This is a genomic window from Actinomadura rudentiformis (assembly GCF_008923185.1).
Taxonomy (GTDB): domain Bacteria; phylum Actinomycetota; class Actinomycetes; order Streptosporangiales; family Streptosporangiaceae; genus Spirillospora; species Spirillospora rudentiformis.
The window spans coordinates 1-107,068 of the sequence record NZ_WBMT01000009.1 but is presented as its reverse complement, the minus strand read 5'-3'; the positions used below and the strand labels follow the sequence as shown (position 1 = coordinate 107,068).

Sequence of the window (107,068 nt, the reverse complement as noted above, 5' to 3'; positions counted from 1 at the left end):
CACGTTGGTGTAAAACCGCTTGCCGTTGGACTTGACGAGGTCGATCCCCCGCAGCTTCAGCTCCCGCCCGAGGGGCGACGAGGAGAGCGCCTGCTCGCCTTCGGTGTGGCACCACTGCTCGTAGGAGGCGCGCAGCAGACGGCTCTCAACGCGGACCTGCTGTCCTCCGCCGACATGGCATCGCTCTTCCAGGAACCGGCCGAGCTGGTCCTCTTCAGCCGCGTAAGCGCGCGTCTCGGCCATGACCGACTCGGGCTCGCGCAGGCCTCCAGAGAAGACGTCAACGGCGCCCGCGACCATCCAGGCCAGAATGCCGGGCCCCTCTTCGGAGACAAGCAGCCCGGCAAGGTTCTCGATCTTTTTGTCGTCGGGGACGCGATAGTTGAAAGGGATGAGCCGCAGCCGTCGCCAGAAGGAGTCACCGCCTGCTTTCACCTGCGGCTTGTGATTGGCCATGAGCCACAAATGGTGAGTGGGCTGGAAGGTGAAGAAGTCTTGGCGCATGAACCGGGCGGTGAGGGTGTCGCCGCCGGTGAGTTCTTTCAGCTTGGCTTCGTCGAATCGGCTGTTCTGGTTGACCTCGGAGGCGACGACGAGTCGGACGCCTTGGAGCCGTGCGACTTCGGCGGAGTGTTCGTGTTTGCCTTCCATGAGGAAGCCGGGTGGCGCGGTGGTGGCGTAGTCGCCGAGGAGGGCGCGCAGGACGTCCATGAGGACGCTCTTGCCGTTCTGCCCGCCGCCGTGCGGAAAGGGCAACAGATGGTGCCGGACGTCGGCGGAGGCGCTGTAGCCGGCGAGCCGCTGGACGAACGCGATCATTTCGGTGTCGCCGCCGAAGGTGTCGGCGAGGAACCGGTCCCAAAGTGGTGTGGGCATGTCTGAGTTGGGTGTGGCGGCAGCGAGCCGGGTGTGCATGCGTTCGGGCATGCAGGGTTTGATGTCGCCGGTTTCGAGGTTGACGACGCCGTTCGGGGTGTTGAGGTCGAAGGGGTGGGCGTCGAGATCGGTGATCGGTACGACGACGCGTTCGTCGGTCTGGGCGAGCAGGACGGCGGCGTTGATGCCGCGGGCCGACAGGCTCGACTGCTTGAAGCGTTGCTGTACGAGGTTCTCGGTGGGCAGCGATCGGGCGATGCGCCGGGCGAACTCGCGGACGATCCCACCGCCCTGCTCACACCATTTCCATTGGGTGTCGGTCCAGTGGAGCCAGCGCCCGCGGTCGGGGCAGTAGCGGATCTGCTCTCCGAACCTCTCGACGAGGGCGAGCGCGTTGCGGTCGTCGGAGAACTGGTGGGTGCGCTCTTCGACGACCTGCAGGCGCGGCTGCTCGTCGGGGTTGAGCTGGTGGACGGTGGCGAGATTGCCGTCTACTCCCCCGGCTATGCCCGGTCGTGGGTTGTCGGGCCCGAACGGTCCATGCCTGGACGGCTCGTAGTCGGCGATGAGTTCGTGCAGGCCTTCGTCCCCGCGAGGAGGCGGGTCGCCGTAGCCCCGTGCGGCGAGCTCCCGTGCCGCCGCGCTGAAGTCCCCGCCGTGCTCAAGCAGCGTCCATGCTTCGAATTTGCTGTACACCTTCTCGGTCTCGAACACGGTGCTGGACGAGAACACGTACAGGTTGTCGGCGGCGTTACGCCCTGTGGTTGCGGAGACGTGGTGTCCGGACTTGCCTGGCCGGCACCAGCCGATGGCGTCGCCGTAGCTGCGGGTGCGCCGCCAGCCGTGCGGCTCCAGGATCTCCGCCCAGGAGGCTTTCTCGTTGAACTCATCCCCTGGCCGCCGCCCGGCCTCGTTCGTCCGCGAGGGCCTCGCTGAGGGCCGCGCGGCCGGGGCAGTGGGGGCGGGCATGACGTCGAGGAGGGAGGCGATGGCGTGCAGCGCGTCGCGTTCCTCTTCGCTGATGTCGGCGATCGAGGCTGGACCACCACCGAGCAGCGCCCATGGCTTCCCGCTGGGGTGGGTGCGGCCGGCTGATGGCGCGGTGACGGTGAAGCCGCCTTCGCCGCGGGTTTCGATGAGCACCTGCGGGACCTGGTGGCCTTCGGTGATCCTGTCGAGCGCGGCCTGCCGTTTGGCCTTCTTGTTCTCGTCTTGCTCGGCATCGATCTCGGTCTGCTGCTGTGCCTTCCAGGCTGCGAGTTCTTCCGGGGTGGCGGGCCTGCGGGCGAGTTTGGTGTTGCCGCGTCGCTCGTCGGTTTTGACCCGGTAGAGGATGTGCAGGCCGCCGGAGGGGGTGGCTTCGAGGTAGCCGCTAGTGATGCGGTGCCATAGGTCGGTGAGGCCGTGGTCGGCGAGGTGCTGGTGGTAGGCCTCAATGAGTCCTTCGCGGACGGCGCGGCCTTCGAGTTCGAGGAGTTCGAGGTAGGCGCCTTCGGGTGCGCTGATCTGGCCGGTGATGACGCCGAAGCCGTCGAGGTCGCTGAGGGTGAACCAGCGTTGGATCTGTGTGGTGTCGGCGCGGATCTCTTGGTGGAGTTTCCAGAAGGCGGCTGGTGATTTGCTGCCGTCGGTGCGGGCGGGGACGACGGAGCAGCCCGCGGCGTGGAAGGCCAGCGCGGCGTCCAGGATCGTCTGCGGCTGGGGCGCCTGCTGGGCTGGTGGTGCGGCTGGCTCGTCGTGCACTGGCACCTCACGTGTCACGTCGTCGGGGTCGGGGATGGCCCCGCCACCGGCAAGGGGGTCTCGCGGTGGCGGGGCCGGTCTGTGTGCTGTTGTGGTCGGAGGGGTCAGGAGGCGGGGCGGATCTGGACGTCGAGGTCGGAGCCGTCGAGGAGTTCGACCCGGTAGAAGCCGCGGTCGGCCTGGTCGGGCCAGACCTCGCCGACGTCATCGAGTTCTTCGAGCGCGTTCACGGCCCGCTGCCTGAACCTGGTGAGCGCCTGCTCGTCCATCACCGGCCCCCGGCATACTTGGCGGGAGTGGGGAGGTGATCGGGCTCGGGCGAGGACAGGTGGCTCCAGACGTCGCTGTCGCCGTGCTTGATCAGGTCGCCACCACAGTCGCTGCAGGTAACGGCGGTCGAGCTCGTGCCCGCCCAGGCGTCGGCGAGGTCGACGTAGCGGGCGAGCGCTTCGTCGAACTGGTCGTGAGCGAAGTCCAGGTCCATCGACGCTCCGGCCGATTCCCTGCCGTTGCCCCATTCGGTGGCGGCGAGGCGAAGTGCGGCTCGGATGATCTGCTGCCGTGCCTGCTCTTGGTCGCGTGCGAGTTCTTCGCTCGGCGGGATGGTCTGGGCCTTGACCTGTGTCCCGCCGAGTTCGAAGTCGGTTTCGCACGAACCGAGGTCGGACGGGTACTGGACGGTGAGTTTCTCGTCGTCGCCGTAGCGGGTGACGGTGCCGTCGAGGGTGACGCGCACCTTGTCGCCTGCGGTGAAGCGCCTGGTTGTCATCAGGCACCGACCCCCTGTGCGACGGCTTTAGCGATGAGGTCGGCGGCCTGGGCTCTGACGGCGGCGACGACCTTCTCGCGCTCGGCGTTGATGGCGTTGGCGAGTTCCTTGCGTATCTCGCGCTCGACCATCTCCCGGATGAGCTTGCGGCCGAGCGGTTCGGTCCTGGCGTCGTAGCGGTCCCTCGTTCCGTTGAGGATCTTGCGGGCCTCTTGGACGATGACGTCGCGCAGGGTGACGGGTTCGCCGACCGGGTCGCCCCAGTTGTTGGTCTTCTGGAGGGGGCTTTCGAACGCCTTGGTGATAGCGGGCAGGACGAGCTTGCGGATCTCTTCGTCGCGGATGTCGGTGATGCGCTTGCTCAAGGTCGGCCAGGCGTCACTGCCGATGATCTGGTGAGCGAGCTTGACGCCGATGATCTCGCGCAGGCGGACGGCGCCCTCGTCGTCGCCGTCGATGACCGAATCGAGGGTGATGTCGTTGACGTTGACTTCGATGTTCATGGGATCCTTGTCTCGGGTTGATGCGGGCCGGGGCCGCCCTCATCCCGGCGGCCCCGGTCTCGGCGACTATTGGGTGGGGATGCCGAGTGCGGCGCGCTGCTCGGGGCTGAGCGACTGCAGCGCGGCCATCGCTTCGGCGCTGACGCCGGGCGGCGGCGCCTGGGTCGTGACGTTGCCGATCTGGCCGACCTCCGCCGCCATGGCCTGCGTGAGCGGCGTCTGCTGCGCGGCGGCCTGAGGCGCCGCCTGAGCGACCGGCTGCACCGGCATCGGAGCGGGCGCCGGAACCGCCTGGGGCACCGCCTGCGGGGCGGGCTGGGCGAACTGCGGCGGCGCTCCTTGCGGCTGGCCCCACGGGTCGGGCTGACCATTCGGAGTCGCCTGCTGGCCGTTGCCGTTGAGGAACTCGTTGGCGGCGGCGTTCGCGGGCGGCTGGTAGGCGGCGGTGAACAGCTTCGGGGGGTTGAATCCCGCGCCCTTGGCCTGTCCGTCGCCGGAGTAGGTGATGGATAGGGTGCCGCCGACGGCGAGCCCGTTGGCGCCGGCCTTGCGGACGGCGTCGCGGACGGCCTTCTGCATGTTGGCCTTGATGTAGACGGCGCGCTCGCCATCGTCGTCGGGGATTTCGGGGTCGCGTTCGCTGGTGGCGAGGATGACGACGAGCTGCATGCGGGGGCTGCCGTCGCCCCAGGTCTTCGGCGTGCCGGTCTGGATGTCGGTCTGTTGCCGGACCTCGGGCTCGGTGGTGATGGTGCCGGTGACGGTGGTGCCGACGGCGGGGAATTTGGCGGAGGTGACGCCTCCGCTCATGAGGAACTGGTCGGGTGTGGTCATGTGCTGTGGTGCTCCTTTGCTGGTTGCGTGCTGGTCACGCGTTGACTTGTTGCGGGGTCGTGGGGGCGATGAGGCCTGCGAAGGCCTTCGCCGGGTCGACGGGTTCGATGACGCCGTCGCAGCCGTCGGCCGGGTTGTCCGAGCCGGGTTTGAAGAACGGGCAGTATCGGCAGTAGGACTCGGCTTTGGGGAGCAGTGCGGCGGCCTTGGTGCCGAGCGCGGTGGTGAGTTTGGCGATGCCTTCGACGCGGGTGAGGGCGTCGATGGCGATCTGCTCGTCGTAGGGCTCGGTCCACAGGTAGTTCTGGCGGAGTTCCTGGTTGCGGGGCAGGAACCAGACGCCGACGGTGCGAATGGGGACGCCGTTGCGGCTTTCGTAGCCGTGGTCCCAGCCGCCGATGTAGGAGCGGGTCCAGCCGCGTCCGTACAGGTGTGCCTGGATGCGGTACTGGTCGCCGGGGCCGTGCTTCTTGTACTTGCGGAGCTGCTCGTCTCCGACGATCTTGTAGTCGATGACGGTGTCTCCGATGCGCAGGTCGCAGGACCCGGTGATGGATTGGCCGAGGATCTCGCCGACGTCGACGCGCACCTCGGTCCAGTACCGGATGTCACCCTGGTCGTAGCCGGGCAGCGCCTCGTTGGCCTTGGTGAACGTCTCGTCCATCCATGTGTGGACGGCGGTTCCGACTGTGGGCTTCCACGGGACGCCGCGACTGTTGACTTCGGGGGCGCCGGCGAGTTTGTAGGCGAGGCGCCGGGCGCAGGGGTGGCCGATCTCGCTGGGCCCGATGCGCGTCTGCAGGGATCGCGGGTGGTTGGTGATGGCGTTTTCGACGACGCCGAGGAGTTCGGTATGCAGGTCGGTCATTGGCCGTCGCCCCGAACGATGCGGAGTGCCTCGTCGAACGCTTTGCTGCCGCCGACCTGGTGACAGTGGTGCTCGTCGGCAGCGTCACATCGACCTGGTCCTGCCGCTTCCTCGTCCTCGTCCCAGCGGGCTCGCGTTTCGACGATCTGGGAGGCGATGGTCTGTCGTTCGCGGTGACGGATCTTGGGAATGACGCGGGCGAGGGCGGCCCGAAGTTCAACGCCCATCCCGCCCTGTGATGCGTGCTGGATGAGGTCGTCGGGGACCTCGTTGTGCGGCATGTCGGACTGCATCAGGCACTCCGCTTTCCGGCCCGTTGGCGGGCGCTCTCGTTCCACGCGTGGATGAACATCACGGCCTGCCAGCCGTAGGGGCGCGCGATGTCGCTGCGCGGGACGGTGGTCGGCAGGACCGGTGCAGGGCTGGGTTCCGGCATGCCCGCCAGGGCGCATGGGGTGTGCTGGCTGCAGCGGCGCCCTTGAATGAACAGGTTCGTCGGGGTGTGTCCGCAGTGCCGTTTGCGGGCTGCGCTGTAGTGGACGCAGGGCTCGGCGCTCATCGCTCCACCTCGTCCCGGTAGCCGGTGACGAGCAAGGCGCCCCGGAACCCTCCACGCGTCTGCCCGCTCGTGCGAGTCCAGTGGCCGTTGTGATGGCCGCCGTCGTAGCAGTTGTTGGCGTGGCAGGGGTTGACCCGGAACCACTCGATTGCGATCTCGTCGGCTCGGGTCAGCACGATCTCGTCTACGTCGATCGCACCTTGTGCGTCGCGAAGAATCTGCGCTGGGTCGGTGCCGGGGACGAAGAGGTTGCCGCTACCGTCCCAGTCCTCGATCCGGGTGATCGCCGCCATCAGTTCCTCCTTGCGGGGCTGACGGCGGCGAGCAGGCCGAGGCGGATCGGGTGGGGTTGCGGGCCTCCGATGCCGAGCGTGTGCATGTGCTCGTCGGAGGAGCACTGGCGGTCGCCGCCGGAGTAGTCGATGCGCTGGCCGTCATGCCACTGGTAGAGGCCTTGAGTGTCGGAGTAGGCGATCTCGCCGGTGGCGGTGCGGGCGTACCACTTGTGGCAGCCGGCGCCGTGGTCGGCGAAGGCGAGGAAGTCGGTGATGGCCTTCATGACTCGTCCTCGTTCAAGACGCGGATCTCGCGGCCGTTTTCGTCGACCTCGACGACGAAGGCGCTAGATCCGGCCGCCTCGAACAGGGCATCCCTGGCCATCTCATCGAGCTCAGCCCTGCGCTCCTCGGGCGTCTTGTCGTCCCAGTTGTCGGGCAGGTCGTAGTAGTCGGTCTCGTCGTTGGGCCGGTAGTGCTCGACGTGGACGCAAATCTTGCGGCGCATGGCACGCCTCCAGTTGCTGATGTGCTGGTCAAGGCCGTCAGGCGAGCCCTGGAGAAGCGGCATCGCTGTACTCAGCGTCTCACCAATCTTACAACTTTGGCAATAGTCACCAGATTGGTGTTGTCTTACACTCTTTCCATGGCTGCCATTGATCAGGAACCGGTGATCGCTGAGGACGGCGTGCAGGAAGTGCCGTTGACCATCGCCCGCCCGATGCTCACTCGGCTCATTGAGCAGGCTCGGGAGGAAGGGGTGGTGAGCGCGCTGACGGTCCGAGGCCGCCGCCGCATTTACCTCGTGACGCCAGAGGAGTACGACAAGGTGCTCGCCGCCAGGAGAAGTCCCGACGACGCCCCCAAGTCCTGACATCCGAGCCCCGGTCAGCACGGCGCCTCCCGCTCCGCGACCTCAGGCCACGCCACTTTCCCCATCGCCGCGAGATGCGTCTGCGGGAGGTCTTCGAGCGGGTGGCCGAGGCGCCGCATGCCCATGGAGCGCAGCCACGCGGCGTCGCATTCGTCGTCGGTGGCGAACTCTGCGGAGTTCCAGCGCTTGTAGGCGGCGATCGCCATGTCGCGTTTCTCGGCGTGACCGTTGCCGGTGGCGTAGATCTTCAGGTGCATGACGTTGACGAGGGCGATGGGGACTCCGGCGCGGTGGCAGGCGAGGCGGACGACACCACCGATCTCGGCGAGCCGGTGCGCCGCGGCCGACTTGATGCCGGCCGCGTAGTCCTCGATGACGGCCAGGTCGACCGCGTAGTGCGCGAGCAGGCCGGCGACGTGTTCTTCGACGTGGTCGATGCGGTCGAGGTCGTCGAGCAGGCAGCGTTTCTTGCCGCGCGCTTTGGGTTCGCGGATGACGTGGGTGGTGCCGCGGGGCATGGCGATTCCGCTGCAGGCGGCGGCGAGGTCGATGCCCATGACCTGCGGCGTCATGATCCGTCTCCCCGGTTACAGGCGGCGAGCCGTCGGCGAGACGAGTCGATGTAGTCGCGCATGGCCTCGTCCTTCTTGCTGCCGTAGCCAGCCGCTTCGAGCCGGTCAAGGTAGGCAGCCCAGCTGGCGCGGCTTTCAGCCGTGGCCAGCAGCGCGGGCAGACCCTGCAGCGTCGGTGCTGCTGTGCTGGTCGTCACGCCGTCACCTCGTTCACCTGCAAGGCGATCTCGGCGAGGGCGTTCTCGTGGTCGCAGACCTGGATGACGAATCCGCCTGCGGCGAGCTCGTCTTCACCGCAGATTTGCCGGGCGAGTTCGCGCGCGATGTCGTGGCCGTAGCGGACGTCGTCGGTGTCGGCGCTGGCCCACAGGTTGTATCCACCTGCTGCGGCCGGCTCGGAGCGAACCCAGGCGAGCGCGTAGTCGGCGTCGCGGTGGGTGATGAGGAGCTCGAAGTCGCCTTGCAGGCTGACGGCGATCTGCTCCAGGTTGACGCTGGTCATATGCGGTGTCATGCCACCTCCTCCAAGGAGTCGGTTTCGTCGAAGAGGTCGAGTTGGACACCGGTCGTCGAGATCGGGAAACGGACGCCGTACAACTCGTTGAGTCGCGACCAGATGGCGCTCTGCCAAGGCAGGCCGAGCGTTGCGCCAATGACGGCGGCGCCCATGAGTGGGCTCACGGTGTCGGCGATGCGCTGGAACTGGCTGGTGCGACTGCCCTGCCACGGATAGTCAGGTGGGAAGCCCTGCAAGAGGGCGCCTTGTGCGGGCGTGAGACGGCCGTCGACCGGCCCCAGGTCGGTGCGGTACCAGGACCGGGTGCTCTGCGTCAGCGCGGGGGCAGGCCCGTCAGCGGAGAAGAGGTTGCCGCCGGCGGTCTTGCGGGCCCCGCGAGTGTTGACCTTCACTCCGGCAGGCCAGCCGAGCACCTTCGCCATCGTCAGGCGTGGGAACCGGGTCTTCGGTGCGGCCTGGTGCTCGGTGATGCCCGCGGCGAATCGCCCGCTCTCCCAGCGACCGCGGTGCGGCAGCAGGGCGAGGTCGGGCGTGTAGTCGCGGGTGGCGATGAGGAAGACACGGACGCGGCGGGTGGGGGTGCCGAAGTCGTCGGCGGCGACGGTGACGACGTTGACCGATTCGCACCGGTGGAAGGTCGCGAACTCGGCGCACATCTCGATCCAGATGTCCCGTACGGCTGGGACCTGTTCGGCGATGAGGACGCGCAGATTGGGCAGGTCGACGGCGAACCGGATGGTCTCCAGCACGAGCGGAGTCCGCGGGTCGGTGTAGTCGGTCGGCAGGGGCTTGCCGTCGCTGATCGCTTCGATCCCCGCGATGACCTTGTCGTGGTCAGCCACTCCGGTCTGCTTGCCGCCGCGGGTGTAGGTCTGGCATGGAGGCCCCGAGATCCAGACGGTGGCGTCTGGGAAGTCATCGGGTCTGAGCGTGCGGATATCGGCTTGCAGGCGTCGATGCCCGGCTGCTTCAGCGGTGGCGCATGCGTCGCTGTTCATCTCGATGCCGAGAGAGCCGGTGAGGCCGAGCATGCGGAGTGCCTCACTGAGGCCGCCGGCGCCGGCGAAGCCTTCCAGGATGGTTGCCCCGCCCGCCACAGGCGGGTGTGCGGCGGGCGGGGCGGGCGCCGGGGAGCTGTTGCTCAGCCCGGCGCGCCTGTGGGTGTTCATCGGCTCACCGCCTGACCGGATCGGCACATCCAGGGGCCGCAGCCATCGAGATCTCCTGATTCGGCGGCTTCGTCAGCGATAACGTCGAGAAGGTCGACTTGCCGGTCCTGCCACTCGCGACGCGAAACCCGATCGATGGGAGCCTCGTCCAGTGGCAGGAGACTGCGGTGCAGGAATTGCTGCCGGCCGGGCCGGCCGGGCCGGGCGTGCCGGATCGCCTTGTCAAACGCGATGGCATCAGCCCAGCCCCCGGGATCGTTATCGCGCAGGGTGCGCCACTGAGCTGGGCCATGTAGTGGGCATCCGACGCATGCGGACTTGGACACCTCGGTCCACCCCTGTGACCGCAGGTAGCGTTCGCAGTCTTTGCGGGTCCAGCCCTGACCGCCGTCCGCCGATCCGTCCAGGTCCAGCAGCGGATGGACGTTGTTGAGGTAGCGGCGGCCGGATCCTCCGACGCGTCCGATCTCGTCCTTGGAAAAGCCGACGGCCACGTCGGCGTACACGTGCGCGGGAATGCGGGCGGGGTGTGGGTAGCCGAGTAGTCGCCGCACCTCTCGCTTGATCGGCCGCAGCTTGTACTTGTTGGTGCACTGCCGCTGCCCCATTCCGCTCTGGCCCTCGTCAGTGATGTAGAAGACCGGCATCGACACAAAGTCGCGGTCCGGATCGAGGGCGTCGGAGCGGATGTTGCCTTGGCTGACGTCGTGGATTGGGATATCGCCGCCGACCGCTTTGAGGCGTGCGAGGTGGGTCTGCGTGGCCCTTGTCTCCCAGCCGGTGTCAGCGAAAATCGCGGCGTCGAACCTGCCGATCCTCCCCTCGCAGGCGAGGAGGTACAGGGCGGTGGATTGCACGCCGGCGCCGAGGCTGAGGATGCGAAGAGCTGGAGTGGTCACCGTTGGCCGCCCTTCAGCTTGGGCAGGCCGTCCTCGTCGCGCCGCTGCTGGGCGTGCGGGTAGCACAGCAGCGCGACGTCCTCGCCCGCTTTGCGCTTCCACACGGCGATGCGCGAGTGCGGGCCCTTGCCGCCGGTCTGCGCGTGGACGGCCATGCAATCGGTGCACTTCGCCGGGTTGGTCGGCCTGTACCGAGACCAGGTGACCTTCACTTTGAGCGGGTCGGTTTTGCGCTTGGGCGCGGGCGGTGCGACGACTTCCGGCTCGCCGAACAGCGGAACTTCGTAGAAGAACCTAGGCATCGCGCTCCACCTCCTTCGCCGGCTCGCGGGCATTCACGTGTTCGCGGTAGGCGGCGATGGCCCGTTCGGCAGGCAGGATGGGTGCGGCGTCCAACCAGGTCCCGGCGGGCATGCACGTGCAGGTGACGGCGATGTCGTGCGAGTTCGCGGGGGTGATGAGCCGGATCTGGTGTTTGGCGCTGTCGTCGCGCAGCGGCCACATGCGTGCCGGCTTCGCTGCGGGCGCTTCGTCCTGACGGTTCTCCGGGCGCACCGGATCCAGGTCGTTGAGCAGCCCGTGCCGGAACAGGGTGTTCCACAGCGCCCTCTTCTCCGCCATCAGGCGGCGGTGAGCGGCCTGCATGTCGGCGAGCACCGCGCGCGGCGATTCGGGGTCGATCTCGCGCTCTAGCTTGCTCAGTACACGGTCTGCCTGTGCGGAGGGGTAGCGCTCGGCGAGCTGCCTGACCGGGTGAACCAGGTCCTGTAGTGCGCGGACGGCGAAGTCCTGGGCTCGGTCTCGTGCGCGTCTTTGCGCGGCTTCCTCGACGCTTCGGCAGTACTCGCGGTTGGTGACGGTGTCGCGGTACGCCTGATCGCGCAGCCGCGTGTTGTCCTCGTGCAGGCTTTTGACCCGAAGGAGGAGGTCGCCAACGGCAGCGCGCAGCTTCTCGACCTCGGCCTGGTCGGCTGAACCGGTGGCGACCTGGCCGATGAGGGTGCTCAGGGCGTCGGCATCGCAGGCTTCAAGGGCGGCCTGCTGCAGTTCCCGGAGGTGGCGTAGCTCGTCGCGGTCACTGCGAGCGAAGTTGGTCTTGGTCATGACGTTCTCTTTTCGGTGGCGCCGTAGCCGCGCTGGTCGCTGACTTGCGCACCCGGCTGTGTGGTGACGTAGCCGCCGGTTTCGAGGCGGTCGCGTTCGCGTGCGGTGCCTGCGCGGTCGCCCCAGATGAAGCCGATGAGGATGCCGGTGACGCCGGTGCCGGCGGCGGTGAGGATGAGCCACCAGGCGATGCGACCTCGGGTGGTGATGACGAGGTCGGCCCAGTCGGTGGCGGTGGCGTAGGCGGCGAGGTCATTCAGCATCGGGCGCCTCCTGCGGCTCTTTGAGGGCGGAGCGGAGGCGCTCGACGAGCCCGGCGCAGTCTTTGGCGGGGAGGCCGTCGGGAGAGATGCGGTTGCGCGCTTCGAGGTAGGCGATCGCCTGCTTGACGACTCCGGCGAGACGGTCTCGATCGGCGCGGAGCTGTTCTACGTCAGCGGCGGGCGTGACTATCTCCATCGCGTTCGCCCATGGGTCGTTGCCACTGGAGTGCTCGCCGATCACTTCGATGGGCGCGACGGACCATGCGAACTGGTCTAGAAGGTCGTTGAGGTCATCCCGCTCGCACAGTGCCTCATTCAGCGCTGTGTCCAGCCGGTCGCGGTCGGCGTCGGCCGCTGCGACGGTCTCGTGCAGTCCGCTGATCTCGCTGCGTAGCTGCTCGATGAGGCGCCCGTCAGCTGGCTCAGTCATGGCCATCCCCCTCTCCGCTCGACTTGATCTGCTCGGGCTCGGTGACGTCCCGGATGATGGCCACGTCGTCCTCCAGTTCGGCGAGCACGAGGCGCCAGTGACCGTCGAACTGGCCGTGGATGTGGAACCGGACTGGTGCCTTGGGGCCGTTGTCGAAGAGGGCGTATTGGCCGCCGGAGAAGCTGACTTGATGCCCTTGCACGGTCTCGACGTGGCCGGAGCGCCAGACGATCTCGTAGGTGCGCAGCGGGCCGTGGTCGTAGGTCATCACGCCACCTCTGCGAGTTCACGACGAAGCGAGGCGCGGGCCCGCGCGGTGTGGGACTTGACGGTCCCTCGCGCCCACCCCATCCGGTCGGCGATTTCCGCTTCGGACAGTCCGGCGTAGGTGCGCAGCACGATCGCGCGGCGCTGGGAGGCCGGCAGTGTCCGCAGGGCCGCGATGATGTCGATGAACAGCGCGACTGACAGGGCGTATTCGGCGCTGAGCGGCCCGAACGTCTCAAAGGGCGCGTATTTGTGTGCAACTTTGCGGTGCCGCAGTACGTCCCGGCTTCGGTTCTTGACGGCGACGCTGAGGAATCGCGGCACTGTCTGTTCGTCGTGGAGTGTGGCTTTGAGGAGGGCGACGAAGGCGTCTTGTGCGACGTCTTCAGCGGTGGCTTGGTCGCCGACGATGCGGCGGGCGAGGTTGACCAGGCGCGGGTAGTGCTCGCGGTAGGTGGCGGTGAACTCGTCGGGGGTCATGACCGCACCGCCTTCTCGCCGTCGAGGGCGCGTCGCAGGTCGGGCAGATGACTGGCCGCGAGGGCTGCCGCGTGCTCTGCACCGCCGTGGCGGTAAACAGAGGGGTTGCGGGCGGTGGCCTCCCATCGGTCCCGTAGTGCCGTGACCCGCTTCACCTTCTCGGCGACGCGGTCACGTTCGTCCCTGACGTTTGTCAGCGTGTCCACGAGTCCGGCGACTTCGGCGTTCTTGGCGAGGAGGTCGAAGTTGATACCGTCTTCGAGGTCGTTCGAAGCGTCGGCGGCTGCACGACCCTGATCGGTGAGGGCGTCGTAGGTGCGCCTTCGCTCCGCGGCGAGCTTCTTGACCTGCTCGCGCAGCCGCTTCACTTCAGTGATGAGCGCGGGGACGTCGTCGTGCACGTGGCCGAGGGCGTTGAGCATCAGCCCAGGCCGCATCGTGTCGGTGACAGTGATGGTCGGTTTCTCGCCGGGCGGGATGTAGGCCCAGCGCTCACAGATGGCGTCGAGCTGCTTGTCGGTCATCGGCTCGTTCATGCCGCCGCTCCTTCCTGCTCGGCCTGCACGGCGGGCCGTTCACGCCGCAGCACGGCGGCGGGGACGGCGAGGGCGGAGATGGCGGTGAGCCAGAGCACGAGCGCGACGCAGGCGGCGATTCGCGGCCATCCAGGCACTGTCATGTCACTCACCCCGCTCGCCGGTGGTGGGAAAGGGGGCGGCTCCGGCGGCCTGCTGCGGCCCGGTGCCGTTCACGTCCTGCGCGGGCCGGATGTCGCTGAGGTGGATGTCACCGCGCGTGACACCACCGTCGAACGCCGGTGCGGCGGTACGGTCTCGGCTGGTGGCGGTCAGGCCGTAGTGCCGGGTGAGGTGGTCGAACGGGATGTGGTTGCCGTGTCCGGCGATGGCGCCCATGAGGGGCACCTGGTCGCCGGTCTCGCCGGGCGCGGTGCGCCCGGTCCAGGCGTACTCGGCATCGTCGCAGGTAACGAAGACCTTCGCGAGGTCGTGGGTGGCGGCGCCGTCGTAGAAGGTCTGGTTGACGTAGTCGATGCACGCGTCGGTGATCGCGCCGGGCGGCCCGGCAGGCGCCGAAGAGGTGGGTGTGTGCCCGTTGCCTGATGCGGCGTCGTTGTCGATGTGAACCGGCGGGACGGCTTTGGGGTCGACGCCTTCGCGCGTGCAGAAGTCGAGCCAGGCATGCTCAGCGCCTTCGGCGCTCTTGAGGTGTCGCCGCTTGTCGTTCTTGGTCGCGTCGTGGACCTTTTCGAGCTGCTGCTCTTCGGCGCTGATCTCGTCGAGTTTGGCCATCGTCTGGGCGTGGACGGCCCGGAGGTGTTCTTCGAGGCGGGCGCGCTCTTGGTTGGCCCACTGCTGATAGTGGGCGAGGTCGCCGCAGGCGTCGCGTTCTTTGCGCAGGCAGGTGTCGGCTTCTTGTGCTTCGGTGATGGCGGCGATGCGCAGGGCGTGGGCCCAGGCGGGGATGTCGAGTGCGGCGGGGTGCGGCGCGGTCTGGCTGACGGCTTGCTGGGGCGCCTGGGTGGGGATGGGGTGGGGGCCGGTCATCGGACATCTCCGTTGGTGTCGGTGGCGGGCAGGGTGGCGCGACCGAAAGCGGTGTAGAGGTCGGCGGTGGCGTCCATGGCGGCGAGCCAGGCGACGCTCTCGTTCAGGAACGCCACGGCGGCCGAGAGCCGGCGCGTGTGGACGGTGGACACCGTGTCGGTGTTTAGGTCGGCGATGACGGCGTCGAGTGCCGCCTGGGTGTTGGCGGCTTCGCGCCGGGCGTCGCGGAGCATGCGCTGGCGCTGCTGCTCGTACTGTTCGGGGTGCTCCCTCATGCCGCGCCTCCGTTCACGGTGCGAGCGATGCTGAGCGCGGCCTTGAGGTCGTCGGGCATCGGTCCGTCTTCGCGGATCTCGAAGCCCTCCCAGTCGTGCAGCCAGTCCGCCAGCGGAGCTCGGGCGAGCAGGAGCGTGTGGATGAGTTCGGCGAGCGACTCGTGGTGGCACTCGATGACCCAGTAGTTGTCGCAGGCCGAATACGTGTGCTCGCCGTCGAGCGGCAGCAGGTGCTCGACACAGAACGCGATCCCGTCCACGGACTCGGAGTCGGTCATGACGAGGCGGGGAGTTGCCGAGAGGTCGCCCGGCAGCGTTGTGCGCAACTTTTCAGCGGCGGTGGCGAGGTGTCGGTGCGCGCTCATGCCGCGCCTCCGGCCTGGCTCGTGACGGGCTGAGTGGCCTTTTGAGCGGCCAGTTCGCGGAGTGCGGCGTCGTACCGTCCAATGCCCCAGACGATCGCGTGGCAGGCCCACAGGAACCACCAGTCGAAGCTGCGCAGGTCCCACTCCCACGTTTCGGCGAAGCGGAACTCGGCGAGGCACTTCACACTGACGTTGTGCTGGCCCTGCTGTTCCTTTACGTGGTGGCGGGACCAGGCCCAGGCATCTAGGTCGTCGTTGAACTCCGCCGCGTCGCCGCATGAGCACGAGGCCCTGTGGACCGCGTATGCGAAGGCGTTGAGTTCGTCGCGGGCGCCCTCTTCGTGGCCGGTGTCGCCCTCTTCGAGCATCCGCTTGATGGCTCGGCCGATGCCGCGCGGTGCCTCCCTGTCGCGGATCGCCTGGACGGCATGCTCTTTGACCGTCAGCTCGAACAGGTCGGCGTCGTAGGTCATGACGCTGTCGCGGTCACTGGTGAGTTTCTCCGCCCAGTACGTCGCGTTGATTCCGCCGTTGTGGCTGGAGCCCCGGAAGAAGGCGAACATGTCCTCGATGCGGGAGAACACGAAGCTGGTGCCGTCACCCCGGAAGATGAGGGCGTGCGGGATCGTGACGAGGTCGAACCAGTAGAAGCTGTGGCCTGCGGCGGGCTTGAACCGCAGGTGCCGGTAGTGGCCGTCGTCGTGTAGGACGGTCATCTGATGGCCGCCCGCCTCTTTGGCGAATCGCTCTGCGACTTCTGCGACGTGGGCGCGGTGGTGGTCGTAGTTCACGCCGCCTCCTTGCCGCCGTGATGGTGCAGCCACATGCGCTGCCGGGCGGTGGTGATGGCGGCGAACCAGCGGTCGAGCGTCGCCAGGTCGCCGTACTCGATGTGCAGAGCACCGTCGTCGATGGGGATCACGGCGGACCCGTCGGCATCGACTCGCAGCCCGCCGACCTCGGGGTTGCCGTAGAGCGGGATGTGGGCGATGGCGGTCCCGGCGATGGAGACTTCCTCGGGCGCGCCGGACACGATGCGGCCGTTCACCGGACCGCTCCGGCCCGCTGGCGGTGGATAATGTTCATGGTCGATGTCGCCCTTCAGACATGTGGGTGTGGGTGTCGCCTGCCGGTGCCGGGGTCGCACCCCCGACACCGGCGCGCAGGTCGGCGATGAGCCGCCGCGTGGCAGCGGCCTCGGCGCCGGGCGTCAGGCCGGGCGCGGCGAGCAGGCGCCGCTGGATCCGCCACCTCTGGACACGAGCGATGAGCGTCATGGCGCACCGTCCCGTTCCTGCAGCAGGGCTTCGAGGTGGTCGATGCGCAAGCTGAACGCGCGCACCTGTTCTTCGAGTGCGGTGACTCGTCCGGCGAGCCGCCGGACTTCGGCGTTCTCGTCGCGGCGGAGGAATGCGGTGATGGCTTCGGTGGCGAGCTGGATCACTGCTCCACCTCCCCGCATGAGCAGGGGTAGCGTTCGCAGTCCATGCACAGCGGCTCGTAGGAGGCCTGCAGTTCGGACATGTACTGAGCCAGGAACTCGGCGACGTAACCGAGGTCGGCACCGGGCTGGGCCGCGTCTGCGATGGCCGTGCGGGCGACAATGGCGCGGTGGTGCAGGAGCCGGCCGCGCGCGTAGTCGTCGCGTGCGTGGGCGTTGAGCGGGACGTCGAGTGCGGCGTGGAGGGCTTGGAGCAGGTCCAGGAGGGTGGTGTCGCCGGTGGCGCGGTAGGCGAGCTTCAGGCCCGGCTCCTGGTGCAGGAGTGAGCCTTGGGCGTGGACTTCGCCGGCGACGTCCATGAGGTACAGGCCGTGGTCGTCGAAGTTTTCGTCGGCTTGCTGGGCGAAGTAGTGCAGGCCGTCGTGTGCGGCCCAGACGTCGCCTGGCTGCGGTGGCCAGTGCGCGGGGACGCCGCTTGAGGGGGCGGTCATGAACCGCCTCCATGCGTCGGGCACGTGCTCGTGAACCCGCCTCGCGCCGCCAACTCGACCGGGCATGAGCACGAGTCGGCGCGATCGTCCATCGTGGACGGGTCAGCTTCGCCCATCGCGATGCGCTGACACTGAATGGCCGCGTCGAGTTGCGGGATGACGTCTTCGTCCCACAGCAGTTCCAGCGCTTCCCTGATGTACCGTTCGGAGCGATCAAGGGCCTCGCGCACCTCGTCGCGGGTCAGCATTGGGGCGGTCACCGGCGAGCACCCCCGATCAGGTGCTCGATCGCCTCGTCCACGTCGGCGCGCGCCTGGCGCTCGATCGCGTCGGGGTCGCGGTCGTCGAGCGGCAGGTCCATCAGCTCGTAGTCGCCTTCGCGGATGGGTAGCGCGGTGTAGAGCACCTCGAACCAGTTGGTGCGGTCCTCCTCGCAAAGGCCAGGCGCCAGCTCGTCCACACGCGTCCACGTCGGCGAGTCGTCCTCCGGCCCGCGCAGGTACTCCCAGGCGAGGGCCTCCCACTGCTCGGCCCGCTCCTCCCACGTGGGCGGCATCTCCATGAACTGGACGGCCCGCATGCCGAACTCCTCCAGTAGGAGGGTCCCCATGTGCGCGGTGGGGTTGTGGCACTTGAGGGCCTGGAAGGTGATGACGTTCTGGAGCTCGGTCAGGACCCGGCGGGGCACCCGCGGGGCGGGCGGCGCGATGGGGTGGAGGAGTTCGCGGATCTGGGCGTGGATGGTGTGTACGCCAGCGTGCGTTGCGGCGGTCACTTCGCGCCGTCCTGCACGTACCGAGCGCCGTAGGTTCGGGCCGTACCTTCGGCGGCCTGCTCGATGTCGGTGACGTAGTCCACGCCCTCGATCGCGCAGACCTTGCTCAGGCGCCCGTCCGTGCGCTCGACGACGGCCAGCCGCCCCCACAGCGCCATCCGGTCGGCGACGTCCCAGCGTGCCTGTGCGGTCTCGCGGTCGCACCGCTCGATCGTGATCGTGTGCCCGGACAGGTCGGTTCGGCGGGAGACGATCTCCGGGGCCAGTGCCCCGTCCGCGACGCCGGTCAGCACGTCCAGGGCCTGCTCGGCGCGGGTGTGCGCGCGGAACCGGACGGCGTCGCAGAGTGCGCGGAACTCGTCGTCGCGCTCGAACCGGTCGACGATCACCGAGGCCATCGCGACCTCGTCTTCAACGCTCATGTGCGGGAGCGCGACCGCGCGGTTGGCCAGCACGAACAGGTGCCGGCGTGGGGTGTCCGCCGCCTCGTCCGGGGAGGTGGTCTTCTGGGGGATGATGGTGGTCAAGGCCCTGCGTCCTTTCTGGTTGGGGAGGTTGCGGGGCTCGGGTCCGTCGGCCGGATAGGAGCGGCTGGCGGGCCCTTCTTTCGTCAGGCCACGGCGTCCTCGCCCGTCGCCTGCTTGGCCCTTTTAGCGACGGCTTTGGCGGACAGCTGCCTCATGTGCGCGCTGTAGGCGTTCTTGGCAGCCTTGACCTGCTGCGCGTGCGGCATCTGCGGGTGCGTGTCCTTCGCCCAGGCGATCCAGTACGCGAGCGACTGGGGGGACGCGTGGTATCCGGCTGCGGCGCGCTCGGTCCGGTCGGGCGTCTGGGCCCAGCTGGCGTGGGCGGCGATACTCGCTGCGCGACTGCGCGCTTCGGCCTTGAGCTGTTCGGGTGTCTTGCGGGCCATTAGGACTCCTCCGCGACATCGGCGACGTGTGCGCTGAGCAGCAGTTCGGGCGGTACGGGGTGGGGACCGTCGGGCGGGTAGAGCGCCTTGACGATGTCCTTGGCCGGGATGCCGTAGATGTCGGCGAGCGGGCCGATGAGCTGGTACGTCCGCTCGGGTCGCGTGAGCCCGTTTTCGATCTTGGAAAGGCTGCTGTGCGTCCGGCCGAGTCGCTCTCCCAGATCTTGGAGGGAGAAGTCGTGGAACTTCCGGATGTTTCGCAGCTTTTGTCCGATCCGATAGGCCTCCGGGTCGACCCCCTCGGCGAGCCCCGTGGTGTGTTCCATGCCACGAAGCTACTGGAACATTTTGGAACAATGCAAGGTCGATCCCCAAGATTTCTTGGGGATCGACCTTCTGGAGTTCCAGTTCTCGGATGCCGTCTGGAGGCAAAGTTGGGGACGCCCGGAACCTGATTGGACGGATGTGAGTCCAACACGGCAGGGAAGACTTTGGTCCTCTGTGGCCGGATAATGTTCCAAAATGTTCCGGACACAGGCATCATGTGGGCCATGAGCCGACACGGAGATCGGCAGCGGGTAGCCCGCTACGTCGTCGCCCGACGGAGAGCACTCGACATCACCCAAGAGCAGCTCGCCGAGCGGGCGCGCGTCGACCCCAAGACCGTTGGGAGCTTGGAGTCGGCTACGCGCTGGCCTCAGAAGGCCAGCCGGGAGAAGATCGAGCAGGCTCTCGACTGGGATGAGGGCGACCTCGCCCGCATCGCCGAGGGCGGCTTCCCCGTTTCAGGACCGCTGCCCGACGACGACCCTGAGGGTGTCATCGCGGCGGCGGGCACCAGCGATTTCGACACCAAGGCCAGAGCCGTCATCGCCTCGTTGCCGGAGCCGCAGCGCTCTGTGGTGGAGGAGATCTATCTGAGCCTGCTCGATGCCAAGCGGCAGAATGAGCGCCTGTTCAGCACGCTCCTGGCGATACCGCAGCGGTCGGAGGACGGCACCGACGACACCGATGACGACGGTGGCGCCACGACCGGGCCGCACGCGGTACAGCGCGGGTCCTAACATGACGCGCAAGTCACTTACGCCCTTCCGTTCCCACTTGTCGCTTGTTGCCCTCTGTGACCGATCTTTCACATAGTGACATTCCTGTCACTTGAGGGCTGACATCCGGACCCCTTGCAGCCATCATCGTTTGACAGGCAGACCGGAAGACCAGAGCAGGATCTGGTATCGGCGAACGCCTCACCCGGCCAGGGCGACACCGATTCGGGGAAAACTCCGGTGAACAGCCAGAGGTAAGGGGGTCAAGGTGCTCCGCGCCGTCGACATCATCGGTTTCGCTGTGTGCGCCGGCACAGCACTCATCTGGGGGATCTTCGATCCAGTGAGACTCCACGGCCTGCTCCTCGCAGGCATGGTGATCTTCTCTCTGCGTCTCCTCTGCAGGGGGGGCGACGCAGGGGACTCAGATACGCTGCACCGGATCAGCGGGCTCTTCTACGCTCAGGGCCTTGAGCATGGGCTGAAGAGGGCTCGCGGCGCCGGCGGCGAGGATTCGAGAGGTCAAGACCTTCCCCGCGTCGGCTGAGGTTTGACCGGCCCAGATCTGGCCGGTTAAGCCACCGCGATCAGCCGAACGGAGCCGCGCGCGAGCGTCCGCCCGCTCACGCGCGGTTTTTCGTGCCCGGATCCGGCCGGGAAGCCAGTCGCATGCAGGTGGGGGTCGGTAGTAATCTGCCTCGACGACGATGTGCCCCGGTAGCTCAGCTGGACAGAGCACCTGCCTTCTAAGCAGATGGTCGCGGGTTCGAATCCTGCCCGGGGCGCCGAGTCCTTGATCAGTGCGATCGTCGATCAGTACCTGTCCGCTGGCGAGCTCCGCTGGTGGTTGCGGCGGGCCCGCGTCTTCGCCGTCGCCTTGGTGTAGTGCCGCACCATCTCCGGCCGCTTCCAGCCGAAGTTGTGCATGACGTCGGTCTCGCTCTGATCGGAATCCACGCAGTTCGTTGCCGCGGTGCGCCGGAACCGGTGCGGCGTCACGCCGACGACGCCGGCCTGGTCACCGCGACGGCGCAGCAGCGCCTGCACCCCGGAGACGCCGAGCGGCCCGAACTTCCCCAGCCACAGCGCGGTGCTCTCGGCGTCAGGATGTTCCATGCGGGCGCGGCGGATGTAGCGGTCGATGGCCGCGGCGGCCTGCTTGCCGATCGGTGCCAGGTAGTCGTCGCCGCCCTTGAGCCGGATGCGGATCTCGTATTGGGCCAAGTGGACGTCGTTGGCCTTGGGGTCGTCGGGCGCGTAGCGGATTCCGGCCAGTCCGGCGACGCGGGGGCCGATGTCCAGCAGCAGCCGCATGATGGCGTAGTCGCGCAGATCGTCGTGCGAGCCGCCGCTCTTGCACGTCTTCAGCAGCTTGGCGATCTCTTCGTCCGACAGCGGCGGCAGCTCTCGCTCGGGCACGTCCGGCGCGTCGGCGTTCCGGACCGGGCTGGGGCCTTCGAGGTCGCCTTCGTCGATGAGCCAGTTGAACAGGGCTCGCAGATTCCTGAACACCTTATGGGCGTTGCCTGGGCTCGTGCGCCGCCTCTCGTGCGTGAGGTAGATCCGCACGTCTTCCGCGGTGATCATTTCTACGGTCGGGATGTCTCGGGTGGTGCGGCCGTGCGGCTTGACCGGGCACGGCTCGACCGGGTCCGGGTGGCGGCAGATGCAGCCTTCCTGGCCGAGCCAGTTGGTAAAGTTCCTCACCGCGTCGCGGTAGGAGCGGATGGTCCCGGCCGCCTTGCCGCGCGAGTTGAGCGCGAGCTCCCAGGACTCCATCGCCTGGGTGAAGCCGAGCCCGCGGGGAGCGGCGGTGGTCCGGGATCGTCTGGGGGTGCGTCTGGGGCGGCGGGGCGGCTCGAATGGGATGATCTCTGCCTCGGGCATAGCGAACCCCCTCGGAGCAGCGAGAGTCGACCACCGGATTAGACTTGTAGGGCTTGGTTTCACCCGGATCCGGCGTGTGAGAATCCTACGGCCAACGACCTGCATGCGATCGAACGAGTTTCTGGCGATCAATCGTTTCCGCAGGTCAGCGCCGAGATTTTCTCGTCATCGGACTCTCTGTTTTGTCGGTAGGACTTCTAATCCGACGGTCGCGGGTTCGAATCCTGCCCGGCGCGCTTACGCCCACCAGCGAAGCCCCCCGCCACCAGCGAAAACACCGCTGAGCGCGGGGGACCCCATGTGCAGCCAGATGCCACCGAAAGCAGCTCCATGGGACTGTTCCCGGAACATACACGGAATGATCTTGGCCGCGTTTCCGCAGGTCAGCCCCCAAGCGAAGAGAGGCCCGGCCGCGCATCGGCGACGCCCCGGCTTGTCACCCGGCTGAACGGCAGTCACCAGGCCGCGCCGCCGCTCGGAGTCAACGGGCGCAGGCCGCCGGCCAACTCGCGTTGCTCGCCCTCCGGGTCCCCACGGCATTGGACGGCAGCCCGCTCGTGTAGACGACGGGTGATATCTCGCCACGAGGATGTGTGACTGGGGAACCCCGTGGTTCCCCAGGCCCCTCCTGGAACCGGAGCACTCATTCGCGCGCCGGGCTCTGTCACAGCGTCTCGCCGTTCGCGCGAATGAGCACTCCGGACCGGCCGCAGCGATGCCCTACTGTCTGTCGGTATGGGGATGAGTGTTCAGATACGCACGTACACCGGAAGCCTCGAAGGGACCTGCGTTCACCCCGCAATCTGGGCGCTCTGTCAGAGTGCGGAGCGTGCTGGCCTGCCCCTGCTCGGCCATGTTGATCGCTATGACAACACCACCTTCAACCGCCTGCAGATGAAGCCTGTACTCGCTGAACTCGACCAAATTGCCGCAGACGCATCGCCTGATGAGCGCGAGGCTGTACGAGAGATCGTCGCGTTGATCCAACAGTGCGAGCGCAAGCCTCACCGCTACCTGGTCTTCAACGGAGACTAGGCACCGACGTGCAGCCCGAGTTTCAAGATCCGGAATATGCGCGGAATGATCTTGTGTGTGGAGACGTCAGCATGACGAGCGGCCGCAGGTAAGGCCATGTGCGGCGGGTTAGTTGAGCAGCGATCTTCTCATCCGACGGTCGCGGGTTCGAATCCTGCCCGGCGCGCTTACGCCCACCAGCGAAGCCCCCGCCACCAGCGAAAACACTGCCAGAAGCGGGGGGCACATGTGCCGTCTAGGTCTGTCGCGACGGCGAGGTCGGCTGGCTGACGCGGCCAGCGCAGGGCCGCGTGGGCGCTCTCGAGGCTCTAGGCCGTGGGCTCGTCCAGGGCCACGTCTCCGATCTGAGCTACCGGCTCCTCGCCGATGGCCATGCTGGGCAGTGTGTCGGCGACGTCGAAGTGCCGGTCCATGCCGGTGATCCTCAGCACGGAGCTGATCTGCTTCGTCGGCCGCACCAGGACCAGATGGCCACCGCTCGCCTTGATCCGCTTCCAGGCGACGATCACCGAGTTCAGGCCCGAGGTGTCGAAGAACGACACCTCCGACAGGTCCACGGCCACGTGAGGAAGGGCCTGCGACCTGATCGCCTCACCCAGGTGATGGTTGAAGTGCGGGGCGCTGTGCAGGTCCAGATCGCCGATGACCTCGACCACGACATAGCCGTCCTGCCGCCGGAGCCGGAACCGGAACCGGGCCCCATAGTCGGAGGGCTCACCCCCCGCAGGTGTCGAGAAGCCGGACGTCATGCCATCCCCCTCCCCCTGGCGCCACGGCACGTCTCGGCGCCGAAACCATCCTGCCCGCTTCCACTGATCAGCAAAGCTCGTTCACGCCGGTTCCGCGTGCCGTGTGGGGCGGGTGTGCCGTCGGCGGGTGACAGGTCGGTCTCGCTCCGCCGCTCTGCCTTGCCGTCGTCCGCCGGTTGGCCGGTAGATTGCAGCCGGTTGTCTTTGCCCTGATTTCACGGCCACCTTAGGGGCGGGCTGGCAGGGTGGACGTTTCGTGAACCCGGATCGAGTGAGGAAACATGGCCGAGGATGACAAGCCCAAGGGTGCGCCGACGGGCAAAGACGACTCGGCAGCGGACGAGCTGAAGGACGAGTCGACCGGCGCTGCCGAGGCAGTGGCCGAGGAGGGCGAGGCCGAGGAGAAGTCCGCGGCGAAGCCCTCGATCAAGATCAAGGCACCGGCGGCAGGGGCGGCCAAGCTGCCGCAGGCCAAGAACATCCGGAGCCCGGAGTTCACGCCTCACGGGATCAGTGCCGGGCGCGGCAGCGGGCCGCGGCCGTCGGCGTTGACCGCCGCGCAGGCCAAGAAGCGCCGCCAGTTGACGGCCGTGGCAGTGGTCGTCGGACTGGTGGCCATCGCGGGCGCCACGACGTTCTACGTGACCCGGCCGGGACCGGAGATCAAGGTGACCGGCGCGCTCGGCACCGCGCCCAAGGTCGACATCCCCAAGAACCTGGTGCCGGACAACAAGTTCAAGGTGACCGAGGCGATCACGGGGAGCGGGCCCAAGCTCGCCAACGGCGACATCGCGTATGTGAAGTTCGCGTTCTACCAGTGGTCCAAGAAGGGCACCGGCGACAAGGCCAAGGAGAGCACCAGCAAGAAGCTGAACTCGTCTTACGAGCAGCAGGGCGGCCAGCAGGTCATGCCGATGACGGTCGGCAACACCCAGGTCAAGGGACTCGACAAGGGCCTGGCCGGGCATCCGGCGGGCAGCCGGCTGGTGCTGCAGCTGCCGCCGGCGGACGGGTTCGGCGAGCAGGGCTCGCAGATGGGCCTCACCAACAAGGACTCCGTGGTCTTCGTGGTGGACATCCTGGCGGCGATCCCCAAGAACGCCGAGGCCAAGGGCACCGAGAAGAAGCTCGACGACAAGAACCTGCCCAAGGTCGAGCCGGGGCAGCCCGGCAAGGGTCCGAAGGTGACCGTGCCGAAGGCCGACCCCCCGGGCAAGCTCGAGGTCAGGACCCTGATCGAGGGCAGCGGTCCGGCCCTGGCCAAGGGTGACAACGCCATCGTGCAGTACGTGGGCAAGCTCTGGCGGGACGGTAAGACGTTCGACGAGAGCTGGAGCAAGGGCCAGCCCGCCTCGTTCCCGATCGGCACGGGCGGCACCGTGCCGGGCTTCGACAAGGGGCTCACCGGCGCCAAGGTCGGCAGCCGCGTGCTGCTCATCCTGCCGCCCAAGGAGGGGTACGGGACGAAGGGCAACGAGCAGGCCGGCATCAAGGGCACCGACACGCTGGTGTTCGTCGTCGACATCCTCGGCACGGTTCCGAAGTAACTCCGGTCACACGTGTACGGCGGGACACCTTGATGGGTGTCCCGCCTTACTTTTATGACGGTTCCGGAATGGAGCTCCCGTTCGTGCTCGTGATGCGAGCCACGACAACCGGCCCGGGACACTGATCGTCCTCTATTGAGAACTCCAGGAGAGTGCAGTGATCGGCCGAAACCGCGAATGCCCTCGGGTATCGTCGGTAACGAAAGAATCACGGGGGGCTTGTGAGTAGTAGTGGTACGGGCCCGGAAGGCGACAAGCCCACCGGGCAGGACGATGCGAAACCGGACGAATCGAAAGGCAGCGACAAGGACGTCACCACGTCCGCGGCCGAGCCGGCGACCACCAAGACCGCGACGATGACCACGGTCGAGGACGTCGAGCCGACTCCCGATGAGGCACCCACGGGCAACGAGCCTCCCGACGATGCACCCGCGAGCGACGCGCCCGCGAACGAGGCGCCCGCGAACGAGGCGCCCGGTAACGGCGCGCCCGCAGATGAGGCACCCGGCGACAACGCGCCTGCCAGCGACACGTCCGTGAACGACGCGGACGCCAGCCAGGCACTCGCAGGCGACGCGTCCGCGAGCGATGCCTCCGGTAATGGCGCGGCCGCAAGTGAGGCGCCCGGCGACAACGCGCCCGCGAGTGATCCGTTCATGAACGACGCGGCCGCCAGTGAGACATTCTCAGGCGACGCGCCCGCGAGCGACGCATCCGGTAACGGCGCGCCCGCAGGCAACGCGCCCGCGAGTGATCCGTTCATGAACGACGCGGCCGCAAGTGAGGCGCCCGGGGATAACGCGCCTGCGAGTGATCCGTTCGTGAACGACGTGCCCGCTAGCGGGGCATTCGCGAGTGACGCGCCTGTGAACGGCGCGGCCGCAGATGAGGCGGCCGTGAGCGGCGCGGCCGTGAGTGAGGCGGCCGCTCGGGAGACGGTCGCGGGCAAGGGTGCTGGGGATGATGCGGCTGCTGGAGGCATGGTCGCCCCGGGGACGGCGGCGAGCAAGGTGGGCGCGGGGAAGGTGTCGCCTGGTAAGGGGGGCAAGAAGCAGCGCAGCCGACCTGTTCGGTATGCGCGGCGGGCGGCCTTCACGGTGTTGGGCCTGATCGGGTTCGGCATCGCCGCGTTCGCGATCGCCTATGTCCTTACGCCGGTGCCGTCGCCACAGGAGTCCGCGGTGGCGCAGGGGCCGAGCTTCTACTACTCCGACGGCAAGACCCTCATCGCCAAGACCGGCACCAACCGGGACGCGGTCGATCTCGACAAGGTGCCGAAGGGTGTCCGGGAAGCGGTGATCGCGGCCGAGAACCGTGGCTTCTACGACGACCCGGGTGTGTCGGTGAAGGGCACCGCGCGCGCCTTCTGGTCCACGGTCAGCGGCGAGCAACTGCAGGGCGGCTCGACCATCACGCAGCAGATGGTCCGCAACTACTACGGCGGGATCGGCACCGAACGCTCCGTCTTCCGCAAGCTCAAGGAGATCATGGTCTCCCTGAAGGTCGGGCGGGAGAAGGACAAGGACTGGATCCTGGAGCAGTACCTCAACACGATCTACTTCGGCCGCGACGCGTACGGCATCCAGGCCGCGGCCAAGGCGTACTACGGCAAGGACGTCAGCCAGCTGACGGCGGCCGAGGGCGCCTATCTGGCCGCCGCGATCCAGCAGCCGACGCCCTTCGGCAGCCCGACCGCCGCCCGGCGGCCCGCCGCCGAGCAGCGGTGGAGGGCCGTGCTCAACAACATGGTCCGGGACAACGCCGTCACCGCCGCCGAGGTGGCGCAGATGACGTTCCCGCAGCCCAAGAAGCAGAAGATCACCGACATCCTCAAGGGCCAGAAGGGCTACATGGTCAACGTGGCCAAGAAGGAGCTCCTGGAGCGCCGCGGCTACACCGAGGACCAGATCAACCGCGGCGGGCTGAAGATCACCACCACGTTCGACGAGGACCTCATGGACGCCGCCAAGGACGCGGTGACCTCGAACGTGCCCGACGGGATGAGCAAGAAGATCCGGACCGCGATGGTGTCGGTCGACCCGAAGAACGGCCAGGTCGAGGCGTTCTATGGCGGTCGCGACTACCTGGACGAGGCGGGCAGCAGTGCGTTCTGGGATCTCGCCCAGGCCGGATCGGGGTTCAAGCCGATCGCGCTCGCGGCGGCGCTCGACGACGGCAAGACCCTGTCGACCTCGTACGACGGCAGCTCGCCGCAGTACTTCAACCGCACGGCCCTGCGGAACGACGGCAACGCCCAGTACGGCATGGTCAACCTCGTCACCATGACGCAGAACTCGATCAACACGGCGTACGTCAACCTCGGTCAGGACATCGGCACCGAGAGGATCGCCGAGATGGCCGAGAAGATGGGCATCCCGGCGAGCCAGATGACCAAGGCACAGCGGGACGCCCCCTCGTTCCCCCTCGGCACGGTCTCCGTGCATCCGGTCCAGCAGGCGGCGGTCTACGCGACGTTCGCCTCCGAGGGCGTCTACCGGAAGCCGTACACGGTGAAGTCGGTCAGTGACGAGAGCGGCGAGGAGAAGGACTTCACCGAGAAGGGCAAGCGGGCGTTCAGCCAGCAGGTCGCCAAGGACGCCACGTACGCGATGAGCAAGGTCGTGCAGAGCGGTACCGGCACGGGCGCCCAGCTCTCGGACGGGCGCGACGTGGCGGGCAAGACCGGCACGACGAACGGCGGCCGGGCGATCTGGTTCAACGGGTTCATCCCGCAGATGGCGACGTCGGTGGCGATGTTCCGGAGCGACGGCAAGCCGCTGTCGATCCCCGGGTACGGCGTGTACGGCGGCCAGCTGCCGGCGCAGATGTGGAACTCGTACATGTCCAAGGCGGTGGCCATCAAGAACTTCGAGATCAAGGAGTTCGGCGACCCGTCGTCCTACCCCGGGAGCTACGGCGGCACGCCGAGCGGCCGCTCGACCGGCGCGCCGTCCACGCCGTCGGACAGGCCGTCGCGGCCTCCGCTGACGCCGAACCCGGGCGATGGTTCGAGGCCGCCCAAGCCGCCGTCCGGCCGGCCGACCCCTCCGATCCCCGAACCGAGCCTCCCGGGCCCCGGTGATCCCGAACCGGGCGACCCGGGTGACGGTGGCGGCAATCCACAGCGCCCGAACGGATAACGAAAGCCGATGAGGAAAAGGGAGCCGGACCACGGTCCGGCTCCCTTTTCCATGTCATGCAAGGGCTGCAAGGCGAACGTCAGGAACAGGCGTTGCCAATTCGTTCCGGCGTACCGGACATGGCGGCGTTGAGTTGCGCTGCGTCGCCCGTTCCGACACTGGCGGCGGCCGTACGGAGCCGGGCCGCTTCGTCGGTGAGCGCCTTCTTCAGCTTTTTCTTCTCGGCCTTTTTGGCCAGCCCGTCGATCTTGCCCGCGAGCTGGTCGGTGACCTGCTTCCACTGGGCCGGATCCGCCGCGGACGCGCCTTTCACCTTGGTGATGTACTGCTGGTAAGCCTGCTTGGTCTCAGTGCAGACCTGACTCGTGTTGTCGCCCCCGCCGACCAGTCCGCACGCACCCAGGCTCATGACCAGAGTCCCGCCGACCACCAGCCGGGCCGCACGAGCCCTCGTTGCTGCAGCCCCCCAGGCCTCCGTCGCCGCCTGTGCCCCGTTCCGCATGACACCCTCCCCACTTGATCCCCGCCGGTATCTGCATATACTTCCGCACTAGGTCATGAGCGCCAGCGTCAAGCCCCGGCTTGCTGGCCGGCAACCCTTCGTCCGCGATGGGGTGCCCCGGGTGAGGACCGGGCCGTGCGCAACACCGCGTACGGCAAGCGCGGACCCCTGGTAGCCACCTTGAGGGGTCCCTGGATCCTGAGAGGTCGCACGCATGCACGCCGCCACGCTCACCCACTCCCCCAGCGCCACCGTCCCGGCCTCCCGTACCGCCGCCGCCGTCTCGTCCACGCGTACCGCCCCCACTGCCCCGTCTGCGCGTACCGTCGACGCCGCCCCGCCCGCGGGCACCGCCGCCGCCACCGTCCCGTCCGCGCGTGCCGCAGCGAGCGCCCCGCTCCAGGTCATCGGCGCGGGTGCGCCGGTCCCGCTGAACGACGGCGGCACCGTCGGCTACGCCAACCTCGACTACGCCGCGAGCGCCCCGTGTCTGGAGGCGGTGCACGAGGCCATCACCCGCGCACTGCCTTACTACAGCAGCGTCCACCGCGGCGCCGGATACGCATCGCAGGTCACGACGGATGCATACGAGAAGGCGCGCGAGACCGTGCGTTCGTTCCTCGGCGCCTGGGAACGCGACGCCGTCGTCTTCACCCGCAACACCACCGACGCGATGAACCTGCTCGCCCACGCCGTCCCGTCGGGCACCACCGTCATCGTCTTCGAGACCGAGCACCACGCCACCCTGCTGCCGTGGAAGCGCGCCGTGCGGCTTCCGGCGCCCGCCAGCCCCGTCGAGGCGATCTCCGCCGCCGACCGGGCGCTGGCCGAGGCTCCGGCGGGACCGCGGCTGCTGGTCGTCACGGCGGCCTCCAACGTGACCGGTGAGCTCTGGCCGATCGCCGAACTGGCGAACGTGGCGCGGCGCCATGGCGCCCGGATCGCCGTCGACGCCGCCCAGCTCGTCCCCCACCGGCCGCTCGACATGAAGACCCTCGGCCTCGACTACGTGGCGTTCTCCGGGCACAAGCTGTACGCGCCGTTCGGCGCCGGGGTGCTCGCGGGCCGGGGTGACTGGCTGCGCGCCGCCGAGCCGTACCTCAAGGGCGGCGGCGCGAGCGCCTCGGTCCAGAACGGCGGCGGGACCACGCAGTGGTCGACCAGCCCCGAGCAGCGTCACGAGGCGGGCACCCCCAACGTGCTCGGCGTCATCGCGCTCGCCGCGGCCTGTGAGGCGCTCGCGGGCACCGGGTGGGACGTTCTGAAGGAGGACGAGGAGCGCCTCCTGGCCCGTCTCCGGAAGGGACTCGCCGCGATCCCCGGTGTGCGCGAACTCACTCTGTGGGGTGACCGTAGCGACAGGGTAGGAATCGTGTCGTTCGTCGTGGACGGCTGGAGCGCGCGTGACGTGGCGCTTACGCTGTCCGGGGATTACGGCATCGGCGTCCGGGACGGGAAGTTCTGCGCTCACCCGTTCGTCCACCACCTCCTGGGTGCGTCCGAGGCGCCGCTGGAGGCCGGTGGCGCCTCGGGTGCAGGCGGATGCGGAGGCGGACAGACCTCGGCGGTACGCGCCAGTTTCGGCATCGGAACGACCGAGGAGCACGTCGACCGGCTGCTGGACGCCCTCGCGCGGATCGCCGGGGGACCTCGCGGCTGACGGTCGGCACGCGCGTCGAAGCCTCCGGTCGGGGACCCGGTCATCAGGCGACTTGGCCACAGCCGGGCGGCCTGGTCTCGACCGGCGACCCGCCGATAGGACGCTTTGGTCCTGTTCGCCCATGTAGCGTAGTCAGGTCCGTGACTTGCCCGCCGGGGTCCGTGCAGCGGGCTCGCAGGCGGGCGGGACAGGGGCGGCGGGATGAGAACAGCGCGGCAAGGAACAGGGGGTGGCGACCGTGGCCGACGTGTGGCGACCCACGTCTGAGCTCGAGCGCCGGTTGCACGAGGCGGTGCGCGCGGGGGACCAGGAGACGTACTTCCGGTTGCTCGCGGAGAGCGAGCTGGTGATCCCCGTACCACCGGATCTGATCGACGACGTGCTCGCCAACGAGGCCCAGCCGGCGTGGCCGACCCAGGAGGAGGACGGGCGCGTCCACGTGCTCGTCTACACCTCCGCGGCGGCGATGCGCGCCTGCCTGGGACCGGCGTACCAGCACTTCATGAAGCTCAAGTTCACCGATCTGGCCGAAACCTGGCCCGACCCGCGCTGGTGGCTGGCGGTCGACGCCCCCGCCCACAGCGCGAAGTCCGCCGTCCCGCTGCCGATCGAGGGTCGGCTCCCGGCGTGGTTCATCATGCAGCTCGGCGAAGGTGACACCAAGCTTCCGCAGGCAGGACGCACCGCGGCAGCCCCGGCCCCGGCCCCGGCCCCGGCGACCCAGGCCCCGGCGACCCCGGCCCCGGCCCCGGCGGCCCCGCAACAGCAGCCTTCTCCTGACACCACGGTCACCGACCTGCCACCGATCGGCGACCCCGCCACCGGCCTGGGCGCCCCGACAACTCCGGCGCCCCCCGCCCCCGACCCGATGCCCTCCCGGGGCGCCCACGCAGCAAGCACACCGGCAGAAGGCACATACCCGGGCCCCACACCCGCAGCCCCAGGAGCCCCCCGCCAGGGAGGCGCACACGCCGGGAGTACACAAGCAGGGAGTACACAAGCAGGGGGCGCACATGCCGCAGGCGCGACACCTCTCCCCGGCACGCCCAGTACTGACCCGGCGTCCCCGGGCACACCTGGCCCCGCCGCGCCCGGCGCTCCCACGCCCAGCGGTGACACCCCCGCCCCTGGCACACCGATCCCCGGCACACCAGGCACAGGCACACCGATCCCTGGCACACCGGGCATAGACACGCCAGGCACAGGCACGCCTTCCGTTGGCGCGCCGCTCCATGGCACGCCAGGCTCTGCCATGCCCGGCGCCAGTCCGGAAGACGCCAGCAGACCCGGTCCCGAGGCACCCGCTTCCGGCACGCGCGCGCCAGGCACATCTGGCGCTGGTATATCTGCCCCCGGCACACCCGGCCCCAGTACACCCGGCCCCGGTACATCCGACGCTGGCACACCCGCTACCGGCACGCCTGTTCCAGGCACACCCGCGCTAGGTACACCTGGCACTGACACATCCGGCCCTGGCACAGCTCGCGCAGACACACCTGCTCGCGGCACACCCGGCGCAGATACGCCTGCTCCAGGCTCATCCACCCACGGCACACCTGGCGCTGGCACGCCCATCCCCGACACACCTGCTTCTGGCACACCCGCCCACGGCACTGGCGTACATGGTCGTGGCACACCCGCCCCCGGCGCTGGCACACCCGCACCTGGCGCTGGCACACCCGCACCTGGTACTGGCACACCCGCACCTGGTACTGGCACACCCGCCCCTGGCGCTGGCACACCCGCGCCGGGAACACCCGTGGCCGGGCCAGCGCTGGGAGGGACGCCCGGTACCGGCTCGCCCCTGCCCCCAGGCGCGCCCACGCCTGGCGCCCCTGGCGGTACGCGGGATCCAGGCCCGGCACGCCCGGCGGACTCGCCGCTAACTCCAGGGTCGGAAGCGGTCTTCGGCACCACGAACGCTCCAGGTGCCACACCCGCCGGTGATCCTCAGCACGCCACCGGTACACCGCATCCTGGTGACCCGAGGCCCGCTCAGGGAGAACCGGCACCGGCTCCCAGCGCAGGGTCTGTTTCGGATGCGCTCGCCCCCAGCACGCCGGTCGTTCCAGGTGACGCACCCGATGCCGATGCGGCGGCTGCACCCACCGGCACGTCCACGCCCAGCGAGAGTTCCGCGCCCGGCGTGAAGCCTGGTGGGCCGACCCATGCCGCGGGCGCGACGAACGTTCCCGGGACTGCTTCGCCGAGCGATACCGGATCTGACGCCTTGGTCGCTCCGACGCGACGGACCGCCAAGCACGCCGGCGGTCCCTCGCCCGAAGAGACTGTCGTCGATCCCCCCGCGGCGACGGACGATGGTGCTTGGGAAGAGCTCCAGGACCAGCACAAGGATCTGCCACGGCAGGCGCGCCGCCCCGAGTTCCGGCCCGCGAACGAGGTGGAGAAGGATCTGCTCCGCGCCGCTGCGCAGAACGATCACGATCTCTTCCTGCAGACGCTCGCGGACGCCGACGTGCTGCTTCCCGTTCCGGAGGAGCTCGACTACACGTTGCGCCCCGGGCGGCCGGGTTTTCCCTGGCAGGCCGCCGACATCGAGGGCGTCACGTTCGTGCCGATGTTCACGTCCCCCGAACGCCTGGTCGAGGCCGCCGCGGCCACGGGGACCGGATCCGACTCGATCAAGCTGCCGTTCACTGTGGCCATGCGTTACTGGCCGGACCCGCGGTGGGCCCTGGCGATCAACTCGGGCTCCCGGGCGGGTGGCACGATCCAGGCCGAGCAGTTGCCGGGCTTGGCCAAGTGGGCCGACGAACGCGCGGCGAGGCGTCTCGCGGAACAGTTCGAGCCGCAGAACGACGTCGAGCAGCGGCTCTTCGAGGCCGCTCGGCGCCGCGACACGGACACGTTCTTCAAGATCTTGCTGGGGGCGCAGGTGCTGGTGCCCGCGGACGCGGACACCCCCTGGGGCATCTCGCCCGATGACCGCGAGTTTCCGTGGCGGCCGGTCCCGGTCCACGGCCAGACCTCGATCCAGGTGTTCACCTCGCTCAAGTGGATGAACGAGGCGATCGGGTCGTCCCGCTTCGTGATGCCGAGCCTGCTCGAAATGGTGGCCGCCTGGCCGGACACCGAGTGGACGCTCGTCCTCAACCCCGGTACGCCGATCGACGCCACCATGCCCGGCGAACAGGTCCGCGCCCTCAGCGGACCGCCGCGTACGACGGCGACCAGCGACCGGCCGGCTGAGGCGAAGCCCACAGCGGCCCAGCCGACGTCTCTGCGACGTGAGCGTGGTGCACCACCCACGGGTGCGCAGCCAACCAGTGGGCAGCCGACCGGTGCGGCACCGGCCACACCGGGGCACCCGGCCGACGCTGGGGCTCCGCCCGGTGGTGCGGCGCCGCAAGGCCCCGCGGCTCAGGCGAACGACCCGTCGGGGACTCCGCCGACCGGCCAGCCGAACGCCCCGGCAGCGCAGCCGCCGACCGCGCAGCCCTCGGGCCTTGCCCCTTCGGCGCAGGCAGCACCCGGCCAACCGGATGACGTCGCATCACAGCCTGCGGATGCGCAAGCGAACGAACTCCCCGGGCAACCCACGAGCGCGCAGCCGAACGACATCGCGGCACGACCGGCAGGGGCGCCGCCGAGCGATCACGCTGGGCAACCCCTAGGTAAACAGCCAGGCGGCACCGCGGCACAGCCAGCGCCCGGCCAGCCCGACGAGGCCGCAGCGCAAGCCACGGGCGCGCAACCCGCGAGCGCACAGCCAAGCGACCTCACAGGGCGCACCACGGGGGATCTGACAGGGCGCACCACGGGCGACCTCACAGGGCGCACCACGGGCGGTGTCGCCGCGCAGCCCTCGGGCACAGAGCCGACCGACACCACAGCACCGGCGACACCTGGCCAACCGGACGAAGCCGCCACGCAGCCCACGGGTGCGCAGCCGAACCAGCCCAGGGGCGATGTCACGGCTCAGGCCACCGGCGCGCAGGCCGCACCTGATCAGGTACAGCAGCCGGAGGAGGAGTTCGAGCCGGGTAACCGGATCGACCAGGAACTCTACGAGGCCGCGCTCGCAGGTGACTCCGACGCGTTCCTGCGGGTGTTGCTGGCCGCCAACGTTCTCGTCCCGATTCCGCAGGACGCGGCGCTGGAAGTGACGCCGATACAGCAGGAGTTCCGCTGGGAGGCGGCGCTGCGCGAACCGTCGGCGGTACAGGTCTTCACGTCGCTCGTACGGTTGCGCGAGGTGCTGCCGGAGTCGCGGTTCGTGTACGCGGACTTCCGGGAGCTGATCGGCTCCTGGCCGCACCAGGACTGGGCCATGCTGCTCAACCCGGGCACCCGGATCGGCGCGTCGTTGCGCGGCGACCAGGTCCACGCGCTGAGCGAGTGGGCGGTACGGGTCGGGCTCGTCCAGGCGCGGCCGGAGGTGCCGGTGCCGCCCGCTCCTCAGCGCGAGTCCGAGTCGGCGTACGAGCCGCCGCAGTCACTGAGCGACCCCGAACCCGAGCCGACGACCGTACCCGAGCCGACGACCGCCCCCGCGCAGCCATACCGCACGCGTCCGCCGATGCCGACGCCGGAAGCCGAGCTCTCCGGCCAGCCGACGGTCATGCAGAAGGTCGTCCCGCACAGCCACGTCAGCTGGTACCTGGAGCAGGGTTATGATCGCGTGGGCGGCTTCGTGCACCCGACGTCAGATGTCGCCGACCTGCAGACGCCTGTGCAGCTGTACGAGGCGCTGGGGCTTCTCTACGAGGACTCCCCGTTCGACCTGGGTGACGACGGCGTCTATGTGATCCGGTGGCCCGCGTACTGCGGCGCTCTCTATCGGATCCCGTTCGGCGGGCAGACCGAGGAGGCCCTGGAGGCCTGGGGCGACGCGGGCTGGGTGATCGAGCGGCCGCCGTTCCAGGGCGGCGGGTTCGCGCCGGGCAGCGCGGGCTCCATCCGCGAGTACAAGGTCGACAGCGTTCGCCTCCCCTACGGGGCAGAGATGTATTACCTCGGGACGGATCGATCCGAGCGGTTCGTCGCGATGTACGACCCGGACCGGCTCGCGTGGCTGCGTCCTCAGGAGGAGACCGCCGGCGGTACGGATCGTTCGGAGGCGGCGAAGTGACGCGTGACGGCTACATCGCTCGTTGGCTCGGCCGGGAGTTCGAGGCGGCGCCGGGTGCCGACGGTGACATCCGGTTGTACGCCGACCAGCCGACCGACGGATTCGAAGAGATACGTCCGGGCCGCTACCGCCGCATCGTGCCCGCCCACGAGGTAGAGGAGCTCCGCTACATCCGCACGACCTGCTCGTGGCGTGGCGAGCGTTTCATCATCGTCGGCGAACACGAGGGCTGGCTGCGGGTCGAGTACGCAGGTGGACGCGCCCCGACGGCGGCCCGGCTGAGTCTCGACCGCGTCGACCACGGCGTCTGGCAGACCTGGGCTCCGCGTACCGAGATCGAGGACCTCCGTGAGGAATTCATCTGATCGAAATTCACGCGACATGGGGTTGATTGATCATTAGATCCATGTTCGCATGGCTTCGGTGGCGATCCCTCGGGTAATGATGGGAGCCTCAGACGGGTCGACGATGACATGACGGAGGTGCGGGGGCTGTGCTCTCCCGATCGGCAGGGAAACCGATCTTCGTAGGACTCAGCACGGCGGCACTGGTCGCCGCAGGCGGAATACCTGCGTGGGCCGACGATCCCTCACCGAAGACCTCCACATCGACATCCGCCGCCCCGTCCGACCCCGAGTCCCCCGAGGCACAGCCGAAGGGTTCTCTTGAGGTCTCCATCGAACGACTCGCCACGGCACAGGCCCCAAAGCCGGGCGACACTGTTCGCGTGGTCACCCGCATCACGGCGGTCGGCGGTGAGGTTGCAAAGGTCAAGGTCCTTGGCGTGAAGACCAGCCATGCCAAGGCGAAGGTGGGCGGCGAGTGTGTGGCACCCTACGCGGCCGCCCCCTGCTCAGAAGAGAAGCTCAGCAAAGGTTCGAGTCACACGTTCTTTTCGAGCGTGACTCTGCCCAAGACCTTCAAGAAGACGACAATCGTCACACTCACCGTCAGGGCCGGCGCACCCGACACCACCGATGCACGCGGATCAATCAAGATCACGTACACGGTGCCCAAGCCACCGAAGCCGACGCCGAAGCCGACGCCTTCACCTTCGCTCACCCCGGACTCCGGCGACGGACCATCCGACGGCAAGAGCGGGAAGAGCGGCAGCGGCTCGGGTAGCGGCAACAACTCCGGCAGCAACGGGAGTAACTCCGGCGGCAACAGCGCCCCGTACGTGCCGCCGCGCCCGAACGGCACGTTCAACCCGAGCGGCACCCAGAGCCCGCGTGTGGCCCTCCCGCCGATCGCGCAGCCGTCTCCCTCACTCGCCCCTGCCGCGGCGCCTCCGAGCCCCAACAGCCGTCTCCGCGGCAACGAGCGCCCGGTCGCCCAGGACCTCACGTTCGAACGGATGGCGAGCACACAGGTGGCCTGGCTGGCCGCGCTGATGGTCGCGTTCTCGCTGTTGCTGACCCAGCTCCGCCTGGGCCGCCGCCGCACCGGACCGGCTGCCGCGCCGATCCGTCCCCGGGGTGACCACCGCCGCCCACGTCGCGGCGTCTTCGGCAAGTGAGGATGGGCAAGTAAGGGCGCGGCCCGCGCACCGCTCACAGAGCCGCAGCAGAACGGCCAGTCGCCGCCCCGCAGCGTCGCTCCCAATCAGCGTCGCCGTCCCGCAGCGTCGCCGTCCCGCAGCGTCGCTCCCCATCAACGTCGCTCTCCATCAACGAGGCCGCGCCGTCCTGCGCGCTTGTCTGAGCGTCGTGCTGAGTCGGCGTCACAGCGGAGTTCAGGGGCGGAGGAGGGCGTGGCAGGCTATGGCGCCGGCGGCCACCACGTTGAGGGAGTCGACGCCGTTCGACATGGCGGTGGCGCTCATCGGGATACAGACCGCCTCGTCCGCCTCGTTCAGCCAGCGGGACGAGAGCCCGTCGCCCTCGGAGCCGAGCATGAGCGCGACGCGTTCGCCCATCGGGGCCTTGTCCAGGGGGACGGCCGCCTGGTCGGGGGTGAGGGCCAGCAGGCGGAAGCCTGAGGCACGGAGCGTGCCCAGGCCTTCGTGCCAGTTGGGCATGCGGGCGTACGGGATCGCGAAGACCGCGCCCATCGAGACCTTGATCGACCGCCGGTAGAGGGGATCCGCGCAGCGGGGCGACAGCACGACGGCCTCGATTCCCAGTGCGGCGGCGCAGCGGAACAGCGCGCCGACGTTGGCGTGGTCGACCAGGTCTTCGAGGACGAGGATGCGGTGTGCTCGGGTGACGAGGTCCTCGACGGTGGGGAGGGGCAGGCGTTCGAGGGAGGCAAGAGCGCCGCGGTGGACTTGGAAGCCCGCTACGCCCTCGACGGTCGCGTCGTCGGCCACGTAGACGGGGGCGTCCAGCGTGTCGAGGACGTCGGACAAGGGCTCCAGCCAGCGGTGGGCCATCAGGAACGAGCGGACGGGGAAGCCGGTGCCGACTGCCCGGCGGATCACCTTTTCGCCTTCCGCGATGAACAGCCCCTGCTCCGCCTCAAGGCTCTTGCGCAGGTTCATGTCGCGGAGCCGCACGAAATCGGCGAGCCGCGGATCGGCTGGGTCGGAGATGGGGACGAGCTGGGCCACCCCTCAATTGTGCCGGGTCAAGGAAGGCGGAGTTCGGCGAAGACGGCCCGGTGGTCGCTGCGGGGCAGGTCGTGGACCTCGACCTTGCTCACGGCGCAGCGGTTGTCGACAAGGATGTGGTCGATCGTGATGGGGGGCCGGGGCTCCGTGGTACCCCAGGTGGGCACCAGCCCGGCGCCGGCGCGGTCGGCGGCGTCCGCGTAGCCGCGGTCGATGATGGCTCGCAGGTTGGCGTGGTCGAGGGTGGCATTGAAGTCGCCCGCGAGGATCCGTACGGGCTGATTCGCGGTACCGGCCGACGCGACGTGCTCGGGGCGGGCGTCCGGGAGCGCGTCGAGGTCGCGTTTCCAGTGGCGGAACGATTCGGAGGAGATCGGCGGTACGGGGTGTACGGCGGTCACCTCGATGCGGCGTCCTCCGGGGAGGGTGATCTCGGCTTGCGGCATCGCCATTTGCGTATGGGGAAGGGAAGGCAACGCGCGCAAAGGGTGGCGGGAGTAAAGGCCAGATCCGGCCGCGCCCCATCGTGTGTCGAGGGTCTTGTGCGGGAGGAGGGCCGTCAGACCGGCGCGTTCGTAGCGTTCGACGTCTTCGGGCTGGAGTTCTTGCAGGCTGAGGACGTCTGCCTGGGTCTTGCGGACGAGTTCGACGAGGTGGGCGGGGTCGGCTTCACCGAAGAGGAGGTTGGCGGTCAATACCCGGACGACCGGGCCTCCGGCGGACGGCTGATCTCCACCGAGCGCGCGTGGCACCACGGCGACGAGCAGGCCCGCGGCGACCACACCGGCCACGACGGCCGCCCGCCATCGACGCAGAAGCAAGGCCACGATGATCGGAACGGGCACGGCGGCGGCCACATACGGGGTCAGCGCGAGCAGCGGCGCGGCAGGCACCTGAATGACGGGGAGCCGATCACCGCCGGCCAGCCTCACCAGGGCCCATGTGCCCCAGGCCCCGGCAGCGGTCCAGGCCACGGCGGTGCGCCAGCGACCCGATCCGCCGTTCTCCCCGGTCGGCGAACCGGTCGTCGGCTCAGTGGTCGTCTCCCCCACCTGCACCTCGCTCCCCTCAATGCGCGCCGCTCAGGGCACGCACCCCCTAGATCTACTGACGTTCGGCGTCCACACCGAGTTGCCGCGCCGCCGAGTGGTGCTCCGGCTGCAGGCTGTGAGGGGGATGGTGCAAAGCATGAGTTATCAAGACGTACGCTCATGACCTGCGTCATTATCATATTTGAGCTCTTTGTAACCTCCGGGTCGTACTACTACAGTGCCGGGGAACATCGACGGGTTTCTGGTGAATCGAGGACTGCCGTGAGCGGACGTCATCGCAACGACTTCCCCGAGGGGACGCCGGGTGACGGTGGGGCCGACCCCTCAACGCCGGTCTTCGGCCCGGCCAATGACGGGTCCTCCGACTGGTTCGGATCCCGCGACGGGCAGCCCGGTCCGGGCCCCGGCGCCGCGCCGGGCGGTCCCGGCGGCCTCGGCACGGCGGGCGATCCCCTCGGGGCGCCCGTCGCCGGAGGACCAGGCGCCGCATCCAGCGGACCGGGTGGCGTGCCTGTCGGCAGGCCAGGCGGCGCACCTGGTGGCGTGCCGGGCGGCGGACCGGGTGGCGTGCCAGGTGGCGGTTCGGGCTCGCATGGTGCTCTGGGCGCCAGCGGCGGTGTCTCCGACCCGTACGGGGCGTCCGGCGGTTCGGGGTCGCACGGGACTCCGGGCGCTTCATCAGGCCAGCAGGGAATCCCCGGTGCGTCAGGACAGCACGGCACGCCAGGCGGATCAGGCATGCATGGTGTGGCAGGCGGATCGGGCATGCATGGTGCGGCAGGCGGATCGGGCTCCCATGGCGCCGCGCGCGCTTCGGGCGGTTCTGAGGCGCCTGAGTGGTTCACTCCACGCCCGTCGGAGGAGCCCGGCTACGGAGCGGGTGGCTTCACCGGAGCTTCGGACGCCGGCGGCTACGGCCTCGGGCGCCCTGGTTCCACGTCGGCGAGCGCGTACGGCTCGGAATCGGCCTCCCATCCCTCCGAGCGCGGTGGCCCGGGGTCAGGTGCGGGCGGTGGTTCCGGCAGTTCGTACGGGGAGTACGACTCGATCAGCCGGTCTGACGAACGCCCGACCGGGTTCTTCGGTGGCCGCGCGGGCGGTTCCGGTGACTCTGGCGGCTATGGCGGCTCGGGTGGCGGTTCCGGCGGCGGCTCCGGGGGTTACGGCAGCGGCGAGTACGGGCGGCGCCGCAAGAAGCGCAGCGCGACCGCGCTGATCGGCCCGATGGCCGGCGCGGTCGGCCTGGCTCTGTTGCTTGGCGTCGGCGTCTACGCGTTCGCCGAGAGCGGTGGCGGCTGCGGCGACGGCGACGCCCTCAACCTCGACGTCGCGGCCTCGCCCGACATCGCGCCCGCCGTTCTGAAGGCGGCCGAACGGTTCAACGGCGCGCGGCACAAGGTCGGCGGCAAGTGCGTCACCGCCAAGGTCGCCAAGACCGAGTCGGCCTCCGCGGCGACGCTGCTGTCCGGCCAGGGCGTGGCGACCGGCAGCAACCAGCGCCCGGACGTGTGGATCCCCGACTCGTCCCTGTGGACCTCGCTCGTGCGGGGCACGTCCAAGGGCAAGCAGAACCTCCAGACCACCAAGACCTCGGTGGCCTCCAGCCCTCTCATCGTCGGGCTCCCCCGTACCCTCGCGATCCAGCTCAAGCAGCAGGGCGTCACCGCGACGCCGTCCTGGGACAACCTCCTCAAGGTGGCCGGCGGCGTCACGGGCGGCGGCGTGACCAAGAACCAGATGATCCCGGCGAACGCGATCAAGCTGCTCGTGCCCGACCCGTCCCGCAACGCGGCCGGGATGACCGGGCTCATGGTCGTCAACACGCTGCTGACGAACGACCCGAACCAGAACGAGATCTTCACGAGCATCGTGCGCACGGTCCGGGAGAGCACGGTGCCGACCGTGAACGCGCAGTTCACGCAGTTCCGGAAGGGCCGTACGGGCAAGCAGCCGGTCTCGCTGTCGTCCGAGCAGGCGCTCTACAGCTTCAACAAGAACAATCCCGCCGAGCCGGCCGTGGCGTTGTACCCGACCGAGGGCACGCTCTCGATGGACTACCCGTTCACGGTCACCTCAGGCGACGGCGACAAGCAGAAGGCCGCGCGCCTGCTCGAACAGGCGATGACGACCGACGACACCCGGAACGACATCCGGCAGCTGGGTTTCCGCACACCCGACGGCAAGGCGCCGAACACCTTCGGCGACGCCACGGGCGTCAGCCCGGCGCGCCCGCGCCAGCTGCCGACGCCCAAGGACGCCGACGTCCAGAAGATCATGCAGGCCTGGTCGCGGTTGTCGCTGGGCCTCCGCATCCTGACCCTGTTCGACGTCTCCGGCACGATGGCCGAGGAGATGGCGCCCGGCGTGACCCGGCTCCAGGCCACCGCGAAGACCGCGCAGGGCGGCCTCAGCATGATGTCGGACGACACCGAGCTGGGCGTCTGGGAGTTCTCGACGAAGCTCGTGGGCAACCAGGACTGGAAGCCCGTGGTCCAGGTCGGCCCGCTCGGCGAGCGCATCGGCTCGATCAAGCGCCGCGACCTGGTCTTGTCGTCGCTGAGCGCGTCGAAGCCCAAGGTCACCGGCGACACGGGACTCTTCGAGACGCTCATGGCCGCGTACAAGGAGATGAACCGCACCTACAAGCCGGAGTTCGGCAACTCGATCCTGCTGCTGACCGACGGCAAGGGCAATGACGACCCGGGCGGCCCCACGTTCAAGGAGACCATGCGGCGCCTGCGCGGCATGATCGACCCGAACAAGCCCATCCAGGTCAACATGATCGGCATCGGCGACAACGTCGACACGAGCGAGATGGAGCCGATCGCCGAGCTCACCCACGGCAGCGTCCAGGTCGCCAGGAACCCGCAGGAGATCGCCAAGATCTTCCTCCGCATGCTCTCCCGCCGTATCACCCAGTAGAGCCGGCCACCACCGCGGGCCCCGGAGACGAAAGTCCCCGGGGCCCGCACCGTTCGTCGACCCTCAGCGTGCAGCGGACTGGAAGGCCCGGTGATCTGGGAGTTTGAGTGAGCCGGAAGGCCAGGAGGGGTGGAGTACGGGGAGTGATGAGGGAGTGCGCCGGGTGGCGTGCGAGCAGCCCGGAACAAATCGGGGAGATTAGTTCAGAAACCGTGTCAACCGGTCGGCGGGGTCGCTCGTCAATCTAGGTGGAGGCCCGACGGGGAGCGGGGCCGTCGGGCCTCCTTACACCCCCCTGACCCGTGGCGGGGGTGGATCAGCCCATCAAGGGCGGCTCCCAAGGCGGCCCTAGCGGGGACGGTCCGATCGAAGGGCGGTCCCCTCCGGGGGCGGCCCTCCCGAGGGCCGGAGCACGATAGCTTCCTGGAACACGGCACCATATGGCGCGGCCTCCCGGGCCGCGCCGGCTGACGTCTCAGCACGCGGGAGGACCCACGTGTCCGCTTGGCCCAAGCTCGACCGGCAGGACGACCAGCGGCTGGCCCTGTCCCTCGCCGCCGGTGAATCAGACGCGCTGGCCTACATCGTCGATCGCTATTCGGCCCGCCTCTACGACTACTGCCACGCGCTGCTGCGAGACCAGGAGACGGCCGCCGGCGCGCTGCACGACGCGTTCATCGCCGCGTACGCCCACATCGGTCACCTCCGCGAACCGGAGCGGTTTCGCAGCTGGCTGTACGCGCTGATCCGGAACGAGTGCCTGCGGCGCCTCCAGGACCCGGAGCGCCCCACCGAACGCGTGGAGGCCCCCGAGGTCGAGGACGTCTTCCTCGACGCCGACGAACGCGCCATGCGCTTGGAGGCCCGGCAGCTCGTTCACAGCGCCCTGTCCGGGCTGCGCGGCCGCGAACGCGAAGCACTCGACCTCCTCCTGCGGCACGACCTGGACGCGGCGGAGATCGGCGGTGTGCTGGGCGTCAACGCGCAGGAGGCCACCGATCTCGTCGCCGAGGCCCGGCGTCGCCTGGACGACGCGCTGGCCGCGGCTCTGGTCGCACGCGACGGCCGCGACGAGTGCCCGAGCGTCGCAGCCCTCGTGTACGACGGGGGGTGGCCGCTCACGCCGGCTGTGAGCCGCAAGCTGATCCGGCACATCGAGACATGCCCGACGTGCACGAGCCGGCGTGACCGCAACATCTCCACCGGACGGCTGCTCCAGGACCTGCCGGTGGCGCTCATGCCCGCGGACCTGCGCTCCCACATTCTGCAGACCGCCTTCGTCCCCGCGCTGAGGGACGATCTCGCGATGATCGCCCAGCGCGCCGAACCGTTCGACACCTGGGGCTGGCCGGTCCCGGTGGAGCAGCCGAGTCCGCGCGAGACCCAGAAGCGCCGCTCGAAGCCCCCCGGGCTCCTGCCCGCGGTCGCCGCGGCGACCGTGGTGCTCCTCATCGTCGCGGGCGCCTTCATGTGGCTGCCGGGCGGCGGCAGCGACCGCGCCGGGGCGAACGCCCCCGAAAGCACGACCTCCGCGCCTGACCCGTCCGAGTCACCGTCTGAGTCCCCGGAACCGACTGAGTCCGAGGATCCGACGGAATCACCGACCCCGACGCCGACCCCCACCCCCACCACGTCGACGCCGACCCCGTCCCCAACCCCGACGCCGACTCCCACCCGGTCCCGCAAGCCCAAGCCACCGTCGAAGTCTCCCGAGCGCCGTGGCACCCTCTCCGTGGGCGGCTGCGCCATCAAGGTGGGCGAATCGTCCTGTCCAATCAGCGTGCGCGCGGTTGGCGGCGAGGTCTTCTGGTCCGTCACCGGCACGAGCGGCGGCGTCTCGGCAAGCGGCCGTGGACAGCTCGGCAGGGGCGGCTCCTCCAGCGTCACGGCGTCCCGCCCGTCCGACTGCACCGAGCCAGGCTCCGGCACCGTCCGCTTCTCCCCCAGCGGCTCCGCGACCGTCACCTGGGACTGCGAGCCTCCTGAAGGCAGCTGACCCCGGTTTCGGGCTGACCCGGTGTTGGGCTGACCTCGGCGTTCGGCAGATCCCAGGGTCCGGCTGACCCGATGTTGACCTCGGCGTGCGGCTGATCCTGGCGTCTTGCGGTCTAGGCGTTCGGCGTGGCCACCAGGACGCAGCGACCACGTGGGTGGGAACACCCACTTCAACGACGGCCAACGGGTTGCCCGCCTGCGACGCTCGCGCCTCGTCCAAGCCGTCGTGCTCGATCGAGTCATGCCCGCGTTCGTGCAGCGGTGATCGGCGCCGGGCTGCTCGTGATGCTCGCCACACTGGTCACTTACTGCTGCTCCATCTGGGGGAACGCGCACGCTCCGTACCTCTCCAGACACACAAATCCCACAAGAAGCAGAATTTTCAGGAATTAGGTGGCAAGATCTGGCAACCAGAGCCCGCCGTCAAACGTCGGGGGCTCGCCGGGGGCACGTCCAGCACGACTCACGTCCAGCACCACCAATTCACTGGGAGGAACTGTGGCCGGCGGATCCGGTCCCGGTCAGTTCGACGATCCCCGGCTCGCAGGCGCGCTGCGCGCGGGTGACGTCATCGCGCTGACCGAGGTCTACGACACCTACGCGCCGTTCCTCTTCGACTATTGCCACGGGCTGCTCCGCGACCGGGTCGAGGCGGCCGGGGCCCTGCGCCACTGCCTGATCGCCGCGCGGGAGCACGTGGCGGGGTTGCAGGAGCCGGAACGGCTGCGCGGCTGGCTGTACGCGCTCGCCCGCAAGGAGAGCATGCGGCGGCGGGACGAACCGAACAGGCACACCGGTCAGGAGGCACCCGAGGCCGAGGACGGCGACCTCACCGCAGAGCAACTGGTGCGCCGTACGGAACGCAGGGCGCTCGCCCACAGCGCGCTGGGCGCACTCAACGGACGGCAGCGCGAGGCGATCGACCTCTCGGTTCGTCACGAGCTCGACGCGGCCGACATGGCCGGGATCTTCGGCGTCTCTCTCAGCGAGATGGAATTCATCCTCGCCGAGGCCCAGGCCGACCTCGACGCGGCGCTCCGGGCCGCGCTGATCGCGCAGAACCACTGGGAGGACTGCCCCAGCGTCTCCGCGCTCACCGAATCGTGGCCGTTGCCTCCGCAAACCTCCCAGTCCCTCGTCCGGCACGTGGCGAGCTGCCCGACCTGCAGCTCGCGCGAGACGCCTCGGCTCCCGGTGGACCGGCTGATGGCCGTGCTGCCCATCGCGGCGATCCCAGGGGATCTGCGGCTGGACGTGCTGACGGCCGCAACGACTCCGGAACGGGCCGATGCACGGCGCAGCGTGGCGGCGCTGGCCGAGCCGTTCGACGAACGAGGCTGGCCGGTCCCGTACCGGCCCGGCCCCGTTCGCGATCGCGAGCCCGCCCGCCGGAAGGTCCCGCTCCTCGCGATCGGTGGCGCGCTCGCCCTCGTCGCCCTGATCGCCGGGGCGGTGACCGTCTTCTCAGGTGGTGACTCCGGCGCCAAATCGGCCTCTCCCCCGCCGTCGTCCGGCCAGGAACCCCCGTCCTCCCCGCCAGACCAGACGCCTCCTGGCGAAACTCCGCTGCCGACCGCGTCCTCGACGTCCACGACGCCGTCTCCCACCACCACGAGCCCCACGCCCAGCAAGTCGCCGTCCAAGACCCCGTCACAGCCGCCGGGGCAGAGTACGCCGCCTTCGGAACCCCGTAACCCGCCTCCTCCCGCACCGCCGCAGCCGGGTTCGCTGGTGGTGTCCGGCTGCAACATGGGCTTGGACCGCTCCTGCGCCGTCCGGATCACCGCGGTCGGCGGCCCGGTGAACTGGCGCGTCACCGGCACCTCGGGCGAGCTCCGCGCCGGTGGCTCAGGCCGTCTGCTCAAGGGCCAGTCGGTCGGTGTCACGGTGTCGCGCACCAACAGCCTTTGCTGGGGCCGAAAAAGTGGAACGGTCTCGTTCGCCCCAGGCGGCGCCGCCCAAGTCTCCTACTGCTAACCCCCTACCGCGGCGGGGGCGCCCACTGGCCCTCTCTCCCCCAGCAAGGCGCCCCCGCCGCCCCCGTTCAACCGCCCGCGCTCACTAACCGCTCAGCCACCCACCCACGCCAGACCAACGCCGCAGCCGTTCCGGTCACGCAGTAGCCGTCCCGTCAACGCCGCAGCCGTCCCGTTAGTTGTATTGACCACGAGCGTTGTTGACAGTGGGCGGGGTGGTTCTGTCCTTTGCTTCCGGCTGTGGCCCGGCTCTTGTGCGGTCAGCCAGCGGAGACAGCCTCAGCGGGGTCTGCCTGGTCCGCGACTGCGGAGGGTGTGTTCCTGGGGCCGCGGAAGGTGATGTAGACGAGTAGGGTGCCCATGATGGCGGCGCCTGCCCACATGGCCTGCTGCCAGCCGTCGACGAAGGACTGGTGGGCTGCCTGGAGCAGGTCCTGTGCGCGCGGGCCCGTGCTGCCCGCCGCCTCGACGGCGTTGGCGACGCCTTCCCGGGCGGTGTCCGCGGCGCCCTGGGGGATGCCGTGCAGCCTGTCGTCGATGGCGCTGCGGTAGCCGGCGGACACGAGCGCGCCGAGCAGGGCGACGCCGAGTGCGGTGCCGAACTCGCGGGTGACGTCGTTGAGGGCGGAAGCGACACCCTGCTTCTCACGCGGCAGAGAGGCGGTGATGGCCTCCGTGGACGGGGTCATCGACAGGCCCATGCCGACGCCCATGGCGAGCAGGCCGGGCAGGACGGACAGGTAGCCCCCCTTGACGGAGACGAACAGGGCCATGAGCGCCATGCCGACGCCGGCCAGTGCGATGCCCACCACCATGGTCGAGCGTGCGCCGACCCCTGCGGCCAGCTTGGGGGCCAGGCCGGAAGCCATCATCATCGCGAGGGCCATAGGCATCATCGCGACCGTGGACAGCAGACCCGACCAGCCGAGTACGGCCTGGAAGAACGGGAAGAGGACCACGCCGATGCCCGCCTGGACACCGAAGACCACCAGCAGCGTGAGCGAGCCGCCCGAAAGCCCGCGCTCCCGGAACAGTCGCACGTCCAGCAGTGAGGCGTCACGGCGGTGCAGCTCCCAGACCACGAAGCCGACGGCGGCGACGAGCCCGACGGTCAGGCTGATCAGTGTCGCGGGCGCAGTCCAGCCGCGTTCGGGACCTTCCTGCAGGACGAAGATGAGGCCGGTCACGGCGATGGTGGAGACCAGGGCGCCAACGGTATCGAATCGGTGGGCCGAGGTCTCGCGGGAGTTGGGAACCGACTTCAGCGTCATGGCCAGGGCCACCAGGATCAGGATCACCGGCAGGGTGAACAGCCAGCGCCAGTCGGCGACGTCGACGAGGAGCGCGGCGAGGAACATGCCCAGGATGCCGCCGCCTCCGGCGACGCCGGTCCACACGCCGATCGCCTTGCCGCGCTGCTCTTCGGGGAAGGTGGAGGTGATGACGGCCAGCGTGACCGGCATGATCATCGCGGCGCCGATACCGCTGACCACCCGCGCGGCGAGCATCACCTCCGCTGTGGGGGCCAGGCCCGCCACAATGCTTGCGATGCCGAAGACTGCCAGCCCGGCAACGAGCATGGGCTTGCGGCCCATGCGGTCACCCAGGGCGCCGAGCGGCAGCAGCAGCGCGGCCAGGGCAAGGGTGTAGATGTTGATGATCCACAAGACCGTGCTCTGGGAGGCACCGAATTCCACGGCCATGTGGGTCTGCGCGACGTTCAGCCCGGTCACCGAGGCGATGACCGCCATCAGGGCGATCGAGACGGCGATCAGGATCGAGCGCAGCTGAGGCGCGTCAGGGGCACCCGCCGCCGCCTGCGTGGCCTGTACGGGCTGGTTCGTACTCATGGATTCCTCTCAAAATGGACATGCTGAGTCGGCGACGGAGCAGAGCCGGTCGCCGGATGAAGGAGGGCGGGCGGGGCCCGGGCCGTCACGCGCATCGCCGGGTGCGGTCGAGCGGTGGTCCGGTGCCGCGTCGGGATTTCAGGGAGCGGGGATTCCGCCCTGGGCTGTGGCGAGGGCCGCGTCGGTGTCTGTGGTGGCCAGCAGGCTGTTGATGTGGGCGCCGGCCAGGGCGATGCGGATGTCGCGGGCGGCGAAGCGGGCGCGGGTGGCCTCATCCAGGTCAATGCCCTGGGTGAAATAGACCAGGTCCTCGGTCAGCTGCCGGAACAGGAGTGCGTGGCCGATGGAGGCCGGGCCGGCGGCGAGGACGCCGATGGGCTCATCGCGGACCTCCCAGCCGTGGCAGTACGGGCAGTGCACCACACCGTGGCCCCAGTGCTCGGCGAGGCCGGGGACCTCGGACAGTACGTCCTTGAGGCCGGTGGCCACCAGGACCCGGCGCGCGGTCACGTTCTGACCGTCGGCCAGGGTGATGGTTAACCGCAGATCTCCGTCCGTCGACGGGGCGGCGGGCTCGGCCGAGGCCACCTCGCCGAAGACGACGCGCCCTCCGTACTGGCGCACCTGCTCCCGGCCCGCCGAAGGATCTCAAGGGCGGGGTGTCGTCCAGAACGATGAAGCCGTGCATGGCCTCTGCCGCCGCGTTGCGCGGTGAACCGCTGTCGATCACGACGACCGAGCGGCGGGAGCGGGCGAGCATCAGCGCACCGTTCAGACCCGCGGCGCCCCCACCGATCACCGCCACGTCGACGGTCCCACCGGGCAGTGCGTCACTCGCGTACGGAGCAGTTGTCACAGCCATGGCCTCCTGCCTTTCCTCGTGCACTGGTCCAGATGTTGCGGACCATCTGCATACGACGCTAAGCCCGGCTTGCCGCCAAGGCATACAATGTTGCCCATGACGCAAGAATATGGGGATCTGGACAGCCTCGTACGCAAACGCATCCGTGCCTTGCGGGTAGCGCAGGGCTGGTCTCTGGAGGAGTTGGCCTCCCGCGCCCACCTCAGCCAGTCCTCGCTGAGCCGCATCGAGAACGGCCAGCGCCGCCTCGCACTGGACCAGCTGGTCACCCTCGCCCGCGCCCTGGATACGACGCTGGATCAGCTCGTGGAGACTGCCACCGACGACGTCGTCACAAGCCCGACGATCGACAGCACCCACGGTCGGATGCGCTGGACCATCAAGGCCGACCCCGGGATGAGCGTGGTGCGCCAGCGCATGACCGAACCGCCCCCCGAGAACCCGGCGCGCATGCGTGCGCACCCGGGGCGTGAATGGCTCGTCGTCCTGTCCGGCACCGCGATCCTCATGCTCGGCCACCGCCGCGTCCGACTCGAGACCAACCAAGCCGCCGAATTCCCCACGATGATGCCGCACGCGATCGGCGCCGAGGGTGGGCCCTGCGAGATCCTGGGCATCTTCGACCGCGACGCCCGCCGCGGCCACCAGAGCGACAGCGGCGATGACATCCAGGGCGCTCCCGAATGATCGCGCGGGCCGCGCGTCGGCCCCCACGGCGCGACCTCTTGCGCGTCGGGCAGCACCCCCGACCATCATCTTGCGTAAACAGGGACACTGCGTGCCGCAGGCGCATATCCGTCTTAGCGTGAAGAGCATGAACCACGCACACACGCACACCCCCCACCACGGCGCTTCGCACGGTCACCACCACGAGCAAATGGAGGGCCAGGCGGAGATCCTCGACCTGGACGCCGAAGTACTCGCCGAGCACACCGCCTCCATCACCGCATGGCTGCCGCTGCAGACCGTCCCACACCACATCGTGGACCTGGGCTGCGGCACGGGCGCGGGCACCTTCGCCCTCATCGACCGCTTCCCCGACGCGCACGTCACCGCCGTCGACACCTCCGCCGAACACCTTCAGCGGCTGCGCACCAAGGCATGCACCCTCGGCGTCCAGGAGCGCGTACGCACCGTGCAAGCCGACCTCGACGAAGCCGCCTGGCCCGACCTCGGCTCACCGGACCTGGTCTGGGCATCGGCCTCGATGCACCACATGGCCGACCCCGACCGCGCACTGCGCAGCGTCCACGACACGCTCGCGCCGGGCGGCCTGTTCGCCGTCGTCGAACTGGCCGGCCACCCCCGCTTCCTGCCCGCGGACGCCCCCGCAGAACGGCCCGGCCTGGAAGAGCGCGTCCACGCCGCAGCCGACCGCCGCCAAGCCGAACACATGCCGCACCGCGGCGCCGACTGGGGCCCGATGCTGACCGCCGCCGGATTCACCATCGAGGGCGAACGCACCATCGCCGTGAATCTCGACGGCGCCCGCAGCGAAGCGATCGGCCGCTACGCCACCGGCGTCCTGCAGCGCATCCGCAGCGTCATCGCAGACAGACTCTCCTCCGAGGACCTCACCGCACTCGACCGGCTCCTCGACACCAGCAGCCCGCACAGCATCGCGCGCCGCGACGACCTGACGGTACGCACCGAGCGCACCGTCTGGGCCGCCCGCCGTAATTGACCACGGATGGTTCCTCCCGCCAGGGCGGGCCCGCCGCTGGGCCCCCGGGCGGTGGTTGACGGGGTGACCAACGACCATCGGCCGAGGCACGTTCGCAGGAACCGAGAGGTAGCCCTGCACTTCCGTGTCTGCGCCGGCAGGCCCATCGCCCACGTCGCCGACGAAATGGGCATCTCCCGCACCACAGCCCACACATGGGTCCGCCGCTGGTGAGCCGAAGGCGATCAGGGGCTGCATGACCGCTCCAGTCGCCCCCTGACCACACCACACCGCACCTCCGCCCACATCGAGGACCGCATCTGCGAGCTCCGGCGCGACCGTAAACTCGGTCCCGCACGCATCGGTCCGATCCTGGGCATACCCAGCTCGACGGTCCATCGCGTCCTGACCCGCCACCAGCTGAACCGACTGCGCTGGATGGACCGGCCCACCGGCCAGATCATCCGCCGCTACGAACACGAGCGTCCCGGCGAACTGGTCCACGTCGACATCAAGAAGCTCGGCAACATCCCCGACGGTGGCGGATACCGGATCATGCCCCGCCAACAGGCAACCAGCAACCGGCAGGCCACAAACGACGCCCGCCAGGGGCGGCAGCCCCGCGATCGGCTACAGCTTCGTCCACACAGCCATCGACGATCACTCCCGGCTCGCCTACAGCGAGGTCCTGACCGACGAACGCAAGGAGACCGCCTCCGCATTCTGGCAGCGCGCGAACGCCTTCTTCGCCGCGCACGGCATCACCGTCGAGCGCGTCCTCACAGACAACGGCTCCTGCTACAGATCCCGGCTATTCGCCCAGACTCTCAGCGCCGCCGGGATCACCCATAAGCGCACGCGCCCCTATCGCCCGCAGACGAACGGCAAGGTCGAGCGCCCAAATCGCACCCTGCTCGACGAGTGGGCCTACGTACGCCCGTATTCCAGCAACGCCGAACGCACCAAAGCCCTGGCGGACTTCCTCCACACCTGCAACCACCACCGATGCCACACCGCACTCGATGGTCAACCACCCATCAGTCGCGTCAGCAAACCCTGCGGGTCAATACAGTTAGTCCTGCAGCCTTTCCGTAGCCGCTGCAGCCGTTCCGTTAGCCCTACAGCTGTTCCGTCAACGCGGCAGCTGTCCGTAGCGCTGCAGCCGTTCCGTTGGGGTCTACCAGGCGGAGCCTGTGTCCAGGATTTGGTGGGCGCGGTTTACCAGGACAGGGACGGCATCGCCAATGGTGTCGAAGCCCTCGCCTACGGTCGCGTTCTGTAGGAAGCGGGCGTGGATGCCTTCCAGGATGACGGCGAGCTTGAAGCAGGCGAACGCCACATAGAAGTCGAGCGCGCCCAAGTCGAAACCGGTAAGCGCGGCATAGCGTTCGGCGAACTCGCGCCTTGTGTGGAACCCAGGCGCAGACGTGATGGTGGCGCCGACCGGGAGAGCCTCGGGGTCACCGGCCTCGGCCCAGTACACAAGCGTCAGGCCGAGGTCCGAGAGCGGGTCGCCGAGAGTGGACATCTCCCAGTCGACCACGGCGGCGATCTCAGGGCGCGGCTCCAGGCGGGCGAGGGCGTTGTCCAGTCGGAAGTCGCCATGGACCAGCCGCGCCAGACCATCGGCCGGGAGTCGTTCGGCAAGGCGGGCCGCGAGCCGGTCGTACTCCGGCACCTCATGTGTCGCGCCGCCGGCCCGGATGGCCTCCTGCGAGCTGTCCCACTGCTTGCCCCAACGCTTGAGCTGGCGCGCCATGTATCCGCTTGGCCGCCCGAAGTCGCCCAGCCCGACCGCCTCCACGTCCACCAGGTGGATCGCGGCGAGCGCCTCGGCCAGGCGTTCACTCAGCTGCCCGGCTTGTTCAGGCGTGATGTCGTCGGCGTCCTCGCGTGTACGGAGGACGCGTCCCTCGACGTAGTCCATGAGGTAGAACCGCGCCCCGATGACGTCCTCGTCCTCGCAGAACGCCAGCGTGGTGGGCACGGGGACCGTGCTGCCCGCCCCCAGCGCCGACAGGACCTTGTACTCGCGGCTCATGTCGTGAGCCGTCGGCAGAACGTGCCCGAGCGGAGGCCTCCGCAGCACGATCCTGCGGCCGCCCGACAAGGTGATCCCGTAGGTCAGGTTCGACCGCCCGCCCGCGATCAGATCGATCGCGGTGATCCGTCCGGACCCGGGGAGGGCGTGCGCCAGCCAGTCCGCCAGGCGGGGTACGTCGATGCCGGGGACTCCGGCCGGAAGTTCAGCGTCAACGGTCATGACGCACTATTAGAACGTGACTCGGTCTCACCTGTGAAGAGCACCCCCGGGTTGGGCCTCAGCGGTACAGAACGTAACTCGTCGGCCACTTCCGGCCGCTACCCGGCGTCCACCACGTCTCGTGATCATACTTCCCATCTGGGCGAATACCGTTCATTCTGCGACCATGGCTCAAGGTTCTTGAGGAACCACGATCGCGGAGGTGGATTCAGGCAGCAGGAAGGGTACGCATCTGCATCGACACACGATCAGAAGGACATTTACTGGACGTCGTGTCAGACGGCCGCCGAAACCAGCCCACGGCGGCAGGCTGGACTTGCAGGTCTCGCCGGGCTACGAACAGAGGACTAGACCAATTCGGGGCTAGACCGCCCGATTGGGGGGGACGTACCGTGGCCGACGCATGGCTGCCGGGAGTCGGACGCATGCCGGCGCAGAAGGACGGCGGAGCGTTGAGGGGAGGTGCTCCCCGCGTCTCCTGGTTCAGCAGCGAATCCGACCCGCGTACCGTCTCGGCCCGGTCGGTGGCCGCCGACCTCCTCCGGGAGGGCCGCGCCGCCCACGTGGTGTGGAACCCGTGCTCCGGCGAGATCATCCAGTCGGTGCCGATCACCCGGGCCGCCCCGCTGCTCGGCGATGTGGGCCGGGAAGGGCGAGTGAACGTTCAGATCATGGTGGTCGGCCACGCCCGCGACCCGTTCACCAACACCCTGCTCACCGGCCTCGACCCGATCATGCGATGGCTCGACTCCTGGGGCGTGACCCGCCGCTGGCCCGCCGGCCCGCCGCTCCCGTCCCCCCAGTCGTACCACTCCAGCCGCAGCCGCCGGGACTGGTCCCGCGGCGGCCACTTCGGCGCCTCCCAGGTCCCCGGCGCCAACCGCCCCGACCCGGGCGGCATCGACATCCGCCGCGTCACCGGCCCCGACACGCCGGTCGCCACCATCCCCAGACCCCGCCCCGCCCTCAACCAGGAGAACGCCCGGCCTCCCACACGCCTCCCCCGGCCCGCCGAACTGGTACGAGTCGTGACCGACCCGGCCCACACCCCCGACCCTCCGCGCCCCGTCGACCCGACCCGAGCTCCCGACCCCACCCGCAGCCCAGACCCGGCCCGCCCCGCCGAACCAGCCCGCCGCTGAACGCACGGGCGTCCCACGACAGGCCGCGGAGTTAGGCGCTCGGTCACCAAGCCGACCCGCCACATGCAGGAGGCAGGCCGCCACTCGCCAAGAGGCGAGCTGCCACGTGGCAAGAAGCGAGCCGCAACGTGCCGAGGGCGGAGCCGTCACGTGCCAAGAGGCCAGCCGCCACGCGCGAAGGGGCGGAGCCGCCACGCGCCAAGAAGCGGACCACCACAAACCAAGAGGCGGAGCCGCCACGCGCAAAGAAGCCAGCCGCCACGCGCGAAGGGGCGGAGCCGCCACGCGCCAAGAAGCGAGCCGCCACGCGCCAAAGGGCGGAGCCGCCACACGCCAAGAAGCGAGCCGTCACATGCCAAGGGGCGGAGCCGTCACGTGGCATGACGTGGGCCGCCCCAAGCCAAGGGGCGAGCTGCCCCGCGCAGGAGCCGGATCGTCACGTATAGGAAGCGGACGGTCGCGTGCAGGAGGTAAGCCACTGCCTACCACGAGGCGGGCAGTCGCGTGTTAGGGGACGGGGCCGCCGCGTGCCACGGGGAGCTATCGCGTGTCAGGGGCAGGCTTGTGCGTGTCATGGGGCGGCGGCGAGGGCTCGGATCAGGGTGCAGGCGGTTTTGAGGTCGGTCAGGTTGGCGGCGGAGCCATACCCGATCACCAGGCCGAAGACGGTCGGGGTGCCGGCGTGGTGGCGTTCGAGGGTGTCGAGCAGGACGCCGCGTTCGGCTGCCTCCGCGACGATGCGATCGGTCTCCCCGGCGGGCAGTTCGACGACGAGGTGCAGGCCGGCGGTATCACCGCGCAGGCGCAGGCCGTGCAGGGCTTCGGCGACGACCGCCCGGCGGCGCGCGTACTCGGCCCTCATGCGGCGTACGTACCGTTCCAGATCACCGCGTTCGAGAAGGAGACGCAGGGCCTCCTGGGGGACGGCGGCCGTGCGGTCGTTGAAATCGGCCCGCCGGCGGGCGACCGCCTCCACGAGATCGGGACGGGCGACCAGCCAGCCGACCCCGACGTCCGAGGTGAGGATCTTGGACGTGGTGCCGAGGTAGACGACCACGTCCGGGTCCAGCCCGTACAGCGCGGGCAGCGGCGCGACGTCGTACCGGAACTCCCCGTCGTAGTCGTCCTCCGCGATCAGCGCGCCGGTGCGGCGAGCCCAGGACAGCAGTGCCTGGCGGCGCGGCACCGGCAACACGCCACCCAGCGGGTATTGGTGGGACGGCGTCGTGTAGACCAGGCGCAGATCATCCGGGAGGTCCTCGACGATCAGGCCGTGCTCGTCGACCGGACAGGGCACCAGTTCGGCGCCACGGGCGGTGAGCACCGAGCGGGCCTTGCCGTAGCCGGGGTCCTCCATCCCGACGCGGTCGCCCGGCCGCAGGATCGTGGCCGCCAGCAGGTCCAGTCCATTGGTCGAACCTCGCGTGATCAGCAGCCGTTCAGGAGCGCACGCCACACCGCGGCTCCGGCGCACATAGTCGGCAAGGAGGGCGCGCAAGCCAGGCAGCCCGTGCGGATCGGGGCGGGCGGCGGGCGCCACCATGGCGGCCAGCCGCCAGGCGCGACGCCACGCGGGCGTGTCGAGACCACCGATCCAGGCGACTCCGGGGCGCAGGTCGATCATTCCGCGCCGCCCCGCGCTCTCCGGGGTCTCGGGTCCCTGGATCTCGGAGATCGGATGAGGTGGCTGAGCGGCACTGATCTCGGTGACGTAGGTGCCTGATCCGTGCCGGCCCTCAAGCCAGCCTTCGGCGTACAACTGCTCGTACGCCTCGGTCACGACGGTCCGGCTGACGCCGAGCACACTGGCCATCGACCGGCTGGAGGGCAGGCGCTCGCCCGCAGCGAGGCGCCCTTCCCTCATGGCGGCGCGGAGTTGGCCGGTGAGCTGCGCGGTCAGCGGCTCCTCGGCGGAACGGTCCACCGTGAGCGGCAGATCGAGCGTCGTCAAGTGGTCTCCCGATATCTTCACCAAGTGGCCCTACTGGCCAGGCCACTCGCCCTCTAGCGTAGGGCCCCATGAACGCGACACCACTGTCCTCCACCGACCGCACCCGCCTCGGACGCCTGAGCGAACGCGGGCTCACCGACCGCGCAAGCCTGTACGAGGTGCTCGACGGCGGCCTGATCTGCCATCTCGGTGTCGTGGTGAACGGCTCGCCCCGCGTGATCCCGACGGGGTACGGGCGGGACGGCGACACCCTCTACATCCATGGCTCGACCGGCGCCCGGAGCCTGATCGCCGGCCGGGACCAGGAGATCTGCGTGACCATCACGCATCTGGACGGGCTCGTCCTGGCCCGCTCTATGTTCCACCACTCCATGAACTACCGAAGCGCGATCATCTACGGCACGCCAAGGCCGGTCACGGATCCGGACGAAAAGCTCGCGGCCCTCCGGGCGGTCTCCGAGCAGCTGGCCCCCGGCCAGTGGGACGTGGTCCGGCAGCCCACGCGCAAGGAACTCGCGGCCACCACCGTTCTGGCCCTTTCCCTGGAGGAAGCCTCGGTCAAGGTCCGGAACGCACCGCCCTCCGACGACGATGAGGACTACGCCCTGGACGTCTGGGCCGGTGTCGTCCCAGTCCACCAGGTGTTCGGCACCCCCATCCCCGACCCAAACCTCCGCCCCGGCATCCCCGTCCCGCCCCACGTGACAGACCGCCCCAACCCCACCCATGCCACCCCCTGAACCAACCCCCCAACCAACCCACATCCCCACCCACCGCCACCTGCCCGACCGGCACCTCCAGCCCGATCGGCACCCTGCCCCACCGGCACCCCGCCCGACCGTCACCCAGCCCGCCAGCACCCCTAGCCCGAACGCCATCCCAGCCCGGCCGGCACCTCCAGCCCGATCGGCACCCCCTGCCCGAACGCCACCCAGCCCGGCCGGCACCCCGGCCCGGCCGGCACCCCGGCCCGGCCGGCACCCCAGCCCGGCCGCCACACATGCCCCAGCGGCATGGTGCAGATGAGGGCGCGGAGATGACTGTCGGAAGCGGCCAGGTGAGGACGTGGCCGGGGTGTACTCATCGCCTGGTGGTTCGCACATACTCAGGTAATGAGCGGTCAGTCCCCACCGGGCTGGTACCGCGACCCGTACGGCACGCCGGGTCTGTTGCGGTACTGGAATGGCGCCCAGTGGACCCAGGCCTCCCAGCCCACTGACGCGTGGGAGGCTCCCCGCAGCCCCACCACCCCGCAGCCTTGGGCCGCTCCACAACCTCGCCCCTGGTCGACTCCCCAGCCCTGGCAACCACCCCCGCCGGCGAGGCAGGGGAGCAACAAGGGCCTGCTGTGGGGGCTGATCGGCGGCGGCGCCCTTCTGGTCGTTCTGATCTTGGTGGTAGGGATCGTGGTGGGGGTGATGGAGGGCGAGACCTCGCCTACGTCCACGCCCACCACGCGGTCGGCGGCGCGGTCGCCGGTGACCGGGGAGATCAACGACGATCAGGCCGGGTTGAGTCTCGTACGGCTCGGTGGCGACTGGTCGTGGGAACAACTCGGCCCCGACGCCGGATTCAGAAACATGTACGGCTTCACGTGGGCCGAACTCGCCGTCGTTCAGGAGAAGTACGACGGGACTCAGAGCTACTACGCCAACGCCTATACGGGCCGCCTGCCGAGCTCCATCACGTACAACGGCACTCAGGACCTGGCGAGCGCGACGACCACCCTGGCCAAGACCATCGAGGCCGAGCCGGAGCCACGCGGCGCGTATCCCTCCCATACGCGCCACGACCTCGAATCCCGCGCGCACACTGTCGGCGGCAACTCCGCCTGGTACCTGCGGTTCCGGCTGGACTTCCCGCAGGCGCGGTCCCGAGGCTGGAACTTCCGCAGCGAGACCGCCGTGATGATCGTTATCGACCGGGGGGCCGGAAACCGCCCCAGCACGGTTTTCATCTCCGTCCCCGACAGCCATTCGAACGGAGGCGACCTCGACCTGCTGGTCAACTCGATCAAAGCTCGATGACCCGCGGAGTCGTTCATGGTCGTAGGGTGAAACCCATGAACGAGCGGCTCGTATGGATTGACTGTGAAATGACCGGGCTCGACCTGCGTAATGACGCGTTGATCGAGATAGCCGCGCTGGTAACCGACAGTGAGCTCACCATCCTCGACGAGGGCGTCGACGTGGTGATCAAGCCGCCGCAGGAGGCCCTCGCACAGATGTCCAAGGTGGTGCGCGACATGCACACCACCTCTGGCCTGCTCGACGTGCTCTCCGGCGGCGTGACGCTCGCGGAGGCCGAGGACACCGTCCTGCGCTATATCCGCAAGCACGTCCGCGACGCCAAGAAGGCCCCGCTCTGCGGCAACTCGATCGCCACCGACCGCTCCTTCCTGGCTCGAGACATGCCCGCCCTGGACTCCCACCTGCACTACCGCATGGTCGACGTGTCCAGCATCAAGGAACTCGCCCGGCGCTGGTACCCCCGGGTCTACTTCGCCAGCCCCGAGAAGAAGGGCGGCCACCGGGCGCTCGCCGACATCACGGAGAGCATCCAGGAGCTCCGCTACTACCGCGCCGCCGTCTTCGTGCCCCAGCCCGGTCCCGACTCCGACACCGCACGGACCCTGGCCGCCGAGATCGTCGCCTCGTCCCAGAGTGCCCCGTAAAGGGAGTGGCCACGCACCCTTCGAGAGGCGCTACACTCTTGTGAAGCCGAGGAGTGATCCCCGGCCTTGGTGGGTGTAGCTCAGCTGGCAGAGCACTTGGTTGTGGTCCAAGATGTCGGGGGTTCAAGTCCCCTCACTCACCCCAGGCTAGAAACAGAAAAGGCCCTGGTCATCGCGAAGATGACCAGGGCCTCTCTGTTGCATGCGTCAGGCTCCCACAACGGCATGTCCGATTCTGGGAGCGATTTGGGAGTGATCTTGCTTTCAGAGCGCCCTGTGTTCAGCCAGCAGAGCGTCCAGGATCGGCACCCCGGAAGTCGGCGCCATCCGAGCCCGCTCCGCTAGAGCGTCCTCCCAGAGGCGCTGTAGCGCCGTAAGGAGGGCAACACGCATCTCCGGTGTGGGGTGGGCGTAGGTGCCCCGCATGCCAGGCACCTCGTGGCCCATCCGCTCGGACTGGAGGACGTAGGGGATGCCCGCGTTGTCCATCCACGGCTGGTGACCGTGGCGGAGCCCGTGAGGCGTCAGGCCGTGACGGAGCGGCAGCCAGCATGCCAGGGGCACGTCTTCGGCCGGCGGCTTCTGCGAGCCGGGGCATTCCAGAGACCCCGTTCTGTGCCTGATAAGAGTGCCGTCGAGCCTCAGGAGCTGCGTTCGTCGGCAGTCCGAGCACCGTCCGCGGTCCTCCCCGCTGACCAGCCGGGCGGACCCGCGGCCGGTCGGCGGGGAGAACGGCTCGCCAGGAACGGCCGGTGGCCAGGGCGGCACGGGCCTGCCCGGCCAGCAGGCCCCGGCGTCCACGAGCACCGGCATCGCCGGCCTGGCGGCGCGTTTCGGGTACCAGCCGTCAGCGGCCGGGCGGATCACCCGATCGCTGTAGTTGGATCTCCGGAAGTGCGCGCCTTTCGGGCTGAGGAAGAGATACCGGCCGCTCCTGCACCATGGATCTTCCGTCCCCCGGCAGGTGCAGGATCGGGAAGTTGTGAGCTGGCGGGCAAGTAGGTCGTCCAGGAATGGTGGGACGTCGAGGGTTCGTATGGACCCGTCCTTGGGACGGCCCCGGTAGAACCGGCCGTTCAGCTCGTACAGCTTCCAGTGGATGTCGAGTTCGCCATCGCGGACGCATTCAGGAGGCAGCCCCAGCAGTTCGCTCCACCGGGCAGCCGTGAACGCGGCCGTGACGATCATCACGAAGTCTGTGTCCGAGCTGGTAAGCAATGCGCACCGTTCGGCGAGCAACAGCGCTTGGAGCGGAGTCGCCCAAGCCTTCTGGGTGCGTTCTGCTTCGGCGATACGTCGCTGTCCTTTGCGCCCTTTGCCTCGCCGGCGGGCTGCCGGGTTGGTCTTGATGTAGCGCGGGATCGCGTCGTTCAGCATGTTGGTGAGCGTGGAGCGGGCTTCTCGCGCCGTTCGTTTCCCGACCGGTCGGCGCTTCTCCCAGATGGCGATCTCTTCTCGTTCCAGCGAGTGCAGCTCGCGCTCGCCGAACGCCGGGAGGATGTGCACCTCGATGTAGTACCGGTAGTTGTCGAGGGTGTTGGGTTCCAGGTCCAGCGCCGGAAACCAGAGGTTCGCCCACTCGTTCACCGTGATCTTCCCCGCGTGCGGGTCTACGTAGGTGTTGTTCCGAATGGCGGCCTCCTGGTCACGCCCATAGTTCTCGGCGTCCGTCTTGGTCTGAAACCCTGACTTAGATTCCAGGCGTCCGTCTGGCCCGAACCACCGAGCCCGCCAGAGCTTCCCGCGCTTCTCGGCGTACGCCAATCTGATCTCCCTTCGTTGGGTGCTGATTCCCGTGCGCCAGTTGCCTAGGCGCTGGCCTTGGGGCGCGGGCGCAGCGGGGTAAAACCATCCGGCCGCTTCCTGGCGTCGGCTCGCGAACGCTGGCGCCGGCGGGTGATTGGGGTTGGGGGCGGCGGCAGGGTGCCCTGTTCGTTCATCGCCACAATCTCCGCCAGGTGCGTATCGGTGAACCGGTATGCACCGCTGAGCATGGTGAACGGGATCTGGCGGGCGGCGGCGCGCCGCTCCAACCAGCTCACCTTCACGCGGAGGATCGCGGCGGCCTCTTCCTTCGTGTAGACCTTCAGCCCGTCACGGACCTGATCAGACATGGGGCCTCCATACGCAAACGGAAGCGGCCCCGACCGCGCTGGTTGCGCTTCCGGGGCCGCATGGTCAGCGGTGGGTGGGTGCTGCTGTGCGGGAGGGGCTGAAACATCTCCGCATCCCCGCAACGCCGCACTTGTGGCTCTGACCTGCGGTGATGTGTGCGGAGATGGGTTCGGTGGGGCTCGGTCCATCTCCGCAGTTGGGGGATCATCTCCGCACCAGGTGCGGAGATGCGGAGATGGACACTTGGCCTCTGGCTGTATCTCCGCAGTTGTTTGTGCAGGTCGGTGGCGGGTTTGCGGAGATGCGGCGTTGCGGAGATGTTTCAGCGCTTTTCGGGCCGGGTCAACCATGGCGCTCCCCCTCGTGGCGTTCGACCCAGAACACGTTGCGGTCGCCGCGGTGATTCTTGGCCGAGCGGATGACGTAGTCGCCGCGCCACCGGCCGACCTGGCCGGTGAGCAGGCGGCCGAGGGCGAGCACGTTGGGCGGCCGGCCGGTATGGGTGGTGATGAACTGCCCTTCCCACCGGTCGTCTTCGTCGAAGCCGATCCGATCGGGCTCGCCAGAGGCGCGTAGTTCAGCGGCGGTCATGTGCTGGTCACCGTGCAGGTGGTGCCAACTGGCCAGGAACGCGCGCCAGCGAGTCTCGTCTTCGTCGATGCCGCGGACGTCAGCGGCATTGGTCAGGAACCCGTCGATGCCGTGGTGGGCCAGGAATCCGCCCAGGGCTTGGGCCCACGGGGTGAATTGCCGCATGGCCATCGTGTCGGCGCGCGGGGCGCCTTGCCGGGTCCAGTCGAGTACCAGGACCAGTAGGTGCCACAGCACTGTGAGCTGGTTGGTCGGGGCGGTGATCCATTGGTCCAGATGGGGGATGCCGAAGCGGCTTTGGTCGCGTTGTTCGGGGCGGGGCATGTTGGGGTCCAGGTGCACGCGGACGGTGCGCGAGGCCATGTCTCCCCCGACCTGAAGGTTGTTGCCGGTGGCCATCCACAACCGGTCGTTGACGGTGGCGATGTTGCGTGACGCGCCCAACTGCCGGTCCGACCACACGCCAGCGGTCACCAGCAGCGCCAGGGTGGCCGAGTCGATGACGGTGCCCTCGGCCAAGTTGTCCCACACCACCACCCCAACCTGTTCGGCCAAAACGGCGGTGATGCTCTTGCGCAACTCCTCTTCGGTGTAGGCCCAGGGGATGACGCGCTGGCCGTAGAGCATGCCGGGCCCACCGGTCAGGATGGACTTGCCGGAGGCGGGCATGGTCGCGTCGATCAACGCGAACGGGGTCAGCGACCGGGTGAAGTGCCGGAGGATCGGGGTGACCAGCAACGCGATGTAGTTCGCCCGATCGGCCTTGCCAGCCCACGGGAAGTCGCGCAGGAACCGGTTCAGCAGGAAGTCCCGCGCGGTGTGCACCTGCTCTGGCGTGGGCTGGTCTGGGACCGGCGGCAGATCGACCTTGGACGCCAGGTACAGGCCGGTGGCCGGATCGTAGCCGGGGCGCTGGAGCAGGGTGCCGTCACGGCGGAGCACCGGCGCGCCGATCACCCCGCGCAGCGGCAGCAGGCCGGGCCAGGTCTTGCCCGCCAGCACCGAGGACAGGATGTCGCGGGGCGGGGTGATCTCTTCCTCGAAGTGCTCCATTCCGCCGTTGCCGTTCTTGCGGGACCGCATCCGGTAGACGTAGGTGTGTTCGGCCAGGAGACCGGCGAGGGTGGCGGGGGTGATCGGGCTGGCGGTGACCGGCAGTGGTGAGTCTTCGTCGGCGGCCGGGCTGGTCTGCCCGCCCGACACGGTTTCCATGTAGACCAGGGATCCGGCCGAGACGTAGGTGTCGGGCAGGGTGTTGTCGGCCAGGGCGGCTTTGAGGACTCGGATGGTTTCGGGGCCGGAACCGGCTTGAAGGCGCGGTGGATTGGTCATGCGGGCACCTTCCGGGAACGGTTGGCACCGGCACGAAATCCTGACCGGATGGTGCGGAGCGCGGCCATCTCGACCTGGCCGGTGCCGGTAGCGGCGTTCAACAGCAGTTCTTCGGTGGCGGCGGCGTCCAGTGCGCCGCCGGCCACGAGTTGGCCGAGGGCGACCGCGGCGCCGTACAGGGTGGTGTTGCGGCGGCCCTTGGGCGCGGCGGCGATCGCGTCCAGGCTGGCGGTGATCGCGGTGTCCAGGTAGGCGCCGCGGCGCCCCGGAGCCAGGTCCACCACCACGGGGCGCTGCTCGGGGAGTGGGGCGGGGCGGAGTCGTTCGGCCAGCCAGCCCGGCAGCGGCGCCGGGTCGGGGGTGTGGACCGGGGTGTAGGGGCCGGTGCCGTCTGGCAGGTCCACGAAGCTGCCCGGGGCGACGACGTATCCGCCGTCGCCGCGGGTGTCGATTTTCCAGCCCAGTCCGTTGCCCTGCTCGTCGCTGGTGTTGGTCAGCCGGATGTGCTCGGGGGCGGTGTAGTAGAGATGGAACCCGCCGCGGCGGGTGCGGACCTGGAAGGTCTCCAGCGGCGTCGCCTGACCGGCTTCGGAGCACACCAGGGCGAACACGTCGGCGCCGTCGTTGACGCCGGGGACCGCCCACCGACCGGACGGATGCTCTCCGGGCTTGGGCACGTCGAGGTCGATCACCACCAGGCGGGACGGGCCGCATGCGATGCCGATGTTGTAAGGGCGACGCGCCCAGATCCGCCGGATCGTGGCGGGGTCACAGGTGGCCGTGCGCTTCCAGGGCAGACCCTTGGGCGGCACCTTGTCACCGGGAGCCAGCGGGAACACGTGCCAGCCACGGGCCGCAGCGGCCAGCGCATAGCGGACCAGCAGGCCAGAATGTGGTGGTTCGGGGTTGGTCATGCTGCGCTTCCCTCATCCGGCATGGGTAGGGGCGAACAGGTCGTTCTGGTAGCTGCGGGCGGTAAGGCTGGTCAGCAGACGGGCGCGCCATCCGGTGGCGTAGGTGAGGCAGTTCGCGCAGTTCTTGCAGTCGCAGCAGCCCGCTAGAAGCGGGAGGCGGTGGGGCCTCCATACGTAACCACCACCGCCATTCGTTGCGAGGTGGTCGTTCGGGTCATTCATCTATGTCTCCATTCACGTAGCTGCGGAAGGAGCGAACGCCTGCTGGCCGCAGCGGTGTCGGATAGGTTCGGCGGCGGTACCGCGCGGATTCGAACAACGCGAGCAGGGCGTTCCCGGGAGCGGTAGGAGGTTTCTCGTGATCCCACGCATCGATCTCCAGGTCGATCCGTCGTTCCCCAACGGCGTGCCCATGGGACTGCCGCCGGAGGATGAAATCAGCGAGGAGGGCTACGGGTTCTTTCGCAGCGTGTGGGATATCAGCGGCGCCAGCCACGATGACGCCCTCGCCGTGATCGCGGAGGAGCGGCACCTGGCCGACCTGGTGGACCAGGTGACCACGACGCCGGAGGAGTTCGAAGCCGTAGCCACCGCGATTGAGGACGGGGCGCCCGGTGCTCTGCCGTCCGGTTTCGCGGCCAAGTACGGTGACGGCGAGATCCTGGAAATCGTCGGGGACGGTGACAGGGACGAAGGCGTCCTTGCCGGTCTGGAAATCGGAGTGGCGGGGCTGTCCTACGCGCTCTCGTCCGTCGGCTGCTTTCCTGCGGCGAGCTGCCGAAGCCATTCATCTGACCGCACGTGGTCGGAGCGACCAGTCGTCTTCTTCGCCGCAGAACGCGCAACCGTCCACTGGCTCACGCCGATGGTCCGTGACAGCGGCTGCGGGTTCGGCGACGGAAGCGATCGCGGCAAGCTGCTGCTCGTGGAAGCGCCGTCCATCAGCAATCTCATGGACCTGGCGAACCGGATCGTCACGACCACCGAACGTCAGTCGTTCAACCGCTGACGAGCGCTGCCAGCACCGCAGCGGCAGCCAACTCCAGCCCGCCGTAGCCCGAGCGCAGCGAACCGAGGATGAGCGGTTCGGTCGCGTTCATGCGGCGCCCCAGTACCGTCCGTCGCGCCGGTTCAGCAACCCGGGGGCGGTCACGCGGCGCCTCTTCCGTCGGCCGGTCGGGCGGTCAGGCGGTCCAGCAGCGAGGCCAGTGCGGCGGCTCCTTGTTGGGGGACGACGCCGTTGCCCAGGGCTCGGAGTTGGGCGTTGCGTGCGGTGGCCGGGGTGATTCTGGCGCCTCGTTTGCGGGCGTTTTCGGCGTAGGCGGTCCAGATGGCGGGGTCGGTGACGTGGCCTGGTGGCAGGCCCATGAGCCATTCGACGAACAGCGGGCTCAGTCGGGGTCGGCCGTGTCGTCCAGGCTCAGTTGGCGCGGGTGCGGGGCGTCCGAGGATGCGGGTCCATCGGTCGATCGCGGGCCCGTAGTCGCCCCAGTCGATGGGGTCAGCGTCTTGGCCACGCCCGGCAGCAGCAGCCGGCCGTGGTTGTTGCGGTCGTTGCCGTGGGCGTTGGTCGCGGTGGGGGTCGGCAGCAGCCTGGACACCGCCGAGGACAGCATCAGGTCCCCGGCCGATCCGCGCTGGTTCGGGCCGCCCTTGGTCCCGTCGGTCGCCCAGGGCGTGGGCAGCAGCGATACCACCGTCCGCAGGTCCGGGCCGCCGTCCCCGTGCGTCCCCGGGCCGTTGGTGTCGCTGGTGCGTGGGGTGGGCAGCAACGCCACCGCGTTGGGGAGTTGGCCGGGGTAGCCGTGCCCCTTCCAGTCGCGTGCGGTCGGTGTCGGCGGGCCAGGCCAGGAAGATGAGCCGGGATCGGGGGTGCGCAGCACCGACCACCGAAGCGCGAAGAGTGATCCATTCCGCATCGAACCCGAGGCCGGCAAGGTCGGCGAGGACGTCGGCAAACCCAAGTCGAAGGTGATGTTCGACGTTCTCAAAGATCGCGAGGCGGGGTCGTAGAACGCGAAGGGCGGTCGCGATGTGCGGCCACAGGTGGCGGGCATCGGCGGTTCCTTTCCGGCGGCCGGCAACGCTGAAGGGCTGGCAGGGGTAGCCGCCGCACAGCACATCGATCGGCGCGACCGCAGACCAGTCCACGGCGGTGATGTCCCCGAGGTTGGGCACGCCCGGGTGGTGGTGGGCCAGGATCGCGGCGGCACCGGGATCGGGGTCGGCGACCCATACCGGCTCGACGTCCAGGACGGCGGCGACCGCCATGTCCAGGCCGCCGTAGCCGGTGCACATTGAGCCCATCGACAGCGCGGTCATGCGGCCTCCGATCCGCTGCCACGCTCGGGCATGCCGTCCCAGGTACGGCCGTCCAGCACCCGCCCGGCGGCCTTCTTGCCGACGCGCCAAACCGCTTCCCAGCCGCCGCCCACGGGGACGTCACCGGGGTCGCACGTGTGGCCGGTGAAGGCGTTGACGTACAGGTCCGGAGCGCGGTCGGGGCCGTTGAGCTGCCAGGTGTAGGCGCCGTGCTGTTTGTGGAAGTAGGCCACCCCGCCAGCGCGGCATTGGTCACGCAGCGACCGGAACCATCCCGGATGCGCCGGCCGGGCCCGCGGGCCGGACTCACCGCCGGTGATGACCCAGTCGATCGCGGGCCGGTGCGGGTGGCAGGTGCAGCGGCACCGCTCGCGCGCGGGAATCTGGGGGCGTTTGAGCCATGCCGTCAGGTCCACGGGCCCCAGCAGTGGTTCGGCCGACAGGAACCGCACGGCCGCGGGGGTGTCCAGCAGTGCGGGGACGCGGATGTCGGCCCATTGCTGGTTCTCCACGCTCACGCCCAGCCACACATTCGGCAGCGGCCAGCCCGCGCGGACGGTCGTGCGGTAGGTGCTGATCGCCAGTTTGTAGGCGGTGAGCGCGAAGTCGTGGGAGGTCAGCAGGGCCCGCATCCGGGCATGCCGTTTGGTAAGCACCTGAAAGGTGTGCTGCGGGGCGGCGATCATGACGGCGAACACGGACGCGATGTACTCGTCCGGGACGCCGTCGTGGAACAGGTCGGACATGGAGTTGACGAACACCCGCCGCGGCGCCCGCCACCCCAACGGCTGGGCGAGCCGGGCGGGCCGCATCCTCAGGTCGAATCCGTCCTTGAAGTGGTGGCCAGGAATCCCGCGCCAGCGTTCGGCGAACGTCTCGGCATAGCAGTTGGTGCACCCAGCGCTGACCTTGGTGCACCCGGTGACCGGGTTCCAGGTGGCATCCGTCCACTCGATCTGGCTGCGATTACTCACCGGAGAGGTCTCCTCTTGTGGTGGCGCCGCCCCCACCAGCTCTGGTGAGGGCGGCTTCAGCGCACGTCTTGTGACAGGGGCGGCCGGTCTCGTCGCGATAGAACGCCCCGTGTCCGCAGTGCACGCACGGCAGGCGCCGACCGCCGCCCCAGTGCGCGGCGGCGCGCCAGTTCAGAACGCCGGGCCGGGCAGTCACGCGGCGCGACGCGTCGTGTGCCTCCGCGGTGGAACGCGACGCCTCACCGTCAAAGGGGGCGGTCATGCGCCGCCGTCCTGCGGGTCACGGCGGGTGGTCGGCCAGACCGGCGCCCACTCCGACAGGTCCTCGTTGCCAGGCGTGATGACGATGCCCTCGGGGGTCAGCACGAATTCGTGGTCCTGCGGGCAGGTCCACAGGTCTCCGCGGTGGTCGGGGGCGATGGCGGCCCAACAGGTGTCAGTGCTGTTGCAGTACGGGCAGTCGGGGCCGTCAAGGACGGGCCAGTGGGTGATCGGGGTGGTCCAGTCGGCGGGGCAGGCGCGGCAGTGCCAGAGGTTGACCGTGCCGCCGTCGATCCGGTCGGCGGGGCCGATGAACACCACTCCGGTGGTGGCCTGGCAGGTGGGGCAGTCGGGCGGTTGAAGTACCGGCCACTGATCGACCGGCGGGAAGATGTCAGCCATGACGGGGTCCCTCCATGAGGGTGGACAGAACAAAGCCCGGGAGCCGGTCGGCCGGTCCCGGGCAGCGGTGTGGCGGGTGTTAACGGTGGCGGCGGTCGGGGGTGCGGGCGCCGGGGCGGGTTTCGCGACGGGTGCCGCCACAGCGGTGGCAGATCCGCATGGAGCCGGTGAAGATGCCGCCGCGCTGGAGGCCGGTGCCGTTGCAGGCGCGGCAGGTGCGCAGCGGGTGCAGGTGGATCGAAATGGCGTAGCCGATGGCGTAGATGGCCACGGCGAGGATCAGCAGCAGACCCAGCCCGCCCCCGTCGCCGTGCTCGCGCGGCGCGGGCGAGGGCGGCGGGGATGGCTGCACAGTGAGGGTGGTCGTGGGGATGGGTGAGGGCAGCATGGTTGCTCCCGTTTGACGTGTCGATCGCACGCGGGGTTGGTGAAGACCGGGAGGTTTTGCGGGGGCGCACTCACAGAGTGTGAGGACCCTGGACTGTGCCAACCGAACCGTGCCAACCTGTGCCGCGCGGGTCCGTGTCCACGCGCGTGCGCGTAAGGGCGGCGGTGGCACAGTTACTGGCACAGTTGGGTTGGCACAGTTGCTGGCACAGTTCGGACCCCGCCCGTTGTCACTCCGTGTGATCTTCGGGGTCGTGCTCGGGAAGGTAGTAGCGGGAGGCGGGACCTCCCTTGCCCGCCCGCACGATGGTGCCGTTCTCCACCAGCGCGCCCAGGATCCGCGATGCGGTGCGCATGGGCTTGTTGAGAAGTTTGGCCAACTCGTCGCGGCGGGCACCCTTGGCCCCGCGCTCTCGCAGGCAGCGCAGCACTGATTCGGTGGTCGAGTCCGGCACCGTGGTCTCAGCGAGCTCGCGCTTGGCGGCGTTCAGTTCCTCCAGCGCCGTGGGGTGTTCGGGCGGTTGGACGGTTTCGGCGATGAACTCATCCAGCCGGTCCACCAGACCCTTGACCGCTTCCTCCACCGCGGCGTCGTCGGCGGGGTCGAACCCCCATCCCTGATCGCCACCACCGCGCCGACCACCGCCGGTGTCGGCCGTGGCGTCGGATGCCCGGTTGGGGCCAGCCGGACGGCCGTGGCCTGTCTCACGGTGCCCGGTGCGGCCTTCGGCGTCCTGGCCGGGGCCGGTGGGCGGGTCGCTCTGCTGCCGGGTGGGCCGCTGGGCGGTGGTGGCGGGGATGGGGTGGCGGTCGGTGTAGCCGGGGAGGCTTTCGGCGATGTGCGGTTCCAGGTGTGCGTCGGCGGGGCCGTAGGCGGCGGCCAGCGCCTGGACGGTTTTGGGGTCGTACAGGGCGCGGGTGCGGCCGGCCTGCCAGGCGCCGCCCTGGCGGACCAGCAGGATGACGCCTTGGGCGTCGCCGCCGTAGGTGGACATGTCGGGGCAGCCGGTGACCTCCCAGTCCGGCAGGGCCTTGGCCATCTCCTTGGTGTTGGCGACACGGCCAACGATGGTGGTGTAGGCGTTGGCCTTGCCTTCCTTGGAACCGGTGTGCTGGACCACATCACGCTGCTTGGCGGTGATCAGCACCACCCCCAGCGACCGACCCCGCTTGTGAATCTTGTCCAGAACGGGCTTGATATCGGCGGCGACGGCCGAGTGGAACCCGGTCGCGGTGTCCTGCTCATCCACGATCACCTGCACCACCGGTGAGGCGGCCGAGGGAACCAGGGTGCCCCCGGCCAGATCGATCGCGCGCTCATCCAGCAGCGCATCGATCCACTCGAAGATCTCCAGGGCCTTGTCCTCCTCCCCGACCCCGGCGTAGTCGTGCAGGTGCTCACGCCACAGGGTGGGGATGACGCCCTTGCCCAGATCGATCGCCACGGTCAGCACGTCGCGGCACTCGGCGCCCTGCTGGACGATGTTGGACAGCGTGTTGGACTTGCCGCCACCGTTGGAACCGACGATGTCCACATGCCGGGCGCCGCCCTCGTCGAACACCACAAGGGTGAGGTCGTCCCCGGTCTCGGGGTCGGTGCCGAGGGTGTAGGGGCCGTCCAGGATCGACCGCTGCCCCTTGCCGGCCGCGGCGGTCGCCGCGGGGACCGGGGTGCCGTCGCCGGCGACGACGGCGGGGTGCGGCACGATGTTCGACCACAGGTCCACCAGCTGGATGATGATCCAGGCGATCCGGGCGTTTTTGCGGTGGGTGCGGATGCGGACCTGATCGGCGCCGATGCCGTAGCAGCGGGCGATCTGCTCGGCCAGGTCGCCGCGTTCCAGCCGGGACGCGGACGGGCCTTGCACTCCGAGGTCGATTTTGAATTTGACGCCGGTGCGGGTGCGTTCGGTGCGCAGCAGTCGCGAGCCCTCCAGCCCGGCCAGGCCGGCGATGGTTTCCCACTTGGCTTGGGCTTCGGCGAACCGGCGGCGTTCTTTGAGGACGTCGGACCAGGTGTAGGCCGACCATGCCGTGGTGGCGGTGAGGGTGTAGCCCAGCAGGGTGGGCAGGTTGGTGACGCCGGTGGCGGAAGCGGTAGCAAGCCAGGCCGGGATTCCGGCAGCGATGGCGGCGATGGCGCCGGAGTAGCGGGGCGAGCCGTGGGTCTTGTAGGTGGCCACCCACGCGGCCAGCGCGGCCGGCGGCGCGAACGCCCCCAACAACAGCGCATCACCGGCGGCGTACTCGTACGCAAGGTGACCGGAGGGGTACAGGGCGGCCAGGCCGGTGCCCAGGCCGCGAGTATCGGGCGAGGCCAGCACCCAGCGCACATAGCCCCGCGCCGCAGCGCGAGCGACCGGGCCCATCACCGGGCGCCGTGGCGCCGCGTGCTGGTCCATGACGGCCGGGTACAGCGGGTCGAACATCTCTGTATCGGTGTAGCCGCGGCGGCGGCCCCCGAAGCGACCGCGCCCCGGGGAACGGCGCTGCGGACGCCCGAAGCCAGGACGGGCGGGACGACGAATCATGCGAGCGAACTCCTTGCAGGTGGGGACGCGCAAACGGCCGTGCCGCCACACCCCCGGTGGTGGGGCGGCGGCACGGCCGTTGCACGGGAACAGGCAGGCGGGCGGTGGTCAGGCGGCGCGGCGGCGGGGGGTGCCGATGATGCGGATGCCGCGGGCCGCGATGGTGCGGGCGTCTTCGAAGTAGTCGGCGAAGTTGGTCGCCGCGGTGCGGGCGGCGTGTTCGGCGTCGGTCAGGTTGTCGGCCAGGTGCTCGAACTGGAGCACGATCCCGGGCGGCATGCCGCGGCGGGTCAGTTCGTCGGTGTAGTCGTCGACGGCATCGGCCAGCCCGCCCATCAGGGTGGCGATCGCCAGGCTGGTGGCGATGAACTCGCCGTCTGAGTCGGGGGCGTCGAATTCGACGGTGTAGCGGCCGGGACGCCGGCCGCGGGGACGCGGAAGCATCCTCGGTTCTTTCCTCTCGGGTTGGGCTGCGGGGTGAGGGGTTATTCGGGGTCGTCGCCGGTGAACTCGATCCCGGCAGCGGCGATCTCGCGGGCCTCGGCGAACCAGTTCTCAAACAGCACCGTGGCCAGCGCCGTGCACGCGGCCCCGTCCACCAGCCCGTCATGCACACGCTCCAACGGGCCGGTGACGATCGAGGGCAGGCGGCGGATCATCAGTTCGTCGTTCCAGTCCTCCACCGCCACCCCGATCCCCCGCAGCATCTGCTGCAAGTCAGCGCAGGCGTCCAGGAACTCCACATCGGTGCCGGGCGCCTCCAGATTCAGCGGCACAGCCACCCGCATCCGGGCCTGCGCCCGGCGCCTGCCGCCCTGCCGGGCCGGCGAACCACCCCGGCCCTGCCTCCGGCCACCGGCCGCCCGCCGTGACGGGGTACGCGCGGCCGAACTAGCGGAGCGGGCCGAGCCAGGCGGCATCGGAATCGGCGTGTTCGGGGCAGAGGGATCGGACCCGGGCGGCAGCGGCAGCGGGGACCCGCCGCGCGGCAACGCGGCGGGTGTCGAACCGCCCGGCAGCGGTGGCGCGTCGTTCGGGCGCTTGCCGCCTGCGTCGGCGGCACCGGTTTCGTCCTTGCCGGTGGCGGGCGAGGAACGGTTGCGTCGGCGAAAGAAGGTCACCGTACGGTCCTCGTTCCTACGGCGTTGCCACCGCGATGCCGCGCCGTTGCGAACTGCCTGGCCGCGCCGCTTGACGCGCGGGGCCGTGCGTCGCACGGTGCTGCCGATCGCCCGGCCACCCAGGTCGGCCAGCGCGTCCCCGAGCATCGATTCCTCGGTGTGCGGAGCGCCAGCGGAGTTCCATGCCTTGACCAGCAGTGAGTGTTGCCGGGCGCGGGGGCGAGGGTGGCGGGCGGCGCGGGACTTGCGCATGGCGTGCGCGCCCCCGACGAACGCGGCCGACCCCAGAAACAGCAGCTCGATCACCGGTCGGCCTCCTCAGCGGTACCGGTGCCCAGGTGGGATGGCACATCGTGCCCACCGGGGCGGACGTGATCGGCGGGCGGGGCGGGGCGGCGGGCCTCGGTGATCGACACGGCCACCATGAGCAGCAACCACAGTGACCACTGCCCGGCCGCGGCCCACCACAGCGGCAACCCCAGCAGCACGTTGGCCACGCCGGGGCCGGCCAGCAGGAACGCCAGCGCGCCGAGGGTGGGCCGGTTGGCCCACAGCCGGGCCAGCACGGCTCGTACGCGTCGGGGCCGGGGGTGGGTGGTCATGCGAACCACCCGTCGATCGAGTTGGACAGCGAGTTCAGCCCGGCCACCAGCTTGACCCCGATCGGGGTGGAGGCGGCCAGCAGACCCCACGAGCACAGCGCGAACAGCATCACGTAGGAGACCTGACGGGCCCAGATCATGAAGATCAGCCCGCCGGTCAGCAGGGCCAAAAGAATCATGGGAACACTTCCCTTCGATCAAGGACATCGGGACATCGGCGGTCCGTACCGCCGACCCCGCCCACACCCGCCACACCCGCGGCACGCCCCGTACAGTGCGGGCCTTACGGGGCAGGTGCGGGTGTGGGCGAGATCCGAGACACGGACCGGCGCCGGGTCCCGTACGGGACCGGGCACGGGCGGGTTGGGTGCAGGCTGTGCGGTGCCTGAGTCACTTCCCGGCTGTACGGGCCAGCTCGATCACGTTGCCCGGCCCGGTGTCGTCCCGGTTGTCGGGAACGGTGTCCGGGTCACTGGTGCCGCTGGCCGGGGTGGGTGGGTCGGGGGTGGGGTGGTCGTCGGCGTGCCTGGTGTGCAGCGCGAGGTTGCGGGCTTCGCGCACGGCTTTCTCGCACCAGGACCGGCGGTAGCCGGTGCGCTTCATCAGCGTCGGGTAGTCCGGCGTCCAGCGGCGGTCGCCAGACTCCATCGCGGCGTGGATCTCGGCCACCAGTTCGGCCACTACCTGGTCCCGATAGGCCAGCGTGCCCGTACCGGCCGCACCTGTACGGGCATCCTGTCGGGTTTCCGTACGGGGGTCCGTACGGGCCCAGTCCGTACGGGGTGATGCCGGGGCCGTACGGGCGTGCGTACGGCCCTTGCCCGTACGGGTCTCAGTGACTTCGGCAGGGGCAGCGGGTAGCGCCGGTGCGGCACCGGCTGCGTTCGGCGTGAGGGCCGGTGCCCAGGGGGTGGCCGGGGTGAGGTCGGCCAGCGCGGGTGCGTGATACAGCGCGGCGATCTGGTCCAGCAGTGCCGCACGGCGGTCGGGGTCACCGGCCAGGCCAGCGTGTTCCACCGCACCGTCCATCGCCCTGTCCAGCCGAGCCATGGCACGCTTGAGCGTCCGCGGCTTGGTGTCGCCGGCGGCGCGCAGGCGGCGGACGCGGTGGGCGGCGCGGGCCAGCCGGGTCAGGCGGCGGTGCACCTCCACATCGCTGGCGGTGCGGTCAGTGGCCTCGGCCAGGCCGAGCCGAACCAGCACCCGTTCGAGGGTGATCCGATAGCTGATCCGGCGTGTCTTGCCGGTACGGCGGCGATCCACAGCCAGGCCACGTTCCCACAGCCAGGCGGCAACGATCGGGGCCGCGAACCGCAGCAGGCCGGCGCGCAGCGAACCGGCGTCGGTGGCCGACAGCACCGCCGACAGGCCGGTGATGGCCCACACCGCGGCGCCATCCACCCCGGCCGAGCGGCCCTCACGCACGTTGCGGCGAGCACGCACGGCCGAGGTGACCATGGCCAACTCCAGGAACGCAAACAGCCAGATCCGCAGCGGCCCCGAGGCGTCCAGCACATCGCCGAAGAACTTCCACATGCCCCACATGGCCACCCCGGTGGCGGTCAGCGCGGCAATCGGCGTCAGCACCTCATCGGCAGCCCGTCCGCGTACCACTCGCCACAGGACGAGCCCGAGCCCGGCCAGCACGGCCACAGCCGTCACAGCGCCGGCCACCGCGGGGACGGGATGCGAGGCCACGAAGGCAAACAGTCTGGTGGCATCCATCAGCACAGTCCTTTGCATGACAGACCAGCCCGCCCCGACCAGAGCTCTTGAGAGAGTCGATCGAGGCGGGCCGGTGAACAGGGGAAGGAAGGGTCAGGGCCGCCGGGTTCCGGCCAGCATGCTGAACGTGGCGACGGCGGCCAGGACCGCCAGCAGCAGAACCGCGGGCGGGTGCATGGCGGTCAAATGCGTGCACGCCAGCCAGACGGCGCCGGCGGCGATGCCGGTCAGAATCAGCACGTCGATCAGGGCCAGGTGGGCCCACCAGCGGGCCGACATCAGCGCGGCCCGCCGATCCGCTCACTCATCGACGCGGGCCGAGGCGGGGTGGGGGTCAGTGCGGTCAGCGGCAGCCAGACCGCGCTACCGCCGGACATCAGCGGGGTGCCGTCGTAGATGAGCGCCCAGGGAATCTGGCACGCCGGGTCGGTGTACCAGGCGAGCACGGCCAGTGGGCTGGCACCCGCGTTGGGTTCGGTGTGCCACACCGTGGCGCCGGGGGCGTACCAGCGGCGCGTGATGCGCCACTGCCACACCTGCCAGGGGTGCGGCCTGGACATCTCGTACCGGCCAGCCAGCCAGCCGGTGGCGATGCTGGCCAGTCCCCCGGCGCCGACCACGGCCAGCGCCACCAGGGCGACAACGGCCAGGGCGCGGGCGGGGATGGTCACCAGGACCGGTCCGGCCAGCGCGGCACCGATCAGGGCGAACACCGTCGCGAACGCGGCGCGGGTGCGGCGGTCGGTCCGGTCGCGCCGTTGCAGCGCGGCCAGGTCCGCGGCTCCTACGGTGTCCCGGTCGGCGGGGGCGGATGAGTGGGAGGTCAGGGGAGGGGACATGGCGGCTCCTTGCCACGAGCGAGAAGGGGGAAGAACGGCGACCTTCGGTCGCGGTGAAGGTCTGGCGTTCTGTCCCGCCCCGGACAACGGGTTCCGGGGCGAGGCAGAGCGTCAGGCGGCGGACGCCTCGGCGTCGGCCGGCGGGTAGGCCAGCGCCCACAGGTCGGGGACGGGCAGCAGGCCAAAGCGCCGCACCAAGGCGGCCAGGGTGCGGGCGGTGTCGTACGACACGCCCAACCGGCGCGCCATCTCGGTCTGGTGGTGACCGGCGGCCAGGATCCGGGCCGCGGCCAGCAGCCGTTCGGTCGCGGTCAGCGCCACCCGCCGGGTGCCGGCGGCGGCGATCTCGACCGCGATCGGGTCCACGATCCCGTCCTCAGGCAGCACCCACGGCGCCGGCATCCCGTCGCCCTGGCTGGCCACGGTCGGGGGCGGGTTCGGAGCGGAAGCGGTCACAGCGGTGTCCTTTCACAGCAGGTCAGCAAGGGTTTAAATGGAGGAACCGACAGGGCTGAGTTAGGCGGCGTCCAGTTCCCAGGGGTCTGCGCAGTCCAGGCAGCAGCCCAGGCGGCGACGCAGCACGTAGCCGCGATCGAGTCCGCAGCGCGGGCAGGTCCGGCGGGCTTTGAGGGCTTTGGCGAGTGCGGCACGCTGTGCCGGAGTGGGGGTGCGTTTGGGCAAGGCCAGGCGCCGGTCGTACAGGTAGGCCACTCCGAGCCCGCGCCGCCGATACCAGAGCACTTGGGCGGCTACGTCCTGGCCGCCGGGGCGGAGCCCTTCGGCGGCCAGTTGGCGGCGGGTGGCCAGGTGCGGCGGCGCCATTCGCCACGGGTAGGTGGGGATGCCGTACCGGTCGCCGCGTGGGTCCCAGAATCGGGCGGGGCTACGGCGTGCCATCGGCGGGGTGCCGGGCCGGATTCCAGCGGTGCCCGCACCCGCACCGGTGCCGCCCATCCGGCAGCACCCGCACACTGCGGACCGAACCACAGTTGGAGCATCCGGCCGCAACTTCGGCGGCCGTGGCAGCCGACGCACCGGGCTGGCCGGTGAGGTCAGGACGCGGGCCGGCCGCACCGACCGGCAACATCGTCGGGTTCGTCATCGCGCACAGCGCTCCCTTCTCCCCGGCATGCGGGGACATCGGATGACGAAGGGTCCGGGCGTCTGGCACCGGGTGAGACGGCCCCGCCCCGCCCACTGCGACAGGGGCGGGGCGGAGCCGTCCGGACTCGATGTCAGCCCCGGCCGAGGGGCGGGCCGGCCGCTCTAGGCGGCCAGCCCGGCACCGGCCTCGGGGATCAGGTCGTTCAAGGTCCCGGCCGGCAGTGTCCGGCCAGGCCCGGCGGTCACCTGGGCAACCGAGAACCGCCACCACTCCCCGCCCCGGTGCCGGGCTGCCACAAACGCACGCACCAGGGGCACGCACGCATGCGCACTGTCGCGGTCGGGGAACGGGCCAAGGGCCAGCGCCGATTCGGCCATCCGGGCACTGGTCCGCACCGAGACGTAAAACCCGGCCGCCGTCTCGGCCGGCTCGGTCCGTGCGGACAGGGTGGGGACGATCGACGCAGAGGGGGCAGGGAGGCTGCGCATGGGCAAGGGGTCCCTTCAGGGCGAACCCCTGCAACGCCTCAAGGCCCGCCCCATTCAGCCGGGGTCGGGCCTGGACGGTCGCAGGGCGGTGGGTACCGCGGGCGCGGCTATTTGTTGGAGTCGGACGGGCGGGTGTCGGCGTCACCAGGAGTGGGCGGGGTGCTCACGTCGGCTTCCAGGTAGAGCGAGACCAGACGCGAGTTGCCGCGGCGCGGGTAGGGCCGGGAGGTCTCCAAGACCGCCACCACCGCCGCGATGCGGTCAGCGGCGTCCTGGACCTCGGCAGGCAGGCCGGTCAGCCGGATCTTCACCATCCGGTCAGGTCACCTGCACGTTGCGTTCGTAGGATCGACGGGCCTCCAGGAGCTCGACCTCCGCGTCCCGCAGCCGCGAGAAGCTGTAGGTCATCCCGGCCAGTGCGAACTCGATGCACTGGGCGTACTCGGTGACCTGGTGGTCGAACTCGATACCCGCCGCGGTCAGTACAGTGGCGGCCCGCTCGATCGCCTCGAACGCCTCGGCCTCGGTGCCACCCAGCGCAAACGAGACCCACTGGTGGGGGCAGTGCGGAATCTCCGGCTGGCGCTCCAGCAGGTCGGCCAGCATCCGCAGACCGGCGATGTACCCGGCCCGTGTACGGTCCCGCTCGGCAATCAGCATGAACGGGCTCCTTTCTTTCAGAGGGATGAACAGAACAAGCAGCGCCCCGGCCAGGTCCGGCCGAGGCGCTGTAAGAAGCGGGTGGGGGGAAGGTGCTGAGGATCAGCGGGCGGCGGCCAGCCGATGCACCGGCTTTGCCGCCGGCGGCTTGGGCCGCGGGATCACCCGGGTCCGGCGACGCTGGCCAGCTTCCCGGGACGCCTCGGCTAGCCGGGCCCGCCACTCCTCATAGCTCAGATCAACCTTGACCCGCTGGCCGCTGCCCGGACACCACGGCGCCGGCGGCCGGAATTCAGCCGGCCAGGCATCGGCGCCCGGCACGTTCGGGCCACGATGCGGGGTGATCATGCTGCGCTTGATCGAACGCCACACCCCGCACTCGGGGCACCCGACCAAGGTGCAACCACCACGGTCGGACAGGCTGAGCAGGTTCGGAGCGAGCTTGCTGGCGAGGATGACCGGGCGGCCGTTGGATCGCATGGGGGGCGAGTCCTCCAGATCGAGACTGTGACCTTGCGTTCTCTGCCCCGCACGGAGGACGGCCCAGACCGAATGTGTCCAGACCCGCCGTGCGGGACAGGCAGCGCAAGCGCTACAGACCTTCTTCGGCATCGCGCGATCCGCGCCGGTCCAGGGACGAACGTCAACCCGTACACACGAGGGCGACAGCCACCGATGCCATGTCCAGTTGTGATGAATGGGCCTCACCTGTGTGGATCGACCGCTCGACCGCAGCGTATACGTAACTACGTATACGCACAACCCCTTGGTATACGATGATGCGTATACGCAGGTGAAGCACCCCGCAGAGCGTCTGAAGGGATCACGCAGTGGCAGAACCGGCCTACGTCCGTATCGCAGGCGAGTACGCCCGACGCATCCGCGGTGGGGAGCTCCCACCCGGCATGCAGCTACCGAGCTACACCGAGATCGCGCAGCAGAACGGCGTGTCGGACATCGTGGTTCGGAAGGCCCTCGAACTCCTCCAGAGTCAGGGGCTTGTTCGATCCGTACGGCGGCGAGGGGTCTTCGTCGCCGACCGCCCCAACCTCGTTCGCGTGTCCCCCGAACGCCAGATGGAGACTGCCGAGCGCTCGTTTCAGAACGAGTCGGATCAACAGATCCAAGTAGAACGTGAGACCGAGCAGATCCCCGCCACCAGCGAACTCGCAGAGGCTCTCGGCACCCCAGAAGGGGAGGAGATCAACCATGTCATCACCCGAGCGACGGAGGATGGTAGGCCAATCTCGATCTCGGACACCTACCATCCGCTAGACGTCACCGACATTTCGGGGGCCGCCTTCCTGGAAGAGACGATCTCCGACCAACTACCGACAGCGACGCATGCCGACTGGCTGAGGACAACGCCCGGCGATCTCGTCAAGACGGTTCACCAGCGGTTTGTCTCCGCTGACAAGCGAATCATCATGATTTCCGACGTGTCGTATCCGCGAGATCGCTACGACGCTTTCGTGTTCCGCATGGCCCTCAAGTAGAGGCACGACAAAAAAGGGGGCGCCGACTCGGTCGGCGCCCCCTTTGTCTTGCGGCCCTCAGCTACGGACCCAGCCCTGCGCAACGTCCGCTTCTGTCCACCACGAAACGAAGTGCGTATCTACGGAGTCCAGTCTCCAGCGAGCGGACAGGGCGTCAAAGAAGGCATCGTTTCCTGTCTTGCCGCCTTTCGGCTCCCCGATGTAGATGAGTCGCTCCCCGCCGGCGTCTTCGAACAAGGTGAGCGCCTCTGACGACATCGTGTCTCCCCAACCAGGCGGCCAGCAGAGGAACAGCGTGTAGTCCGCTGGCCGGGCACGACTCGCGAACTCAGTCAGATCCCCAACGGGATGCCAGACGTCTGTCTGGCCAGCCGCTCCGGGAAACGAGGTGTTCTTGGTCTTGTCCGGCGGCTCCGAGTCGTACGCCTCAACAGTCAGCCCTGAGTGAGCCAACTGTGCCGCCCAGTAGCCCCGTCCCGCTCCGAGTTCCACGATCGGGAGATCCCCACAGAAGCCCGCCATCCATTCGATGGTTTGTGGGGCGGGGATCGCGTACGCGTAGGTTGCCTGCAAGAGCATCTGCGCAAAGGCGAGTCGTGCGCTTCCTTCCGATCGGCCTCCATTCACCACTCGGCGGCCGTCGTGCTCGGCCACGAACGGTTCAACGATCTCCCAGTACGGGTTCGAGTCCACGGCGTTGCCGCCGGTCATGTAGTGCACGAACCGCAGGTCGAACTGTGCGTCGGCTTGATCGTCACCGGTTCCCGCCAGCCGTGCCGCCATGTCCAGGTACTCGGCCACCTTGGGATACTCGGACTGAAGCCTCTGCTCATCCTGCAGCAGCGCAGTGATCTCGTCCCATCGGCTTGATGTCATGGTCAGCTTGGCCATGCTGCGAGTTTCCCGCACTCGACACGTCCAAGCCACCACCATCAGCACTGGCTCACTACCGGGGGGCCGGGTGTCGCCAGCCGCCTCCAGCGCGCCGAACACCACCGACGGCGCCGCAACCACCCGCCGCCTCGCGACCAGCCCCAGCCGCAGCATCGTCCCTGTCTCCGGCGGACTTCCCGGTCTCGGCCGTCGCAGGCAGGCACCGGAGCCATGTGCGAACTTTCTGAACGTTCCTCAAGGGCCACCGCTCCGCGCTGTCAGGCGGCTGGCCGAACCAGGGCATGCGGCCCCTCCAAGCCCGGTCCCCACTCCGGCTGTCCGCCTAAGACGAAGCTCCCTCATGCCGTCGAGAGCCATTACTCTGAGCCCCGCGAGCGGACTGTCGGCCGCGGGCTAACGAACCATCGGCCGAAGACCGGTAGGCCCTCTTATGTGACCGGCTGAGGAGCACTCAACATGCCGGGGCCCGAACCCGGGGGCCCGAGTCCGTCGACGGGGACAGCTCCGTTGAGCTAAGTTCAGCCTCATGGGCAGAGTGAACCGTGGCGTGTCTGCAATCGACCTGTTTTGTGGTGTAGGTGGCCTATCTCATGGCCTGCAGCAAGCTGGCGTCAAGGTGGTAGCCGGCTTCGACATAGATCCGCGCTGCAAGTATCCGTTTGAGACAAATATCGATGCGGCCTTCTTGGAGCAAGACGTACGTACGGTCACGAAGGATCAACTGAATCGACTCTGGGAGCCGGGCTCGGCACGGCTTCTAGCTGGCTGTGCCCCATGCCAGCCATTTTCCCCATATCGACGAGGGCAAGATACATCACAGGAAGAGCAATGGTCCCTGCTAGAGGAATTCGGCCGTCTAGTTCAGGAGACCCTTCCGGACCTAGTCACCATGGAAAATGTTCCTAGAATTGTAAGCTCTACAGTATTCAAAGCATTCGTAGACACACTTAAAGACAGTGGATACGAGGTCTCCTTCAAATCTTGCTATGGACCCGAATATGGCCTTCCACAGCATCGCCGAAGGCTGGTACTAATCGCCAGTCTACATGGGCTGATTAAAGTTCCTGATGGGGAGTACCGGGAAGACTCGTTCATGACCGTCCGCGATGTCATTTTTGCGCTGCCCGAAATAGCGAGCGGCGGCGCTGACGAAGCTGATCCACTTCACAAGAGTCGATCGCTCAGCGAAATCAACCTCCACCGGATCCGAGCCTCCCGCCCTGGCGGCACATGGAGGGACTGGCCGGAGGAGCTGCGAGCCCCTTGCCACCGGCGGGCGTCAGGAGCTACGTTCAAGAATGTTTACGCACGCATGGAATGGGACAAACCGGCACCAACCATAACGACCATGGCATATAACTTCGGCACTGGCAGATTCGGGCACCCTGAACAGGATCGTGCGATTAGCCTTAGAGAAGCTGCCATCCTTCAAGGGTTTCCGCCCTCATATCGCTTTGTTAAACCAGGGTCGCCGATCGAGTTCACTCCCATCGGGCGACTGATAGGAAATGCTGTGCCGCCCGCGATCGCAGCTGCGGTCGGCAAGGCGATTCTTACCCGACTCAATGAAAGTGAGACCCAGGGGGCTGTCTAGTGTCGACTCAACCAAAATTCAAGATGACCGTCGACATGTCGGTGCTCGAATCCCTTGGCATAAATCTTTACAGTAACGCTGCTGCGGTGCTGTCCGAACTTGTGGCCAACGCGTGGGATGCGGACGCCACAGAGGTATCAATAAGCTGGAAGCAGAATGGCGAAACGATAGTAATCTCGGATAATGGCCGAGGGATGACTGTCGATGACCTCAATAGCAGGTTCCTCAAGGTGGGATACAAAAAGCGCGCTATCGAGGGGAGCTCGTCGCCAAAGTGGGAGCGTCCTTACATGGGCCGAAAAGGCATTGGGAAGCTCTCAGTATTCTCTGTAGCCAACCGAGTGTCGGTTTATTCAGTCACCGAGACTTCACAGTCCGGCCTAGAAATCGAGGTCGAGGCTCTCCGTCGCGCCATTACAGCTAATGTAGCCTACCAGCCAGAAGAAATCGACGTGCCGCAAGAATTTCAGAGCGGCGGCACGACAATCGTGCTAGAGAATCTACGAAGCAAGCGCGCCGACCTGACAGCCAATGCTCTGAGGAAGCGCCTAGCTCGCCGATTTGATGTACTCGACCAGCGACCTGCCAGCGAGGGCGGATTCGCTATTTTGATCAATGGCAAGCGCATCACATATGCCGATCGTCAAGAACTGAAGAAGCTTGAGTTTATCTGGGAGTTCGGCCGCCGGACCCTCGACGATAGCGTCCTTCCAGCCGGCATCGAACGTTTCGTTTTGGCAAACGACGTTGTCGACGCCGCAAATAATTGGCGGATCAAGGGGTGGATCGGAACCGCCAAACGGCCCACAGACCTTACTGACGATGAAGATGCAGGTTCACTAAAGAACATCATCATCCTCGCGAGGAAGCGGCCCATCCAAGAAGGCATCATCGAGAAACTGGACTTCAGTCGCCTATTTGGTAATTATGTCACTGGCCAAATAGAGGCCGATTTCCTTGATCTGGACGATGGCTATGAGGATATAGCTACGAGTGATCGGCAACGCCTGATAGAAGATGATCCCAGAGTGACTGTACTCCAGCGCTTCCTGCGTGAGCGCTTCCTGGAAGCGTCGCAGCAGTGGGCTGATGCGCGCCCCAAGAAGGAAGCCGAGGACGCAATCGCCAAGTATCCAAAGGTGCGCGAATGGATCGACTCGCGTCCTGGATGGCAAAGGCCGCCAGCCGAGAAGATGATCGGCACTATCGCAGGCTTGGAGCTGGAGGGTGATTCCGCTCGACAGAATCGCATGGATCTCTTTCGGGCAGGAATTTTGGCCTTTGAGCGAGTTGGCCTGCGCCAGGTCATAGAGGACCTCGACAGTCTGGGCTCGCTTACTGCGGTGGATCTACTTCCCGTATTGGCCAGCCAAGAAACGTATGAGGCTGCACTATGGGTCGACATTCTTCGATCCAGGGTCGAGGCTATCAGTAAATTTAAGGAAATCACGTCTAATGACGAAAAGGAAAAGGTCCTACAGGCGCACCTCTTCAAGAACCTATGGATGCTGGACGCCTCTTGGGAGCGCGCTACCCAAAGTAAGCGCATGGAGGAAGACCTCAGAGAAATAGCTCCCGGCGTCTTCTCCCTCGACGACGCGGGGAAGGAGCGCACTGGACGCATTGATATTCGCTACGCCACCACCGGCGGTAAGCATATCATTGTTGAACTAAAGAGATACTCCGTCGATATCGACATATCCAAGCTGATGGAGCAGGGTAGAAAGTATGCTGTTGCCCTGCGTGACGTGCTAAATAAGAGTGGCCAGTTGGCGTATTCTGAACTCATCGAGGTGGTCTTTGTGCTTGGGTCCAAGCCTAAAGCCAGAGACAGAGGCCTCATGGAGGAGAATGAGTACATCAAGAATCAATTGGCATCGATTAATGGGCGCTATGTCCTGTATGATCAACTGATCTCTAATGCAAAGAATCAGTACAGCGAGTATCTAGACGCCAGCGATAAGGCGAAGAGCCTCGATGACCTCCTGGCCTCGCTTGACGGCGATTCAGTGGGCGGCTGAGTGCCCCGAAATTGCTGGCCTAGCTTGGCAGTACGGCATTCATCTTGTCGCCTCGGCACTCAGCCGTGGACCGGAGGCACACCCGCGTGAATCTGCTAACTCTGTGCGCCGGGCCTCCTAAATTCTAGCTGCTGCCGCTGTACGTAACGTTCGGCATCCTGGCACATGGAGCGAAGGTGCGGCCAAATCGGCGCTTGCTGATGTCGGTCACGATGTTCCAGGAAAGGCTGTGCGGCGGTGATTATTCGCGCCAGAGGCATGGCCCATAGTTCAAGAACATCCGCCCTGCGCACATAGCGTCTATGATAGTAGATCCCCAATAGATTGAGTGAAGCAAGCGTGTTGTTGATTAGTACATGCTCTTCGAACGAGAGATCGTCAATGGAACGCTGCTGCTCGGCCATTTCGTAGATGAGTCGCCGCCCGACTTGCTTGTCTCTTGTGAGGAACTCGTCGTGAAGGCGCATCAAGATATCGCGCTTATTTACCCATCGACTGTGAAAGAACACTAGAAGGCTAAAAGTAAGGGCAATAATCGATATGCCAATACTCACTACTATCCGCACCTTTCAGGGTCACTGACAAGTCGATACCGAGCGGATTTAGGCACTAGGTAAGATGTGAATAGTGTCTCATCGGTTCCCCGGAGGGGGAAGGTGTCCGTTACTGGACTGTGGTTGCCAGATGTGCCTAGGCTGATAGTCGTGATTGGTGTGACTGCCGAAGTAAATGACGGCTGTATTGACAGTGGTGATTTCGTGATAGGCAGCGTCTACAAAGTCAGCCGTTACACACGAACCTGTCAATCGTAGGATCAGGCCGCCAGCTTCGAAACAGCGGATCATCGCGCGGGACGCGTCATATGAGATCGTCTCCAGACGCAGGTGGGGAGGTTGAGATGCCCGGCTCATCTCTGACGGCCCCAAAGCGGTTGTGGACGCGGGCGCAGGTTATGGCGAAGGGATGCCCGGTCCCCGCGGTTCCCGGAGTTTACGGATGGCACTTCACTGCGGCTCCCAGCAGCGAGCTGTCGGCCAACCAACTGCTGTACGTCGGCATCTCGCCGCGGAGGATGCCTCAGCGGCCGAGTTCTCAGCACCTCCGGAAGCGCATCCGCTACCACTACCGAGGCAACGCGTACGGGTCCACGCTCCGTCTCACGCTCGGGTGCCTGCTGGGGCTGGAACTGCGCCGGGTAGGCAGCGGGGCGCGACTGACCTTTACCCAGCAGGGTGAGGCTGCCCTTACGGAGTGGATGCATGAACACGCCCAGGTCTGCTGGATCGAGCATCCCGAGCCCTGGATGGTCGAGTCGGTGCTGCTGGCAGAGCTCGATCTGCCGCTGAACCTAGATCAGAACCGGCACAACGCCTTCCACGCTCGGCTCACGGCACTGCGTGCCCAGGCTCGCCAGCGAGCACGTGAATTGCCCATCGCCCGCTGAGAACGGGCCGCGATGCGCCAGGCGGTGGGAGCGAAGGTGGGAGCGGAGGGCTTCCGGCGAGATGCGTCCAGGCGCGGCGAAGCACGGTGCCGAGCCATGACGATCCCCACTCTGACGTGGCCGTACGGGTGTTAACAGGCTGGCACGATCTGGGTGATCCCCTGTTGTGGTCCAAGATGTCGGGGGTTCAAGTCCCCTCACTCACCCCAGCGCAAAGGGCCTGGTCATCACAGATGACCAGGCTTTTTCGATCTTCTGCGGCACCTCCTGGCGTTGCCACCTGTATGAGCGGCGCAGGCTGGCGCCCCCGCGGCCCCGCGGCCCCGCGGCCGCAAGGGAAGACCGTCGCTCAGCGAGACTCGTCGAGCGGCATCGATGAGTTGAGGGCGTCGAGCCGGTCTGTATCTCTGACAGGGAGGAGAATTCCATGTTCAGAACGACCAAGGCGTTCAGCGGCTTCTCGGTGAACGATCTCGACGCGGCGAAGAAGTTCTACGGCGAGATCCTGGGCGTGAACGTGACAGAAGAGCCGCCCGGCCTCACGCTCAACATCGCAGGCGATCGTCCGATCATCGTGTACCCGAAGCCCGACCACACTCCGGCGACGTTCACCATCCTCAACTTCCCCGTCGAGGACATCGATTCGGCTGTGGACGAGCTGACGAAGCGCGGTGTGGAGTTCCTGCGGTACGAGGGCATGAACCAGGATGAGCGCGGCATCCTCCGCGGCGAGGGCCCGCCGATCGCCTGGTTCACCGATCCGGCCGGGAACGTCCTTTCCGTCCTCCAGGTATAACTCGTCGGACGCAGACACCACGTCAAGGCGCCGCTGCGAAGGCGCATCGCCTGGCAGCGGCGTCACCGTGGTACGCGGCGGGTGTGACGTACCTGGTCGCGGTTGGTTATCGCTTGCCAGAATGGCGCGAGGGCGCGGTGTGACGATCGCCCACCGAACTTCACGCCGCGCCGGAGAGCACCGCATATCCGAGCGTGAGATGCCATCGTGCGGGCCGACTCGGAAGGCGGTTGACGGCCTTCGAGTTTGGTGTGCACGTCACCTGATGGACTCGCTGGGAGTCCCAGCGGGTGTGTTAGTGGCTGCGGGGGCGTCCCGCGGGCTCGTCGCCTCACTCTTCGGGGGTCTTGGCCTGCCTCAGGAAGCTGAGCATGTCGATGGTGCGCCAGGCTTCGACGATCTTGCCGTCCTCGAACCTGTCGATGGTGATTCCCTTGAGCGTGACCCGGCGCCCGTCGTGGGTCATGGCGGCGGTCCAGCGTGTGGCCACCCGGTCCGCCTCCGCGATCTGGTCCTCGACGGTGATCCTCAGGTCGGGGTACGCGGCGCGGTTCGTGGCGATCGACTTCTTCATGCCGGCCAGCCCATGAGAGCCGTTCGGGTCGTACGGATCGTGATGGATCACGTCCGGGGCGACGATGGCATCGAGCCGGTCGAGCTCTCCGCTGCCCCAGACTTCGAACGCGACGAGCGCGGCGGCCTTGTTCTGATCAGACACGATTCCACTCTGCCCGCCGTGGGCGTCCGGAGCGACCCATACGGGCCGAACGAGTCGTACTGGTAACGGACAGAACGTTCCTCCCAGACCGACAGTCGCATCTATCCCGCTGGCCCCGTCCATCGACTAAGCTCGTTGGCTCCCGATGATCGGCCGGTTATGCTCCGTCCTTATACATGGCAATGGCACCCCCAGGTCAAACCGCCGGAGGCGGGATGAGTGTCGACGAAACGGTCCCCCTGCGCGTGATGGTGGTGGACGGCAATCCGCACGCTCGCGCCGATGTCGTCTCACTTCTGTCCGATAGCGAAGAACTCGAAGTGATCGCTGAGGCCGGTGACGGCTCCGACGCGGTCGGATTGGCCGAACGGCTGCGCCCCGACATCGTTCTGCTCGACGCCGATGCCGCCCGTACCGGCCACGCCACTCCTCTCAGCCGCAGCGCCCGCGTGTTCGTGCTGGCCTCGGCCGAGGACCAGGGCACTGTCGAGGTCGCGATCCGCGGCGGCGCATGCGGCCATCTGGTCCCGGGCTCGTTCACCGTACGAGATCTGATCCGCAGCGTCCGCGACGCGAGCCGCGTCAGTCTCGGCTTGTCGGCCCGTGAAGCCGAGGTCATGGATCTCATCGCCAGCGGCCGTTCGAACGGCGAGATCGCGCGCCAACTCTTCCTCAGCGAAAAAACTGTCAAAAACCACGTCAACCGCATCTACGCCAAACTCGGCGTCAGCTCCCGAGCCACCGCCATAGCTCTCTGGCGCGGCATGATGAGCGTCCTCCCCGCGAAAGACTGATCGCTCCCAATCCAGCTTCCCCGCCTCACACACTCTCTATTCCGGGCACCGCCCGGCCGATGAATTCCGCATCGGCACACTCAGGCGCACGCCTCCCCACAATCCCTACGCTCACGAGCGTCCCCGCGCGGCCGGTGGTGTTGTCGCCGTCGGACAGCAGCACGATGTGGGCGGGCGGCGGGTCGTTGGTGGCGTGTGCGTCGAAGGACCGGATGCCCACACGCCAGTCCGTGCTGGCCCCTCCGCACGCGTCTTCCCCAGGCCCCAAGGTCACGGGTCCCCCCCAATACATCGTTCGCGGCGCCCGGGGTGCTGGCCTCCACCCACACGCAACTGCCCGTGCGCAGCACCCGCCTGCTGTCCGCACGCGCGCAACTCTGGGCGGTGTGCGTGGCGTCTACATTGCCCGTACGCCAAGGCAGTCGCGCAATCGCATGAGCCCGTCGCGCATGCGGGTCTTGACCGTGCCCAGCGGGACCTTGAGCAGTTCGGCGACCTCGCGGTAGGTGTGACCGCCGTAGTAGGCCAGCGTTACGGATTCGCGCTGGATGCCTGTGAGCCCCTCCAGACAGCGACGTACGCGTTCCCGTTCGAGCCGGTCCACGACCTGTTCGGCCACCTCGTCATGAGGAATCTCGATCGCACCTTGTGCCGCGCGTTCCTCCCGTTCAGCCGCCGCCTGAGCGGACCGTACGCGATCAACGGCGCGCCGGTGCGCGATCGTCGTGATCCAGGCCATCGCACCGCCGCGTGCGGGGTCGAACCGTGGTGCGGCACGCCACACCTCCACCAGGACTTCCTGTGCCACCTCCTCTGACTGTGCCGGATCGCGAACGACCCGGCGGATCAGCCCGTAGACGACGCCGGCCACCTCGTCGTAGAGCTCCTCGAAGGCGGCCGCATCGTTGCGCGCCACGCTGAGGAGCAGTGCGTCCAGGTCAGCCGGAGACCAGGGGGCCGCCGCGGGCCGGCTACGTCCCCACATCGTTCATCCCGCTTCTTCTCCGACGGGCGTGACCGGATCCGGTCACCCGAAGGCCGTGGGCAGGCTGCGCAGCATCAGGCCGAGGCCGAGAAGGACGACCGCGAGTGAGGTTGCCACGGGCAAAGCACGGGCGCTCACGCGCCTCAGCAGGCGTGGCCGGGCCGAACTGTCGGAGAGGCGGCTGGCCAGCGCCCGCCCAGTGCCCATGACGAACAGGCCAACGAGAATCAGTGTCAGGGCCAGGCCCACGCCGTACGCAAGTACAAGCACCACACCGAACCATGCCCTGCCGATGGCGGCCGCGCCGATAAGGACGAGCACCGCAGAGGGGCTCGGCACCATTCCGCCTGCGAAACCCATCAGGGCCGCTCCTCGGCTTCGTTCCGAGGCGTCGTGTGTTTCTTCCGTTGGGCCGGTGTGCTCTGGCCCGTCCGGGTCTCGACGGTCGAGGCCTGTGCTCGGCGCTCCGTTCAGAGCAGCGGGTCGTATGAGGGTGGACGTTGAGGTGTGGGACAGGTGTGGGCGCGCCGAGTCTTGGACCGACTCGGGCGTAGATCGTTGCCTTGGCTGGTGGCTGTGGGTGTGCCCGTGGCCGTGGCCGTGGGGGTGGGCGTGGGCGTGGCCGAAGGCGTGGGTGTGGGTCTGGGTTCCTGTTTTGAACGTACGGATGGCGCGGCGGAGCATGAGGGTGCCGGCTACTGCTACGAGGAGACCGCTTGCTGCGCCCAGGCCACCGAAGACGAGACCTGGGGCGAGAACGGTTCCTGAGAGAACGATCAGTCCTAGGGCCAGCACTCCGGCTGTGTGCGTGAGCGTGACCGTGATGCCGAGCGTCAGGATGTTGCGGCGGGCACGGCGGCCCTGGCTCACGGCGTACGCGGCCATGATCGTCTTTCCGTGGCCTGGAGCGAGCGCGTGGAGGGCGCCGAGGGCGATGGCGATCAACAGGGCGGTGACCGCGAAGCCGAGCGTGAGGCGCTCGTTGGCGACCAGGTCAGCGAAGGCACGGGCTGGTTTGTCGGCACCCCGCGGCAGAATCTCGGTGACGGGGGTCTCGGCGGGGCCGAGGGCGGGTCCACCGGCCCGCACACGCAGGTTTGCGGTCCATTGCGAGAGGGGGCTCGAAAGGAGGTCGGACGGGTACGCGGTCAGACGCGCGCTGCGGGAGGTCGTCGGCACGTCGCTGGACGTGAGCGTCATCCGGTCGCCGCGTGCCGTGATCTCACGCCAGCCGACCGTGGCCGCGCCGCCCGTGTCACGGAACGTGATCGGGCCCTCAGCGGCGGAGGCGACAAGGGCGCATTCCAGGCGTGCGGTCGGGAGTCCGGCTTGGCCGGGAACGGTCCGTACAACGGAAGAACGCACCGTGAAGGTCAGCGGGCGCTGAGCTGCCGTACCGGCCATTGAACGAGCCGCCTCGGCGCAGCGTTCGGCCGCCCAGCCCTGCCGGTCGGCGTTGAGTAGCGGACCTGCCTGAGCAGTGGGGATCTCGGCCAGATCCTGAACGTGATCGACACGGAGTTCGCCGGGCGCAACCACCAGGCCGTCGTAGCGATTGACAGAGAAGTTGCCCAGCGGGTGTTGAGGAAGTGTCGCCGCACCCGGCACGTTCCCGAATGCCGACGTTGCCGGAGCCGCCTGCGAGGCTTCTGTGGTGGAGGCGCTCGTCGGTTGGGCGAGCGTGATGAGCAGCAGTCCGGCCAGGAGCGTCAAGGAGGCGCCTAGTCGCTTCATTGGAGCTCCTTCAGCGCCTTGCGAGCTTGAGGGGCGTGCAGGTCGGAGAAATGCGGGTTGAGGGCGAGCGCCGCTTTCAGGTCACGTCGGGCGGCCGCTTTGTGACCCAGGGATTTCTCGATGACGCCTAGGTGGTAGAGGAATGTGGCGTTGCGGTAGCCGGTGCGGGCCGCTTGGCGGGCGTAGCCGAGGGCCTCCTTGTCGCGGCCGTTCACGTGCAGCGCCCATGCGAGTGCGTCGGCGACGTGAATGCTCTTGCGGCGGCCCCATTCCGTACGGGCGGCATGAAGGGCGGCGGCTCGGTCGCCGTGGTCGGCGGCCGTTATGGCGCCCTCGAAATCGGTGGGCACGCCGTTCGATCGGGCGAGGGTGGCCCATGCGGCGGCGACTCCGTACTGTTCGCGGGCCTGTGCCTGCATGCCTCGCGCCTCGTACAGCTCGCCGAGCGCCACGACGTATGACGGCAGTGGCGCGCGTGCGACCAGGGCTTGCCGGTCGCGTATGGCGGCTGCGGCATCGCCTTTGGCGGCGCGTACGCGGGCGCGGCCGTCGATCGCGGGCAGCCAGTTGGGGTCGGCGCGGAGCGCGGCGGCGTATTCGCGTTCGGCGGTGGTGAGATCACCGCGGTTCCAGGCCAGTTCGCCGAGTTGAGTGTGCACGTACGACACGTCGGCGGGGTCGGTCGCCGAGGTCGCGGCCAGCCGGAGGACGCGCTGGGCTTCGCCGGGACGGCCGCGCAGCTCCATGACGTAGGCGTAGCGCGTGAAGATCGGAAGCGCCGGCTTGATCTTGTCCGCGTGCCGGACCGCCTGGTCGGCCTCCTCGTACCGCCCGAGCTCGACGAGCGCGTCGACGCGTACGGCATGGGCGCGGGTGCCGTACGGATTGATCTTGAGTGCCCGGTCGGCCAGGCGAAGGGCCGCCGTGAAGTCATGCCGTGCCGCGGCCAGGGCTCCCTGGCCGCTCAGCGCCGGCTCGTTGTCCGTCGGCGAGACGCGGAGTGAACGGTCGAACGCCGCGCTGGCCTTCGGGTAGTACGAGGGGTCGGCGGTCACTCGCGCCTGCTCCACGTAGGCCAGTCCCAACCCGGCCCAGCCGGCCGCGTCCTTGGGCTGGGCGCGCAGGTGCTCCTGCAGCCGCGCGATGCTGCGACCGGTGACCCTGTCCATGCCCGCGCCGGAAACCGGCGCGGACTCGGCGGCCGGTTCGAACTGGCTGCTGAACCTCACCGACGCCAGCACGGTGAGGCCGACGGCAAGGACAAAGATCACCGCCCCCGCGGCGAATCTGCGAACGACAAGCATGAATGCCTCATCTGCCTTGAGTGGTCCCCGAACGACGTGACGATCGCTTCGGTCCGGAACTGTTGGAGCGCCCCTTCCGGCCTCGTTCACCTCGAACCCGGAAGGGGCGGACCGTGGTGCGCCGGCCACGAGGGGCTCCCGAACCTGGCGGCCGGCACACGATCTAGATGGACCGCCTACGGGCCCACATCAGGAATCCGCCGGTCAGGAAGGCGGCTCCTCCTGCCAGAGCGATGATCGGCAGGATGGGGGTACCGCCGTCGTCCGCGGTGGACGTCTGCGCGGAACGGTTTCCGAAGTTGTACGTGGTGGCCGTGCCGTTGCCCGACTTGCCACCGCTGCCGCTGAAACCGCCACGCACCGCCGAGCCGGAGGTCGGCAGGGCCACGTACGGGAAGTTCGGCTCGAACTTCACGTCGTTGGCGTCCACGCTGTCGCTCAGGTCGTTCTTCATGCCGACGAGCTCGCCCTCGACGACCTGCAGCGAGATGTCGACCGTGTCGTCGGTCAGGCGACGGCCGTTCGGGTACCCTGCGTTGTCACCGTCGAGCACACCGAGCCGCTTGGGGTTGGCGGCCGGCGGGATCGACGTGTTGAGGCGCATCAGCTCGGCCGGGCGGACGTTCGGCGGCTGGTTGAGCTTGGGCACCCCGGTGAGGAAGACCTGGACCAGGTCGTTGCGCGGCGTCGGCGGGATGGGCAGCTTGTAGACCTGGTTCAGGCGCCGTGCCAGCTCCGGGTTGGTGACGTTCGACAGGAACTGCGCGTCGTTCCAGGGCACGGACGCGTTGAACTTGTCCTTGTCCTTGATGGGGTTGACCACCTCGTTCACGAGGGGGTTCGCCAGGCGCGAGACCTGCGTGAAGCTGCCCGCCGCGTTCTTGCGCTGGACCGCGGAGTAGACGCCGATGACCGGCTGGCCGGGCTTGATCAGCGCCGAGGTCGGCACCTGCAGGGCCACGGTCTGCACGTTGTAGCCGCGCAGCGTGTCGTTGCCGACCTCCTTCAGCTTGCCGCCGTAGAAGCGGTCGAACACCCGAAGGTCCAGGAAGAACGGGTCGTCCGCCTGGCCTGCGAACACCTTGGCGCCGCTCGGCAGCTGCTTGATTGCCTGCTGCCGCAGCGTGCGGTAGTCCGGCATCGACGCGTCCCCGACGTGCGAGGGTGCCACGGGCACGTTGGTGGCCAGGGTCCGCGTACCGACGACCGTGCCCCCGTTGCGCTGGATGAGGGTGAGGTCGTAGGTCTGCCGGTAGTTGAGTGTCGGGTCGTTGAAGCTGCGGACGACCCCGGTGTTGTAGAGGAACGTGTTCTGGTCGCGGTAACTCTCCTTGAACGTGAAGCGGTAGGTGAACTCGGGCAGAGAGTCGCCGTCGTTGTCGACATTGATCTCGTACCGGCCGTCCGGGTTGAACTTGTAGAAGTTGGGCCCGCCGGCGGGCTCTTCGAACGGCCAGAAGTTCGCCACCAGCGTGGTGGTGTTCGGCTGGTCGGGGCTCACGAACGCGTACACGTCCGTGTTGTCGTACTCCGGCTGCCCCGAGATCAAGGGAGCCTCTCGGTGACTCGAGGCGGTGGCCTGCATCGGAGCCAGGCTCATCGACCCTCCGGCGATCAGTGCCGCCCCCGTGGCGAGCACCCCGACGGTCCGTGACCGTCTGGAGAGGCGTTTCGGCATGGTGTGTCCCTTCTGCTCGCGAGGCCCGCGAGCTCCCGTCGCACCTGCCTCCTATTCGCCGCTCCCCCGCTCCCGGATTGCCCTGACTTTTCCTGAACGTCGAACCCCCGGCCCGGCCCCGCCTTCCCCTGCCCCTCTCCAGAGGCCCCGCCAGGCCCTCCCACATGCCCTGCTGAACGGTCCAATCCCCAGGTCAGAGGCCTGGCGAGGAGGGCCATCAATCGATTCGCGAAGTGCCCGCAGTGCCTGCTAATGTTCTTCCTGTCGCGAGGAGCCCCGGGCACGCCCGGAGCCTTGATCGGCAGGCGCCGTTAGCTCAATTGGCAGAGCAGCGGACTCTTAATCCGCGGGTTCGGGGTTCAAGTCCCTGACGGCGCACCCGTGATTCCCCTCTGACCTGGGCGTTCTCCGTTTCCGGAGAGCGCCCATCGTGCTGTTCGGGTCGCTGTGGGCAGGAAATGGGCAGACCAGTACCGCCCCAGGACGGCACGGCCGTGCGCGGGACCGGCGCGGCGGCCGCTTCGGCGGCTTCGCGGGCGACCTCGGGCAGCACGCTGGTGTAGATGTCGCTGGTGGTGGTCATGCCGGCGTGCCACAGCATCGCCTGCACGATCTTCATCTCGGCACCGGCAGGTGGCGGCGCCGCGCCGCAGATCGTGCAGCCGGATCGGTGGCAGACCGGCCTCGAAGGCCAGGCGTTCGAACTGGTCGGTCACATGCGCAGGGTGCAGCGCCGAGCCGTCCCCACGGGTGAAGTAGTAGCCGGAGTCCACCCAAGCGCCGCCCCATTCCTGCGCGGCCTGGCGCTGCCGATGGCTGTGGGCTGGGTGCGTTTTGACCTTGGCGTTGATCTAAACGCCGGTGCCGCCTTGCATTTCGGCGCTGGAAGCCAGGTAGACGCTTGATCGGGTGGGCTGATGTCAGCCTGTGGCCTGCCCTGCCGCGTTGGGCAGGGCAGGGACACGTCAGGGAAAGGCGAACTTGGTTCCGCTGCCGCCAAGTTCCTTGATGCGGTACGTGCGCTCCCGCGCTGATGAACCACATCGCCGACATGGCCAGGCGGCAGACGCCGCCGCTGGTCGCGGTGGATTTGTCCGGATTGGAGTTTTGCGACTCCTCGGGACTCAACGCGCTTGTCCGCGCATGGAAACAGATCAGCACCGCCAACGGCCGGCTGATCCTGCTGCGGCCCGGCGCCCGCCCACCCGCATGAACGCGACAGCCACGGCCGCTGTTCGGCGCACTGGCCATCGGCTCATCATGACGACCTGCGGGGAGCGATGCCCGATTTGGGTGATCTCTTAGCCCCGGCGGGTATGCACCTGGCACCCGGCCCTGAAGGAGTCTGTTCGTGCTCGCTCACCAAGTCCTGGAGCAGGCGCCCGGTCTGACCTACCGGCAGTTGGATGGATGGACCCGCGCGAACTACCTGCACGCCCGCCAAGACGGCGCCGGCAGCGGCCACTCCCGCCACTACACTCCCGCCGAGGTCCAGATCGCCGTCCTTATGCACCGGCTCCACCAAGCCGGCCTCAACGTCGCCTCCGCCCACCAGGCCGCCCGCGCCCTGGCCGCCGACAAGACCACAATCCTGGCTCCCGGCATCGAGCTCGTCCTCACACAGGACGGTCTTGCCGACGTGACCTGAAGCGGCGGCCGTCCCCGGAGACCCGCCAGTTTCCCGGTCTTCCATCCGATTTCCCCCCGGATGGGGCAAACTCCGCGATCTGCAAGATCCCTCACATACTGATCACCGGTGTGATCAGGGGTTCGGACACAGGCTAAATCAGCATGTCCTGGGAGGAGTCAGGCCGGTGGAGCGTGTCGCCGCATCGTGACCGGCGCCGCCTGGACACACAGGGCTTACCCGCAGGTGAAGTGGTCATATGGCCCCGGCCGATGATCTGGACGAACGGGCTCAACGGGCTTGCGACACCGGTCTGCGCACCACCGGATCGCCGGTCAGCGCCCCTCAGCTGCAGAACCGGTCAGCGCCCCTCAGGTGCAGAGCCGGTCAGCGCCCCTCAGGTGCAGAACCGGTCTGTGCCGTGCGCGCGGGGCTGCCGCTGACATAGGCGAGGTTGGTGTGGGCGATGATCGCCAGCTCGGCGGTGGAGTAGATCGGGAACAAGCGGCTGAATCCGGTGACGCGCAGCACGTCGCGGATGCGCTGGTTGGGGGCGGCCAGGGTCAGCGTGCCGACCTGGTGTATGCGGCCGTCGGGCCCCGCCTGACCGGTGGCGCGCAGCAACTGGTAAACGCCGGCCAGCACGCCGAGCCCATGGGAATCGGTGAATCTCACACCGGTGAAATCCAGGATCAGGTGGTGGGCGCCCTCCCCCAGCAACGCGGCCAGCCGTTCCCGCAGCGCCGTGGCGGTGGAGACATCCAGCTCACCGGCCAGCGTCACGATGGCCAAGCCGGTGTGCACCGGATGGAATCGGCTCTCTATGGTCAGGTCCATGATGCCTCCTTCAGCGGAGGACAAGTCGCTTTTTCAGGCCGCTCGGCGCGGTTAACCCCGGCCATACCCGCAAGCCCACGCACTATCCGGCTGGTCTGGACCTCGTGCGCCCTGCCCCACCCCCTCACCGCCTCGACCAAGTCTTGACAGACCAGGCCGCGGGCGCCGGGCAGGAGGCCCTCCTGCCAGTTCCTAGCCACCGCGCGGGACCGCAGCCGCCCCGCTGCGGCGGCGCACTCCGCCGCACTGGAGGCATCGTCGGGTTCCTGGAGCAGTTGATCGAGAACGGGTGCGAGAAGCGATCGACACCCGCACCATCATCACCGCTGAGGTGGCTGCCAGCCATATCGTGTGCGAGGACCTGCAGTGAGCCGTCCACGCTCCCGCCACCGTGCCGCCGGCCACCAGACCGGCCGCCACCGACGCGGTCAGGCCACCGATCCCACGCCACCTGGCATACCGTGCGTGCTCACCAGTACCGCATACGCCATCGGCGCACCCACTCCCAGTGGATACAAAAAGTAGTTGAGCAATTGCATTATGCATTCTTCTGCTGGTCAGCCACGGAACGGTGGATGCCATGTGGAGATCAATATTCATCGATGTCTTGATTGATCGTGATTTCTCCATATCATTCAGGCATGGCGATTGATTCCGATGATGGAATGACTTCGTTGGACGGGCTGGCGCCGGCGGCGGCGCTGTTCCACTCCCTCGCCGACCCGATGCGGTTGTCGATCGTGCAGCGGCTGGCCTGCGGTGAGGCTCGCGTGGTGGATCTGACACGGGAGCTGGGGCTGGCGCAGTCGAGCGTGTCCAAGCATCTGGCCTGCCTGCGCGGCTGCAAGCTGGTGGACTACCGCGCCGAGGGCCGCCAGTCGTTCTACTTCATCGCCACCCCCGAACTGCTGGACATGCTGCGCTCGGCCGAGCACCTGCTGGCCGTCACCGACCGCGCTGTGGCGCTGTGCCCGACCTACGGCACCGACGCCGACCAGCAGCAGGTCGGCGCGTGCGCTCCTGAGAGGCAGGTGCAGGCATGACCACGCTGTCACTGGGCCCCGCGTCGCAGCGGCGAGCGGTGCTGGCGCGGCGGGTGCGCCTCCTGGTGGCGGCCACCATCACCTACAACGTGATCGAGGCGATCGTCGCGATCACCGCCGGGACGATCGCCTCCTCGGGTGCGCTGGTGGCGTTCGGGTTGGACTCGGTCATCGAAGTCGCCTCGGCAGCCGCGGTCGCCTGGCAGTTCTCCGCCCGCACCCCCGAGCTGGTGGAGGAGCGCGAGAAGCGCGCGCTACGGATCATCGCGATCTCGTTCTTCGCCCTGGCCACCTATGTCACCTTCGACTCGGTCCGCACCCTGCTGGGCGCGGGCGAGGCCGAGCCTTCCACGGCCGGGCTGGTGCTGGCCGCGCTCAGCCTGGCGATCATGCCGGGGTTGTCGCACGCGCAGCGCCGCGCGGGCCGCGAGCTGGGGTCGGCGAGCGCGGTGGCCGATTCCAAGCAGACGCTGCTGTGCACCTACCTGTCAGCGGTGCTGCTGGTCGGCCTGGCGGTCAACAGCCTGTTCGGATGGGCCTGGGCCGACCCGATCGCCGCGCTGATCATCGCCGCCGTCGCGGTCAAGGAAGGCCGCGAGGCCTGGCGAGGCGATGCCTGCTGCGCCCTGCCCACCCCGGTCGGCCCTGCCAGCGGCACGGCCGTCGCCGCACACGGCGGGTCCGGCCACAGCGACGGCTGCGCCAGCTGCGAGCCCGGCTGTGCCTGCTGCTCCTGAATCGCCCCCACAGTGCCGCACTTTCTGATGTTGTCTCAAGCTGCCCGGCGGCAAAGTACGGCTTGCCGGTCTCAGATTCACCGAGCCAGCGGTCGAGGCACTCGCTCCTCGACGTCGTTGTGGGTTGGCGAAGAACGCAGCCAACCGACCAACGTCGCGGCCTCTTACTCGGCGACTCGCTGTCAACGATCATCCACCGCGTTGGACACGGTCTAAAGATGGTCTCGGGGAATACTGAGATTCCAGTTTTGTGAGTGGATCCGGCGGTCGTTCTCGTAGCCGTCGAGCTGCGCGTGCACGTGGAACTCCTCCTGCGTGCAGGTCAGTACCGTTCGGGTGACCGCCCGCGCGTCCCAGTCGCCGCGGTGGAACCTCATCGTGGAGACGACTTCGCCGCGTGCGGAGGTGAAGTCGTCGGCCACCCAGCTGTAGCGCTGTTCGACGCGCCGCCCCACTTCCAGGTCGATGGCGTCGAATCGCTGAACGCCGCCGTCCTTGACGACTTCCAGCGCCGACTCATAACCCACCAGATCCCGGGAGACCCGCCACTGCTGGTCGCCTGGCTGCACCTGGACGGTGCGCATCGGAGGCGCGCCTTCGGGCTCGTCGAAGGGCCGCATCGAGACCTCGTCGGACTCCGCCACCGGCCGTACCGGCAAGATCAGCCGGCTGTCCCCGGTGTGCACGGTGAGCTGGGCCGGGCGCGGTGGCGGGAAGGCCAGTGGCCAGTACGAGCTCGACAGCGAAAGGCGGATGCGGTGGCCCGGCGGGAACGCCTGGGCGACACCGTTGAGCTGAATGCGCACCCGGTAGCGGCGGCCTGGCTCCAGCGGCTCGGGGGCGTCGTCGCCGTCCCGGTGAGTGAGATTGAGCAGCCCGTAGGTGACGCGGGTGGCCCGGCCGTCGGGGGCCACGTCGGAGAGGCGGGCGGCGATCGTGGCCACCGGCTCGGTGGCCGTGACGTCGAGTTCCGCAACGGGGCCGCCGAGTATCTCGCAGCGTTCGGTGAGCACGCCGGTGTCGAACACCAGCGAGCCGCCGTCCTCCTCGCGCTGGTCGTACGGCAGGTCAGGCGGCGCGCTGTAGGAGCACCACTTGCCGGCGAACTGTCCCACCGACAGTGGCGACTGGATGGTCAGCTCTTCCTCGGGCACCTCCTCCTCTGGCCGGGTGATCCGGTGCGGGGCCAGTGGCAGGCTGTCGCGCCGTACGTGCGGGGAAGGCCACGAGGGCTCACCGACCCAGCGGCCGGGGCGCTCCTCATAGGAGGTGGACGGCGGCACGCTGTCCTGCATCCAGGTGCGCAGCATGGGGTCGTCCATCACGTCGTTGTCCTCGTCCTTCAGCCACCGGTCCCACCAGCGCACGACCTCTTGGAGGAACCCGATGGCCGGGCCCGGCTGGCCCAGATGCGGATACTTGTGCGACCACGGGCCGATGAGCCCCTTGCGGGGGACGTCAAGATGCTGCATCAGCCGGAAGACGGCGTTGGAGTAGCCATCGGCCCAGCCGCAGACGGCGAAGACCGGACACTCGACGGCCTGGTAGTCCTCGCAGACCGACGCTCGGCGCCAGTAGTCGTCGCGCCGCTGATGGCCCAGCCAGTTCTGCAGCCACAAGCCGCTGCCCTCCATGCGTTCCTTCCACATGTCCCGCCAGCGTTCACCGACCAGCGCGGGGTCGGGCGGGCAGGTGGTGTAGGCGAACATCGTGGACGCCTCGGCCAGATTGTCAGACAGCAGGCAGCCGCCCATGTAGTGCATGTCGTCGGCGTACCGGTCGTCGGTGAAGGAGGCGATCACGATGGCGCGCAGGCTCGGCGGCCGGCGCGCGGCCACCTGAAGTGAGTTGAAGCCGCCCCAGGAGATGCCCATCATGCCTGTACGGCCGTCGCACCAGGGCTGGTCGGCGAGCCAGGCCAGCACCTCCTCGGCGTCGCGGTGCTCCTGTTCGAGGTACTCGTCGGTGAGCACCCCCTCGGACTCGCCGGTGCCGCGGATGTCGACGCGTACGCAGGCGTAGCCGTGTCCTGCCATGTAGGGGTGGTGGATGGAGTCCCGCACCGCGGTCAGGTCGCGCTTGCGGTACGGGATGTACTCCAGGACCGCGGGCACCGGCTCGTCGTCGGACGACACCGGACGCCAGATCCTGGCCGCGAGCCGGGTCCCGTCCGATATCGGGATCCACAGATGTTCCTCTTCCTTGACCGTCCATGGCAGCGCGGTGACCTCACGCATGGCTCATCCCCCCTGTCGTGCCGTCGGCCTGCCGGCCTTGTCCTCATCGCCGTCGTCGAAGGTGAAGGCCAGCGCCTCGACGCAGCGGTCGTACTTCTCCCGCAGCTCGGTCTCGTCGCCGGCGGCCACCGAGATGTGCGCGAGCTCATGGCTGTAGCTGTCCTCCGCGCGCGGAATCTCCGAGAGCCGCTGCCCCACGTCCACGAGGGCATGAATGTTCACTCCGGGTATTTCGCGCTCCGTCTGTGCGATTTCCTCCTCGGTGGCCCGGCCACGCACGACCCCGTCCTCGAAACGGCGCAGGTACCACTTGGCGGCAAGGGCGTACGGGCCCTTGCGGTACGGCAGGCTCGGGTCGCGGCCGAGCGCGAGGCTGAGCATGCAGTGGTGGTTGGCCATGCCGTCGACCTGGTCGAAGAGCCGGGCATGTGACTGGGAGTGACGCGGATTGATCTCCAGCAGACCGACGTCACCGGTCTCCGGGTCGCAGAAGTACTCGATGCTGAACGTCGAATCGTTCAGGCCGATCTGGGCGATCACTCGCTGTGAGAGGTCCTCCAACCGGCGCTGCGTCCCAGGTGGCAGCTGGGACGGGTACTGGTGGCGCAGGAAACTGGACTCGCCCGGGTACGTGATGGAGTCGAGGATGCCGTAGACCTTGATGTCCCCGTCACGGACGTAGCCCTCGACAGCGGCGCGGGCCCCGGACATCGCCTCTTCTGCCAGACAGGCCGCACCGCCGGCCTCGGCGATCTCAGGCGGCAGGTCGAGCGTGCGCAGTACATGGTCGAACGGCTTGCCCATGCGGTCGACGCCCTCGCGTATTCGCGCGACCGCGTCCCGGAACTCCGCGTCGTCTTTCACATGGAAGGCGAGCTCGGAGTCGACAGACTTCACCGGTTTCAGCCACATCGGGTACCGCATGCCCTCGGGGCACCGTTCGGCATGATCGAGGTCCACCAGCGCGAACCGCGGACACGCGTCGGTCACCTTCTGCTGCTCCAGCCGGCTCCAGTACTTGTGCTCGCACTTGACGACCGCCTCCAAGTCGGGGCCGCGCAGCCCGAAGCGGCTGGTCAGAATCGGCACCATGATGCTGACCGGGAAGTCCCAGTAGCCGACGATCGCGTCGATGTTGCCGTCGAACCCCTTCAGGTGCCGCTGCGCCTTGTCGAGGAGCGCGGCGATGTCGATCTCGCCGTGCAGCAGCTCCTCCTGGCCGAGCAGCGGATGGAACCGGCACTCCGCGGCGTACGGGACATCCAGCAGCGTGTCGACATTCTCCTCCTCTAGACCGAGGACGAAGACATTGAGGGGTTCCATCCAGTACCTCCTTGTCGCGTGGAGGCGGAATATCCGTGAGAGTGAACTCCAAACGTTCAAGACCTCGAAGCGGCGGTGACGGTCGCGCTGCTCTCTCGCGGTTCCTGCCACTGTGACGTCACTCGCCTGTTCTCCGGTTGAGCCCGGGCACGGCGAGGTAGTCACCTCAACGGGAGGGCCACGGAGGTGCCCATGCCGAACAACACGAACGCCAGAAAGGCCGTCACCGCCGAACCTTTGATTCGCCCGTTCTGGGCGTCCTCGGTTCCAGAGGGCGCCCATCGTGGTTTCCAGAGAGCGCCCATCGTGCTGTTCGGGCGTCCGTGGCTCGGCAGCAGGTGAATCGACGCCTTCTACGCCAGCCGGCCCGCGCAGCTGTGCTCCTTCCTCGTTGTCATCTCCCTGAGGGATAACGCACCGGAACCGCACGGCCCGGGCGGGGACCGGCCGGTCCCCCGCCCGGGCGTCCTGGCGGGTTGCGCCCTCTACTGGACGGGCGCTCGGATGGGAGCGGTCAGGAGAGCTTCCGGCTGAGGAAGTCGCGGATCAACGCGGCGATCTCGGCGCCATGGGTCTCCAAGGCGAAGTGGCCGGCGTCCAGGAGGTGGATCTCCGCGTCGGGCAGGTCCCTGGCGTAGGCACGGGCTCCGTCGGCGCCGAAGATCTCATCGTGCTCGCCCCAGGTGACGAGTACCGGTGGCCGGTGGGTCCGGAAGTACTCCTGGAACCCGGGGTAGCCGTCGAGGTTGAACTGATAGTCCCAGAAGAGCTGGAGCTGGATTTCCTTGTTGCCGGGCCGGTCCAGGTAGGCCTGGTCGAGGGCCCAGGTGTCGGGTGCCAGGCGGTCGAGGCGGTCGGCGGGGACACCGTGGGTGTATTGCCATTTGGTCGCGTCCGCCTCCAGGAGCTTGCGGACCTCGACCTCGTTGGCGGCCCGGTCCTTGGCGTGGGCGAAAAGGACGTCCCAGAAGGGGGTGAAGCCCTCGAGGTAGGCGTTGCCGCTCTGGCTGATGATCGCGGTCACCCGCTCCGGGTTGCGGGCGGCGATGCGCAGCCCGATCGGAGCGCCGTAGTCCTGGATGTAGAGGGCGAACCGGTCCACGCCGAGGGCGTTCAGGAGCTCAAGGGTGATCTTGGTGAGGTTCTCGAAGCTGTAGTCGAACTCTCGCACCGACGGCATGGCCGACCGTCCGAAGCCGATGTGGTCGGGGGCGATGAGGTGGTACGAGTCGGCCAGGTCACGCAGCAGGTTCCGGAACATCGCCGAGCTGGTGGGGAAACCGTGCAGCAGGACCAGCGTCGGGTTGGCCGGATTCCCCGCCTCGCGGTAGAAGACCGGCAATCCCTGGATCTCGAGGGTGTGGTGCCGGACCGGGTACACGGCGGGGGCGTCGAAGGCGGTGGTGGACATGTCGGAATCTCCTGTTCCTTGTCGTTGACATGGGTGGTTGGGGTTCATAGGGCGCTCTTGGTGGGCGCCGAGTCGAGGGCGGGCGCTTCGGGGAGGTGGCGGCGAGTGGCCGGCCGGTGCGGCGTGAGCAGCAGGACGGCGGTGAGGCTGAGCGCCGCGCCGAGAGCGAAGTAGCCGCGATAGTCCCCGGACAGGGAATGGACGAGGGCGGCCCCGGCCAGGCCGAGCCCGGCAAGGAACTGGTGCATGAGCCAGGCCGGAGCGAGCGAACGGCCTATCCGCGCCGGCTGGAGCCCCCGGGTGAGTACGGCCATCGTCAGCGGGATCACCGGGAAGGAGGCGATCCCGAAGAGCGCCGCGACGGCGACCAGAGCACGGGGGTCGGAGGTGATGGCGGCCAAGGCCAGAGCCGACGCCCGAACGAGATGCAGGACGCGCAGTAGCGCCTCGGGACTGTGCCGGTGAAGCAGCCGGGCCGACGCCGCCGAGGCGATGCCCGCCGCGATGGCGCTCACGGCCACCAGCCGCCCGGCGTCCACGCTTGACCAGCCCAGCTCCGTGGCGTGCTTGGGCAGAAGCAGGACCACGACGTACAGGGTGGCGGCGTGCAGCCCGAATGAGGCCAGGACCCGGCCCCGCCCGCCCAGTCCCTCGCGGCCGAGAGGCCCGGGCGGCTGTGTGGGAACGCGGTCCGCGGGCAGGAAGACGGCCAGTGCGGCGGTGACCGCGAGCCCTGCCGCGCCCAGCAACGCGTAGGTGGTGCGTACACCGACCGGTTCGAACAGCGCGGTAGCCGCCCAGGGTGTGATCAGCTGGCCGAGGTTGATGCCCACGGCCGCCCGGGCCAGTGCGGGGCCGGCACGGTCGCCGTGCGCTCGGCTGATCAAGGTGCTGACCGCGAGGCTGGACGATCCCGCGAAGCCGAGCCCGCCGAGGATCACGTAGGCGAGCACGAACTGCCAGGTCTGCTGCACCACCGCCAGCGTCAGATAGCTGGCGGACAGCAAGGTCAGCGCGGTCAGCAGTACCGACCTGGCCCCGACCCGGTCGAGCAGCATCCCGATGACCGGTTGCGCCAGCCCGGTGAGCCCGGTGGCAGCCGCGGCGGCCATGGTGATCGCGGCGACGTTCACCCCGTAAGCGGCCACCGCCGGAGTGAAGAAGACCCCGGCCGAGAAGTTCAGTCCGAAGGACACCGTCATCGCCGCCATCCCCGTCCAGGCGGCCCGTGAGCCGGACCGGTACCGCATCGCCATCCCACCCCCTAACCATCTAACTCATGTTGACCGGTTAGAACGTAGGTCGGAGGGATATAACTTGTCAACACGGTTTTAATGGTTAGGATGGAGCGATGGCTCACAGACCACTCACCGGCGAGCCACTGGCCCTGGACCTGGTCAACACCGAGTGGCCCGAGCACGGCCGGATGGTGGACCACCTGGCAGACCCCGCCGCCCTGCGCGCCTGGCTCACCGAACACCAGGAGCGTCTCGGCCCGGTGCACGAGGACGTCCAGGCCGTACTGGAACCACTGCGATACACGCGCCACGCGATCCGGCAGGCACTGGAGGAGCACGACTACGATCGGCTCAACGACGTGCTCGCACATGGCCTGCTCCGGCTGAGCGTCGATGACGGCGGGCCGGTGGAGCACTCCGAGCTTGACGACGAGGCGTGGCGGCCCGCCTGGGAGACCGGACGGGCCTTCCTCGACCTCGTACGGACGGCGCCACCCGGCCGGATGCGCAAATGCGACGGACCCGGCTGCGTGCTGTGGTTCCTCGACTCATCGCGCAACGGCCGTCGCCGCTGGTGCTCCATGAGCGGCTGTGGCAACCGCGCCAAGGCCCGCGCCCACTACACCCGCGGACGGACCGACTGAGCGGCATGCACTAACCGAACGGCACGCACCCGCCGCCAACGACGAGATGGCCATGGGCGTGCTGTCGGCACTGAAGGCCCGCAACCTGGCCGGCAAGGTCAAACTCGTCGGCAACGACGGCATCTCCGACACCCTCGCCGCGGTCGCCGCCGGTGAGATGTACTCCACCAACGCCGAGTCGCCGTTCGCCCTAGGCCAACGTCAAGGAGTACGCCGCCTACCTCAGCAGCATCGGCGACGCGCCCCCGTCCTTGAAGTAGACGCCCCTGAAGTAGGCACCGCGCTGACGCGGACATGTGAGAGCGACCGGAACGGGCTCGATACCCCCCAGCATCGCCCGTTCCGGCCGCTCGACTCCCACCCCATACGGCCCACGGAGGAGCGGCCGTTGCGGTGATCGCTACCCGCCCCATGGCGAGCAAACATCTCAACTCACATCATTTGCCACTTTTCTTGGCGCGGATGAGGAGACGGCGGACGGCGGCCTCGATTTCACCCTGCGTGGCCAGCTCACCGGGGCCGACACCCTCGCCCAGGCGGCCGAGGGAGGAGTTGATCGTGACGCCGTCCTCGTACAGCTCGATGATGCGGGGGTCGATGTACGAGGCGCGGGCGACCGCGGGGGTGTTGCCCAGGTACTCGGCGACCTCTTGGACGACGCGGCTGACCGCTCGGCGGCGGGCCGCGGCGGCGGGGTCGGGTTCGACCGAGACGGCGAGGCCGACGGCGGCGAGGACGGTGGCGTGCCAGGTGCGGAAGTCCTTGGCCGTGAAGTCGCCGCCCGATATCTCGCGCAGGTAGTCATTGATGTCGTCGGCCTGGACGCTGCGCCACCCCCGCCCCGACCTGTGAGCGAGCAGTTCCTGGCCGTCGTCCTTACGGCGTTTCAGTCCACGTACGACGGTGCACACATTCTCTTCGGCAACTACTTGCTCGCGTTCTTTGGACCCTTTGGCGACATACTCGAACGTCACCTGGTTCCGGCTGCAGTGAACGTGCTCTCGCAGGATCGTGGCCAGCCCGTACGTGCCGTTCTCCTCGACATACTCCCGTCCGCCCGGCCGGAAGAAGCCCAGATCGATCAAGCGAACGGCGGCCGCCAGCACACGTTCGCGCGTATATCCGCGCGTCTCCAGGTGCTTGGTCAGCGTTTCACGGATCCCCGGCAGAACAGCCGCGAATTCCAGGACCCGCTCATGTTTTTCAGCATCCCGCTGCCGACGCCATTCTTCGTGATAAAGATATTGCCGTCGCCCTTCCGAATCCACCCCCACCGCCTGCAAATGCCCAGACGACGAGGGGCAGATCCAAACATCGTTCCAGGCGGGCGGGATCGTCAGATCTTTGATCCGGGCGAGCTCGTCCGGGTCGCGCAGCGGAGCGCCGTCCGGGCCGAAGTACTGGAATCCACGGCCACAGCGCCGGCGACGGATGCCCGGGCTCTCTGGATCACTGTGACTGAGCCGCATGCTGGTCTCTTACCCCCGTCACGGGGGTCATCCCTGGGGGTCAGGCGGACGGGCGCCACATCCGCCAGACCGGCGGGCACCCCCCGGGCGGGACGAACCGGTCGGTCACCCGGAACCCGAACTGCTCGTAGTACGGGACGTTGCTCTCCTTGGACGACTCCAGATAAGCGGGCAGCCGTTCCTCATCGCACCGCCCCAGCCGCGACCGCAGCAGCGCTCCCCCCAGCCCATTCCCCTGAGCGGCCGGGTCGGTGCCGAGCACGGCGAGATACCAGTGGGGTTCCTTGGGATGGCGCTTCTCGATCGCGCCCAGGGCCCGCAGCGCCGCCGGCAGCCGGAGCCCGAACGACCGCGCCAGTGGCACCAGCTGCCCGAGCTGGGCACTCAGCGGCACCTTCCATTCGCCGGGCGGATCCCACAATGCCGCCGCTTCGATCTCCCCCGAGCCACGACCGGCGACCTCGCACCCGCCCCGCGGCTGATGGACCTTCCGCGTGATCAGCTCGAAGACCAGCGACAGCCTGCGCACCCGGCCGTCCGCCTCGGGGATGATCCACTGCCAGACCGGATCGTCGTCGAACGCCCGCGCCAGCACGCCCGCGACCACCTTGGCATCGTCCGCCGAGAGCCTCCTGACCGTCGATTCCACCGCCACTAGGGGTCCTTTCGTCCGCTGGAAGGCCCCCGCATCGTCTCACCCGCTCCCGACAACGGACGATCCACCCTCCCCCGCCTGGTAGCCTTTCGGGGTCGCCACGCGCGACACGCGCCGTTAGCTCAATTGGCAGAGCAGCGGACTCTTAATCCGCGGGTTCGGGGTTCAAGTCCCTGACGGCGCACCCCGCCTGACCAGCACATTCTCACCATCTCCGAGCGTGCCTCCGGGCCGTTTTAGATCGATCCAAACGCCAGGTCCGTACGGCAGAGGTGTACGAGCCGTTCGTGAGTCCGTCACGGTGACGCCACCGCGAACGGTTCCGCGTTGGCCGGCCATGATGCGGCTCTGCCGATCGCAGCTTCTAACAGACCTGGGCAGGCGGGCCGGCGCCCCTTCCCCGCCCGCCTGTCCTCCCGGTGTCGGATCGTGTACGGCCCGTACCATGGCGTCATTGCCGGGACCTACGTGAGGCGAGGCGCTGGTTGTGGCCGTTTCGTGGCAGTGGCTCCGTACGAGACTCCGGCCGGGCGACGCCCGCCGCCGTGTCGACGGCCTGGCCGCCGAGCACGTCGAACGTGATGACTCCTCGGCCGCGTTGGCTCTCCTGCGCGACCACGGGATCGCCGAGGCGTCCGCGGCCGCGCAGGTGGCCGACCTGCTCCTGGCCCGGGACCGGGTGGACGACGCGATCGCCGTGCTCGGCGACTGCGCCGAAAGAGCGCAGTCGCCCACGGAACGGACCCTGGCCGCCCGCTCGCTGGCGTACCTGCTGGCCGAGCACGGCAGGACCGAGGAGCTGCGGGAACGGGCCAAAGCCGGTGATCCGGACGCGGCCGAGCGCCTGGTCATGTGGCTGCTCGAACGGGACCGCGGCACCGACCTGCACGCCCACGTGTCGTCCGGCGACGTCTACGTGTCGGACCGGATCATCCTCGCCCTGCGCCACAAGGGATACCGGAAACTGGCCGACCTCGCCGTCCGGAAACATCCGGAACAGGTCGGCTACGCCTCAGCCGAACCCCTGGTCGCCGAGATGGAACGTCAGCGCCGCTACGCAGAGGCGATCCCTTTGCTTCACGCCTTCGCCGAGCGGAGCCCCGGCGCGGCGCACCGGCTCGTGGACCTCTACCGCAAACAGGGTGACGCCGCCGGGGCCGCCGAGGCGTACCGCCTGCAGTCCGGAACCCTGAACGACTACGACGCGCGCCCCCTGATCGGCCTGTTTCTGGAGAACGGCCGGATGGACGACGCCATGCGCGTTCTGCGGGACCACCCCAACGCGGCCGACCGGTTCACCACCACCTGCCTGGTCGAGCTGATGATCGTCCAGGACGGCGCGCTGGACGACGCCCTGTCGCTCCTGCGCCGCCGTCCCGAACAGTGGGCCGCCGAACACCTCGCCGACCTGGAGTCCCGGCCGGACCGCATCGAGATCATCCGCGCGTCCCCCGACGAGGCCGCCGCCATGGTCGACCAGACCATCAACGCCGGCGACATCGACAGGGCACTCGCCCTCCTGCGCGTCCGCGCCGCCGCAGGAGACCCCCAGGCGGCCGAACGGCTGGCGGCACTGCGGCGGGACCGCGCGAACGATCCGAAGCCGCACTCGATCGACCTGCTGATGAGCACGCTGT

At 68.5% G+C, this 107,068-nt stretch carries 120 protein-coding genes, 4 tRNA genes, 3 pseudogenes and 1 riboswitch (1 of these 128 cut by a window edge); of the genes and pseudogenes, 41 read left to right on the top strand and 86 right to left on the bottom strand.

Annotated features, from left to right (window positions below; translation table 11 throughout):
- The 6 genes from F8566_RS20105 to F8566_RS20085 form a co-directional block, all read right to left on the bottom strand.
- Nucleotides 1-2,619, bottom strand: the 5' portion of a protein-coding gene (locus tag F8566_RS20105) for a phage/plasmid primase, P4 family (RefSeq protein WP_151562036.1). It extends 45 nt beyond the left edge of the window; the window shows 2,619 of its 2,664 coding nt (coding positions 1-2,619); the start codon lies at nt 2,617-2,619; its stop codon lies off the left edge, out of view.
- A 104-nt stretch (nt 2,620-2,723) separates the two neighbouring features.
- The gene (locus F8566_RS49965; protein WP_192809768.1) at nt 2,724-2,891 is read right to left on the bottom strand and encodes a hypothetical protein; all 168 of its coding nucleotides are present in this window, start codon (nt 2,889-2,891) and stop codon (nt 2,724-2,726) included.
- Nucleotides 2,888-3,388, bottom strand: a complete 501-nt coding sequence (locus F8566_RS20100) for a hypothetical protein (protein ID WP_151562034.1) — start codon at nt 3,386-3,388, stop codon at nt 2,888-2,890. The genes F8566_RS49965 and F8566_RS20100 overlap by 4 nt, the downstream gene beginning before the upstream one ends.
- Entirely contained in the window at nt 3,388-3,891 is a 504-nt protein-coding gene (locus F8566_RS20095) for a hypothetical protein (RefSeq protein ID WP_151562032.1), read from the bottom strand. Before F8566_RS20095 ends, F8566_RS20100 begins: the two co-directional genes overlap by 1 nt.
- A gap of 66 nt (nt 3,892-3,957) precedes the next feature.
- Nucleotides 3,958-4,725: a hypothetical protein gene (locus F8566_RS20090; protein WP_192809767.1), complete on the bottom strand. Its 768-nt coding sequence runs from the start codon at nt 4,723-4,725 to the stop codon at nt 3,958-3,960.
- Between the two features lie 34 nt (nt 4,726-4,759).
- A complete protein-coding gene (locus F8566_RS20085; RefSeq protein WP_151562030.1) occupies nt 4,760-5,593 on the bottom strand; it encodes a hypothetical protein in 834 nt (277 codons plus the stop codon).
- Here F8566_RS20085 and F8566_RS20080 point away from each other — a divergent pair.
- Entirely contained in the window at nt 5,593-5,832 is a 240-nt protein-coding gene (locus F8566_RS20080; protein WP_151562028.1) for a hypothetical protein, read from the top strand. The two genes, F8566_RS20085 and F8566_RS20080, sit on opposite strands and share 1 nt — an antisense overlap.
- 53 nt (nt 5,833-5,885) lie before the next feature.
- On the opposite strand, the gene F8566_RS20075 is transcribed toward F8566_RS20080, so the two are convergent.
- The 4 genes from F8566_RS20075 to F8566_RS20060 are packed head-to-tail and all read right to left on the bottom strand — an operon-like array spanning nt 5,886 to nt 6,935.
- Entirely contained in the window at nt 5,886-6,152 is a 267-nt protein-coding gene (locus F8566_RS20075; RefSeq protein ID WP_151562026.1) for a hypothetical protein, read from the bottom strand.
- Complete coding sequence (locus F8566_RS20070) at nt 6,149-6,445, bottom strand: hypothetical protein (RefSeq protein WP_151562024.1); 297 nt, start codon at nt 6,443-6,445, stop codon at nt 6,149-6,151. The genes F8566_RS20075 and F8566_RS20070 overlap by 4 nt, the downstream gene beginning before the upstream one ends.
- Nucleotides 6,445-6,711 carry a hypothetical protein gene (locus tag F8566_RS20065; RefSeq protein WP_151562022.1) on the bottom strand — a complete coding sequence of 89 codons (267 nt, stop codon included), beginning with the start codon at nt 6,709-6,711 and terminating at the stop codon, nt 6,445-6,447. The genes F8566_RS20070 and F8566_RS20065 overlap by 1 nt, the downstream gene beginning before the upstream one ends.
- Nucleotides 6,708-6,935: a hypothetical protein gene (locus F8566_RS20060; protein ID WP_151562020.1), complete on the bottom strand. Its 228-nt coding sequence runs from the start codon at nt 6,933-6,935 to the stop codon at nt 6,708-6,710. The genes F8566_RS20065 and F8566_RS20060 overlap by 4 nt, the downstream gene beginning before the upstream one ends.
- 138 nt (nt 6,936-7,073) lie before the next feature.
- Here F8566_RS20060 and F8566_RS20055 point away from each other — a divergent pair, with 138 nt between their 5' ends.
- Nucleotides 7,074-7,301, top strand: coding sequence for a type II toxin-antitoxin system Phd/YefM family antitoxin (locus tag F8566_RS20055; protein WP_151562018.1), 228 nt, complete (start codon nt 7,074-7,076; stop codon nt 7,299-7,301).
- Nucleotides 7,302-7,315: 14 nt separating this feature from the next.
- On the opposite strand, the gene F8566_RS20050 is transcribed toward F8566_RS20055, so the two are convergent.
- The 26 genes from F8566_RS20050 to F8566_RS19935 form a co-directional block, all read right to left on the bottom strand.
- Nucleotides 7,316-7,873, bottom strand: coding sequence for a crossover junction endodeoxyribonuclease RuvC (locus F8566_RS20050; RefSeq protein ID WP_151562015.1), 558 nt, complete (start codon nt 7,871-7,873; stop codon nt 7,316-7,318).
- On the bottom strand, nt 7,870-8,070 hold the full coding sequence (locus F8566_RS20045; protein ID WP_151562013.1) for a hypothetical protein: 201 nt from the start codon (nt 8,068-8,070) through the stop codon (nt 7,870-7,872). The genes F8566_RS20050 and F8566_RS20045 overlap by 4 nt, the downstream gene beginning before the upstream one ends.
- Nucleotides 8,067-8,387 (bottom strand): hypothetical protein, encoded by a 321-nt coding sequence (locus F8566_RS20040; protein ID WP_151562011.1) that lies wholly within the window; start codon nt 8,385-8,387, stop codon nt 8,067-8,069. The genes F8566_RS20045 and F8566_RS20040 overlap by 4 nt, the downstream gene beginning before the upstream one ends.
- Nucleotides 8,384-9,559 (bottom strand): DNA cytosine methyltransferase, encoded by a 1,176-nt coding sequence (locus tag F8566_RS20035; protein WP_151562009.1) that lies wholly within the window; start codon nt 9,557-9,559, stop codon nt 8,384-8,386. Before F8566_RS20035 ends, F8566_RS20040 begins: the two co-directional genes overlap by 4 nt.
- On the bottom strand, nt 9,556-10,458 hold the full coding sequence (locus F8566_RS20030; protein ID WP_225993346.1) for an adenine nucleotide alpha hydrolase family protein: 903 nt from the start codon (nt 10,456-10,458) through the stop codon (nt 9,556-9,558). The genes F8566_RS20035 and F8566_RS20030 overlap by 4 nt, the downstream gene beginning before the upstream one ends.
- Nucleotides 10,455-10,760, bottom strand: a complete 306-nt coding sequence (locus F8566_RS20025) for a hypothetical protein (protein WP_151562007.1) — start codon at nt 10,758-10,760, stop codon at nt 10,455-10,457. The genes F8566_RS20030 and F8566_RS20025 overlap by 4 nt, the downstream gene beginning before the upstream one ends.
- Nucleotides 10,753-11,562, bottom strand: coding sequence for a hypothetical protein (locus F8566_RS20020; protein WP_151562005.1), 810 nt, complete (start codon nt 11,560-11,562; stop codon nt 10,753-10,755). The genes F8566_RS20025 and F8566_RS20020 overlap by 8 nt, the downstream gene beginning before the upstream one ends.
- A complete protein-coding gene (locus F8566_RS20015) occupies nt 11,559-11,825 on the bottom strand; it encodes a hypothetical protein (protein WP_151562003.1) in 267 nt (88 codons plus the stop codon). The genes F8566_RS20020 and F8566_RS20015 overlap by 4 nt, the downstream gene beginning before the upstream one ends.
- Nucleotides 11,815-12,255, bottom strand: a complete 441-nt coding sequence (locus tag F8566_RS20010) for a hypothetical protein (protein WP_151562001.1) — start codon at nt 12,253-12,255, stop codon at nt 11,815-11,817. Before F8566_RS20010 ends, F8566_RS20015 begins: the two co-directional genes overlap by 11 nt.
- Nucleotides 12,248-12,523: a hypothetical protein gene (locus F8566_RS20005; protein ID WP_151561998.1), complete on the bottom strand. Its 276-nt coding sequence runs from the start codon at nt 12,521-12,523 to the stop codon at nt 12,248-12,250. The genes F8566_RS20010 and F8566_RS20005 overlap by 8 nt, the downstream gene beginning before the upstream one ends.
- Complete coding sequence (locus tag F8566_RS20000) at nt 12,523-13,002, bottom strand: RNA polymerase sigma factor (RefSeq protein ID WP_151561996.1); 480 nt, start codon at nt 13,000-13,002, stop codon at nt 12,523-12,525. The genes F8566_RS20005 and F8566_RS20000 overlap by 1 nt, the downstream gene beginning before the upstream one ends.
- Complete coding sequence (locus F8566_RS19995; RefSeq protein WP_151561994.1) at nt 12,999-13,538, bottom strand: hypothetical protein; 540 nt, start codon at nt 13,536-13,538, stop codon at nt 12,999-13,001. Before F8566_RS19995 ends, F8566_RS20000 begins: the two co-directional genes overlap by 4 nt.
- Nucleotides 13,535-13,681 carry a hypothetical protein gene (locus F8566_RS49960; protein ID WP_192809766.1) on the bottom strand — a complete coding sequence of 49 codons (147 nt, stop codon included), beginning with the start codon at nt 13,679-13,681 and terminating at the stop codon, nt 13,535-13,537. The genes F8566_RS19995 and F8566_RS49960 overlap by 4 nt, the downstream gene beginning before the upstream one ends.
- 1 nt (nt 13,682) lies before the next feature.
- Entirely contained in the window at nt 13,683-14,567 is an 885-nt protein-coding gene (locus F8566_RS19990; RefSeq protein ID WP_151561992.1) for a hypothetical protein, read from the bottom strand.
- The gene (locus F8566_RS19985) at nt 14,564-14,842 is read right to left on the bottom strand and encodes a hypothetical protein (protein ID WP_151561990.1); all 279 of its coding nucleotides are present in this window, start codon (nt 14,840-14,842) and stop codon (nt 14,564-14,566) included. The genes F8566_RS19990 and F8566_RS19985 overlap by 4 nt, the downstream gene beginning before the upstream one ends.
- Entirely contained in the window at nt 14,839-15,207 is a 369-nt protein-coding gene (locus F8566_RS19980) for a hypothetical protein (RefSeq protein ID WP_151561988.1), read from the bottom strand. The genes F8566_RS19985 and F8566_RS19980 overlap by 4 nt, the downstream gene beginning before the upstream one ends.
- Nucleotides 15,204-15,998, bottom strand: a complete 795-nt coding sequence (locus F8566_RS19975) for a hypothetical protein (RefSeq protein ID WP_151561987.1) — start codon at nt 15,996-15,998, stop codon at nt 15,204-15,206. The genes F8566_RS19980 and F8566_RS19975 overlap by 4 nt, the downstream gene beginning before the upstream one ends.
- The gene (locus F8566_RS19970) at nt 15,995-16,255 is read right to left on the bottom strand and encodes a hypothetical protein (protein ID WP_151561986.1); all 261 of its coding nucleotides are present in this window, start codon (nt 16,253-16,255) and stop codon (nt 15,995-15,997) included. Before F8566_RS19970 ends, F8566_RS19975 begins: the two co-directional genes overlap by 4 nt.
- Nucleotides 16,256-16,289: 34 nt before the next feature.
- Entirely contained in the window at nt 16,290-16,484 is a 195-nt protein-coding gene (locus tag F8566_RS19965; protein WP_151561985.1) for a hypothetical protein, read from the bottom strand.
- Nucleotides 16,481-16,651: a hypothetical protein gene (locus tag F8566_RS49955; RefSeq protein ID WP_192809765.1), complete on the bottom strand. Its 171-nt coding sequence runs from the start codon at nt 16,649-16,651 to the stop codon at nt 16,481-16,483. Before F8566_RS49955 ends, F8566_RS19965 begins: the two co-directional genes overlap by 4 nt.
- Entirely contained in the window at nt 16,648-17,139 is a 492-nt protein-coding gene (locus F8566_RS19960) for a hypothetical protein (RefSeq protein ID WP_151561984.1), read from the bottom strand. The genes F8566_RS49955 and F8566_RS19960 overlap by 4 nt, the downstream gene beginning before the upstream one ends.
- A complete protein-coding gene (locus F8566_RS19955) occupies nt 17,136-17,387 on the bottom strand; it encodes a hypothetical protein (protein ID WP_151561983.1) in 252 nt (83 codons plus the stop codon). The genes F8566_RS19960 and F8566_RS19955 overlap by 4 nt, the downstream gene beginning before the upstream one ends.
- 8 nt (nt 17,388-17,395) lie before the next feature.
- The gene (locus tag F8566_RS19950) at nt 17,396-17,914 is read right to left on the bottom strand and encodes a hypothetical protein (RefSeq protein WP_151561982.1); all 519 of its coding nucleotides are present in this window, start codon (nt 17,912-17,914) and stop codon (nt 17,396-17,398) included.
- On the bottom strand, nt 17,911-18,441 hold the full coding sequence (locus F8566_RS19945; protein ID WP_151561981.1) for a hypothetical protein: 531 nt from the start codon (nt 18,439-18,441) through the stop codon (nt 17,911-17,913). The genes F8566_RS19950 and F8566_RS19945 overlap by 4 nt, the downstream gene beginning before the upstream one ends.
- 83 nt (nt 18,442-18,524) lie before the next feature.
- Nucleotides 18,525-18,827, bottom strand: coding sequence for a hypothetical protein (locus F8566_RS19940; protein ID WP_151561980.1), 303 nt, complete (start codon nt 18,825-18,827; stop codon nt 18,525-18,527).
- A complete protein-coding gene (locus F8566_RS19935) occupies nt 18,827-19,153 on the bottom strand; it encodes a helix-turn-helix domain-containing protein (RefSeq protein ID WP_151561978.1) in 327 nt (108 codons plus the stop codon). Before F8566_RS19935 ends, F8566_RS19940 begins: the two co-directional genes overlap by 1 nt.
- A gap of 225 nt (nt 19,154-19,378) precedes the next feature.
- On the opposite strand from F8566_RS19935, the gene F8566_RS19930 reads away from it, so the two are divergent.
- From F8566_RS19930 to F8566_RS19920, 3 genes are all read left to right on the top strand, one after another.
- Entirely contained in the window at nt 19,379-19,891 is a 513-nt protein-coding gene (locus tag F8566_RS19930) for a helix-turn-helix domain-containing protein (protein WP_192809764.1), read from the top strand.
- A gap of 247 nt (nt 19,892-20,138) precedes the next feature.
- A complete protein-coding gene (locus tag F8566_RS19925) occupies nt 20,139-20,417 on the top strand; it encodes a hypothetical protein (RefSeq protein WP_151561973.1) in 279 nt (92 codons plus the stop codon).
- A gap of 164 nt (nt 20,418-20,581) precedes the next feature.
- Nucleotides 20,582-20,655: transfer RNA gene (locus tag F8566_RS19920), tRNA-Arg, on the top strand.
- A gap of 28 nt (nt 20,656-20,683) precedes the next feature.
- Here the strand turns inward: F8566_RS19920 and F8566_RS19915 are convergent.
- On the bottom strand, nt 20,684-21,757 hold the full coding sequence (locus F8566_RS19915) for a tyrosine-type recombinase/integrase (RefSeq protein ID WP_192809763.1): 1,074 nt from the start codon (nt 21,755-21,757) through the stop codon (nt 20,684-20,686).
- Between the two features lie 735 nt (nt 21,758-22,492).
- On the opposite strand from F8566_RS19915, the gene F8566_RS19910 reads away from it, so the two are divergent.
- Nucleotides 22,493-22,792 (top strand): hypothetical protein, encoded by a 300-nt coding sequence (locus F8566_RS19910; protein ID WP_151561969.1) that lies wholly within the window; start codon nt 22,493-22,495, stop codon nt 22,790-22,792.
- A 308-nt stretch (nt 22,793-23,100) separates the two neighbouring features.
- Here F8566_RS19910 and F8566_RS19905 read toward each other — a convergent pair whose 3' ends face one another.
- The gene (locus tag F8566_RS19905) at nt 23,101-23,541 is read right to left on the bottom strand and encodes an STAS domain-containing protein (RefSeq protein WP_151561967.1); all 441 of its coding nucleotides are present in this window, start codon (nt 23,539-23,541) and stop codon (nt 23,101-23,103) included.
- Between the two features lie 281 nt (nt 23,542-23,822).
- Between F8566_RS19905 and F8566_RS19895 the strand changes: the two genes are divergently transcribed.
- Together F8566_RS19895 and F8566_RS19890 are read left to right on the top strand one after the other, a co-directional pair.
- Nucleotides 23,823-25,088 (top strand): FKBP-type peptidyl-prolyl cis-trans isomerase, encoded by a 1,266-nt coding sequence (locus tag F8566_RS19895; RefSeq protein ID WP_192809762.1) that lies wholly within the window; start codon nt 23,823-23,825, stop codon nt 25,086-25,088.
- Between the two features lie 221 nt (nt 25,089-25,309).
- Entirely contained in the window at nt 25,310-28,228 is a 2,919-nt protein-coding gene (locus F8566_RS19890) for a transglycosylase domain-containing protein (RefSeq protein WP_151561965.1), read from the top strand.
- A gap of 79 nt (nt 28,229-28,307) precedes the next feature.
- Here the strand turns inward: F8566_RS19890 and F8566_RS19885 are convergent, their stop codons facing one another.
- On the bottom strand, nt 28,308-28,730 hold the full coding sequence (locus F8566_RS19885; RefSeq protein ID WP_151561963.1) for a hypothetical protein: 423 nt from the start codon (nt 28,728-28,730) through the stop codon (nt 28,308-28,310).
- 51 nt (nt 28,731-28,781) lie between these two features.
- Nucleotides 28,782-28,897: riboswitch (SAM riboswitch) on the top strand.
- A 47-nt stretch (nt 28,898-28,944) separates the two neighbouring features.
- On the opposite strand from F8566_RS19885, the gene F8566_RS19880 reads away from it, so the two are divergent.
- From F8566_RS19880 to F8566_RS19865, 5 genes and pseudogenes are all read left to right on the top strand, one after another.
- Entirely contained in the window at nt 28,945-30,390 is a 1,446-nt protein-coding gene (locus F8566_RS19880) for an aminotransferase class V-fold PLP-dependent enzyme (RefSeq protein ID WP_151561961.1), read from the top strand.
- A 229-nt stretch (nt 30,391-30,619) separates the two neighbouring features.
- Nucleotides 30,620-30,922: pseudogene (locus tag F8566_RS53010) on the top strand (SseB family protein); the annotation flags it as partial.
- Nucleotides 30,923-32,620: 1,698 nt separating this feature from the next.
- Nucleotides 32,621-35,482, top strand: a complete 2,862-nt coding sequence (locus F8566_RS52305) for an SseB family protein (RefSeq protein ID WP_264159353.1) — start codon at nt 32,621-32,623, stop codon at nt 35,480-35,482.
- On the top strand, nt 35,479-35,847 hold the full coding sequence (locus F8566_RS19870) for a hypothetical protein (RefSeq protein ID WP_151561957.1): 369 nt from the start codon (nt 35,479-35,481) through the stop codon (nt 35,845-35,847). Before F8566_RS52305 ends, F8566_RS19870 begins: the two co-directional genes overlap by 4 nt.
- A 362-nt stretch (nt 35,848-36,209) precedes the next feature.
- Entirely contained in the window at nt 36,210-37,001 is a 792-nt protein-coding gene (locus tag F8566_RS19865; protein WP_151561955.1) for a hypothetical protein, read from the top strand.
- Between the two features lie 216 nt (nt 37,002-37,217).
- Here F8566_RS19865 and F8566_RS19860 read toward each other — a convergent pair whose 3' ends face one another.
- The 3 genes from F8566_RS19860 to F8566_RS49950 form a co-directional block, all read right to left on the bottom strand.
- Nucleotides 37,218-38,033 (bottom strand): TrmH family RNA methyltransferase, encoded by an 816-nt coding sequence (locus F8566_RS19860; RefSeq protein WP_225993345.1) that lies wholly within the window; start codon nt 38,031-38,033, stop codon nt 37,218-37,220.
- A gap of 17 nt (nt 38,034-38,050) precedes the next feature.
- Entirely contained in the window at nt 38,051-39,085 is a 1,035-nt protein-coding gene (locus tag F8566_RS19855) for an endonuclease/exonuclease/phosphatase family protein (protein WP_225993344.1), read from the bottom strand.
- 324 nt (nt 39,086-39,409) lie between these two features.
- Nucleotides 39,410-39,745 (bottom strand): hypothetical protein, encoded by a 336-nt coding sequence (locus tag F8566_RS49950; protein WP_192809788.1) that lies wholly within the window; start codon nt 39,743-39,745, stop codon nt 39,410-39,412.
- A gap of 105 nt (nt 39,746-39,850) precedes the next feature.
- Between F8566_RS49950 and F8566_RS19850 the strand changes: the two genes are divergently transcribed.
- From F8566_RS19850 to F8566_RS19840, 3 genes are all read left to right on the top strand, one after another.
- The gene (locus F8566_RS19850; RefSeq protein WP_264159352.1) at nt 39,851-42,007 is read left to right on the top strand and encodes a substrate-binding and VWA domain-containing protein; all 2,157 of its coding nucleotides are present in this window, start codon (nt 39,851-39,853) and stop codon (nt 42,005-42,007) included.
- Nucleotides 42,008-42,503: 496 nt separating this feature from the next.
- Entirely contained in the window at nt 42,504-44,003 is a 1,500-nt protein-coding gene (locus F8566_RS19845; protein WP_151561953.1) for an RNA polymerase sigma factor, read from the top strand.
- A 497-nt stretch (nt 44,004-44,500) separates the two neighbouring features.
- Nucleotides 44,501-45,979: an RNA polymerase sigma factor gene (locus F8566_RS19840; RefSeq protein WP_151561951.1), complete on the top strand. Its 1,479-nt coding sequence runs from the start codon at nt 44,501-44,503 to the stop codon at nt 45,977-45,979.
- A 259-nt stretch (nt 45,980-46,238) separates the two neighbouring features.
- Here the strand turns inward: F8566_RS19840 and F8566_RS19835 are convergent, their stop codons facing one another.
- Nucleotides 46,239-47,828 carry an MFS transporter gene (locus F8566_RS19835; RefSeq protein ID WP_151561949.1) on the bottom strand — a complete coding sequence of 530 codons (1,590 nt, stop codon included), beginning with the start codon at nt 47,826-47,828 and terminating at the stop codon, nt 46,239-46,241.
- A 138-nt stretch (nt 47,829-47,966) separates the two neighbouring features.
- Nucleotides 47,967-48,452, bottom strand: a complete 486-nt coding sequence (locus tag F8566_RS51350; protein WP_225993378.1) for a hypothetical protein — start codon at nt 48,450-48,452, stop codon at nt 47,967-47,969.
- A 334-nt stretch (nt 48,453-48,786) separates the two neighbouring features.
- Here F8566_RS51350 and F8566_RS19825 point away from each other — a divergent pair, with 334 nt between their 5' ends.
- From F8566_RS19825 to F8566_RS19815, 3 genes and pseudogenes are all read left to right on the top strand, one after another.
- Nucleotides 48,787-49,377, top strand: a complete 591-nt coding sequence (locus F8566_RS19825) for a helix-turn-helix domain-containing protein (RefSeq protein WP_225993343.1) — start codon at nt 48,787-48,789, stop codon at nt 49,375-49,377.
- 127 nt (nt 49,378-49,504) lie between these two features.
- Nucleotides 49,505-50,374: a class I SAM-dependent methyltransferase gene (locus tag F8566_RS19820; RefSeq protein ID WP_151561945.1), complete on the top strand. Its 870-nt coding sequence runs from the start codon at nt 49,505-49,507 to the stop codon at nt 50,372-50,374.
- A 114-nt stretch (nt 50,375-50,488) separates the two neighbouring features.
- Nucleotides 50,489-51,429: pseudogene (locus F8566_RS19815) on the top strand (IS481 family transposase).
- Nucleotides 51,430-51,530: 101 nt separating this feature from the next.
- Here the strand turns inward: F8566_RS19815 and F8566_RS19810 are convergent.
- Nucleotides 51,531-52,616, bottom strand: coding sequence for a phosphotransferase family protein (locus F8566_RS19810; protein WP_151561943.1), 1,086 nt, complete (start codon nt 52,614-52,616; stop codon nt 51,531-51,533).
- Between the two features lie 425 nt (nt 52,617-53,041).
- Here F8566_RS19810 and F8566_RS19805 point away from each other — a divergent pair, with 425 nt between their 5' ends.
- Complete coding sequence (locus F8566_RS19805) at nt 53,042-53,758, top strand: hypothetical protein (protein ID WP_225993342.1); 717 nt, start codon at nt 53,042-53,044, stop codon at nt 53,756-53,758.
- Nucleotides 53,759-54,329: 571 nt separating this feature from the next.
- On the opposite strand, the gene pdxR is transcribed toward F8566_RS19805, so the two are convergent.
- Nucleotides 54,330-55,709 carry a MocR-like pyridoxine biosynthesis transcription factor PdxR gene (gene pdxR, locus F8566_RS19800; protein ID WP_225993341.1) on the bottom strand — a complete coding sequence of 460 codons (1,380 nt, stop codon included), beginning with the start codon at nt 55,707-55,709 and terminating at the stop codon, nt 54,330-54,332.
- Nucleotides 55,710-55,777: 68 nt separating this feature from the next.
- Between pdxR and F8566_RS19795 the strand changes: the two genes are divergently transcribed.
- A complete protein-coding gene (locus F8566_RS19795; protein WP_151561942.1) occupies nt 55,778-56,449 on the top strand; it encodes a pyridoxamine 5'-phosphate oxidase family protein in 672 nt (223 codons plus the stop codon).
- 122 nt (nt 56,450-56,571) lie between these two features.
- Here the strand turns inward: F8566_RS19795 and F8566_RS49945 are convergent, their stop codons facing one another.
- The gene (locus F8566_RS49945; RefSeq protein WP_192809761.1) at nt 56,572-56,793 is read right to left on the bottom strand and encodes a hypothetical protein; all 222 of its coding nucleotides are present in this window, start codon (nt 56,791-56,793) and stop codon (nt 56,572-56,574) included.
- Nucleotides 56,794-56,821: 28 nt separating this feature from the next.
- Here F8566_RS49945 and F8566_RS19790 point away from each other — a divergent pair, with 28 nt between their 5' ends.
- The 3 genes from F8566_RS19790 (at nt 56,822) to F8566_RS19780 (ending at nt 58,528) form a co-directional block, all read left to right on the top strand.
- Nucleotides 56,822-57,736 carry a DUF2510 domain-containing protein gene (locus F8566_RS19790; protein WP_151561940.1) on the top strand — a complete coding sequence of 305 codons (915 nt, stop codon included), beginning with the start codon at nt 56,822-56,824 and terminating at the stop codon, nt 57,734-57,736.
- A gap of 35 nt (nt 57,737-57,771) precedes the next feature.
- Nucleotides 57,772-58,383, top strand: a complete 612-nt coding sequence (gene orn / locus F8566_RS19785; protein WP_151561939.1) for an oligoribonuclease — start codon at nt 57,772-57,774, stop codon at nt 58,381-58,383.
- Between the two features lie 69 nt (nt 58,384-58,452).
- Nucleotides 58,453-58,528: transfer RNA gene (locus F8566_RS19780), tRNA-His, on the top strand.
- A gap of 119 nt (nt 58,529-58,647) precedes the next feature.
- Here F8566_RS19780 and F8566_RS19775 read toward each other — a convergent pair.
- From F8566_RS19775 to F8566_RS19760, 5 genes are all read right to left on the bottom strand, one after another.
- On the bottom strand, nt 58,648-59,970 hold the full coding sequence (locus F8566_RS19775) for a tyrosine-type recombinase/integrase (RefSeq protein WP_192809760.1): 1,323 nt from the start codon (nt 59,968-59,970) through the stop codon (nt 58,648-58,650).
- Nucleotides 59,971-60,191: 221 nt separating this feature from the next.
- Nucleotides 60,192-60,497 (bottom strand): MerR family transcriptional regulator, encoded by a 306-nt coding sequence (locus F8566_RS49940; protein WP_192809759.1) that lies wholly within the window; start codon nt 60,495-60,497, stop codon nt 60,192-60,194.
- A 343-nt stretch (nt 60,498-60,840) separates the two neighbouring features.
- On the bottom strand, nt 60,841-62,421 hold the full coding sequence (locus F8566_RS19770; RefSeq protein WP_151561934.1) for a hypothetical protein: 1,581 nt from the start codon (nt 62,419-62,421) through the stop codon (nt 60,841-60,843).
- The gene (locus tag F8566_RS19765; RefSeq protein WP_151561932.1) at nt 62,418-63,335 is read right to left on the bottom strand and encodes a bifunctional DNA primase/polymerase; all 918 of its coding nucleotides are present in this window, start codon (nt 63,333-63,335) and stop codon (nt 62,418-62,420) included. The genes F8566_RS19770 and F8566_RS19765 overlap by 4 nt, the downstream gene beginning before the upstream one ends.
- Before the next feature lie 12 nt (nt 63,336-63,347).
- Nucleotides 63,348-63,557 (bottom strand): hypothetical protein, encoded by a 210-nt coding sequence (locus F8566_RS19760; protein WP_151561930.1) that lies wholly within the window; start codon nt 63,555-63,557, stop codon nt 63,348-63,350.
- A 190-nt stretch (nt 63,558-63,747) separates the two neighbouring features.
- Here F8566_RS19760 and F8566_RS19755 point away from each other — a divergent pair, with 190 nt between their 5' ends.
- Nucleotides 63,748-64,344, top strand: coding sequence for a hypothetical protein (locus F8566_RS19755; RefSeq protein ID WP_151561928.1), 597 nt, complete (start codon nt 63,748-63,750; stop codon nt 64,342-64,344).
- Nucleotides 64,345-64,484: 140 nt separating this feature from the next.
- Here F8566_RS19755 and F8566_RS51340 read toward each other — a convergent pair whose 3' ends face one another.
- The 20 genes and pseudogenes from F8566_RS51340 to F8566_RS19660 form a co-directional block, all read right to left on the bottom strand.
- The gene (locus tag F8566_RS51340) at nt 64,485-64,703 is read right to left on the bottom strand and encodes a hypothetical protein (protein WP_225993377.1); all 219 of its coding nucleotides are present in this window, start codon (nt 64,701-64,703) and stop codon (nt 64,485-64,487) included.
- Nucleotides 64,704-64,726: 23 nt separating this feature from the next.
- Nucleotides 64,727-65,218 (bottom strand): hypothetical protein, encoded by a 492-nt coding sequence (locus F8566_RS51335; RefSeq protein ID WP_225993376.1) that lies wholly within the window; start codon nt 65,216-65,218, stop codon nt 64,727-64,729.
- A 1-nt stretch (nt 65,219) separates the two neighbouring features.
- Nucleotides 65,220-65,606 (bottom strand): annotated as a pseudogene (locus F8566_RS53005) (DNA cytosine methyltransferase); the annotation flags it as partial.
- 47 nt (nt 65,607-65,653) lie between these two features.
- Complete coding sequence (locus tag F8566_RS19745; protein WP_151561924.1) at nt 65,654-66,631, bottom strand: DUF5131 family protein; 978 nt, start codon at nt 66,629-66,631, stop codon at nt 65,654-65,656.
- A gap of 258 nt (nt 66,632-66,889) precedes the next feature.
- Nucleotides 66,890-67,294, bottom strand: a complete 405-nt coding sequence (locus F8566_RS19735) for a hypothetical protein (protein ID WP_151561923.1) — start codon at nt 67,292-67,294, stop codon at nt 66,890-66,892.
- Between the two features lie 79 nt (nt 67,295-67,373).
- Complete coding sequence (locus F8566_RS19730; protein WP_151561921.1) at nt 67,374-67,682, bottom strand: hypothetical protein; 309 nt, start codon at nt 67,680-67,682, stop codon at nt 67,374-67,376.
- 229 nt (nt 67,683-67,911) lie between these two features.
- Nucleotides 67,912-70,212, bottom strand: coding sequence for a hypothetical protein (locus F8566_RS19725; RefSeq protein WP_151561919.1), 2,301 nt, complete (start codon nt 70,210-70,212; stop codon nt 67,912-67,914).
- A gap of 108 nt (nt 70,213-70,320) precedes the next feature.
- A complete protein-coding gene (locus tag F8566_RS19720) occupies nt 70,321-70,656 on the bottom strand; it encodes a hypothetical protein (protein ID WP_151561916.1) in 336 nt (111 codons plus the stop codon).
- A gap of 41 nt (nt 70,657-70,697) precedes the next feature.
- Nucleotides 70,698-71,639 (bottom strand): hypothetical protein, encoded by a 942-nt coding sequence (locus F8566_RS19715; protein WP_151561914.1) that lies wholly within the window; start codon nt 71,637-71,639, stop codon nt 70,698-70,700.
- Nucleotides 71,636-71,935, bottom strand: a complete 300-nt coding sequence (locus F8566_RS19710) for a hypothetical protein (protein ID WP_151561912.1) — start codon at nt 71,933-71,935, stop codon at nt 71,636-71,638. Before F8566_RS19710 ends, F8566_RS19715 begins: the two co-directional genes overlap by 4 nt.
- Nucleotides 71,932-72,114 (bottom strand): hypothetical protein, encoded by a 183-nt coding sequence (locus tag F8566_RS19705; RefSeq protein WP_151561910.1) that lies wholly within the window; start codon nt 72,112-72,114, stop codon nt 71,932-71,934. The genes F8566_RS19710 and F8566_RS19705 overlap by 4 nt, the downstream gene beginning before the upstream one ends.
- A gap of 211 nt (nt 72,115-72,325) precedes the next feature.
- Nucleotides 72,326-73,660 (bottom strand): hypothetical protein, encoded by a 1,335-nt coding sequence (locus tag F8566_RS19700; RefSeq protein ID WP_151561908.1) that lies wholly within the window; start codon nt 73,658-73,660, stop codon nt 72,326-72,328.
- Nucleotides 73,661-73,753: 93 nt separating this feature from the next.
- Nucleotides 73,754-73,939, bottom strand: coding sequence for a hypothetical protein (locus F8566_RS19695; RefSeq protein WP_151561906.1), 186 nt, complete (start codon nt 73,937-73,939; stop codon nt 73,754-73,756).
- The gene (locus F8566_RS19690) at nt 73,939-74,499 is read right to left on the bottom strand and encodes a hypothetical protein (protein ID WP_151561904.1); all 561 of its coding nucleotides are present in this window, start codon (nt 74,497-74,499) and stop codon (nt 73,939-73,941) included. Before F8566_RS19690 ends, F8566_RS19695 begins: the two co-directional genes overlap by 1 nt.
- Nucleotides 74,500-74,610: 111 nt before the next feature.
- Nucleotides 74,611-74,955, bottom strand: coding sequence for a hypothetical protein (locus F8566_RS19685; protein ID WP_151561902.1), 345 nt, complete (start codon nt 74,953-74,955; stop codon nt 74,611-74,613).
- Between the two features lie 60 nt (nt 74,956-75,015).
- Nucleotides 75,016-75,453, bottom strand: a complete 438-nt coding sequence (locus F8566_RS19680; protein ID WP_225993340.1) for an RRQRL motif-containing zinc-binding protein — start codon at nt 75,451-75,453, stop codon at nt 75,016-75,018.
- A gap of 312 nt (nt 75,454-75,765) precedes the next feature.
- Nucleotides 75,766-76,092 (bottom strand): hypothetical protein, encoded by a 327-nt coding sequence (locus F8566_RS19675; RefSeq protein ID WP_151561900.1) that lies wholly within the window; start codon nt 76,090-76,092, stop codon nt 75,766-75,768.
- A 107-nt stretch (nt 76,093-76,199) separates the two neighbouring features.
- Nucleotides 76,200-76,406: a hypothetical protein gene (locus F8566_RS19670; protein ID WP_151561898.1), complete on the bottom strand. Its 207-nt coding sequence runs from the start codon at nt 76,404-76,406 to the stop codon at nt 76,200-76,202.
- Between the two features lie 4 nt (nt 76,407-76,410).
- The gene (locus tag F8566_RS19665; protein WP_151561896.1) at nt 76,411-76,752 is read right to left on the bottom strand and encodes a hypothetical protein; all 342 of its coding nucleotides are present in this window, start codon (nt 76,750-76,752) and stop codon (nt 76,411-76,413) included.
- Between the two features lie 102 nt (nt 76,753-76,854).
- On the bottom strand, nt 76,855-77,232 hold the full coding sequence (locus tag F8566_RS19660; RefSeq protein ID WP_151561894.1) for a hypothetical protein: 378 nt from the start codon (nt 77,230-77,232) through the stop codon (nt 76,855-76,857).
- Between the two features lie 350 nt (nt 77,233-77,582).
- On the opposite strand from F8566_RS19660, the gene F8566_RS19655 reads away from it, so the two are divergent.
- On the top strand, nt 77,583-78,248 hold the full coding sequence (locus tag F8566_RS19655) for a GntR family transcriptional regulator (protein ID WP_151561892.1): 666 nt from the start codon (nt 77,583-77,585) through the stop codon (nt 78,246-78,248).
- Between the two features lie 57 nt (nt 78,249-78,305).
- Here F8566_RS19655 and F8566_RS19650 read toward each other — a convergent pair whose 3' ends face one another.
- Nucleotides 78,306-79,295 carry a hypothetical protein gene (locus F8566_RS19650; protein ID WP_225993339.1) on the bottom strand — a complete coding sequence of 330 codons (990 nt, stop codon included), beginning with the start codon at nt 79,293-79,295 and terminating at the stop codon, nt 78,306-78,308.
- A 373-nt stretch (nt 79,296-79,668) separates the two neighbouring features.
- On the opposite strand from F8566_RS19650, the gene F8566_RS19645 reads away from it, so the two are divergent.
- Both F8566_RS19645 and F8566_RS19640 read left to right on the top strand, forming a co-directional pair.
- Entirely contained in the window at nt 79,669-80,736 is a 1,068-nt protein-coding gene (locus F8566_RS19645) for a DNA cytosine methyltransferase (protein ID WP_151561890.1), read from the top strand.
- Nucleotides 80,737-80,759: 23 nt separating this feature from the next.
- On the top strand, nt 80,760-82,757 hold the full coding sequence (locus F8566_RS19640; RefSeq protein WP_151561889.1) for a BbrUII/HgiDII family restriction enzyme: 1,998 nt from the start codon (nt 80,760-80,762) through the stop codon (nt 82,755-82,757).
- Between the two features lie 95 nt (nt 82,758-82,852).
- Here the strand turns inward: F8566_RS19640 and F8566_RS19635 are convergent, their stop codons facing one another.
- Nucleotides 82,853-83,311: a hypothetical protein gene (locus tag F8566_RS19635; RefSeq protein WP_151561887.1), complete on the bottom strand. Its 459-nt coding sequence runs from the start codon at nt 83,309-83,311 to the stop codon at nt 82,853-82,855.
- Nucleotides 83,312-83,619: 308 nt separating this feature from the next.
- On the opposite strand from F8566_RS19635, the gene F8566_RS53000 reads away from it, so the two are divergent.
- Both F8566_RS53000 and F8566_RS19625 read left to right on the top strand, forming a co-directional pair.
- Nucleotides 83,620-84,201 carry a GIY-YIG nuclease family protein gene (locus F8566_RS53000; RefSeq protein WP_404800321.1) on the top strand — a complete coding sequence of 194 codons (582 nt, stop codon included), beginning with the start codon at nt 83,620-83,622 and terminating at the stop codon, nt 84,199-84,201.
- 427 nt (nt 84,202-84,628) lie between these two features.
- Complete coding sequence (locus tag F8566_RS19625) at nt 84,629-84,997, top strand: VOC family protein (RefSeq protein WP_151561883.1); 369 nt, start codon at nt 84,629-84,631, stop codon at nt 84,995-84,997.
- Between the two features lie 331 nt (nt 84,998-85,328).
- Here the strand turns inward: F8566_RS19625 and F8566_RS19620 are convergent, their stop codons facing one another.
- Nucleotides 85,329-85,715 (bottom strand): ester cyclase, encoded by a 387-nt coding sequence (locus F8566_RS19620; protein ID WP_192809758.1) that lies wholly within the window; start codon nt 85,713-85,715, stop codon nt 85,329-85,331.
- A 215-nt stretch (nt 85,716-85,930) separates the two neighbouring features.
- Here F8566_RS19620 and F8566_RS19615 point away from each other — a divergent pair, with 215 nt between their 5' ends.
- Complete coding sequence (locus F8566_RS19615) at nt 85,931-86,509, top strand: response regulator transcription factor (RefSeq protein WP_151561878.1); 579 nt, start codon at nt 85,931-85,933, stop codon at nt 86,507-86,509.
- 397 nt (nt 86,510-86,906) lie between these two features.
- Here F8566_RS19615 and sigK read toward each other — a convergent pair whose 3' ends face one another.
- The 4 genes from sigK to F8566_RS19590 form a co-directional block, all read right to left on the bottom strand.
- Nucleotides 86,907-87,494, bottom strand: coding sequence for an ECF RNA polymerase sigma factor SigK (sigK, locus tag F8566_RS19605; RefSeq protein ID WP_151561874.1), 588 nt, complete (start codon nt 87,492-87,494; stop codon nt 86,907-86,909).
- 42 nt (nt 87,495-87,536) lie between these two features.
- The gene (locus F8566_RS19600; RefSeq protein ID WP_151561872.1) at nt 87,537-89,228 is read right to left on the bottom strand and encodes a HoxN/HupN/NixA family nickel/cobalt transporter; all 1,692 of its coding nucleotides are present in this window, start codon (nt 89,226-89,228) and stop codon (nt 87,537-87,539) included.
- Nucleotides 89,225-90,532 carry a tetratricopeptide repeat protein gene (locus F8566_RS19595; RefSeq protein ID WP_192809757.1) on the bottom strand — a complete coding sequence of 436 codons (1,308 nt, stop codon included), beginning with the start codon at nt 90,530-90,532 and terminating at the stop codon, nt 89,225-89,227. Before F8566_RS19595 ends, F8566_RS19600 begins: the two co-directional genes overlap by 4 nt.
- Before the next feature lie 163 nt (nt 90,533-90,695).
- A complete protein-coding gene (locus tag F8566_RS19590; RefSeq protein WP_151561870.1) occupies nt 90,696-92,210 on the bottom strand; it encodes a DUF4331 domain-containing protein in 1,515 nt (504 codons plus the stop codon).
- 305 nt (nt 92,211-92,515) lie between these two features.
- Here F8566_RS19590 and F8566_RS19585 point away from each other — a divergent pair.
- The 4 genes from F8566_RS19585 (at nt 92,516) to F8566_RS19570 (ending at nt 93,858) form a co-directional block, all read left to right on the top strand.
- A tRNA-Lys gene (locus F8566_RS19585) sits at nt 92,516-92,588 on the top strand.
- Nucleotides 92,589-92,773: 185 nt separating this feature from the next.
- Nucleotides 92,774-93,115 carry a hypothetical protein gene (locus F8566_RS19580; RefSeq protein ID WP_151561868.1) on the top strand — a complete coding sequence of 114 codons (342 nt, stop codon included), beginning with the start codon at nt 92,774-92,776 and terminating at the stop codon, nt 93,113-93,115.
- A 128-nt stretch (nt 93,116-93,243) separates the two neighbouring features.
- The gene (locus tag F8566_RS19575; RefSeq protein ID WP_151561865.1) at nt 93,244-93,423 is read left to right on the top strand and encodes an STAS domain-containing protein; all 180 of its coding nucleotides are present in this window, start codon (nt 93,244-93,246) and stop codon (nt 93,421-93,423) included.
- Nucleotides 93,424-93,561: 138 nt separating this feature from the next.
- A complete protein-coding gene (locus F8566_RS19570) occupies nt 93,562-93,858 on the top strand; it encodes a MerR family transcriptional regulator (RefSeq protein WP_192809756.1) in 297 nt (98 codons plus the stop codon).
- A 366-nt stretch (nt 93,859-94,224) separates the two neighbouring features.
- On the opposite strand, the gene F8566_RS19565 is transcribed toward F8566_RS19570, so the two are convergent.
- A complete protein-coding gene (locus tag F8566_RS19565; protein WP_151561860.1) occupies nt 94,225-94,674 on the bottom strand; it encodes an STAS domain-containing protein in 450 nt (149 codons plus the stop codon).
- Between the two features lie 665 nt (nt 94,675-95,339).
- Between F8566_RS19565 and F8566_RS19560 the strand changes: the two genes are divergently transcribed.
- Nucleotides 95,340-95,717 (top strand): ArsR/SmtB family transcription factor, encoded by a 378-nt coding sequence (locus F8566_RS19560; protein ID WP_151561858.1) that lies wholly within the window; start codon nt 95,340-95,342, stop codon nt 95,715-95,717.
- Nucleotides 95,714-96,454, top strand: coding sequence for a cation transporter (locus tag F8566_RS19555; RefSeq protein WP_151561856.1), 741 nt, complete (start codon nt 95,714-95,716; stop codon nt 96,452-96,454). Before F8566_RS19560 ends, F8566_RS19555 begins: the two co-directional genes overlap by 4 nt.
- A 212-nt stretch (nt 96,455-96,666) precedes the next feature.
- On the opposite strand, the gene F8566_RS19550 is transcribed toward F8566_RS19555, so the two are convergent.
- The 4 genes from F8566_RS19550 to F8566_RS19535 form a co-directional block, all read right to left on the bottom strand.
- Complete coding sequence (locus F8566_RS19550; protein ID WP_151561854.1) at nt 96,667-98,691, bottom strand: CocE/NonD family hydrolase; 2,025 nt, start codon at nt 98,689-98,691, stop codon at nt 96,667-96,669.
- A 3-nt stretch (nt 98,692-98,694) separates the two neighbouring features.
- Nucleotides 98,695-100,014 carry an ATP-grasp domain-containing protein gene (locus F8566_RS19545; protein WP_151561852.1) on the bottom strand — a complete coding sequence of 440 codons (1,320 nt, stop codon included), beginning with the start codon at nt 100,012-100,014 and terminating at the stop codon, nt 98,695-98,697.
- A 514-nt stretch (nt 100,015-100,528) separates the two neighbouring features.
- Nucleotides 100,529-101,425: an alpha/beta fold hydrolase gene (locus tag F8566_RS19540; RefSeq protein WP_151561850.1), complete on the bottom strand. Its 897-nt coding sequence runs from the start codon at nt 101,423-101,425 to the stop codon at nt 100,529-100,531.
- A 44-nt stretch (nt 101,426-101,469) separates the two neighbouring features.
- Entirely contained in the window at nt 101,470-102,681 is a 1,212-nt protein-coding gene (locus tag F8566_RS19535) for an MFS transporter (protein WP_151561848.1), read from the bottom strand.
- Nucleotides 102,682-102,776: 95 nt separating this feature from the next.
- On the opposite strand from F8566_RS19535, the gene F8566_RS19530 reads away from it, so the two are divergent.
- Together F8566_RS19530 and F8566_RS19525 are read left to right on the top strand one after the other, a co-directional pair.
- Nucleotides 102,777-103,307 carry a CGNR zinc finger domain-containing protein gene (locus F8566_RS19530; protein WP_151561846.1) on the top strand — a complete coding sequence of 177 codons (531 nt, stop codon included), beginning with the start codon at nt 102,777-102,779 and terminating at the stop codon, nt 103,305-103,307.
- Complete coding sequence (locus F8566_RS19525; protein ID WP_264159347.1) at nt 103,255-103,704, top strand: substrate-binding domain-containing protein; 450 nt, start codon at nt 103,255-103,257, stop codon at nt 103,702-103,704. Before F8566_RS19530 ends, F8566_RS19525 begins: the two co-directional genes overlap by 53 nt.
- Nucleotides 103,705-103,744: 40 nt before the next feature.
- Here the strand turns inward: F8566_RS19525 and F8566_RS19520 are convergent, their stop codons facing one another.
- Both F8566_RS19520 and F8566_RS19515 read right to left on the bottom strand, forming a co-directional pair.
- Nucleotides 103,745-104,776: a DNA topoisomerase IB gene (locus F8566_RS19520; RefSeq protein ID WP_151561842.1), complete on the bottom strand. Its 1,032-nt coding sequence runs from the start codon at nt 104,774-104,776 to the stop codon at nt 103,745-103,747.
- A gap of 40 nt (nt 104,777-104,816) precedes the next feature.
- Nucleotides 104,817-105,431 (bottom strand): GNAT family N-acetyltransferase, encoded by a 615-nt coding sequence (locus tag F8566_RS19515; RefSeq protein ID WP_225993337.1) that lies wholly within the window; start codon nt 105,429-105,431, stop codon nt 104,817-104,819.
- A 111-nt stretch (nt 105,432-105,542) separates the two neighbouring features.
- On the opposite strand from F8566_RS19515, the gene F8566_RS19510 reads away from it, so the two are divergent.
- A tRNA-Lys gene (locus F8566_RS19510) sits at nt 105,543-105,615 on the top strand.
- Between the two features lie 303 nt (nt 105,616-105,918).
- Nucleotides 105,919-107,068 (top strand): tetratricopeptide repeat protein (locus F8566_RS19505; protein ID WP_151561839.1); only part of this gene is annotated, 1,150 nt, incomplete at its 3' end.

What these genes read in the sequence shown, in the direction of transcription:
- F8566_RS19705 (WP_151561910.1), bottom strand. Translation starts at nt 72,114, where the DNA reads ATGATTCTTTTGGCCCTGCTGACCGGCGGGCTGATCTTCATGATCTGG.
- F8566_RS19660 (WP_151561894.1), bottom strand. Translation starts at nt 77,232, where the DNA reads ATGCGATCCAACGGCCGCCCGGTCATCCTCGCCAGCAAGCTCGCTCCG.
- F8566_RS49960 (WP_192809766.1), bottom strand. Translation starts at nt 13,681, where the DNA reads ATGACAGTGCCTGGATGGCCGCGAATCGCCGCCTGCGTCGCGCTCGTG.
- F8566_RS49945 (WP_192809761.1), bottom strand. Translation starts at nt 56,793, where the DNA reads ATGAGTACACCCCGGCCACGTCCTCACCTGGCCGCTTCCGACAGTCAT.
- sigK (WP_151561874.1), bottom strand. Translation starts at nt 87,494, where the DNA reads ATGTGGGGACGTAGCCGGCCCGCGGCGGCCCCCTGGTCTCCGGCTGAC.
- F8566_RS19540 (WP_151561850.1), bottom strand. Translation starts at nt 101,425, where the DNA reads ATGTCCACCACCGCCTTCGACGCCCCCGCCGTGTACCCGGTCCGGCAC.
- F8566_RS19700 (WP_151561908.1), bottom strand. Translation starts at nt 73,660, where the DNA reads ATGGATGCCACCAGACTGTTTGCCTTCGTGGCCTCGCATCCCGTCCCC.
- F8566_RS20035 (WP_151562009.1), bottom strand. Translation starts at nt 9,559, where the DNA reads ATGAACACCCACAGGCGCGCCGGGCTGAGCAACAGCTCCCCGGCGCCC.
- F8566_RS19645 (WP_151561890.1), top strand. Translation starts at nt 79,669, where the DNA reads ATGGGCAGAGTGAACCGTGGCGTGTCTGCAATCGACCTGTTTTGTGGT.
- F8566_RS19910 (WP_151561969.1), top strand. Translation starts at nt 22,493, where the DNA reads ATGGGGATGAGTGTTCAGATACGCACGTACACCGGAAGCCTCGAAGGG.
- F8566_RS19835 (WP_151561949.1), bottom strand. Translation starts at nt 47,828, where the DNA reads ATGAGTACGAACCAGCCCGTACAGGCCACGCAGGCGGCGGCGGGTGCC.
- F8566_RS19710 (WP_151561912.1), bottom strand. Translation starts at nt 71,935, where the DNA reads ATGACCACCCACCCCCGGCCCCGACGCGTACGAGCCGTGCTGGCCCGG.
- F8566_RS20090 (WP_192809767.1), bottom strand. Translation starts at nt 4,725, where the DNA reads ATGACCACACCCGACCAGTTCCTCATGAGCGGAGGCGTCACCTCCGCC.
- F8566_RS19550 (WP_151561854.1), bottom strand. Translation starts at nt 98,691, where the DNA reads ATGCGTGAGGTCACCGCGCTGCCATGGACGGTCAAGGAAGAGGAACAT.
- F8566_RS20020 (WP_151562005.1), bottom strand. Translation starts at nt 11,562, where the DNA reads ATGACCAAGACCAACTTCGCTCGCAGTGACCGCGACGAGCTACGCCAC.
- F8566_RS19955 (WP_151561983.1), bottom strand. Translation starts at nt 17,387, where the DNA reads ATGCTGACCCGCGACGAGGTGCGCGAGGCCCTTGATCGCTCCGAACGG.
- F8566_RS20050 (WP_151562015.1), bottom strand. Translation starts at nt 7,873, where the DNA reads ATGACGCCGCAGGTCATGGGCATCGACCTCGCCGCCGCCTGCAGCGGA.
- F8566_RS51340 (WP_225993377.1), bottom strand. Translation starts at nt 64,703, where the DNA reads ATGGGCCTGCCACCAGGCCACGTCACCGACCCCGCCATCTGGACCGCC.
- F8566_RS19735 (WP_151561923.1), bottom strand. Translation starts at nt 67,294, where the DNA reads ATGGCTGACATCTTCCCGCCGGTCGATCAGTGGCCGGTACTTCAACCG.
- F8566_RS19535 (WP_151561848.1), bottom strand. Translation starts at nt 102,681, where the DNA reads ATGGCGATGCGGTACCGGTCCGGCTCACGGGCCGCCTGGACGGGGATG.
- F8566_RS19520 (WP_151561842.1), bottom strand. Translation starts at nt 104,776, where the DNA reads ATGCGGCTCAGTCACAGTGATCCAGAGAGCCCGGGCATCCGTCGCCGG.
- orn (WP_151561939.1), top strand. Translation starts at nt 57,772, where the DNA reads ATGAACGAGCGGCTCGTATGGATTGACTGTGAAATGACCGGGCTCGAC.
- F8566_RS19600 (WP_151561872.1), bottom strand. Translation starts at nt 89,228, where the DNA reads ATGAAGCGACTAGGCGCCTCCTTGACGCTCCTGGCCGGACTGCTGCTC.
- F8566_RS19790 (WP_151561940.1), top strand. Translation starts at nt 56,822, where the DNA reads ATGAGCGGTCAGTCCCCACCGGGCTGGTACCGCGACCCGTACGGCACG.
- F8566_RS19530 (WP_151561846.1), top strand. Translation starts at nt 102,777, where the DNA reads ATGGCTCACAGACCACTCACCGGCGAGCCACTGGCCCTGGACCTGGTC.
- F8566_RS19555 (WP_151561856.1), top strand. Translation starts at nt 95,714, where the DNA reads ATGACCACGCTGTCACTGGGCCCCGCGTCGCAGCGGCGAGCGGTGCTG.
- F8566_RS19880 (WP_151561961.1), top strand. Translation starts at nt 28,945, where the DNA reads ATGCACGCCGCCACGCTCACCCACTCCCCCAGCGCCACCGTCCCGGCC.
- F8566_RS19580 (WP_151561868.1), top strand. Translation starts at nt 92,774, where the DNA reads ATGTCGCTGGTGGTGGTCATGCCGGCGTGCCACAGCATCGCCTGCACG.
- F8566_RS19695 (WP_151561906.1), bottom strand. Translation starts at nt 73,939, where the DNA reads ATGTCGGCCCGCTGGTGGGCCCACCTGGCCCTGATCGACGTGCTGATT.
- F8566_RS19825 (WP_225993343.1), top strand. Translation starts at nt 48,787, where the DNA reads ATGACGCAAGAATATGGGGATCTGGACAGCCTCGTACGCAAACGCATC.
- F8566_RS19960 (WP_151561984.1), bottom strand. Translation starts at nt 17,139, where the DNA reads ATGACCGCCCCCTCAAGCGGCGTCCCCGCGCACTGGCCACCGCAGCCA.
- F8566_RS19730 (WP_151561921.1), bottom strand. Translation starts at nt 67,682, where the DNA reads ATGCTGCCCTCACCCATCCCCACGACCACCCTCACTGTGCAGCCATCC.
- F8566_RS19565 (WP_151561860.1), bottom strand. Translation starts at nt 94,674, where the DNA reads ATGGACCTGACCATAGAGAGCCGATTCCATCCGGTGCACACCGGCTTG.
- F8566_RS20005 (WP_151561998.1), bottom strand. Translation starts at nt 12,523, where the DNA reads ATGACCTACGACCACGGCCCGCTGCGCACCTACGAGATCGTCTGGCGC.
- F8566_RS20060 (WP_151562020.1), bottom strand. Translation starts at nt 6,935, where the DNA reads ATGCGCCGCAAGATTTGCGTCCACGTCGAGCACTACCGGCCCAACGAC.
- F8566_RS19680 (WP_225993340.1), bottom strand. Translation starts at nt 75,453, where the DNA reads ATGGGCGGCACCGGTGCGGGTGCGGGCACCGCTGGAATCCGGCCCGGC.
- F8566_RS19995 (WP_151561994.1), bottom strand. Translation starts at nt 13,538, where the DNA reads ATGAACGAGCCGATGACCGACAAGCAGCTCGACGCCATCTGTGAGCGC.
- F8566_RS19810 (WP_151561943.1), bottom strand. Translation starts at nt 52,616, where the DNA reads ATGACCGTTGACGCTGAACTTCCGGCCGGAGTCCCCGGCATCGACGTA.
- F8566_RS20025 (WP_151562007.1), bottom strand. Translation starts at nt 10,760, where the DNA reads ATGCCTAGGTTCTTCTACGAAGTTCCGCTGTTCGGCGAGCCGGAAGTC.
- F8566_RS19795 (WP_151561942.1), top strand. Translation starts at nt 55,778, where the DNA reads ATGAACGCGACACCACTGTCCTCCACCGACCGCACCCGCCTCGGACGC.
- F8566_RS19940 (WP_151561980.1), bottom strand. Translation starts at nt 18,827, where the DNA reads ATGGCCCGCAAGACACCCGAACAGCTCAAGGCCGAAGCGCGCAGTCGC.
- F8566_RS19595 (WP_192809757.1), bottom strand. Translation starts at nt 90,532, where the DNA reads ATGCTTGTCGTTCGCAGATTCGCCGCGGGGGCGGTGATCTTTGTCCTT.
- F8566_RS19590 (WP_151561870.1), bottom strand. Translation starts at nt 92,210, where the DNA reads ATGCCGAAACGCCTCTCCAGACGGTCACGGACCGTCGGGGTGCTCGCC.
- F8566_RS20015 (WP_151562003.1), bottom strand. Translation starts at nt 11,825, where the DNA reads ATGCTGAATGACCTCGCCGCCTACGCCACCGCCACCGACTGGGCCGAC.
- F8566_RS19665 (WP_151561896.1), bottom strand. Translation starts at nt 76,752, where the DNA reads ATGCTGATTGCCGAGCGGGACCGTACACGGGCCGGGTACATCGCCGGT.
- F8566_RS19720 (WP_151561916.1), bottom strand. Translation starts at nt 70,656, where the DNA reads ATGCTTCCGCGTCCCCGCGGCCGGCGTCCCGGCCGCTACACCGTCGAA.
- F8566_RS19760 (WP_151561930.1), bottom strand. Translation starts at nt 63,557, where the DNA reads ATGAATGACCCGAACGACCACCTCGCAACGAATGGCGGTGGTGGTTAC.
- F8566_RS19670 (WP_151561898.1), bottom strand. Translation starts at nt 76,406, where the DNA reads ATGGTGAAGATCCGGCTGACCGGCCTGCCTGCCGAGGTCCAGGACGCC.
- F8566_RS19895 (WP_192809762.1), top strand. Translation starts at nt 23,823, where the DNA reads ATGGCCGAGGATGACAAGCCCAAGGGTGCGCCGACGGGCAAAGACGAC.
- F8566_RS19965 (WP_151561985.1), bottom strand. Translation starts at nt 16,484, where the DNA reads ATGACGCTCATCGCTCGTGTCCAGAGGTGGCGGATCCAGCGGCGCCTG.
- F8566_RS19985 (WP_151561990.1), bottom strand. Translation starts at nt 14,842, where the DNA reads ATGAGGGAGCACCCCGAACAGTACGAGCAGCAGCGCCAGCGCATGCTC.
- F8566_RS19820 (WP_151561945.1), top strand. Translation starts at nt 49,505, where the DNA reads ATGAACCACGCACACACGCACACCCCCCACCACGGCGCTTCGCACGGT.
- F8566_RS19770 (WP_151561934.1), bottom strand. Translation starts at nt 62,421, where the DNA reads ATGACCAATCCACCGCGCCTTCAAGCCGGTTCCGGCCCCGAAACCATC.
- F8566_RS19650 (WP_225993339.1), bottom strand. Translation starts at nt 79,295, where the DNA reads ATGCTGCGGCTGGGGCTGGTCGCGAGGCGGCGGGTGGTTGCGGCGCCG.
- F8566_RS19805 (WP_225993342.1), top strand. Translation starts at nt 53,042, where the DNA reads ATGCCGGCGCAGAAGGACGGCGGAGCGTTGAGGGGAGGTGCTCCCCGC.
- F8566_RS20065 (WP_151562022.1), bottom strand. Translation starts at nt 6,711, where the DNA reads ATGAAGGCCATCACCGACTTCCTCGCCTTCGCCGACCACGGCGCCGGC.
- F8566_RS19615 (WP_151561878.1), top strand. Translation starts at nt 85,931, where the DNA reads ATGAGTGTCGACGAAACGGTCCCCCTGCGCGTGATGGTGGTGGACGGC.
- F8566_RS20070 (WP_151562024.1), bottom strand. Translation starts at nt 6,445, where the DNA reads ATGGCGGCGATCACCCGGATCGAGGACTGGGACGGTAGCGGCAACCTC.
- F8566_RS19755 (WP_151561928.1), top strand. Translation starts at nt 63,748, where the DNA reads ATGGGACTGCCGCCGGAGGATGAAATCAGCGAGGAGGGCTACGGGTTC.
- F8566_RS20055 (WP_151562018.1), top strand. Translation starts at nt 7,074, where the DNA reads ATGGCTGCCATTGATCAGGAACCGGTGATCGCTGAGGACGGCGTGCAG.
- F8566_RS19545 (WP_151561852.1), bottom strand. Translation starts at nt 100,014, where the DNA reads ATGGAACCCCTCAATGTCTTCGTCCTCGGTCTAGAGGAGGAGAATGTC.
- F8566_RS19765 (WP_151561932.1), bottom strand. Translation starts at nt 63,335, where the DNA reads ATGACCAACCCCGAACCACCACATTCTGGCCTGCTGGTCCGCTATGCG.
- F8566_RS49940 (WP_192809759.1), bottom strand. Translation starts at nt 60,497, where the DNA reads ATGTCTGATCAGGTCCGTGACGGGCTGAAGGTCTACACGAAGGAAGAG.
- F8566_RS19640 (WP_151561889.1), top strand. Translation starts at nt 80,760, where the DNA reads ATGACCGTCGACATGTCGGTGCTCGAATCCCTTGGCATAAATCTTTAC.
- F8566_RS19930 (WP_192809764.1), top strand. Translation starts at nt 19,379, where the DNA reads ATGAGCCGACACGGAGATCGGCAGCGGGTAGCCCGCTACGTCGTCGCC.
- F8566_RS20010 (WP_151562001.1), bottom strand. Translation starts at nt 12,255, where the DNA reads ATGACTGAGCCAGCTGACGGGCGCCTCATCGAGCAGCTACGCAGCGAG.
- F8566_RS20100 (WP_151562034.1), bottom strand. Translation starts at nt 3,388, where the DNA reads ATGACAACCAGGCGCTTCACCGCAGGCGACAAGGTGCGCGTCACCCTC.
- F8566_RS19690 (WP_151561904.1), bottom strand. Translation starts at nt 74,499, where the DNA reads ATGTCCCCTCCCCTGACCTCCCACTCATCCGCCCCCGCCGACCGGGAC.
- F8566_RS19905 (WP_151561967.1), bottom strand. Translation starts at nt 23,541, where the DNA reads ATGACGTCCGGCTTCTCGACACCTGCGGGGGGTGAGCCCTCCGACTAT.
- F8566_RS19625 (WP_151561883.1), top strand. Translation starts at nt 84,629, where the DNA reads ATGTTCAGAACGACCAAGGCGTTCAGCGGCTTCTCGGTGAACGATCTC.
- F8566_RS19915 (WP_192809763.1), bottom strand. Translation starts at nt 21,757, where the DNA reads ATGCCCGAGGCAGAGATCATCCCATTCGAGCCGCCCCGCCGCCCCAGA.
- F8566_RS19725 (WP_151561919.1), bottom strand. Translation starts at nt 70,212, where the DNA reads ATGATTCGTCGTCCCGCCCGTCCTGGCTTCGGGCGTCCGCAGCGCCGT.
- F8566_RS19990 (WP_151561992.1), bottom strand. Translation starts at nt 14,567, where the DNA reads ATGACCGGCCCCCACCCCATCCCCACCCAGGCGCCCCAGCAAGCCGTC.
- F8566_RS20040 (WP_151562011.1), bottom strand. Translation starts at nt 8,387, where the DNA reads ATGACACCGCATATGACCAGCGTCAACCTGGAGCAGATCGCCGTCAGC.
- F8566_RS20075 (WP_151562026.1), bottom strand. Translation starts at nt 6,152, where the DNA reads ATGAGCGCCGAGCCCTGCGTCCACTACAGCGCAGCCCGCAAACGGCAC.
- F8566_RS20000 (WP_151561996.1), bottom strand. Translation starts at nt 13,002, where the DNA reads ATGACCCCCGACGAGTTCACCGCCACCTACCGCGAGCACTACCCGCGC.
- F8566_RS19885 (WP_151561963.1), bottom strand. Translation starts at nt 28,730, where the DNA reads ATGCGGAACGGGGCACAGGCGGCGACGGAGGCCTGGGGGGCTGCAGCA.
- F8566_RS19675 (WP_151561900.1), bottom strand. Translation starts at nt 76,092, where the DNA reads ATGCGCAGCCTCCCTGCCCCCTCTGCGTCGATCGTCCCCACCCTGTCC.
- F8566_RS19560 (WP_151561858.1), top strand. Translation starts at nt 95,340, where the DNA reads ATGACTTCGTTGGACGGGCTGGCGCCGGCGGCGGCGCTGTTCCACTCC.
- F8566_RS19935 (WP_151561978.1), bottom strand. Translation starts at nt 19,153, where the DNA reads ATGGAACACACCACGGGGCTCGCCGAGGGGGTCGACCCGGAGGCCTAT.
- F8566_RS19980 (WP_151561988.1), bottom strand. Translation starts at nt 15,207, where the DNA reads ATGAGCGCGCACCGACACCTCGCCACCGCCGCTGAAAAGTTGCGCACA.
- F8566_RS19850 (WP_264159352.1), top strand. Translation starts at nt 39,851, where the DNA reads ATGCATGGTGCGGCAGGCGGATCGGGCTCCCATGGCGCCGCGCGCGCT.
- F8566_RS19575 (WP_151561865.1), top strand. Translation starts at nt 93,244, where the DNA reads ATGAACCACATCGCCGACATGGCCAGGCGGCAGACGCCGCCGCTGGTC.
- F8566_RS20085 (WP_151562030.1), bottom strand. Translation starts at nt 5,593, where the DNA reads ATGACCGACCTGCATACCGAACTCCTCGGCGTCGTCGAAAACGCCATC.
- F8566_RS20095 (WP_151562032.1), bottom strand. Translation starts at nt 3,891, where the DNA reads ATGAACATCGAAGTCAACGTCAACGACATCACCCTCGATTCGGTCATC.
- F8566_RS53000 (WP_404800321.1), top strand. Translation starts at nt 83,620, where the DNA reads ATGAGATCGTCTCCAGACGCAGGTGGGGAGGTTGAGATGCCCGGCTCA.